The organism is Microbacterium sp. MYb66, from assembly GCF_002979435.1.
In the GTDB taxonomy this organism is placed as follows: Bacteria; Actinomycetota; Actinomycetes; order Actinomycetales; family Microbacteriaceae; genus Microbacterium.
In genome coordinates this window covers 451830-561879 of the sequence record NZ_PCOV01000003.1, presented here as the reverse complement: position 1 = coordinate 561879, position 110050 = coordinate 451830, and the positions used below count along the sequence as shown (strand labels likewise).

General features: G+C 68.2%; 114 protein-coding genes and 1 pseudogene (1 of these 115 running past the window's edge). 56 read left to right on the top strand and 59 right to left on the bottom strand.

Going from position 1 to position 110050, the window contains the following annotated elements; translation table 11 throughout:
* Positions 1-905: alanine racemase (gene alr / locus CQ045_RS09940; RefSeq protein ID WP_105723175.1), on the bottom strand; the 905-nt coding region annotated here is incomplete at its 3' end.
* Positions 902-1567 carry a M15 family metallopeptidase gene (locus CQ045_RS09935; RefSeq protein ID WP_105723173.1) on the bottom strand — a complete coding sequence of 222 codons (666 nt, stop codon included), beginning with the start codon at positions 1565-1567 and terminating at the stop codon, positions 902-904. The genes CQ045_RS09935 and alr, both read right to left, overlap by 4 nt.
* Positions 1568-1654: 87 nt before the next feature.
* Here CQ045_RS09935 and CQ045_RS09930 point away from each other — a divergent pair, with 87 nt between their 5' ends.
* The gene (locus tag CQ045_RS09930; protein WP_105723171.1) at positions 1655-2326 is read left to right on the top strand and encodes a response regulator transcription factor; all 672 of its coding nucleotides are present in this window, start codon (positions 1655-1657) and stop codon (positions 2324-2326) included.
* A gap of 10 nt (positions 2327-2336) precedes the next feature.
* Positions 2337-3404, top strand: coding sequence for a HAMP domain-containing sensor histidine kinase (locus CQ045_RS09925; RefSeq protein ID WP_105723169.1), 1068 nt, complete (start codon positions 2337-2339; stop codon positions 3402-3404).
* A gap of 31 nt (positions 3405-3435) precedes the next feature.
* Here the strand turns inward: CQ045_RS09925 and CQ045_RS09920 are convergent, their stop codons facing one another.
* Complete coding sequence (locus tag CQ045_RS09920; RefSeq protein WP_105723167.1) at positions 3436-4092, bottom strand: FMN-dependent NADH-azoreductase; 657 nt, start codon at positions 4090-4092, stop codon at positions 3436-3438.
* Positions 4093-4169: 77 nt separating this feature from the next.
* On the opposite strand from CQ045_RS09920, the gene CQ045_RS09915 reads away from it, so the two are divergent.
* The 3 genes from CQ045_RS09915 to CQ045_RS09905 all read left to right on the top strand — a co-directional run bounded on the left by CQ045_RS09915 (position 4170) and on the right by CQ045_RS09905 (position 6751).
* Positions 4170-4508: a helix-turn-helix domain-containing protein gene (locus CQ045_RS09915; protein WP_105723165.1), complete on the top strand. Its 339-nt coding sequence runs from the start codon at positions 4170-4172 to the stop codon at positions 4506-4508.
* Between the two features lie 141 nt (positions 4509-4649).
* Positions 4650-5213: a hypothetical protein gene (locus tag CQ045_RS09910; RefSeq protein ID WP_105723163.1), complete on the top strand. Its 564-nt coding sequence runs from the start codon at positions 4650-4652 to the stop codon at positions 5211-5213.
* Positions 5210-6751 carry a polysaccharide deacetylase family protein gene (locus tag CQ045_RS09905; RefSeq protein WP_105723161.1) on the top strand — a complete coding sequence of 514 codons (1542 nt, stop codon included), beginning with the start codon at positions 5210-5212 and terminating at the stop codon, positions 6749-6751. Before CQ045_RS09910 ends, CQ045_RS09905 begins: the two co-directional genes overlap by 4 nt.
* A gap of 7 nt (positions 6752-6758) precedes the next feature.
* Here CQ045_RS09905 and CQ045_RS09900 read toward each other — a convergent pair whose 3' ends face one another.
* Positions 6759-8279, bottom strand: coding sequence for an SDR family NAD(P)-dependent oxidoreductase (locus CQ045_RS09900; protein ID WP_105723159.1), 1521 nt, complete (start codon positions 8277-8279; stop codon positions 6759-6761).
* 101 nt (positions 8280-8380) lie between these two features.
* On the opposite strand from CQ045_RS09900, the gene CQ045_RS09895 reads away from it, so the two are divergent.
* The gene (locus CQ045_RS09895; protein WP_105723156.1) at positions 8381-8824 is read left to right on the top strand and encodes a hypothetical protein; all 444 of its coding nucleotides are present in this window, start codon (positions 8381-8383) and stop codon (positions 8822-8824) included.
* 54 nt (positions 8825-8878) lie between these two features.
* On the opposite strand, the gene CQ045_RS09890 is transcribed toward CQ045_RS09895, so the two are convergent.
* Positions 8879-10087, bottom strand: a complete 1209-nt coding sequence (locus CQ045_RS09890; protein WP_105723154.1) for a hypothetical protein — start codon at positions 10085-10087, stop codon at positions 8879-8881.
* Between the two features lie 76 nt (positions 10088-10163).
* Complete coding sequence (locus tag CQ045_RS09885) at positions 10164-11381, bottom strand: ABC transporter (protein ID WP_105723152.1); 1218 nt, start codon at positions 11379-11381, stop codon at positions 10164-10166.
* 122 nt (positions 11382-11503) lie between these two features.
* Between CQ045_RS09885 and CQ045_RS09880 the strand changes: the two genes are divergently transcribed.
* The 6 genes from CQ045_RS09880 to CQ045_RS09855 all read left to right on the top strand — a co-directional run bounded on the left by CQ045_RS09880 (position 11504) and on the right by CQ045_RS09855 (position 15303).
* Positions 11504-12574 carry a M4 family metallopeptidase gene (locus CQ045_RS09880; RefSeq protein ID WP_258131020.1) on the top strand — a complete coding sequence of 357 codons (1071 nt, stop codon included), beginning with the start codon at positions 11504-11506 and terminating at the stop codon, positions 12572-12574.
* Positions 12549-12854, top strand: coding sequence for a protealysin inhibitor emfourin (locus tag CQ045_RS09875; protein ID WP_105723258.1), 306 nt, complete (start codon positions 12549-12551; stop codon positions 12852-12854). The genes CQ045_RS09880 and CQ045_RS09875 overlap by 26 nt, the downstream gene beginning before the upstream one ends.
* A gap of 90 nt (positions 12855-12944) precedes the next feature.
* A complete protein-coding gene (locus CQ045_RS09870; RefSeq protein WP_105723148.1) occupies positions 12945-13175 on the top strand; it encodes a hypothetical protein in 231 nt (76 codons plus the stop codon).
* A gap of 107 nt (positions 13176-13282) precedes the next feature.
* Positions 13283-14044, top strand: coding sequence for a ribonuclease H (locus tag CQ045_RS09865; protein WP_105723146.1), 762 nt, complete (start codon positions 13283-13285; stop codon positions 14042-14044).
* A gap of 29 nt (positions 14045-14073) precedes the next feature.
* Complete coding sequence (locus CQ045_RS09860; RefSeq protein ID WP_105723144.1) at positions 14074-14463, top strand: DoxX family membrane protein; 390 nt, start codon at positions 14074-14076, stop codon at positions 14461-14463.
* A gap of 108 nt (positions 14464-14571) precedes the next feature.
* Positions 14572-15303 (top strand): Pr6Pr family membrane protein, encoded by a 732-nt coding sequence (locus CQ045_RS09855; RefSeq protein WP_105723142.1) that lies wholly within the window; start codon positions 14572-14574, stop codon positions 15301-15303.
* On the opposite strand, the gene CQ045_RS09850 is transcribed toward CQ045_RS09855, so the two are convergent.
* From CQ045_RS09850 to CQ045_RS09835, 4 genes are all read right to left on the bottom strand, one after another.
* The gene (locus CQ045_RS09850; RefSeq protein WP_105723140.1) at positions 15294-16646 is read right to left on the bottom strand and encodes an FAD-dependent oxidoreductase; all 1353 of its coding nucleotides are present in this window, start codon (positions 16644-16646) and stop codon (positions 15294-15296) included. The two genes, CQ045_RS09855 and CQ045_RS09850, sit on opposite strands and share 10 nt — an antisense overlap.
* 147 nt (positions 16647-16793) lie before the next feature.
* Positions 16794-17771 carry an SRPBCC family protein gene (locus CQ045_RS09845; RefSeq protein ID WP_105723138.1) on the bottom strand — a complete coding sequence of 326 codons (978 nt, stop codon included), beginning with the start codon at positions 17769-17771 and terminating at the stop codon, positions 16794-16796.
* 1 nt (position 17772) lies between these two features.
* Complete coding sequence (locus CQ045_RS09840) at positions 17773-18162, bottom strand: helix-turn-helix transcriptional regulator (protein ID WP_105723136.1); 390 nt, start codon at positions 18160-18162, stop codon at positions 17773-17775.
* 33 nt (positions 18163-18195) lie between these two features.
* Complete coding sequence (locus CQ045_RS09835) at positions 18196-18891, bottom strand: PBS lyase heat domain-containing protein repeat-containing protein (protein ID WP_105723134.1); 696 nt, start codon at positions 18889-18891, stop codon at positions 18196-18198.
* A 163-nt stretch (positions 18892-19054) separates the two neighbouring features.
* On the opposite strand from CQ045_RS09835, the gene CQ045_RS09830 reads away from it, so the two are divergent.
* The 16 genes from CQ045_RS09830 to CQ045_RS09755 all read left to right on the top strand — a co-directional run bounded on the left by CQ045_RS09830 (position 19055) and on the right by CQ045_RS09755 (position 35222).
* Complete coding sequence (locus CQ045_RS09830; RefSeq protein ID WP_105723132.1) at positions 19055-20005, top strand: ABC transporter ATP-binding protein; 951 nt, start codon at positions 19055-19057, stop codon at positions 20003-20005.
* Entirely contained in the window at positions 19992-20759 is a 768-nt protein-coding gene (locus CQ045_RS09825; protein ID WP_105723130.1) for an ABC transporter permease, read from the top strand. The genes CQ045_RS09830 and CQ045_RS09825 overlap by 14 nt, the downstream gene beginning before the upstream one ends.
* On the top strand, positions 20759-21430 hold the full coding sequence (locus CQ045_RS09820) for a TetR/AcrR family transcriptional regulator (RefSeq protein WP_105723128.1): 672 nt from the start codon (positions 20759-20761) through the stop codon (positions 21428-21430). The genes CQ045_RS09825 and CQ045_RS09820 overlap by 1 nt, the downstream gene beginning before the upstream one ends.
* 23 nt (positions 21431-21453) lie before the next feature.
* A complete protein-coding gene (locus tag CQ045_RS09815) occupies positions 21454-23754 on the top strand; it encodes an ABC transporter permease (protein ID WP_105723126.1) in 2301 nt (766 codons plus the stop codon).
* 2 nt (positions 23755-23756) lie between these two features.
* Positions 23757-24467 carry an ABC transporter ATP-binding protein gene (locus CQ045_RS09810; RefSeq protein ID WP_181156527.1) on the top strand — a complete coding sequence of 237 codons (711 nt, stop codon included), beginning with the start codon at positions 23757-23759 and terminating at the stop codon, positions 24465-24467.
* A gap of 167 nt (positions 24468-24634) precedes the next feature.
* Positions 24635-26017: an extracellular solute-binding protein gene (locus CQ045_RS09805; RefSeq protein ID WP_105723122.1), complete on the top strand. Its 1383-nt coding sequence runs from the start codon at positions 24635-24637 to the stop codon at positions 26015-26017.
* An 83-nt stretch (positions 26018-26100) separates the two neighbouring features.
* Positions 26101-26967 (top strand): carbohydrate ABC transporter permease, encoded by an 867-nt coding sequence (locus tag CQ045_RS09800; protein WP_181156526.1) that lies wholly within the window; start codon positions 26101-26103, stop codon positions 26965-26967.
* Positions 26964-27815 (top strand): carbohydrate ABC transporter permease, encoded by an 852-nt coding sequence (locus CQ045_RS09795; RefSeq protein WP_105723119.1) that lies wholly within the window; start codon positions 26964-26966, stop codon positions 27813-27815. The genes CQ045_RS09800 and CQ045_RS09795 overlap by 4 nt, the downstream gene beginning before the upstream one ends.
* Positions 27816-27876: 61 nt before the next feature.
* Positions 27877-28707: an SMP-30/gluconolactonase/LRE family protein gene (locus CQ045_RS09790; RefSeq protein ID WP_181156525.1), complete on the top strand. Its 831-nt coding sequence runs from the start codon at positions 27877-27879 to the stop codon at positions 28705-28707.
* 71 nt (positions 28708-28778) lie between these two features.
* Positions 28779-29456, top strand: coding sequence for a FadR/GntR family transcriptional regulator (locus CQ045_RS09785; RefSeq protein ID WP_181156524.1), 678 nt, complete (start codon positions 28779-28781; stop codon positions 29454-29456).
* Positions 29449-30492: a hypothetical protein gene (locus CQ045_RS09780; protein ID WP_105723113.1), complete on the top strand. Its 1044-nt coding sequence runs from the start codon at positions 29449-29451 to the stop codon at positions 30490-30492. Before CQ045_RS09785 ends, CQ045_RS09780 begins: the two co-directional genes overlap by 8 nt.
* Positions 30489-31265: an SDR family NAD(P)-dependent oxidoreductase gene (locus tag CQ045_RS09775; RefSeq protein WP_105723111.1), complete on the top strand. Its 777-nt coding sequence runs from the start codon at positions 30489-30491 to the stop codon at positions 31263-31265. Before CQ045_RS09780 ends, CQ045_RS09775 begins: the two co-directional genes overlap by 4 nt.
* Positions 31262-32302, top strand: a complete 1041-nt coding sequence (locus CQ045_RS09770) for an Ldh family oxidoreductase (RefSeq protein WP_105723109.1) — start codon at positions 31262-31264, stop codon at positions 32300-32302. The genes CQ045_RS09775 and CQ045_RS09770 overlap by 4 nt, the downstream gene beginning before the upstream one ends.
* 30 nt (positions 32303-32332) lie before the next feature.
* Complete coding sequence (locus CQ045_RS09765) at positions 32333-33424, top strand: enolase C-terminal domain-like protein (protein WP_105723107.1); 1092 nt, start codon at positions 32333-32335, stop codon at positions 33422-33424.
* Positions 33421-34260, top strand: a complete 840-nt coding sequence (locus CQ045_RS09760) for an amidohydrolase (RefSeq protein ID WP_105723105.1) — start codon at positions 33421-33423, stop codon at positions 34258-34260. Before CQ045_RS09765 ends, CQ045_RS09760 begins: the two co-directional genes overlap by 4 nt.
* A complete protein-coding gene (locus CQ045_RS09755) occupies positions 34257-35222 on the top strand; it encodes an aldo/keto reductase (RefSeq protein WP_105723103.1) in 966 nt (321 codons plus the stop codon). The genes CQ045_RS09760 and CQ045_RS09755 overlap by 4 nt, the downstream gene beginning before the upstream one ends.
* Positions 35223-35235: 13 nt before the next feature.
* On the opposite strand, the gene CQ045_RS09750 is transcribed toward CQ045_RS09755, so the two are convergent.
* Genes CQ045_RS09750 through CQ045_RS09730 form a run of 5 tightly spaced genes read right to left on the bottom strand, consistent with a single transcriptional unit; the run spans position 35236 to position 40282 of the window.
* Entirely contained in the window at positions 35236-36114 is an 879-nt protein-coding gene (locus CQ045_RS09750) for a carbohydrate ABC transporter permease (protein ID WP_105723101.1), read from the bottom strand.
* Positions 36111-37103 (bottom strand): carbohydrate ABC transporter permease, encoded by a 993-nt coding sequence (locus CQ045_RS09745; protein WP_105723099.1) that lies wholly within the window; start codon positions 37101-37103, stop codon positions 36111-36113. The genes CQ045_RS09750 and CQ045_RS09745 overlap by 4 nt, the downstream gene beginning before the upstream one ends.
* Positions 37100-38500: an N-acetylglucosamine/diacetylchitobiose ABC transporter substrate-binding protein gene (ngcE, locus tag CQ045_RS09740; protein ID WP_105723097.1), complete on the bottom strand. Its 1401-nt coding sequence runs from the start codon at positions 38498-38500 to the stop codon at positions 37100-37102. The genes CQ045_RS09745 and ngcE overlap by 4 nt, the downstream gene beginning before the upstream one ends.
* Positions 38501-38541: 41 nt before the next feature.
* Positions 38542-39321: a sugar isomerase domain-containing protein gene (locus CQ045_RS09735; protein WP_105723095.1), complete on the bottom strand. Its 780-nt coding sequence runs from the start codon at positions 39319-39321 to the stop codon at positions 38542-38544.
* Between the two features lie 13 nt (positions 39322-39334).
* The gene (locus tag CQ045_RS09730) at positions 39335-40282 is read right to left on the bottom strand and encodes a MurR/RpiR family transcriptional regulator (protein WP_105723093.1); all 948 of its coding nucleotides are present in this window, start codon (positions 40280-40282) and stop codon (positions 39335-39337) included.
* Between the two features lie 59 nt (positions 40283-40341).
* On the opposite strand from CQ045_RS09730, the gene CQ045_RS09725 reads away from it, so the two are divergent.
* The 3 genes from CQ045_RS09725 to CQ045_RS09715 all read left to right on the top strand — a co-directional run bounded on the left by CQ045_RS09725 (position 40342) and on the right by CQ045_RS09715 (position 44786).
* On the top strand, positions 40342-41406 hold the full coding sequence (locus CQ045_RS09725) for an N-acetylglucosamine kinase (protein ID WP_105723091.1): 1065 nt from the start codon (positions 40342-40344) through the stop codon (positions 41404-41406).
* 150 nt (positions 41407-41556) lie between these two features.
* Positions 41557-43890, top strand: coding sequence for a hypothetical protein (locus CQ045_RS09720; protein ID WP_105723089.1), 2334 nt, complete (start codon positions 41557-41559; stop codon positions 43888-43890).
* A gap of 143 nt (positions 43891-44033) precedes the next feature.
* Positions 44034-44786, top strand: a complete 753-nt coding sequence (locus tag CQ045_RS09715) for an SDR family NAD(P)-dependent oxidoreductase (protein ID WP_105723087.1) — start codon at positions 44034-44036, stop codon at positions 44784-44786.
* 3 nt (positions 44787-44789) lie between these two features.
* Here the strand turns inward: CQ045_RS09715 and CQ045_RS09710 are convergent, their stop codons facing one another.
* The 3 genes from CQ045_RS09710 to CQ045_RS09700 all read right to left on the bottom strand — a co-directional run bounded on the left by CQ045_RS09710 (position 44790) and on the right by CQ045_RS09700 (position 46952).
* Positions 44790-45107: a metalloregulator ArsR/SmtB family transcription factor gene (locus tag CQ045_RS09710; RefSeq protein ID WP_308737015.1), complete on the bottom strand. Its 318-nt coding sequence runs from the start codon at positions 45105-45107 to the stop codon at positions 44790-44792.
* Positions 45104-45586, bottom strand: a complete 483-nt coding sequence (locus CQ045_RS09705) for an SRPBCC domain-containing protein (protein ID WP_105723256.1) — start codon at positions 45584-45586, stop codon at positions 45104-45106. Before CQ045_RS09705 ends, CQ045_RS09710 begins: the two co-directional genes overlap by 4 nt.
* Positions 45587-45725: 139 nt before the next feature.
* Positions 45726-46952 carry an MFS transporter gene (locus tag CQ045_RS09700; RefSeq protein WP_105723085.1) on the bottom strand — a complete coding sequence of 409 codons (1227 nt, stop codon included), beginning with the start codon at positions 46950-46952 and terminating at the stop codon, positions 45726-45728.
* 133 nt (positions 46953-47085) lie between these two features.
* On the opposite strand from CQ045_RS09700, the gene CQ045_RS09695 reads away from it, so the two are divergent.
* Positions 47086-48687 carry an SDR family oxidoreductase gene (locus tag CQ045_RS09695; RefSeq protein WP_105723083.1) on the top strand — a complete coding sequence of 534 codons (1602 nt, stop codon included), beginning with the start codon at positions 47086-47088 and terminating at the stop codon, positions 48685-48687.
* Positions 48688-48710: 23 nt separating this feature from the next.
* On the opposite strand, the gene CQ045_RS09690 is transcribed toward CQ045_RS09695, so the two are convergent.
* The 8 genes from CQ045_RS09690 to CQ045_RS09655 form a co-directional block, all read right to left on the bottom strand.
* Positions 48711-50726, bottom strand: coding sequence for a BCCT family transporter (locus CQ045_RS09690; RefSeq protein ID WP_105723081.1), 2016 nt, complete (start codon positions 50724-50726; stop codon positions 48711-48713).
* 137 nt (positions 50727-50863) lie between these two features.
* On the bottom strand, positions 50864-52558 hold the full coding sequence (locus CQ045_RS09685) for an AarF/ABC1/UbiB kinase family protein (RefSeq protein WP_105723079.1): 1695 nt from the start codon (positions 52556-52558) through the stop codon (positions 50864-50866).
* A 45-nt stretch (positions 52559-52603) separates the two neighbouring features.
* Positions 52604-53239: a PadR family transcriptional regulator gene (locus tag CQ045_RS09680; protein ID WP_105723077.1), complete on the bottom strand. Its 636-nt coding sequence runs from the start codon at positions 53237-53239 to the stop codon at positions 52604-52606.
* 68 nt (positions 53240-53307) lie between these two features.
* Positions 53308-54243, bottom strand: a complete 936-nt coding sequence (locus tag CQ045_RS09675; protein ID WP_105723075.1) for an ROK family protein — start codon at positions 54241-54243, stop codon at positions 53308-53310.
* Entirely contained in the window at positions 54240-54923 is a 684-nt protein-coding gene (locus CQ045_RS09670) for an N-acetylmannosamine-6-phosphate 2-epimerase (RefSeq protein WP_105723073.1), read from the bottom strand. Before CQ045_RS09670 ends, CQ045_RS09675 begins: the two co-directional genes overlap by 4 nt.
* Positions 54920-55786: a carbohydrate ABC transporter permease gene (locus CQ045_RS09665; RefSeq protein WP_105723071.1), complete on the bottom strand. Its 867-nt coding sequence runs from the start codon at positions 55784-55786 to the stop codon at positions 54920-54922. The genes CQ045_RS09670 and CQ045_RS09665 overlap by 4 nt, the downstream gene beginning before the upstream one ends.
* On the bottom strand, positions 55773-56741 hold the full coding sequence (locus CQ045_RS09660; protein ID WP_105723069.1) for a carbohydrate ABC transporter permease: 969 nt from the start codon (positions 56739-56741) through the stop codon (positions 55773-55775). The genes CQ045_RS09665 and CQ045_RS09660 overlap by 14 nt, the downstream gene beginning before the upstream one ends.
* 10 nt (positions 56742-56751) lie before the next feature.
* Positions 56752-58041, bottom strand: a complete 1290-nt coding sequence (locus tag CQ045_RS09655) for an ABC transporter substrate-binding protein (protein ID WP_105723067.1) — start codon at positions 58039-58041, stop codon at positions 56752-56754.
* A gap of 137 nt (positions 58042-58178) precedes the next feature.
* On the opposite strand from CQ045_RS09655, the gene CQ045_RS09650 reads away from it, so the two are divergent.
* The gene (locus CQ045_RS09650; protein ID WP_105723065.1) at positions 58179-58895 is read left to right on the top strand and encodes a GntR family transcriptional regulator; all 717 of its coding nucleotides are present in this window, start codon (positions 58179-58181) and stop codon (positions 58893-58895) included.
* Positions 58896-58967: 72 nt separating this feature from the next.
* Positions 58968-60470, top strand: a complete 1503-nt coding sequence (locus CQ045_RS09645) for a DUF4127 family protein (protein ID WP_181156522.1) — start codon at positions 58968-58970, stop codon at positions 60468-60470.
* Positions 60471-60509: 39 nt separating this feature from the next.
* Here CQ045_RS09645 and map read toward each other — a convergent pair whose 3' ends face one another.
* Complete coding sequence (map, locus tag CQ045_RS09640; protein WP_105723062.1) at positions 60510-61292, bottom strand: type I methionyl aminopeptidase; 783 nt, start codon at positions 61290-61292, stop codon at positions 60510-60512.
* A gap of 67 nt (positions 61293-61359) precedes the next feature.
* On the opposite strand from map, the gene CQ045_RS09635 reads away from it, so the two are divergent.
* From CQ045_RS09635 to CQ045_RS09625, 3 genes are all read left to right on the top strand, one after another.
* Positions 61360-61638, top strand: coding sequence for a helix-turn-helix domain-containing protein (locus CQ045_RS09635; RefSeq protein WP_105723254.1), 279 nt, complete (start codon positions 61360-61362; stop codon positions 61636-61638).
* Positions 61639-61731: 93 nt separating this feature from the next.
* A complete protein-coding gene (locus CQ045_RS09630; RefSeq protein ID WP_105723060.1) occupies positions 61732-62220 on the top strand; it encodes a DUF2975 domain-containing protein in 489 nt (162 codons plus the stop codon).
* Positions 62220-62453 carry a helix-turn-helix transcriptional regulator gene (locus CQ045_RS09625; RefSeq protein WP_105723058.1) on the top strand — a complete coding sequence of 78 codons (234 nt, stop codon included), beginning with the start codon at positions 62220-62222 and terminating at the stop codon, positions 62451-62453. Before CQ045_RS09630 ends, CQ045_RS09625 begins: the two co-directional genes overlap by 1 nt.
* Before the next feature lie 115 nt (positions 62454-62568).
* Here the strand turns inward: CQ045_RS09625 and panB are convergent, their stop codons facing one another.
* The 9 genes from panB to CQ045_RS09580 form a co-directional block, all read right to left on the bottom strand.
* Entirely contained in the window at positions 62569-63438 is an 870-nt protein-coding gene (panB, locus tag CQ045_RS09620) for a 3-methyl-2-oxobutanoate hydroxymethyltransferase (RefSeq protein ID WP_105723056.1), read from the bottom strand.
* Positions 63435-63827 carry an aspartate 1-decarboxylase gene (gene panD / locus CQ045_RS09615; protein WP_105723054.1) on the bottom strand — a complete coding sequence of 131 codons (393 nt, stop codon included), beginning with the start codon at positions 63825-63827 and terminating at the stop codon, positions 63435-63437. The genes panB and panD overlap by 4 nt, the downstream gene beginning before the upstream one ends.
* Positions 63827-64711: a pantoate--beta-alanine ligase gene (gene panC, locus CQ045_RS09610; RefSeq protein ID WP_105723052.1), complete on the bottom strand. Its 885-nt coding sequence runs from the start codon at positions 64709-64711 to the stop codon at positions 63827-63829. The genes panD and panC overlap by 1 nt, the downstream gene beginning before the upstream one ends.
* Complete coding sequence (locus CQ045_RS09605) at positions 64708-65478, bottom strand: DUF2520 domain-containing protein (protein WP_105723050.1); 771 nt, start codon at positions 65476-65478, stop codon at positions 64708-64710. Before CQ045_RS09605 ends, panC begins: the two co-directional genes overlap by 4 nt.
* Before the next feature lie 185 nt (positions 65479-65663).
* On the bottom strand, positions 65664-67082 hold the full coding sequence (locus tag CQ045_RS09600) for an MFS transporter (protein WP_105723048.1): 1419 nt from the start codon (positions 67080-67082) through the stop codon (positions 65664-65666).
* Between the two features lie 111 nt (positions 67083-67193).
* A complete protein-coding gene (locus CQ045_RS09595; RefSeq protein WP_105723046.1) occupies positions 67194-67760 on the bottom strand; it encodes a TetR/AcrR family transcriptional regulator in 567 nt (188 codons plus the stop codon).
* A gap of 50 nt (positions 67761-67810) precedes the next feature.
* On the bottom strand, positions 67811-68458 hold the full coding sequence (locus CQ045_RS09590) for a hypothetical protein (RefSeq protein ID WP_146115226.1): 648 nt from the start codon (positions 68456-68458) through the stop codon (positions 67811-67813).
* A gap of 308 nt (positions 68459-68766) precedes the next feature.
* Positions 68767-69489 (bottom strand): hypothetical protein, encoded by a 723-nt coding sequence (locus CQ045_RS09585; RefSeq protein ID WP_146115225.1) that lies wholly within the window; start codon positions 69487-69489, stop codon positions 68767-68769.
* A gap of 64 nt (positions 69490-69553) precedes the next feature.
* Complete coding sequence (locus CQ045_RS09580; RefSeq protein ID WP_105723040.1) at positions 69554-69862, bottom strand: helix-turn-helix transcriptional regulator; 309 nt, start codon at positions 69860-69862, stop codon at positions 69554-69556.
* A gap of 83 nt (positions 69863-69945) precedes the next feature.
* Between CQ045_RS09580 and CQ045_RS09575 the strand changes: the two genes are divergently transcribed.
* On the top strand, positions 69946-71175 hold the full coding sequence (locus CQ045_RS09575) for an MFS transporter (RefSeq protein ID WP_181156520.1): 1230 nt from the start codon (positions 69946-69948) through the stop codon (positions 71173-71175).
* Between the two features lie 59 nt (positions 71176-71234).
* Here the strand turns inward: CQ045_RS09575 and CQ045_RS09570 are convergent, their stop codons facing one another.
* From CQ045_RS09570 to CQ045_RS19050, 3 genes are all read right to left on the bottom strand, one after another.
* A complete protein-coding gene (locus CQ045_RS09570) occupies positions 71235-71750 on the bottom strand; it encodes a hypothetical protein (protein ID WP_258131018.1) in 516 nt (171 codons plus the stop codon).
* An 81-nt stretch (positions 71751-71831) separates the two neighbouring features.
* On the bottom strand, positions 71832-72329 hold the full coding sequence (locus CQ045_RS19180) for a hypothetical protein (RefSeq protein ID WP_374955019.1): 498 nt from the start codon (positions 72327-72329) through the stop codon (positions 71832-71834).
* On the bottom strand, positions 72254-72679 hold the full coding sequence (locus tag CQ045_RS19050; RefSeq protein WP_258131017.1) for a hypothetical protein: 426 nt from the start codon (positions 72677-72679) through the stop codon (positions 72254-72256). Before CQ045_RS19050 ends, CQ045_RS19180 begins: the two co-directional genes overlap by 76 nt.
* Positions 72680-72848: 169 nt before the next feature.
* Here CQ045_RS19050 and CQ045_RS19115 point away from each other — a divergent pair.
* Both CQ045_RS19115 and CQ045_RS09560 read left to right on the top strand, forming a co-directional pair.
* Positions 72849-73028, top strand: a pseudogene (locus CQ045_RS19115) (DUF2510 domain-containing protein); the annotation flags it as partial.
* Between the two features lie 51 nt (positions 73029-73079).
* Positions 73080-73847 (top strand): G5 domain-containing protein, encoded by a 768-nt coding sequence (locus CQ045_RS09560; protein ID WP_258131024.1) that lies wholly within the window; start codon positions 73080-73082, stop codon positions 73845-73847.
* 239 nt (positions 73848-74086) lie between these two features.
* Here CQ045_RS09560 and CQ045_RS09555 read toward each other — a convergent pair whose 3' ends face one another.
* Positions 74087-74470 (bottom strand): hypothetical protein, encoded by a 384-nt coding sequence (locus tag CQ045_RS09555; RefSeq protein ID WP_146115224.1) that lies wholly within the window; start codon positions 74468-74470, stop codon positions 74087-74089.
* A 1098-nt stretch (positions 74471-75568) separates the two neighbouring features.
* On the opposite strand from CQ045_RS09555, the gene CQ045_RS09550 reads away from it, so the two are divergent.
* Positions 75569-77071 carry a SulP family inorganic anion transporter gene (locus tag CQ045_RS09550; protein WP_105723030.1) on the top strand — a complete coding sequence of 501 codons (1503 nt, stop codon included), beginning with the start codon at positions 75569-75571 and terminating at the stop codon, positions 77069-77071.
* A gap of 21 nt (positions 77072-77092) precedes the next feature.
* On the opposite strand, the gene CQ045_RS09545 is transcribed toward CQ045_RS09550, so the two are convergent.
* The 9 genes from CQ045_RS09545 to CQ045_RS09505 form a co-directional block, all read right to left on the bottom strand.
* Positions 77093-77503 carry a hypothetical protein gene (locus CQ045_RS09545; RefSeq protein ID WP_146115223.1) on the bottom strand — a complete coding sequence of 137 codons (411 nt, stop codon included), beginning with the start codon at positions 77501-77503 and terminating at the stop codon, positions 77093-77095.
* A gap of 5 nt (positions 77504-77508) precedes the next feature.
* On the bottom strand, positions 77509-78201 hold the full coding sequence (locus CQ045_RS09540) for a DUF433 domain-containing protein (RefSeq protein ID WP_105723026.1): 693 nt from the start codon (positions 78199-78201) through the stop codon (positions 77509-77511).
* A gap of 78 nt (positions 78202-78279) precedes the next feature.
* Positions 78280-78798, bottom strand: coding sequence for a hypothetical protein (locus CQ045_RS09535; protein ID WP_105723025.1), 519 nt, complete (start codon positions 78796-78798; stop codon positions 78280-78282).
* 153 nt (positions 78799-78951) lie between these two features.
* The gene (locus CQ045_RS09530; protein WP_105723023.1) at positions 78952-80022 is read right to left on the bottom strand and encodes an ADP-ribosylglycohydrolase family protein; all 1071 of its coding nucleotides are present in this window, start codon (positions 80020-80022) and stop codon (positions 78952-78954) included.
* Positions 80015-81013 carry a carbohydrate kinase family protein gene (locus tag CQ045_RS09525; RefSeq protein ID WP_105723021.1) on the bottom strand — a complete coding sequence of 333 codons (999 nt, stop codon included), beginning with the start codon at positions 81011-81013 and terminating at the stop codon, positions 80015-80017. The genes CQ045_RS09530 and CQ045_RS09525 overlap by 8 nt, the downstream gene beginning before the upstream one ends.
* Complete coding sequence (locus CQ045_RS09520; protein WP_105723019.1) at positions 81010-81978, bottom strand: ABC transporter permease; 969 nt, start codon at positions 81976-81978, stop codon at positions 81010-81012. The genes CQ045_RS09525 and CQ045_RS09520 overlap by 4 nt, the downstream gene beginning before the upstream one ends.
* Positions 81975-82940 carry an ABC transporter permease gene (locus CQ045_RS09515; RefSeq protein ID WP_105723017.1) on the bottom strand — a complete coding sequence of 322 codons (966 nt, stop codon included), beginning with the start codon at positions 82938-82940 and terminating at the stop codon, positions 81975-81977. The genes CQ045_RS09520 and CQ045_RS09515 overlap by 4 nt, the downstream gene beginning before the upstream one ends.
* Positions 82933-84468 carry a sugar ABC transporter ATP-binding protein gene (locus CQ045_RS09510; protein ID WP_181156518.1) on the bottom strand — a complete coding sequence of 512 codons (1536 nt, stop codon included), beginning with the start codon at positions 84466-84468 and terminating at the stop codon, positions 82933-82935. Before CQ045_RS09510 ends, CQ045_RS09515 begins: the two co-directional genes overlap by 8 nt.
* The gene (locus CQ045_RS09505) at positions 84452-85495 is read right to left on the bottom strand and encodes an autoinducer 2 ABC transporter substrate-binding protein (RefSeq protein ID WP_181156517.1); all 1044 of its coding nucleotides are present in this window, start codon (positions 85493-85495) and stop codon (positions 84452-84454) included. The genes CQ045_RS09510 and CQ045_RS09505 overlap by 17 nt, the downstream gene beginning before the upstream one ends.
* Before the next feature lie 164 nt (positions 85496-85659).
* Between CQ045_RS09505 and CQ045_RS09500 the strand changes: the two genes are divergently transcribed.
* On the top strand, positions 85660-86364 hold the full coding sequence (locus tag CQ045_RS09500; RefSeq protein WP_181156516.1) for a GntR family transcriptional regulator: 705 nt from the start codon (positions 85660-85662) through the stop codon (positions 86362-86364).
* 55 nt (positions 86365-86419) lie between these two features.
* On the opposite strand, the gene CQ045_RS18645 is transcribed toward CQ045_RS09500, so the two are convergent.
* Positions 86420-86920: a hypothetical protein gene (locus tag CQ045_RS18645; protein ID WP_146115221.1), complete on the bottom strand. Its 501-nt coding sequence runs from the start codon at positions 86918-86920 to the stop codon at positions 86420-86422.
* Between the two features lie 468 nt (positions 86921-87388).
* On the opposite strand from CQ045_RS18645, the gene CQ045_RS09495 reads away from it, so the two are divergent.
* From CQ045_RS09495 to CQ045_RS09480, 5 genes are all read left to right on the top strand, one after another.
* Positions 87389-89533, top strand: a complete 2145-nt coding sequence (locus CQ045_RS09495; protein ID WP_105723011.1) for an McrB family protein — start codon at positions 87389-87391, stop codon at positions 89531-89533.
* Positions 89530-90750, top strand: a complete 1221-nt coding sequence (locus CQ045_RS09490) for an McrC family protein (RefSeq protein WP_105723009.1) — start codon at positions 89530-89532, stop codon at positions 90748-90750. The genes CQ045_RS09495 and CQ045_RS09490 overlap by 4 nt, the downstream gene beginning before the upstream one ends.
* Positions 90751-90836: 86 nt before the next feature.
* Entirely contained in the window at positions 90837-92297 is a 1461-nt protein-coding gene (locus CQ045_RS09485) for a class I SAM-dependent DNA methyltransferase (RefSeq protein ID WP_105723007.1), read from the top strand.
* A complete protein-coding gene (locus CQ045_RS18640; protein ID WP_146115220.1) occupies positions 92294-93463 on the top strand; it encodes a hypothetical protein in 1170 nt (389 codons plus the stop codon). The genes CQ045_RS09485 and CQ045_RS18640 overlap by 4 nt, the downstream gene beginning before the upstream one ends.
* A gap of 59 nt (positions 93464-93522) precedes the next feature.
* Entirely contained in the window at positions 93523-96885 is a 3363-nt protein-coding gene (locus CQ045_RS09480) for a DEAD/DEAH box helicase family protein (protein ID WP_105723005.1), read from the top strand.
* A gap of 21 nt (positions 96886-96906) precedes the next feature.
* Here CQ045_RS09480 and CQ045_RS09475 read toward each other — a convergent pair whose 3' ends face one another.
* Positions 96907-97521, bottom strand: coding sequence for a MerR family transcriptional regulator (locus CQ045_RS09475; protein ID WP_105723002.1), 615 nt, complete (start codon positions 97519-97521; stop codon positions 96907-96909).
* A 70-nt stretch (positions 97522-97591) separates the two neighbouring features.
* On the opposite strand from CQ045_RS09475, the gene CQ045_RS09470 reads away from it, so the two are divergent.
* Complete coding sequence (locus CQ045_RS09470; RefSeq protein ID WP_105723000.1) at positions 97592-98101, top strand: DUF4188 domain-containing protein; 510 nt, start codon at positions 97592-97594, stop codon at positions 98099-98101.
* A 907-nt stretch (positions 98102-99008) separates the two neighbouring features.
* On the opposite strand, the gene CQ045_RS09465 is transcribed toward CQ045_RS09470, so the two are convergent.
* On the bottom strand, positions 99009-99884 hold the full coding sequence (locus CQ045_RS09465; RefSeq protein WP_146115219.1) for a hypothetical protein: 876 nt from the start codon (positions 99882-99884) through the stop codon (positions 99009-99011).
* 393 nt (positions 99885-100277) lie between these two features.
* On the opposite strand from CQ045_RS09465, the gene CQ045_RS18840 reads away from it, so the two are divergent.
* From CQ045_RS18840 to CQ045_RS09455, 3 genes are all read left to right on the top strand, one after another.
* The gene (locus CQ045_RS18840; RefSeq protein ID WP_181156515.1) at positions 100278-100436 is read left to right on the top strand and encodes a hypothetical protein; all 159 of its coding nucleotides are present in this window, start codon (positions 100278-100280) and stop codon (positions 100434-100436) included.
* 113 nt (positions 100437-100549) lie between these two features.
* Positions 100550-100801 carry a DUF2599 domain-containing protein gene (locus CQ045_RS19175; RefSeq protein ID WP_181156514.1) on the top strand — a complete coding sequence of 84 codons (252 nt, stop codon included), beginning with the start codon at positions 100550-100552 and terminating at the stop codon, positions 100799-100801.
* 32 nt (positions 100802-100833) lie between these two features.
* A complete protein-coding gene (locus CQ045_RS09455; protein WP_105722996.1) occupies positions 100834-101019 on the top strand; it encodes a hypothetical protein in 186 nt (61 codons plus the stop codon).
* Between the two features lie 155 nt (positions 101020-101174).
* On the opposite strand, the gene CQ045_RS09450 is transcribed toward CQ045_RS09455, so the two are convergent.
* Entirely contained in the window at positions 101175-101744 is a 570-nt protein-coding gene (locus tag CQ045_RS09450; protein ID WP_258131016.1) for a TetR/AcrR family transcriptional regulator, read from the bottom strand.
* 75 nt (positions 101745-101819) lie between these two features.
* Here CQ045_RS09450 and CQ045_RS09445 point away from each other — a divergent pair, with 75 nt between their 5' ends.
* Entirely contained in the window at positions 101820-102821 is a 1002-nt protein-coding gene (locus tag CQ045_RS09445) for an SDR family NAD(P)-dependent oxidoreductase (RefSeq protein WP_105722994.1), read from the top strand.
* Positions 102822-102955: 134 nt separating this feature from the next.
* On the opposite strand, the gene CQ045_RS09440 is transcribed toward CQ045_RS09445, so the two are convergent.
* Positions 102956-103249 (bottom strand): hypothetical protein, encoded by a 294-nt coding sequence (locus CQ045_RS09440; protein WP_146115218.1) that lies wholly within the window; start codon positions 103247-103249, stop codon positions 102956-102958.
* Between the two features lie 160 nt (positions 103250-103409).
* Between CQ045_RS09440 and CQ045_RS09435 the strand changes: the two genes are divergently transcribed.
* Positions 103410-103793, top strand: coding sequence for a VOC family protein (locus tag CQ045_RS09435; protein WP_105722992.1), 384 nt, complete (start codon positions 103410-103412; stop codon positions 103791-103793).
* Between the two features lie 7 nt (positions 103794-103800).
* On the opposite strand, the gene CQ045_RS09430 is transcribed toward CQ045_RS09435, so the two are convergent.
* The 5 genes from CQ045_RS09430 to CQ045_RS09415 all read right to left on the bottom strand — a co-directional run bounded on the left by CQ045_RS09430 (position 103801) and on the right by CQ045_RS09415 (position 106795).
* Positions 103801-104259, bottom strand: a complete 459-nt coding sequence (locus tag CQ045_RS09430) for an NUDIX domain-containing protein (protein ID WP_181156513.1) — start codon at positions 104257-104259, stop codon at positions 103801-103803.
* A gap of 47 nt (positions 104260-104306) precedes the next feature.
* The gene (locus CQ045_RS18830) at positions 104307-104465 is read right to left on the bottom strand and encodes a hypothetical protein (protein WP_181156512.1); all 159 of its coding nucleotides are present in this window, start codon (positions 104463-104465) and stop codon (positions 104307-104309) included.
* A 35-nt stretch (positions 104466-104500) separates the two neighbouring features.
* Positions 104501-105277: a 3-keto-5-aminohexanoate cleavage protein gene (locus CQ045_RS09425; protein ID WP_258131015.1), complete on the bottom strand. Its 777-nt coding sequence runs from the start codon at positions 105275-105277 to the stop codon at positions 104501-104503.
* Complete coding sequence (locus tag CQ045_RS09420) at positions 105274-105504, bottom strand: DUF2188 domain-containing protein (protein ID WP_105723243.1); 231 nt, start codon at positions 105502-105504, stop codon at positions 105274-105276. The genes CQ045_RS09425 and CQ045_RS09420 overlap by 4 nt, the downstream gene beginning before the upstream one ends.
* 94 nt (positions 105505-105598) lie before the next feature.
* Positions 105599-106795, bottom strand: coding sequence for a MalY/PatB family protein (locus CQ045_RS09415; RefSeq protein ID WP_105722991.1), 1197 nt, complete (start codon positions 106793-106795; stop codon positions 105599-105601).
* 240 nt (positions 106796-107035) lie between these two features.
* Here CQ045_RS09415 and CQ045_RS09410 point away from each other — a divergent pair, with 240 nt between their 5' ends.
* From CQ045_RS09410 to CQ045_RS09400, 3 genes are all read left to right on the top strand, one after another.
* Positions 107036-108058 carry a LacI family DNA-binding transcriptional regulator gene (locus CQ045_RS09410; protein WP_105722989.1) on the top strand — a complete coding sequence of 341 codons (1023 nt, stop codon included), beginning with the start codon at positions 107036-107038 and terminating at the stop codon, positions 108056-108058.
* 78 nt (positions 108059-108136) lie between these two features.
* A complete protein-coding gene (locus CQ045_RS09405; protein ID WP_105722987.1) occupies positions 108137-109063 on the top strand; it encodes an ROK family protein in 927 nt (308 codons plus the stop codon).
* Positions 109060-110050: the 5' portion of a class I mannose-6-phosphate isomerase gene (locus tag CQ045_RS09400; RefSeq protein ID WP_105722985.1), read on the top strand. It continues 848 nt past the right edge of the window; 991 of the gene's 1839 nt are visible here — the first part of the coding sequence; its start codon is at positions 109060-109062; its stop codon lies beyond the right edge, outside the window. The genes CQ045_RS09405 and CQ045_RS09400 overlap by 4 nt, the downstream gene beginning before the upstream one ends.

Below are 110050 nucleotides of genomic sequence, written 5' to 3'. Positions count from 1 at the left end.
CCCGCTCCCGCCCCCGGTGCGAGCTCGCGCGGGATGCCGTCGGCGTACCCGACACCGAGCACGCTCAGGTGCGTCTCCCGGTCGGTCACGGCCCCTCCTCCGTAACCGACCGGGGTCCCTCCCGGAACGCGCGCGCTGTGCACGACCGGTGCCGTCCAGCGCGCGGCCCCGACCAGCCCGGTCGTCTCCGACGGGTCGATGCCGACGAGTCCCGCGCCGATCCGCACCATCCCGAAGTGCGTCGCCGGGTCGGTGAGGGCACCGGAGGTCGCCGCGAGGTGCACGATCACCGGACCGAAGCCCGCCCTCAGCACGGCGTCGCGCCCCTGCCGCATGCGCAGCACCGCCGCCGCGTTCGCCTCCGGATCGGCCTCGTCGGCCCGCGGCAGGTGGCCCATCACGCCCACGACCTCGACCCTGCCCCGGCCGGTGCGAGCGACCCGGAGCAGCTCCGACCACTCGTCGAGCGGAGCGCCGCCACGCGCCATGCCGGTGTCGAGGTGCAGGTGCACGCGCACCGGGTCCCGGGCATCCGCGATCAGCTGGCGCAGCTCTTCGACCGACCCGACCGCGACGTCGATCCGGTGCTCGGCCGCGACCGCCGCATCGACCCCCGAGGGGTTCAGCCAGGACAGGATCGGCACCCGGAGGCCGGCATCGCGGAGCGCGACGGCCTCGGTGATGTCGGTCACCCCGAGCCACTCCGCCCCGGCATCGACCGCGGCCCTCGCGACCGTGACGGCCCCGTGTCCGTAGCCGTCGGCCTTCACCACGGCCATGAGGGGTGCGGAAGTCGCCGTCCGCACCCGGCGCACGTTCTCGGCGACGGCATCCGGCAGAGTGCACAGCGTCGGTGCGTGCAGGCGGGAGAGGGTCGGGCGCCCGCACGCGAGCAGAGTGGTCATCGCTTCGTCCTCGGGTCCTGAGTCGGATCGGCGAGCAACTCGGGGCAGCCGTCATCGACGGCCTCCGGACGCAGCTCGTAGTGCCACGACTCGTTGGCGTAGATCTGGCAGAGCCCGTAGCGCCAGCCGCGCTGCACGAGCCAGTCGAGCGCGGGCAGCGGGCCCAGGTCGACGGCATCCCCCGTCACGTGCTCCGAGGTCTCCGGGGTCGCCACCCAGCGCCGCGCCTCGTCTTCCGAGCCGTACGCGACGATCGCGTCCTGCAGCATCCGCTCCTGCAGCGCGGGCGAGCGCCATCCGCTGTTCACCCGGAACGTGACCCCGTCGGCCTCGGCGTCGGATGCGGCGCGCTGTAGCGCCGCCAGGAGCGCCGGCTCGAGGTTTCCGACCGCGACCCGGTCCACGTCGAACACGCTGGGCTGGTCGCCGTCGCGGATCACTCCGTCGGTCTCGCTCGGAGCGATGACCGGACCACTGATGCCCTCGGCGGGCGTTTCGTCGGTCGAGGGCGCGGGCAGCCCGCGCGGCACGTCGGCGAAGGCCGCCGATAGCGACTGCTGCACGGCGAAGGCGACGATCACGGCCAGGGCGAGTCCGATGGACACGACGGCGAGCCGGCGTCGACGCGTTCTCGGCGGGTGGGGGATGATGCGGGGGTTCATGTCCCCAGTGAAGAAGGGCGCGCGTTGCCGGGGCGTATGCGCTTTTCCATACGCTCGCGATAGGCACCGGTGCGTAGGATCACAGCCATGCGTGTACTGATCGTCGAGGACGAGCCCTACCTCGCCGAGGCGGTGCGCGATGGGTTGCGCCTGGAAGCGATCGCGGCCGATGTCGCGGGCGACGGCGACACCGCGCTCGAGCTGCTGAGCATCAACTCCTACGACATCGCCGTGCTCGACCGCGACGTGCCGGGCCCGTCCGGCGACGACATCGCCCGATGGATCGTGGCCTCCGGCAGCGGCATCCCGATCCTGATGCTCACCGCCGCCGACCGCCTCGACGACAAGGCGAGCGGATTCGAGATCGGGGCCGACGACTACCTGACCAAGCCGTTCGAGCTGCGCGAGCTGGTACTGCGCCTGCGCGCCCTCGACCGCCGCCGTCAGCGCAGCAGGCCGCCGGTGCTGGAGATGGCCGGCCTTCGCCTCGATCCGTTCCGGCGCGAGGTGTACCGCGACGACCGCTACGTCGCGCTCACCCGAAAGCAGTTCGCCGTGCTGGAGGTGCTGGTCGACGCGGAGGGCGGGGTGGTCAGCGCCGAGGAACTGCTGGAGCGGGCCTGGGACGAGAACGCCGACCCGTTCACGAACGCCGTGCGCATCACGGTGTCCTCGCTGCGCAAGCGCCTGGGCGAGCCGTGGCTGATCCTCACGGTGCCGGGTGTCGGCTACCGGATCGGGACGGATGCCGATGCCTAGGCGCCGCGGGATGAGTGCCCGCCTCAAGCTCACGCTGAGCTATGCGGCGGTCGTGGTGGTGTCGGGCGGGTTGCTGCTCGCCGCCGTCGTGTTCTTCCTGCTGCGCTACGTGCCCGACACGGTCGACGTCTTTCCCAACCGCGGCGACCTCAGCCGGGCTTTCGTGCCGGTGGCCTCGACCATCATGATCGTGCTGCTCGTCTTCGGACTCGGCGCGGGGTGGCTGCTCGCGGGACGCATGCTCGCCCCGCTCGAGCGCATCGGCGACGTCGCCCGGCTGGCCGCGCAGGGGTCGCTGTCGCATCGCGTCGCGCTGAGCGGCCCCCGCGACGAGTTCCGCGACCTGGCCGACATCTTCGACTCGATGCTCGAGCAGCTCGAGGCGCACGTCGCCGAGCAGCAGCGGTTCGCCGCGAACGCCTCGCACGAGCTGCGCACCCCGCTCGCGATCTCGCAGACCCTGCTCGAGGTCGCCGCGGCCGACCCCGATCGCGATGTGGATGCCCTGATCGAGCGCCTGCGGGCAGTCAACGCGCGCGCCATCGAGCTCACCGAGGCACTGCTGCTGCTGAGCCGCGCCGACCGCAAGACCTTCCCGCGCGAGATCGTCGACCTCTCGCTGGTCGCCGAAGAGGCGGTGGAGGCGCTGCTGCCGCTCGCCGACCGTCGAGGGGTGGCCGTCGAGGTGGGCGGCGTCCCCTCGCCGGTGCTCGGTTCGCCGGCGCTGCTCCAGCAGCTGGTGGCCAACCTCGTGCTGAACGCGATCGTGCACAACCTGCCGACCGGAGGGGGCGTGGCCGTGCGCACGCACTCCCTGCCGCAGGCGGTCGCGCTGGTGGTCGAGAACACCGGAGCGGTGCTGCCGGCGCATCGGGTGGCGACCCTCGTCGAGCCCTTCCAGCGCGGCGCCGAGCGCACCCGCGGCGAGGATCATGCCGGGGTGGGTCTCGGGCTCGCCATCGTCGACCGGATCACCCAGGCACACGGCGGCACTCTCGTGCTCACACCGCGCCAGGACGGCGGTCTGATCGTGACGGTGTGGCTGCCGCACCCGTACCCGGCGGCCCTCCCCGGCTGACCCACCCCCGCGTTTCGAGTCGCCGGGTGCCTCAGGCCACGCGAGGTTCCCGCGTCGCAGCGAGCTCGCGGCCGAAGGTGCGCGCGTCGGCCTCGGCACTCTCCTTGAGCTCGCGCGCGGTGTCGGCGAAGGCGTCGAGGGCGGGGTTGACGCCGACGAGGGTGAACGGACGCTGCACGACGCGCAGGTCGAGGCCCCAGACGTCTTCGAGCACGCGGCGCAGCCAGCCGGTCGAGTGGTCCCAGCCCTCCTTGGGCGAGCCCTCCGCGTAGTTGCCGCCGAGAACCGTGACGAGCGTCGCCGGCTTGCCGTTCAGCGCGGTGCCCGTCGGGTCGATGCGCGCGTCGGTGTACGCCAGGTCGAACCAGGTCTTGAAGTGCTGCGAGACGCCGTAGTTGTACAGCGGCACCGCGAACAGCAGGGCGTCGGCGCCGATGAGCTCGTCGGCGAACGAGGTCGCGAGCGCACGGGCCTCGACCTGCGCCGGCGTGCGCTGGGCCTCGTCGACGAACCCGCCGGTGACGGCATCCGCCCAGGCGGTCGCGGGGACCGGGTCGCTCGCCAGGTCGCGCCGCGTGACCGTCGAGTCGGGGTGGGATGCGGTCCACTCGGCCTCGACGAGGTCGGCGAGCGCACGGCTGGCGGACGACGTGGGAAGGATGCTGGCATCCAGGCGGAACAGGGACATGGGCCTACCTCTCGTTTTCGTAGTCACTAGGTTTTTCTTAGCAACACTGGTTAACGTAGCACGGGTAGGATGAGGGCATGTCCGAGGTCGACGAAGAGCGTCACGTGTGCGACGCCGCCGTCACACTGGCCTTCAGTGTGCTCGGCAAGCGGTGGAACGGCATGATCGTGTCGTCTCTCGGCGGCGGCCCCTCGACCTTCGTCGCCCTGCGCCGCGCCGTCGCCGGCATCAGCGACACCGTGCTCTCCGACCGACTGGCGGAGCTCGCCGATGCCGGGCTCGTCGCCCGCACGGTCGACGCCGGCCCTCCGATCACCGTGTCGTACGCTCTCACGGCGAGCGGGAGGGGCCTGCTGCCGATCCTCGATCAACTCGGAGAATGGGCGTCCGCGAACCTGGAGCACCGCACCGGCTGACCCGGCGGCATCATCCTCCTGTCCGAGACTCCCCGTGTCCTCGGGGTGCTCCCCGCGCGCCGGAGTAGGCTCCCCGTAGGTCGGGGGGCCTGTATCTGCGGGACGGATCGGCACCCTTCTCGCAGAAAGGCACCGCACGACATGACCGGCCCTCTCCCGGCCGACGCGGCGACACCCCCGCGGCCGCGCCCGCGGCGGCGACGCGTGCTCCCGATCGTCGTGATCACCGTGCTGGTCTCGCTCGGACTGCTCGCGGCGCTGGCCATCCCGGTCATCGTGCGCGGGCTCACGGCGACGACCTCTCCCCACGAGCGCACCATCGTGCTGACGAGCGAGACGGCGACTGCCACGATCGTCCTGCCCGGCGGATGGTCGTGGCTCACGCCCTTCGGCGACGAATCCCGAGGAGTGGCCGGCAGCCCCGACCGCGCGATGACCGTCGAGTTCGCACTCCTCTCCGGAACGGATGCTCCGGCGGCCCTCGAGCAGGTCGCCCCCGGTCCGCTCGGCCCGGCGAGCGAGGAGATCCTGTCCGATCGGCCGGCGGGGATCGAGCAGATCCTGCACGCCCGGGTGCTCGACCAGGAGATCGTCGTCGGTGCCGTGACCGAGGCACCGGTGACCCTCACGTTCGTCTCCGATCCCTCGCCTGCCTATGACGCCGAGCTCGCAGACCTCCTGGCCACGATCGAGGTCCGGCGATGAGTGCGCCCCGATCGTCACGACCTGCACGTCTGCTCGCGGCGGCCCTCGGTGGCATCCTCCTCCTCTCGGCCTGCGCGCCCGAGCCGGTCGCCGGGTGGGAGCCGCGCGAGTGGACCGTCGCCGGCACGATCACGGAGGCTGCCGCGCCCCCGGACCCGGGGCAGGCACCGACCACGGATCTGCGGCTGCGGAACGACGAGGTCGGGATCGACGCCCGCTGGGCCGCGCTGCCCGGGGCACCCGCGTTCAACGCCGCGGTCGAGACCGTCGTGCGCGATGCCGTCCGGGCGCAGACCCAGATCAGCGGCCGGGCCTATCGTCCGATGGTGCACCCGAGCGGCGCCGGCCTCGGCGAGCGCGGCTGCTCCTCCGACACGACGGCCGCGTCGGCATCCGAGATCCTGGGCAACCGGGAGGGGACCGTCGTCGTGTGCGAGATCGTCCTGGCTCGCGGATCCCTCTTCGGCGAACGGGTGCGCGTGGTCTCGACCTCGGGCAGCGCGGACCCCTCCGACACCTCGACGGTCATCTACACCGACGTCTCGACGGGCGAGGTCGTCGCCGAGGCGGATCTGTTCACCGACGCGGGTGCGCTGTGGCCCGCGTACATCGACACGCTCCGTCGTGGGGCCGGCAGTCTCAGCCTGTCACCCGTCGCCGCCCCCACCGACGCGCAGCTCTCGGTCTTCCGCGACGCCCTGCTCCGCAGTCATCTGATCGACGGAGAGGTCGTGATCCCGGTGCCCGACGCGCTCACGGCACGCGAGCTCGACGGACTCGCCGGGTGGCGGGAGCGCTCGCGCGAGCATCCTCCGTCCGTCGCGCTGAGCGCGTCCCTGGCGAGCCGCGCGCTCACGCCGTTCGCGCAGGCCTTCCTCCGCGCGGAGGGGGACTTCGCCGGCCGACCGTCGGCGGGTGCCGGTTTCGAGCAGATGCCGTGCGATCTGGTTCCGTGCATGGCGCTGACTCTCGACGACGGCCCCTCGACGCTGACTCCGCAGTTCCTCGACGTGCTGCGCGACGAGCAGTCGGCAGCGACCTTCTTCATGCTCGGCCAGAATGCACAGAACTTCCCCGACACCGTCCGCCGGGTCGCGGCCGAAGGCCACCAGATCGGCAATCACACCTGGAATCACCCCTACCTGACCGAGCTGACGAAGGAGCAGATCGAGGATCAGCTCGGGCGCACCGCCAGGCTGCTGCGCGACCTGTCCGGCCAACCGGTCGGCACCTTCCGACCACCGGGCGGCTTCATCGACGCCGACGTCGTGGCGATCGCGGGGCAGCCCGCGATCCTGTGGAGCGTCGACACGCGCGACTGGGAGAAGCCCGCCGACGACGATCTCGCGCGCTATGCGATCGACGCCCCGGAGGTGTCGACCATCATGCTCATGCACGACATCCAGGCCGGATCCGCGCGCGTGTTCGACCGGGTCGTGAGCGGTCTGCGCGACCGCGGATTCTCACTCGTCACGCTCGACGCCCTGTTCGGCGGCAGCGTGCCGAGCGGCATCGTCCGGCACGGCCCGCTCCCCTGACCGGGCGTCACCAGGGGCTGGGTTCGTAGTCCTTCAGGAAGACGCCGTGGATGTCTTCGCCGGCCTCGCCGCGCACGATCGGGTCGTAGACGCGGGCGGCTCCGTCGACGAGGTCGAGCGGGGCGTGGAAGCCCTCCTCGGCCAGGCGCACCTTCGTGTAGTGCGGGCGCTCGTCGGTGATCCAGCCGGTGTCGACGGCGGTCATCAGGATGCCGTCCTTCTCGAGCATCTCGCCGGCGCTGGTGCGGGTGAGCATGTTGAGCGCGGCCTTGGCCATGTTCGTGTGCGGATGCCCGGGCCCCTTGTACCGGCGGGAGAACTGCCCCTCCATGGCGGACACGTTCACCACGTACTTGCGGTGGGAATCGGATGCCGCCATCGACGCACGCAACCGGCTGATCAGCAGGAACGGCGCGGTCGTGTTGGCGAGCTGCACCTCGAGCATCTCGAGCGGATCGACCTGCTCGATCGACTGCACCCAGCTGTTCACGCGGTTCACGTCGGGCACGAGGCCGCCGGCATCGATCGCGGTGCCGTCGGCGTGCTTCTCCAGCGACGAGGAGCCGGGCGCCATCGCGAGCCGCGCGAGGTCTTCGGCCGTGAGGGCCTGGCCGCCCTGCTCTGCGACCGTGCCGCCGAGGGCGGCGACCGACAGCAGCGGATGCGCGTCGACGGAGGCCTGCAGTGCTCGCGGGTGCGGGTCGGCCGTGTGCCCGAACGTCTCCATCTCGGGCAGCGGACCGTCGGGCAGCGGCTGCAGCTCGGCATCCGCCAGCAGCGAGTATGCGCCGGGCGAGCGCCGCACGGTCTGGGCGGCGTTGTTGATCAGGATGTCGAGCGGTCCTTGGGCTGCGACCGAGTCGGCGAGCCCGATCACCTGGGCGGGGTCGCGCAGGTCGATGCCGACCACGCGCAGGCGGTGCAGCCAGTCGGCCGAGTCAGGGAGGGCGGAGAACCGGCGCACGGCGTCGCGGGGGAACCGGGTCGTGATGGTCGTGTGCGCGCCGTCGCGGAGCAGCCGCAGCGCGATGTGCATGCCGATCTTGGCGCGGCCGCCGGTGAGCAGCGCGCGCTTGCCGGTGAGGTCGGTGCGGGCATTGCGCTTGCCGTGGCTGAAGCGGGCGCAGTCCGGGCAGAGCTGGTGGTAGAAGGCGTCGACCTGCGTGTACGGCTGCTTGCAGATGTAGCAGTTGCGGGGCTTGAGCAGCTCGCCGGCGATCGGGGCGTCCACCACGCTGGTGGCGAGGTCGTTGCCGCGGGTCTCGTCGTCGATGCGGTCGGGAGCCCCGGTCGCGGTGCGCGCGACGACGGCCTTGTCGGCCTCGGCGATCGCATCGCGTATCTCCTTGCGGCGCACGCGCTTGACGGCCTTGAACATCGCCGCGGTCGCATGGCGGACGGCGATGAAGTCCGGATGCTCGTTGTCGATCTCGTGCAATTCGGAGAGCACGCGCAGCGCCGTGGCGAGATCGTCGGGGTCGATGCCCGGTCCGAGGTCGGGTGCGGCGTCGGAAGGAGCGTCGGTCATTGTGCCGATTTTACGCGAGACACCTGGGCATGCGCCCGGGATCCCGTCCCCCACCCGGCTCGCGCGTGCGCGGCAGACGCCCGAGGGCGCAGACTGTCCCCATGACGACTCCCGACCCGCACCTGCTCGGCCCCGGGCTGCTGCCCACCCCGTTCACCGCCGCCGAGATCCGCGACGCCACCGGAACCGGGAAGATCATCCGGCTGCTGTTGGAGGGTCCGGACGGCCCGCTCGGCGAGCACGTCAACCGCTTCCGGGACACGGACGACGAGGGGGCGACGCTCGATCGCTGGGCGGCCGCGGATCCGAAGGCGGTCGTGTCGAACCGGGTGACCTGGGCCGAGCTGCAGGGCCACGCCGCGTTCGATGCCGAGACGACCAGCGTGTCGACCGTGAAGCTGTCGACTCCTCTCGGCGAGCTGACGTGCCGGAGGTACGACACCGACGACGGCGTCTTCTGGTTCTCGATCGACCACCCGGGGATGCCGGTGCAGTACGAGTCCGACGGGTTGCGCACGACCGTGCTGAGCATCGAACAGGACTGACCTCGGCACGACGAAGGGCGGGCCCGCGCGTGCGGACCCGCCCTTCGCGTGCACTCAGTGCCCGGCGGCGCCGACCACCACGAACTCGTTCGGCGCGACGTCGAGCGTCGCTTCGGCCGATACCTCGCCCGTGTGCAGATCGATCGCGAGGATGCGATCCTTCGCCGGCTCCGTCACATACGCGATGTCGCCGACCACACGCAGACCCGGATGCGGCTGCTGCCACTCGGTCGGGCTCTCCCAGGGATCGATGACGTCCCACGACTCCTGCAGCGCGCCGGTGTCGTCGAGCACGTTCAGCGTGCCGTCCGCCCCCAGCACGATGATGTCGTCATGGCCGCTGCGACCGACGCCGCGCCACGTGTACTCCACGCCGTCCGGCAGATCCACGACCGACAGCTTCTGCGTCCCGGTGTCGATCAGCGCCAGCTGCGACAGGAAGTAGCCCTCGGCATCCGGATCGGTCTTGTAGTCGCCGACCGCGATCGCGCTGGTGTCGGTGACGTACGCGTTCCCGGTCCGGCCGAACTCGTCCGGGGCGTCGAGCTTCGTGAAGACGCCGTCGTCGAACAGCAGTACGCCGTCCTCGCAGCCGAACATGACGACCTCTCCCTTCAGTGCTCCCTCGCCGTGCACGCTCGGGCACTGCTCGTTGCGGGCGAGCTCCGTGCCGTCGACGTCGAGGTGCCGGACGCCGCTGCGCGCCTCGGACGTGCCGATGGTCGACAGCACCGTGCCGTCGGAGAGCTCGATGGCGACACCGTGATGCGCCGCCTCCGAGGTGATCGTGTCGATCTCGGGCAGGGTTCCGGTGCCGACGGCATCCGTGTCGAAGACCTGCACGTCGCCGGTGCCGTCGTCGAACAGCGCCGTGCGCCCGGCGTGCGGAGTGGCGTGTCCGGCGGCGACCGCCTCGAACACCTCGCCGGTGAACTCGACACTGCCGGAGGCCAGGCCGCTGTCGAGCACGTGGAAGCCGTCTTCGGCGGTGACGAAGACGTGCCCGTCGTGGTCGCCGGCGTCGTTGACGCGCAGGAACCCGCCGAGCTCGGCCTGCCCGACGGTCTCCAGGGTCTCGCCGTCGAGCACGAGCACTCCGCCGTCGTAGGTCACGGCGACGCGGGTGTCGCCCTCATGGTGGTCGTCCGGTGCGGCATCGTCGGTCTTCTCGGAGGCGGGCGCGGTGGTCGCGCATCCGGCGAGCGCCACGGCGGCGATCACGCCGAGGGCGCCGATCGCGAGGCGGCTGCGGGGTCGGGACATGGGTTCGTCTCTCTTTCTGGATGTTCTTCGGGGTGGGTGCGCGGGATGCGCGACGACGACGTCGGTCGTCGGGGATTCAGCCGACCTGCTGCAGGAACAAGGGGTCCAGGTCGGCGAAGGTTCGGGTGACACGGGCATCGCCGTGGTCGATCTCGTGCACGGATCCGGTCGCCGGGTCGGTGACGTAGGCGTGCTCCGCATCGGCGATCAGCTGCACGCGCTCGCGCAGCACCGGGTCCGCGAGCGATGCCGCCAGCAGCGGCTCCGTACGGACGAGCACCGTGCCGTCCGGGGCGAGCACCCGCACGCGGCCGTCGGCGTCGACCGCGACCGTGCGGCTGTCGTCGTCGCCGAGGGCGACCGCTCGCAGCAGTGGCACATCGGAGGGCAGCAGCGTCCACTGCCGCTGCCGCACGTCGAGCAGCCAGGCTCCCCGGTCTCCCGCGATGCCGGCGAGGTCGGGGCGATCGGGGCGTCCGGAGAGTGCTGTCGCCGGGGCTGCTCCCGCGGGGTACGGGATGGTCTCTGCCGCGACGCTGCCGCCCACCTCGCGGGTGAACAGCACCGCGCCGTCCGCGCAGGCGAACACGGCGCCGACGCGGGTGACGTCGGCGTCGGATGCGCCGGCGCACGGGGCTCCCCCGCCGGGAACGGGGTCGCCGGCCGGATCGGACACCTCGATCGTCTCGTCGGCGGTCGGCACGAGCAGAAGCCCGGCGAACGGCATCACCGGGCCGGCGGCGGCGACCGTCACGCGAGGAGCATCCGGCAGTCCCGCGGCGAGGTCGTCGTGGACGAGGACGACGACCTCTCCTCCCTCGAAGGCAAGAGCGGTCTGCTGTCCTCCCCCGGTGACGCGCGCGCCGCCCTCTCCCTCGAGCACCCCGAGCAGTCGCGGCTCGCCGAGGAAGGAGTGGGTGTGGTCGCCGTGCGGGACGGTCCACCGGGCGGTGTCGATCACCTCGACGGAGGGGAGGCCCGCCTCATCGAGCGCGCGATAGACGAGGCGCCCGTCGCCGAAGACGCCATCGACGTCATCTCGACCCCGGGCGAGTTCCGACCGCTTCTCGGTGTCGAGGTCGAGCAGCGTGAGGCCGCCGCGTCGGTCGGCGATCACCAGGGCACCGGCCGGAGCGGCCACCTCGGCGGCGCCGCCTCCGTCGATGCCGTGCGCGTCGGGAGCGGCGGATGCCGTCGGGGCGGGCGCGGCCACGGGCGCGCAGGCGGTGACGCCGAGCAGGAGCGCGAGCGCGGCGGCGGCAGGAGCGGTGCGATGGGGAGGAAGGAGGGTCATGACTCTGCCACCCTATTGAGAACGATTCTCGTTATCAAGTTGAGAGGAGAGATCTCCTTCGCGTGCGATCCGACGTGCTCGCGAGCCTGCCGAACGTCGGCCCCTCGGCGTAGGGTCACAGCATGAGCAGCACAGCATCCGGAGAACGTCATGGAGTGATCCCGTCCTACCTCCTCGCGCGCCTGGCCGAGTCGGGCCGATTCCCCAAGGCCGCGGCCGCCGCACGCCAGACGCTGACCGCCGGCCGCCCGCCGTTCCGCGCGCGCATCGACCTGTCGATCGACGAGAACGGGGACCTCGTCGCCCAGCTTTCGGATGCACCGAACCGCACCATCAGCGATGCCGGGAACACGCGGGAGCTCCCCGGCGCCGTCGTGCGCGGCGAAGACGACGCCCCCGTCGAAGACACCGCGGTGAACGAGGCCTTCGACGGGCTCGGGGCCACGTTCGAGATGCTGCTCGCCGCGTTCGGACGCAACTCCCTCGACGACGCCGGGGCCCCGCTCGACGCGACCGTGCATTACGGCGTCGACTACGACAACGCGTTCTGGGATGGTGTGCGCATGGTGTTCGGCGATGGCGACGGCGAGGTGTTCCAGGGGTTCACGGGGTCGCTGACGGTCATCGGCCACGAACTCGCGCACGGCGTCATCCAGCACACCGCGAACCTCGAATACCAGGGGCAGCCGGGCGCGCTGAACGAGTCGATCGCCGATGTGCTCGGCGCCCTGACCGAGCAGTACTCCCTCGGGCAGACCGCCGACCAGGCGACCTGGCTGATCGGCGCCGAGATCTTCACCGATGCCGTCGAGGGCGCCGCGCTGCGCTCGATGATCGCACCGGGCACCGCCTATGACGACGACGAGCTCGGCAAGGACCCGCAGCCGGACCACATGAGCGGATTCGTCCGCACGACGGAAGACAACGGCGGGGTGCACATCAACTCGGGCATCCCCAACCGCGCGTTCGCCCTGTTCGCGACAGACCTCGGCGGCAACGCCTGGGAGCAGGCGGGCACGGTCTGGTATCGGGCGCTGACGGGAGGCCTTTCGAGCACCGCGACCTTCACGGACTTCGCCGACGCGACGGTCGCCGCTGCGGCCACGGTCGACGACGCCACCGCCGGGGCGGCTCGACGCGCCTGGACTGCCGTGGGAGTCTATGGAGATGAGCGAGTCCCCTCCACCGACTGACGCGCAGGTCGTCATCGCGGTGGTGCGCACGGGCGGCATCGCCGGCATCCGTCGTCAGTGGCGGGTCGAAGCGCGATCCGACGACGCCGTGGAGTGGATCGACCTCATCGACCGCTGCCCCTGGGACCAGGATCCGGATGCCGGGACCGGCGCCGACCGCTTCGTCTGGAGCATCCGCGCACGCACACCGGCGGAGCGGCGGGAGCGCGAGCTGCCCGACTCCGCACTCGACGGCCCCTGGCGTGCGCTCGTGGACGCGGTCCGGGCGGCGTCCGGCTGAGAGCGGCGAGCGGTGTCCCCGGCGGCGGCATCCGATCAATCGGGTGTGAATCCGGTCGAGGTGTCGGCGCGCGGGTTCACAATGGAACCCATGGGACTGTTCCAGCACAAGCCTGAAGAAGAAGAGAGCCCGTGGTCGCTGCCCTCCGAGCCGCTCGAGCGCTCCGAGGCGGAGGTGCTCGACGCCGCACCCGCCGTCGACCCGCTGGTTCTCGGACTCGGCCTCGGGGCCACCTCGTCGGTCAGCTCGATCGTCTTCCCGGTCGCTCCTCCGGCGCCGGATGCCCCCGCGACGGAGAACGACGAACCCGAAGAGGACTGAACACTCTCCGCGGCCGCGGATCGCCGCGATGCGCCGATCGCCTCGGATCACGCGCCCGGAATACGGTGGCGCAGAGGCGGGGCGCCGCCCACCGTTACGGTGGAGGGATGACGATCACCGCCGCCGCAGACGGCTCCGCCCTGGGCAATCCCGGCCCGAACGGCTGGGCCTGGTACATCGACGACGCGAACTGGGCGGCCGGCGGCTCCCCGCACGGCACCAACAACCAGGGTGAGCTGCGGGCCGTGCTGGAGCTGCTGCGCGCCACGGCCGGCACCGACGAGAAGCTGCTGATCGAGTGCGACAGCCGCTACGTGATCGACTCCGTGACGAAGTGGATGCCGGGCTGGAAGCGCAAGGGCTGGCGCAAGTCGGACGGCGGCCCCGTGCTCAACCGCGACCTGCTGGAAGGCATCGACGAGGCGATCCGTGGCCGCGACGTCGAGTTCTCCTGGGTGAAGGGTCACGCCGGACATCCGCTCAACGAGGCGGCCGACGAACGCGCGAACGCTGCCGCCAAGGCCTACCAGGCCAAGCAGGAACCGCGACGAGGACCGGGCTTCACCCTCGGGACGGATGCCGGAGCCGCAATCGCCGCGTCGGCACCGGTCGCCGCTTCCGCGACGTCGTCGACACCGGCACAGGCTGCCGCGCCGGCGCCGGCATCCACCGCCTCCCCCGCCGTATCGGCCCCGGTCGCCGAGCCACTGTGGGCCGAGGCATCCGATCTCCTCGACGGCCTGGATGCGCCCGACGACGACCCGATCGAGCTGCGCATCCCGCTCTCGTCCGACGAGCACGCGCGGCTGCGCGACCGCGCCGAGGCTCAAGGCGTCTCGCTCGAAGAGGCGCTCCGCCGCCTGATCTGACCGCAGCGACCGAGGCGTACACTCGCACCATGTCGACTCCCGCCCGCACCATCGGCCGCATCTTCCTCGGCGCCTCCCTCGTCTTCGCGGGCGTCTCGCACCTCACGATCGCCCGCGAGGAGTTCCAGGCGCAGGTGCCGGAGTCGCTGCCGCTGGACCCCGACACCACCGTGCTCGCCTCGGGCGTGGCCGAGGTCGCGCTCGGCTCCGCCCTGCTGCTGGCACGACGCCGTCGGCGCACGGTCGGCACGATCGCCGCCCTGTTCTTCGTCGCCGTGTTCCCGGGCAACGTGGCGCAGTGGATGCACCACCGTGACGGCTTCGGGCTCGACACGGATATGAAGCGCTTCGTCCGACTGTTCTTCCAGCCCGTGCTCGTCGCGCTGGCGCTGTGGTCGACCCGCGAGCCCCGGCGCTGACACCCCGACACCGAGTCACCAGCGGAACTCACCGCTGCCGGGGACGGGCACCCTCGGCGGCAGGACGGGTCCTCCGAGCTGAGGTCCGTAGACTCGGCGGATGACGGAATGGGTGGTGACGCAGCGGTGAAGGCCCGCACCGTCTTCGGCCTGCTCCGCCTCGGCGCTGCCGCCGTCTGCCTGGTGGCCCTCATCCATCGCCTGAGCTGGGGGCTCGCGTCGCACACCATCGCGAGCCAGAACTTCTTCGCCTACCTGACCAACCAGTCGAACATCGCCTTCGTCGTGCTCCTGACGGTCGCCGGCATCATCGCCCTGCGCAGGGTCCGGGATCCGCGCTGGCTCACGGTCGCGCTGGCGCTCGTGCTGACGTGGACGATCACCGCCGGGATCGTGTTCGCGATCCTGGTCTGGCAGGCAGGCCTCCGCGGCATCCGCATCGACGTGCCGTGGTCCGATCAGGTGCTGCACTTCTGGCTTCCGGCGGTGACGGTGGCCGCCTGGGCGCTGGCGCCCGGTCACCGCTCGGTCCCCTGGCGGGTGATCCCGGTGACCCTCGCCTACCCCGTGATCTGGGGGATCGCCACGATGATCCGCGGACCCCTGATCGGGTGGTACCCGTACTACTTCCTCGACCCGCGGCAGGTGAGCGGGCCCGAGGAGTTCCTCGTCTCCTCCGGCGTCGCTCTCGGCGCTTTCGCCGTCGTCGCGACGGCTCTGGTGCTCATCAGCCGGATGCCGTTGCCGCGGCGACTGCGCGTCGATGCCGACGACACCGCCGAACCGCCGTCGCCGGAGCCGGAGGCGGTGCGGGTCGGCGAACGAGTCGGTCAGACGTAGAGGGAGAGGGCGGCGAGGGCGGCCTCGACCGCGGCCTCCTCGTCGAGCTCGGCGAACTCCGCGGCCGCCGCTCCTCCGACGATCCCGACGAGCACGTTCTCGCCGGTCGCCGGTCGCAGGTTGATCCAGGTCGGGATCGCCACGTCGGCGCCGACGGCATGCCAGATCGCCTCCTCGTTCTCCCAGAACGGCTCGTCCCACCGCAGCCAGACCGTCTCGATCGCTCCCATGCCGAGCGCGGAGATCGCGCCGCGGTGGGAGAACGGGAGCGGCGGGTCGAACTCGATACTCCGATCCTGGAGCACCCCGAGCGGGGCGGTCACGACGACCCGGTCGAACGACAGGGCCTCTCCGGTGGCGAGGCGCACGCTGACACCGGTGTCGTCGTAGGCGATGAGGGCGACCGGTGAGCTCAGGCCCACCTGCACGCCGTCCAGGGCGTGCTCGACGAACGGGGTGAGGCTGTCGCGAGCCGCTTTCGGCTCGCCCGACGGCAGCGGCGGAGCGAACCAGCTGGAGAGGCGGTCGGCATCGGCGCCGGTGCGGGCGACGAGGATCGCGAGCAGAGCGGCGGTCGCAGGATCGGCGGGATCGATGCCCGCGGCAGTCAGGGCATCGGCGACCGAGGAGTCTTCGGGGGCCGCCTGCGCCACCGTGATCGCCGCGGCGAACGGCTGCGGATCGACCGGGTCGATGTCGCCGTCGGGGCCGCGCCACAGCTCGCCGGCGAGGTCGACGATCCCGACATCGCCGCTGGTCAGCCGATCGAGCACTTCGGTCTCGTCTTCCCCGAACAGCCAGGCGCCGAGCTGCACGGGGACCGGCCAGGAGTCGTCGACACGGGAGTACACCCGTCCGCCGACGCGGTCCCGCGCTTCGAACACGGTCACCTCGATCCCGCGCTCGGCGAGCAGGGCGGCCGCCGTGGCGCCTGCGAGGCCCGCACCGACGACGGCGACGCGCTCACCCGAGGATGCCGGGATCATGAGCTCCTCGGCCACACGGGCGCCCGAGCTGATGGCACCGCGTACCGTTCCCGGCGCATCTTCATCCGTCGCCTCGCCCGCGAAGAAGACCCGGTCGTCGACGGACTCGCCCAGCGCGAGGCGGTTCCCGGCCAGGACCCCGACGGGTGTGAAGCTGGCGGCGCCGAGGGCGAACGGATCGGTGGTCCAGGTGCTGCGGATGCTGCCGGCGGGCGCGGGGACACCGGGCGGAGGCTCCGGCTCGCGGGTGCGGGTGGGCGTCGGAGTGGGGGTGGGTTCCGGGGTGCAGGAGGCGAGAAGCACCGAAGCGACGCCGGCTCCGGCGCCGAGGAGCAGAGTGCGGCGCGTGATCCTCATCGTGTCGCCACTTTATCCCGCCCGGCCGGGTTCCGCCCGTCGGGCGGCTCGCGGCAGCCGCGACCGACTCCTCGGAAATGCGGGCCGAACGCTCGAGAACCGGTCGGACCCGCGCGGATCCGACCGGCTCTGAGGAGTTGTACCCACTCAGACGGAGAGCAGCTCCCGCTCCAGCCGGGCGAACGACGACTCCATGCCGTCGGCCATGCCGGTGGCGAGGATCATGTCGCGCGTCTCCTTGTCGGGGTACTCGATGAGCAGCGTGACGAGGGTCGCGCCGTCCTCCTCGTACAGGTTCAGGTCGTTGAGGGTCTCGGTCGGCATCCCCTGCATCCGCTCGGTGGTGACCGCGCGGCGCGGGGCGTCGATCAGGAGCACCTCGCCCTCGAAGCCGAACGGCTGGCCCTCGGTGTCGCCGACCGGCGCCCACGAGTTCCGGTACGACTGGCCGACCTCGGTGGCGGCGACGCACTCCGTCATCTCCCAGCCGTCGGGGCCGAGCATCCACTTGCGGATGAGCTCGGGCTCGAAGTGCGCGCGCCAGACGAGCTCGCGCGGTCCTTCGACGAGGCGCGTGATGCGCACATGGGTGTCGTCGAGCAGCTCGACCCGGGTGCCCTTGCCCTGCGCGTACTCGCGGAGGTCCTGCAGCACGGCGTCCAGCTGCGCCATCGCCATCTTGATGCCCTCGACCTGGCCCATCTCGACGACCTGCTCGAGTGCCTCAACCGAGTCGAAGTGGCTGGTCGTGACCATGCGCGTGCCGTCGGGGGTCGAGTCGAACGAGAAGGACATCCGCTGCGCAGGGAAGCCGTCGAGCGGCTTGCCGCTCTCGTCGACGAAGGAGTCGATGACCTCGAAGCTGTGCGGCGCATCGATCGAGACGAACTCCCACGCCCCGGACGACTTCTCCCCTCGCGGACCGTTCATCGAGTAGACCGCTCGCCCGCCGACGGTGTGGTCCCAGGCGGTGAAGGTGGCCGGCCATCCGGGAGGGCCCCAGAAGCGCTCGAGCTGGCGCGGGTCGGAGTAGGCGCTCCAGACGCGCTCGACGGGTGCCGCGAAATCGGCGATCACGGTCATGGTGAGGTTGTCGGCATCGGTGGTGACGTCGGTGACAGGCATTTCAGTCTCCTTGTTCGTTCTTCTGGGTATCGCTGGTGTCGGAGGAGCCGGACCGAGGCGTCTCGGCCAGCAGGTCGTCGAGTCGGGCGATGCGCGACCGCCACAGCTCTTCGTATCGGGCGAGGAGCGCCCTGGCGCGGGCGATCATCTCGGGGTTCGCGCGGACGAGCCGCTCGCGTCCCTCGGCGCGCTTGACGATGAGGTTCGCGGCCTCGAGCACGGCGACGTGCTTCTGCACCGCGGCGAACGACATCTCGTAGTCGGCGGCGAGGGTCGAGACGGACTGCTCACGCTCGATCGTCCGACGCAGGATGTCGCGCCGAGTCGACGTCGCCAATGCGTGGAAGACACGGTCGACCTCCGCTTCGCTCAGTTCTCTTTGTGCAACCATTTGGTTGTACGTTATGCCCGAGCGGAGGGGATGTCAAGAGGGAACGAGAAGCCGCGAAAGCCGCTTCTTCCGGAGATTCTCTTTGACGATCCAAGCGACGTCGGGGTCATCTGGGTCGAGGGCGTGGAACGCGGCGAGTCCGGGTGTGGGATCGGCCGCGACAGCGACGCTCCAGCAGTAGCCGAGCGCTTGTCGCAAAGTGCGTGCTTCCGCGGACGTGCGGCGTGCTCTCGGAAGCTGCGTCAGGTGGTGTGTGGCGCGGCGGCAGACGTCGACGGCGATGGCTGCCGACGAGCGGCTGTGCAGCAGCCGTGGTTCGCAGATCGTGGCGACTGCGGCGCGCTGGACATAAAGGCTCGGGTCGTCTGCCCACCTGCCGACGATGTCGTTCGTCGCGTTCGGCGAAGAATCCGCGAGTATCTGGAGACCGATCACGACGCCCTCGCGTACACGCCATCGTTCATCCATCGCCAACGCACGAAGCCGCGCCTCGGCCTCCCGGTCGCCGGCGAGCCGCCCGGTGGCTGCGGCAGCGCACATCGTCGGGTACTCACGGCCGTCCTGGATCAGTTCCTCGATCGCGCGCTCGTCGGCGATGCGGGCGACGGCATCGAGAAGCGTCAGGTTCGCGCGCGGACCAGGGAGGCCCGAATGCGAATCGAGGTACTCCACCCAGCCCCCGCGTTCGATGGCATCCAGCCGTGCTCCCCACTCAGCAGACGTCTCCATCTGCCTGAATGTACTCTCTCGCGCGAGGACGTAACCTCGACAGCCGAGCTGCCCGCTCACAACCGTGATGACCTTCACGGGGCGATCAGGGGCCACCTAGCCACGGATTTGCCCATCGCCTCCCTCGCGATTAATCTACGATGTAGAACTACGAGAGGCGGCCATGACCGAGATGCGATTGCAGATGCGCGGCATCCGCCGATCGTTCGGCGAGCACACGGTGCTCTCCGGCGTCGACCTCCGCCTGCCTCCGGGTCGGATCCTGGGCCTTCTCGGTCCGAACGGCGCCGGCAAGTCCACGCTGATCGCCATCGCCGACGGGTCCCTGACGCCAGCATCCGGATCGGTCTTCGTCGACGGGATCGACCTCACCTCCGACCGCGAGACCGCCGCCGCCCTGATCGGCAGCGCGCCGCAGCGTCTCGGCATCTACCCCTCCCTGACCCTCCGAGAGAACGTCGAGGGGTTCGCCCGCCTCCACGGTCTGCGTGGGCGCGGACTGCGCACACGATGCGCTGCCGTGATCGAGGGCCTGGGTCTCACGAGGAGCGCCGGCGTCCGCGCCGAGCAGCTCAGCGGCGGACAGCAGCGCCGCCTGCACCTCGCGATGGCACTCACCCATGATCCGCGCCTGCTGTTCCTGGACGAGCCCACCGTCGGCGCCGACGTCGAGTCCCGGCAGCAGATCCTGGAGCTGGTGCGCCGGATCGCCGACGAGGGCGCATCCGTGCTCTACACCACGCACTACCTCAACGAGCTCGAACAACTCCCGGCGCGGCTCGCGCTGCTGCACCGCGGCGTGCTCCGAGACCTCGGAGACGTCAGCGATGTGGTGAGGTCACAGGGCGGCGGCGGACTGCGGGTGCGCGTGCAGACGAGCGCCCCGCCGCCGGCCGGATGGGTGAAGGATGCCGACTGGCTCGTGAGCGGATCGACGGGGAGGAGCGCGGGCGAACTGCTCGCCGAACTCATCGCGGGCCTCGGCGCGAACGCGAGCGCGATCGCCGACGTCCGGTTCCCCCGCCCCACCCTCGAGAGCGCCTACGTGCACCTCCTCCGCGAGGAGGAGACGCGCGCTCTCGGGAACACGGAGGTTCAGGATGCTGCGGCATAGTCTCGCGGTCGCCGCGATCGACGCGCGGATCCTGTGGCGCGACCCGTCGCCGGTGGTGGTCATGACGGTGATCCCGCTCGTGTTCGTCCCGTTCTTCATCCCCGGGGCTCGCGCGCAGCTCGCTGCGGCGGGCTACCCCTCGGCCGCCGGCGTCGAGTACGCCGTCCCCGGTCTCGCCGTCCTGTTCGCCCTCCTGTGCGTCCAGCAGGTCGTCACGGCGTTCTTCCGAGACGAGCAGTGGGGCACGGGGGACCGGCTGCGGACATCACCGGCGCGCAGCATCGACCTCCTCCTCGGCAAGTCGCTGACCGCGTTCGCCGCCCAGCTGCTGCAGTTCGTCGCCGTGCTCCTCGGCGGTGCGCTCCTCTTCGGCTATCGACCCACCGGTTCGGTGCTCGGACTCGTCCTGGTGCTCGTGGCGTTCTCCTCCGCCATGATCGGCTTCGGGCTGCTCCTGGTGTCGGCATCCCGATCCCTCGAACTCGCCCTGGTCATCGGCAACGTGCTCGCCATGCTCATGGCGGGCGTGGGCGGCGCCTTCGGTCCGGTCGAGTCGCTGCCCACCTGGATGCAGGCCGTCGCTCCGGCCTCGCCCGCCTACTGGGCGCTGCAGGCGATGCGCTCGCTCACCCTGGACGGGGCCGGAGTGCTCGACGCGCTCGGCCCCGCGCTCGCTCTCTTCGGCTTCGCGGCGGGCTTCGGACTGCTCGCCGTCACCCTGCTCGCCCTCCGCGGGCGGAAAGGAATCTCCTGATGACACCTCGACCCGAGCGGATCTCCCGCGCAGACGTGCTGTCGGCGGCCCTCGAGCTCGTCGACGCGAATGGCCTCGATCAGCTCACGATGCGGCGCCTCGGCACAGCGCTCGGCGCCGATCCGATGACCGCGTACCGGCACTTCGCCGGCAAGTCGGACCTCGCCGCGGCACTCGCCGACGAGTTCTGGACCGGCCTCTCCCTTCCCGCCACGTCGGGGATATCGGACTGGCGGACCTATGCGCACGTCTTGATGCGGACCATCCGCGCGGAGCTCGCCGCGCATGCCGGACTCATCCCGATCGTCGCGACGCATCCGATCACCTCGCCGGCGGCGCTCGCCGTCGCCGATGAGGCGATCGGCATCCTGCTGGAGCTCGGCGCACCGGTCGATCCCGCACTCGGCGACCTCGTCAATGTGCTCGTGATGATCACCGTCGCCTCGGCGATGGGAGAGTTCAGCCTCCCGGCCGGGTCGGAGCCCGGCACCGAAGGTCAGGGCGATCCCGACCCCGAGCGGGAGGGTGACGAGGCAGCCCTGCTGTCGCAACTGCCCCACCTCGGCCGGGTCATCGCCGCAGGGTGGGCACCCTCGGCCGAGCGGCAGTTCGAGGCGGGAGTCGGGGCCATCCTGCACGGCTGGCCCCTGCCGCATCCACCCGCCTCGTGATAACGGGCTCGACCGCGTGGCGGATGGCCGTCGCGCGCATCCGCCGCAACCCCCTGAGCAGCATCTCGCTGATCCTGCTGATGGCGATCAGCTCCGCCACAGCGGGCGCCGGCGTCGCCACCCTCGTCTCCACGGTGGGGGCGACGGAACGGCTCTTCACGCTCGCGGAGGCGCCCGACGCGGTGCAGATGCACGCCGGACCGCTGGAAGCGCAGCCCTTGGACGCGTTCGTCGCAGCGCACCGAGACATCATCGACGACCACCAGGTGCAGGTCGCGCTCCAACTCGACAACCAGGATCTCCGAATGCACGGCACCTCGGATGCTGCGCGCGACGGCGTGATGGATCTGCTGCTGGTCACCCAGACCACGCGATTCGACTTCCTCGTCGGCGAGGACGGCACGCCGGTGAACGTCCGCGAGGGCGAGATCGCGGTGCCCGGCTATTACGCCGACGCCTACGATCTGGTGCGCGGCGACGCGATCGAGATCGCCGTGCACGGGGAGGGGCGGACGTTCACCGTCTCCGACATCGTTCGAGACGCGCAGATGGGGCCGAGTCTGGTCAACTCCAAGCGATTCGTGCTGTCCGACCCGGACTGGGAGCACCTCGCCCAACGGCTTCCGACGGAGCACATCATCACGTTCCGTCTCGCCGAGGGTCAGGGCGAACGCTTCGCGGAGGCCTACCGTCTCGCCGGACTGCCGGCCAACGGCGCCGCCGTGGACGGAAGTCTGCTGCGACTGATCGCCGCACTGACCGACGGCCTGGTCGCCATCCTCAGCATCCTGGTGAGCATCGCCCTCCTCGCGATCACGCTGCTCTGCCTGCGCATCATGGTCCTCACCGCCCTGGAGCAGGACGCTCGACGCATCGGCGTGATGCGGGCGGTCGGCTTCTCCCACCGAGCGGTCTCGTCGATCCTGCTCGGGGGCTACGCCGTGCATGCGGGTGCGGCATCGCTGGTCGCCCTTCTCCTGGTCTTCCCGGTGTCCGCGCTGCTGATCGGCGGTGACACCGCCCGACTCTCCGGCGAGCAGTGCCACGCGGAGGTGTTCGCGATGCTGCTCGCCGTCGTCGTCGCCTCAGCGATCCCGGTCGCGCTCGCCGCGCACCTGCTGCGGCGGGTGCGGCGCATCACTCCGCTGCTCGCGCTGACCAGGCCGGGTGTGTCGCCGCAGACCCGTCGCCGTGTGCGTCCGCTGCGCTGGGACCTCCCGCTCCCCGTCTCCGTGCGCCTCGCGGTGCGGGGACTCACCGCCCGGAGCGCCACCGCCGTGCTGCTGATCGTCATGGTCGGCTTCGCCGTCGCGCTGGCTGCCCTGCCCCAGCGGATGACCCAGACGATCGCGGCATCCGACTTCGTCACCACCATGGGCGTCGGGCAGAGCGATCTCCGCGCGTTCATCCGCGAGGGGACCGAGGTCGGCGCGGGCGAGCGGCTCGAACGCTCTTTGCGGGAAGACCCCGACGTCGAACGGTTCGCGACGGCGACCAGCTTCCGGGTCGCGATCCTCGCCGCTGCGCGCACCGATGACATCGCCCTGGAGGTCGGCGACGCGTCGATCTTCCCCCTCGCCTATGCCCGCGGCGAGGGACCCGTCGAACCCGATGAGCTGGCGCTGTCGACGCTCGCGGCCCAGGACGCGGGCGTCGACGTCGGGCAGTTCGTCGAGGTGGACTCCGCGGGCGCGACGCATCGATACCGCATCACGGGGGTCTATCACGACATCACGAACGGCGGACGATCGGGCAAGGCCGTCGAGCTGCGCGGCGATCACGGCGTCCCGCTGTGGCAGACGTTCATGATCGACCTCCGCGGCGGGGTCGATCAGAGCGGGAAGGCCGCGACGCTGGCGAGTGATCATCCGGCGGCATCGGTCACCGAACTGGACCGGTTCGTCCACTACACGCTGGGCGACACCGTCGAGCGACTCAGGACGGCGTCGACGATCGCGTGGGCTGCCGCCGCGGTGGTGATGCTCCTGGTGTTCGCGCTCCGAGGGCGCCTCGAGGCAGCGCGTGACGAGTCCGACCTGCGTCTGCTGCGGCTTCTCGGATGGTCTCGCGGCGGGCTGCGGACGATCTCCTCGCTCCGGTCGGTGGGCGTCGCCGGAGCGGGCCTCCTTCTCGGGTGGATCGCGACGGAAGCACTCGGACCCGGCGTGCTCGGCGCCACGCTCGCCTCCTTCGGCGGAGGCGCCACCGACCTCGTCGCACCGCACGGCTGGGGCATGATCACCGGACCCGTGGTGGCTGCCGCCGCCGTGGCCGGCGGACTCATCGCCTCGGTCCACAGCCCCGCGCTCCTCAACGAAAGCTGACCATGCAACGATCGTCCCCCCTCATCCAGGCGCGCGCCGTCACCCGACGGTTCGAATCGGCCGCAGGCGACTTCGCGACCGTGCTCGACCGCATCGACTTCGACGTCGCCGCCGGCGACTACCTGGCTCTCACCGGTCCCAGCGGGTCGGGCAAGACGACCCTGCTCTCGTGCCTGAGCGGATTGGACCAGCCGTCGTCGGGGTCGGTGCGGATCGGCGACGACGATCTGGGCGCGCTCGACGACAAGGCCCTCGCGCACCTCCGGCGCACGACGCTGGGATTCGTGTTCCAGCGCACCGATCTCCTCGACGAGCTGGTCGTGATCGACAACATCCTGCTCCCGGCCGTCCGACGACGCGGCAGGGTGTCCGCCGAGATCCTGGCGGACACCGCGCAGCTCATGGATCGGCTCGGCATCGGGCACCTCGGGGCTCGCGCGCCGCACGAGCTCTCGGGAGGGCAGCGACAGCGGGTCGGCATCTGCCGCGCACTCGTGAACCGCCCGCCGATCCTCATCGCGGATGAGCCGACCGGAGCGCTGCACCGGGAGTCCACCGACGACGTGCTCGATGTGTTCGATGAGCTGAACGCCTCGGGGACGACCATCGTGGTCGTCACCCACGACCCCGAGGTCGCTCGTCGCGCGCGCTCACGCCGTCATCTCGTCGACGGGCGGATGGTCGACGCCGCTCCCGTCGCAGCGACGGGCTGAGCGAGGGCTTCTCCGCCCCTTCCGCAGGGGCGCTCGTCCGACGGTCAGGACGATCGTCGTGAGCGCGCTGACGAACCGTTGACATCCGATGTCTGTCGCGTCATGATCAGAGAGGTCCGGTGGCCCTACCACTGGATCCTGACAGACAGCAAAGACTGGAGAAGGTCATGACGAAGAAGTCACTGCAATCCCTCAGTTCCACCCCGCTCTCCCGCCGAACGTTGTTCCAGGCGGGCCTGATCGGTGGTGCCGCCCTCGCGATGGGCACGAGTCTCACGGCATGCGCCCCGGAGGTATCCACGAAGGGAGGGGCCAAGACGCTGCGCATGGTCATGCCGGATGCCTACCCGTTCGAGGACGTCCTCACGACGACGACCGAACCGGCAGCGGACGGCACGGCCGACAGAGGGCTCTGGCGCCTTCTGCAGTCCTGGAAGGAGACCCATCCGGACGTCACCCTCGAGATCGAGACCGTGCCCTGGGACGCCATCACGCAGCGGGTCATCCTGATGGGCCAGGCCGGTACTCCCGCCGATCTCGTGCTGGTCAACGACCTCAACATCCCCAAACTCGCGAAGGGCGGATTCCTCGCTCCCCTCGATTCCCTGCCGGGCGAATGGGACGACTACAACCAGAACCTGCTGCGCGGCATCGCCTCCGATGCCGGGAAGATCTACGCGCTCCCGTGGATGACCGACTGCCGTCACGAGATGTACTGGAAAGAGGACTGGGCGAAGGCGGGCATCACCGAGACCCCCGAGACGTGGGCGGAGTTCACCGAAGCGATGGCCGCGCTCAAGGATGCCGGCATCGCCGATCCCTACTCGTTCTGGGCAGGGAACACCGTGCACACGCCCACCCAGTCCCTCTTCTCCCAGACGTGGATGCTCGGTGGAGACGTGATCGACGCCGATGGTCGCGCGACCCTCGAGACCGACGAGATGCTCGAAGTCTTCGAGTTCTACAACTCGCTCATGAACGAGCAGGGCGTCTCGTCGACCGGGCTGCTCTCCGTCTCCAAGGACGACGAGTACGACGACATGCTGCTGTCCCACAAGACCGCGACCATGAAGGGCGGCTCCTGGGTGGGGCTCAAGCTCGACGACGGCGGCCTGGCGGACGAGATCGGCTACTTCCGCACGCCGCGTCCGACGAAGGATGCGAAGGACGCCACGCTCTCGGGCTTCTGGGCATTCGAGCTTCCTGCACAGAAGACGCCGGACGAGGCGAAGCAGGAGCTCGCGTTCGAGTTCGCGATGCACATCACCGGGTCGAAAGGGCAGGCCGAGTACCTCGTCGACGCTCCGGGCAAGCTGCCCACCCGCCCGTCGGCATCCGCAAGCCCTCAGGCGCAGGCACAGAACGACGCATGGAAGTTCCAGGCGGACTACGCGGCCGACGCCGGCCGAGGCATGCCTCCCGCAGCGGATGCGGGGCTGCTGTTCGACCAGTTGCGCATCGCGTTCCAGTCGTACCTCACGGGCACCTCTCCCGCGAACGAGGCACTCGCGTCCGCCGAGAAGGCGTACAACGAGCAGGTCGCGCCGTAAGGTCCGGACCGATGCCCCCGGAAACGATGACCGTCTCGCCGGCTCCCCCCGCTCCTGATCCCGATCCCGCCCGTTCTCGCGTCGTGGCATCCCCTCGAAAGGTCCGACGCGACTTCCTGCCCTATGCGCTGATCGCACCCGGCGCTCTGCTCGTCGTCGGGTTCACCGTCATCGCGCTCGGATTCACGCTCATCAGCAGTTTCACCGACTGGGATGTGGGACGACTCAACACCACTTTCATCGGAATCGACAACTACCTTCGCGCCTTCCGTGATCCGGAGATGGTCGCCAGTCTCTGGCGATCCGCGATCTTCGTGCTGAGCGTCGTGGCGCTGTCGACCGCTGCGGGCTTCCTCCTCGCGGTGGCTCTGAACCGGCGCTTTCCGGGGCGAGGCGCGGTTCGCGCGCTCGTCGTCCTCCCGTGGGTCATCAGCGAGATGGCGTCAGGCGTGTTCTGGGCGCTGATCCTGAAGAACGACGGAGTCCTCTCCGCCTTCGGACTGGAGCAGAGCCCGCTGGAGTCTCCTGCGGGGGCGATGACCGCGCTGATCCTGGTCGAGTCGTGGCGGAGCATCGGCTTCGTGACGGTGATGGTGCTCGCGGGTCTGCAATCCATCGATCCCGGTCTCTACGAAGCCGCGAAGATCGACGGGGCAACCGCTGGACGGATCACCTGGAGCATCACGCTTCCGCTGGTGAGCCCGACGGTGCTGATCGCGGCCATCCTCCTGATGATCGGAAACTTCAACCTGGTGACGATGATCATCGCGCTCACCGCGGGTGGCCCGATCACCGCGACCACGACGACGGCGCTCTACATGTACAACCAGTCGTTCACCTACTTCCACCTCGGATACGGCGCGGCGATCGCGATGATCATGTCCTTGTTCAACGTGATCGCGATGGTCGCCTTCATCCTGCTCCAGCGCGGACGCGGAGCTCGCGCATGAGCGTCCTCGCCGCCCCACAGCGCGCTCGGACGCGCACTCCCCGCGTCGCTCTGCCGCTCATCACGACGGTGATGGTGATCGTCGTGTTCACGCTTCCGATGCTGTGGATCCTGCTGAAGTCGTTCGGGCCGGAGGATGAGATCTTCTCGGCGGCTCTCCTCCCGTCTTCCTTCCACCCGGAGAACTACGCACGCGCCGTCGAGACCGGCCTGCTCGTCTCCTACACGCTCAGCACGATCGCGATCAGCTTCTTCACCTGTCTCATCGTGCTGCCGCTCGGTTTCATGGCCGGCTACGGCCTGGCCCGGTTCTCGTTCCGCGGTCGGGGGCTGGTCCTCTTCCTCTTCATGTTCTCGCTGACGATTCCGGGGCTCGTGAACCTCCTCGCGATCTACCAGGTGTTCAGCCTGGCCCAGCTGATCAACAATCCGGCAGGCCTGGTGATCGTCTACGCGGCGTCGAACCTTCCCCTGGCGACCTGGCTGATGAGAGCCTTCATCCAGTCGCTCCCATCAGAACTGGAGCAGGCCGCTCTCGTCGACGGGTGCACGCGCGGCGGAGCGATCCTCCGCATCGTGGTCCCCTTGACCTCCCCGGGACTCGCCGCCGTCGCCGTCCTGGTCGTCGTGAACGTGTTCCAGGAGTTCATCGTCGCCCAGACTCTCATCTCCACGCGGGGCGTCGGCGTCGTCAGCCAGGGCCTGCGGGCGATGCAGGGGCAGTTCGATCTCGACTACACCTCCCTCGCGGCGGGATCGATTCTCGTGAGCATCATTCCCGTTCTGCTGTTCCTCCTGCTGCAGAAGCAGTTCATCGCGGGCATGACGACGGGGGCGACGACAGGATGAAGACGAACGGAGCCAGGTGCGGGATGCTCGATGGGACAGAATGCCACGAAGGGGAGGCAACATGATCGACACGGTCGCGGACGGACTCGACCACCCCGAGTGCGTCACGGTGGGGCCTGACGGCACGATCTTCGCCGGAGGCGAAGCCGGTCAGCTCTATCGCCTGGATGGGGAGAGCTTCGAGGTGACGGAGGTGGGGAGCTCGGGGGGCTGGTTGCTCGGCCTCGCCGTCGACGGACACGGCGACGTCGTGGCGTGCGACCCTCGGCGCCGGCAGCTCGTCCGATTCGGCCGCGACGGCGTGATGACGGTGCTCTCCTCGGGCACGCGCGAACGACCGATGATCACCCCGAATTATCCGGTGTACGGTGCGAGCGGAGTCCTCTACGTCTCGGATTCGGGCGTCTGGCCGGCCGGCGGCGGCTGCATCTACCGTGTGCTCCCCGGCGGCTCCACAGAACTCTGGTCGTCCGACGTGCCCCACTTCACGAACGGGCTGGCGCTCGACCAGGACGAGAAGCACCTGTACGTGGTGGAGTCGACGCTGCCCGGCATCACACGGATCCCGATCCTCGACGACGGATCGGCCGGTCGGCCGGAACTCGTCGTCTCGATGCCGGGAACCGTACCGGACGGCATCGCCTTCGACAGCGAGGGGCGACTCTACATCGGCTGCTACCGTCCCGACCGGCTCTACACCCTCGAGCCGGACGGCACCCTCCTCATCCTTCGGGACGACTTCCAGGGCACCGATCTGGCTGCCCCGACCAACATCGTGTTCTCCGGCGCCGACCGTCGCGATCTGCTCGTCGCGAGCCTCGGACGCTGGCACATCGCGCGCATCCGCACCGAGGTGCCGGGTGCTCCACTCCACTACCCCACGGAGGTATGACCGTGCCGCAGGCAACGAACGAAAGCAGCATGTACGCGTCGGTGGCGCGTCACAGGACTATCGACTCCGTCGTGGACGCGCTCCAAGCCCTCATCCTCCAACGCAAGCTGAACCCCGGCGATGCGCTGCCCGCCGAGCGCGAACTGGCCGTGATGCTCTCCGTGAGCCGCAACGTCGTCCGGGAAGCACTGGGCATCCTGGGTCAGCGTGGCCTCATCACCTCGCGTCACGGATACGGAACCTTCGTCGCCTTGCCGTCCGGCGAACAGGCGCGCGCCGCATTGCAGCTTCTGCTCGAACTGGAGCGGGTCGGCCTGGTCGAACTGTGCGACGCCCGCCTCCTGATAGAACCGGAACTCGCCGCTCTGGCCGCCGCGCGCGTGACGCCCGCCGGCGCCTCGAAACTGCGTGATGCGTTCGCCGCTCTCGCCGCGGCGAGCGCAGATGGCGAGGCCCACGTTCAGGCTGACCTCGCGTTCCACGGAGCGATCGCGGAGATGGCCGACCACACGGTCCTCCGCGCCCTGGTCGATGCCGTCAGGGAGCCGGTGACCCGCGGCATGGTCTTCGGGACGAAGGTTCCCCGAGCCATCGATCACAGCGACGTCCAGCACGAGGAGATCATGCTCGCGATCCTCGCGGAGGATCCGGAGCTCGCACGGAGCAGGATGCGCGAGCACCTCAGCTACGTACGCGGCTACCTCATCGAACATGATGTCCGGATCACGCACTGGAGCGCGAATGACTAGCAGTCGCGTCACCCTGCGCGAGGACGGCTCGTGGGCGCTGTCCGACGGCGTGCTGGAGGTCACCGTGGACCCTCGGCGCGGCGCCGACATCCGCAGCATCCGTCACCTGCCGCGCGCGGTCGAGGTGCTGTGGTCACCGGAAGGGATGCCGATCCCCGTCGCAGGCGCCGGGCTCCGGTCGGGAAGCGAGGCGTTCTACGACGACTACCAGGGCGGGATCCAGGAGCTCTTCCCGAACGCAGGGCCCGATTGCGTGGTGGAGGGGGCGCCGCTGGTGTTCCACGGTGAGAGCTGTCGCATTCCGTGGGTGGTCGATGCTCAAGAAGACGCTGACGGCGCATTCCTCCGATGCCGTGCGGCACTCCGGCGTTACCCGTTCATCGCGGAGCGGCGGATCTCGCTGCGCCCCGGCGCGATCCTCGTCATCGACTCGACCGTCACCAACGCGTCTCCCCACGAACTGCCTGTGCACTGGGGCTTCCATCCGGTCTTCTCGGAAGCGCTCACCGAAGGGCCCGCCGTTCTGCTCGGCGACTTCTCCGGTCTCGTCGCCGACCCGTCGCCCTTCGGCCGCGTGCAGTCCTGGGACGTCGGGACCGCCGTCCCCACGGAGGAGAGGCACGGTGCGACGGCACTCCCGCTGGAACCCGGCGACGGTGGTTCCGCGGACCTCGGCTATGCGACGGCACACGAAGGGTGGTACGTCGTCGCGTCCGAATCCTCCGGACTGGCCGTCGGCGTCACGTGGCCCGTCGACGTCTTCCCGCGCCTATGGGTCTGGCAGGAATGCCGTGACCCCGCCGGGTATCCCTGGTGGGGTCGCCACCACATCGTCGGGGTCGAACCGCACACGGCGGCGCCCTCACGCGCCCTCACCGATGACGTCGCGGCGGGTCAGGCCCTGATGATCGGGCCGGGCGAATCCCGGCGGGCCGAGTTCCGGATTCAGATCGCCGACCTGGCCGAGAGGGCGATCGATGACTTCGTCCGCTCGACGGCCGAATCGAGCGGGAGCGGAAAGAAGGAGATCGCATGAGATTCGCTGAGCAGGTCGCCGTCGTCACCGGGGGCGCTTCGGGCATCGGGAAGGCGACGGCGGAGAGGTTGGCGAGCGAAGGCGCCCGCGTCGCGATCCTGGACATCGATGAGACCGGCGCCCTCGCGACGGCCGATGCCATCGCGTCCACCGGGGCGATCGCCTTCCCCGTCGTCGTCGACATCGCCGACGAGTCGGCGGTCGAGGACGCACTCGACCGGGTGGAGGAACAGATCGGGGTTCCGACGATCCTCGTCAACTGCGCGGGTGTGCTCCACGTCGCTCCCGCACTGGAGACGAGCCCTGAAGCCTTCGATCGCATCGTCCGGGTGAACCTGCGCAGCGTGTTCGTCCTCTCGGTCTCCGTCGCCCGGCGGCTCAGAGCCGCGCAGAGAGGAGGCGCGATCGTCAACGTGTCCTCCATCCACGCGGTGCTCTCCGAGCCGAACGCGTCCGCCTACACGGCGACGAAAGGCGGCATCGAAGCCATGTCGCGGACGTTCGCGTCGGAGTGGGCGCCCCTCGGCATCCGAGTGAACTGCGTCCGCCCGGGGGCGACCGTGACCGCGCTCACCGAGACTCTCTACACACCCGAGATCCTCGAGGCACTCGCCAGCCGGGTTCCGCTCCGGGTGCCCGCGCAGCCCGAACAGGTGGCGGCCGGAATCTGCTTCCTCGCATCGGCCGATGCGGACTACTGCACAGGCACGACTCTCGATGTCGACGGCGGCTACATCATGGACGGCAGTCTCCCCCGGACGGAGTATCGATGAATCCCCGGCTGGCCATCTCCGACACCGCGCGGTGGGCGACGGCCGTGCTGCAGCGCGCAGGTCTCACCGACGAGGATGCGGACGTCGTCGCGCAGAACCTCGCCTACGCGGAGTCGCGCGGCACCGCGAGCCATGGGTTCATCCGCCTCCCCGTCTACCTCGAACGGGTGGAGAAGGGCGGGATCAACGCGTCGCATGCACCGTCGACGCTCTGGGATCTGGGTGCGGTCGTGGCCCTCGACGGCGACGCGGGCCCGGGGGCGGCCACCGCCGTGCATGCTGTTCGTCTGGCCATCACACGTGCACGCGAGTCGGGGATCGGCTGCGTTCTCGTCAGCAACGCGAACCACTTCGGCGCGGCCGCCTTCTACTCGGAGATGATCGCGGACGAAGGGATGATCGGAGTCGTCTGCTGCAACACCGATCGTGCGATGTGCGCGCCCGGCGGAGGTGAGGCGGTGCTCGGAACGAATCCGCTGACCATCGCGCTCCCGTCGAGCGCGGAAGATCGGCCGATCCTGGACATGGCGACCTCGGAAGTCAGCTACGGACGAGTGCTCGTCGCCGCCGCGGCAGGTCAGAGCATACCCACGGGGTGGGCGGTGGACGACGCGGGCCGGGCGACGGAGTCGTCGGCGGATGCCCTGCGCGGCGCGCTGCTCCCTGCAGCAGGTCCGAAGGGATTCGGACTCGCATTCATGATCGACGCCCTCGTCGCACTGGGCGGCGCGAAGACGAGCCCCTTCGTGTCGCCACTGCACGGTGATGCCTCCCTCCCCCAGGAGCTCGGGCACTTCTTCCTCGCCTTGCGCGGTCCGGACGACGCCGCCGACGAATCCGAAGAAGCCATCCGCTCACTGGTCGAGGAGCTGCGTCGCAGCCGGCTCCCCTCGAGCCCCGCCGTGCTGTTCCCGGGCGAGCCGGAGCTCATGAGGCGACGCGACAACCACGGGACGTTCCCTGCCTCCATCGAACTGGTCGAGTCGATCCAGAGCATCGCCGAGCGATATGCCGTACCCGCTCCGATGCTCCCGTAGCCCCCTCCGAACCTCGAGAAAGCGCACCTGATGAGAATCACGCACGTCGAGACGCATCGCGTCCCCATCCCCGCTGCCGCTCCGGCCTTCTCATGGCGATCCGGACTGGACGGCAGTCCGGCAGACGACCACGGAGCGATCCTGCATCTGCGCACCGATGAGGGCATCGAAGGGGTCGCGTTGCTGAAGCGCCCGGGAAGCGCGCCGCAACTCGAGCAGGCCGTGGAGGCGCTGTTCCGTCGAGAGCTGGTCGGACAGGACCCGTTCGATCGGGAGCACCTCTGGCATCGGCTCTGGGAGCTCGATCGCATCCACGAACTGCCGCTGCCCTTGCTCGGCGTCGTCGACGTGGCACTGTGGGACCTCGCGGCACGGGCTGCGGGTCTGCCGCTGTGGCAGCTGCTCGGCGGTGCGCGCCACGCGATCCCGGCCTACGCGTCGACGACCACCTTCGACAGCGTGGAGGAATACCTCGACGTCGCCGACCAGTGCCTCGAGCTGGGGTACACCGCGGTGAAGCTGCACGCATGGGGAGATGCCCGACGCGACGCCAAGCTGTGCGAAGCCCTGAGGTCGCACGTCGGCGACGACGTGCCGCTCATGTACGACGGGTCCGCCGGATTCGACCTCCCCGACGCCATCCACGTCGGGCGCGCCATGTCCGCGAACGGCTATCTCTGGTACGAGGAGCCGATGCGGGAGTTCAGCGTGCATGCCTACCGTCGGCTGGCCGCCTCGGTGGATGTGCCCCTGCTCGTCGCGGAGACCTCCGACGGCGCCCATATGAACACGGCTGATTTCATCGCGGCCGGAACCGCCACGTTCGGCGTGCGAGCGGACACGGTCCTCAAGGGCGGCATCACCGGAGCGATGCGCATCGCGCATCTCGCCGACGCCTTCCGGATCCGAGTCGAGATCCACGGGTCGGACGCTCCGAACCGCCACCTGTGCATGGCGATCCCGAACACCACGTACTACGAATCGCTCGTCACCAGCACTCGGGTGACCCGGGAGTCCTACGTCGACTCGACCGGACTCGTGCATGCGCCGAAGGGCCTCGGGATCGGACTTCCGGCAGGTCTCAACTATCCGATCGAGCTCGAGCAGTTCGTCGAGTCATGATGGGTGCCGGCTCTCCTCGCATCGACGCGCACCATCACCTCTGGGATCTCGATCGGCGCCCGCAACCGTGGATCGACCATGACGTGCTGTCCCGATCCTTTCCCCCGCAGGAGTACGAAGCGCAGCGGGCCGCCGCACGCTTCGACGGGTCGGTGCTCGTGCAGAACCTCTGTGAGGAAGACGAGACGGCAGAGCTGCTGACGCTCGCGGCGGAGAACCCATGGATCCGTGGTGTCGTCGGATGGGTGGACCTCACCGGCGACGTCGACGACAGCGTCGCGCGGCTCCGCGGACTCCCTGGCGGTCATCGCCTCGTGGGGATCCGTCACCAGGTGCAGATGGAAGACGATTCCGACTGGCTGTGCCGTGTCGCCGTCCGGCGCGGACTCGAACGTCTCGCGGCGAACGGGCTCGCGTTCGATGCGGTGGTGCGACCGGACCAGCTCGACTCCGTGGTGAGGTCGGCGCAGGACGTCCCTGCGCTGCGCTGGGTCCTCGATCACCTGGGCAACCCGCTCGATGGCAGGGGAAGCGACGAATGGCGCACCTCCATCAGCACCCTCGGCGATCTCCCGAACGTCGCGGTCAAACTCTCCGGCCTCGGCAACCTCGCCGGAACCGGCTGGACAGCGGACATGGTGGATCCCGTCGTCCATCACGCGATCGCGGCCTTCGGAGTCGACCGCACCATGTTCGGATCCGATTGGCCCGTGTGCCTGATCACCGGCGACTTCGAACAGGTACTCGCCGCTGCCGAACAGTGGTGCCGATCGCTGGAAGAGCACGAGAAGGCCGCGGTCTTCGGGGCTACCGCCGAACGCTGGTACGCGCTGTGATCGGCGGTCCAGGCCCCGCGTCCCTGGGATTCGGCGCCGCGCCGCTGGGAAACCTCTTCCGTCCCATCTCGGACGACGACGCCCGAGCGGCCGTGGACGCTGCCTGGATGGCGGGCGTCAGGTACTTCGACACAGCTCCTTTCTACGGCCTGGGGTTGTCGGAGTCTCGTCTGGGTGAGGCCCTCGCCGATCGTCCGCGGGACTCCTTCGTCCTCTCCACCAAGGTGGGGCGCAGGCTGCTCGAAGACAGCCGCACGTCCGTCGACGGGCTCATCGACGGACAATGGGCATTGCCGAGCGGCCGCAACTGGGTGCGGGACTACTCGCGCGACGGGGTCCTGAAGACTCTCGAGGAGAGCCTTCAGCGCCTCGCCTGCGACCGGATCGACGTCGTCTACCTCCACGACCCGGACGATCATCTGGATCAGGTCGAACGCGAAGCGGCGCCGATGCTCGCGGAGTTGCGCGATCAGGGCGTCATCTCCGCCTTCGGCGTGGGCACCTCCGATTGGCGCGCGGCCGCCAGGCTCGTCGGATCGACCGACATCGACGGGGTGATGATCGCGGGCAGATGGACGCTCTTGGATCGTTCGGCCGCACCACTGCTCGAATGCGCGCGCGAGGCAGGGGTCTGGGTGGTCGCGGCGGGGCCCTTCAACTCCGGTCTGCTCTCACGCCCGTGGCCGGAGGATGGAGCACGCTTCGAGTACTCGCCTGCCGGCACCGCCCTCGTCGGTCTCGCTCGGGATCTGGCGCTGGCGTGCCGTCGACACGGCGTCGAGCTGCCCGATGCGGCGATCCAGTTCGCCACTCGCACCGAGGGGATCGTCGCTGTCGTGGCCGGAATCGCCTCTGCGGCGGAAGCGGTCGCGGACGAAGCGGCTTTCCGTCGCGAGATCCCGTCCGGCCTCTGGGACGAGTTGGACCGGATCGTCCGAGACCACCGCGGAGACGGTAAGTGAGGCCCGCCTCGACCTAGCGGAACGTTCCCTGGGCCACCGAACCTTGGAGCTTGCGCTGGAAGAAGATGTACACGACGAGGACCGGCAGGATGGTCATCACCGCCGCGGCGAACAGCGCCCCGAAGTCGATGGAGTATCCCGCGCTCGCTGCGAAGGTCGCCATGCCCTGCGAGATCACGTAGTTGTCCCGGTTCGTGTTGAGGACGACCGGCAGCAGGAACTGGTTCCACAGGCCCAGGAAGTTCAGGATCGCCACGGAGGCGATCCCGGGGGTCGCCATCGGCAGCATGATCGCGAAGAACGTCCGCCAGTCACCGGCGCCGTCGATGAGCGCCGCCTCGTAGACATCGTGCGGGAGCTGCTTGAAGAACGAGTAGAGGAAGAACATCGTGAAGGGGAGCGCGAACGCCACGTAGGTGAGGATCAGCCCCGGCCAGGTGTTGAGCAGACCCATGTTCTGCAGGATGAAGAACAGGGGGACGATCGCCAGGAAGACCGGGAACGCCATCGCGGCCAGCATGACGTTGTAGATGAGCCTGTTGCCGCGGAAGCGGAATCGGGCGAGCACGTACGCGAGCATCGATCCGAGCAGCATGACGAGGATCAGTGAGCTGCCGACGACGAGCACGGTGTTGAAGAAGTACCGACCGATGCCCGCGTCGCTCCACGCCTTCACATAGTTGTCGAAGGAGAGCTGCGCGGGCAGGGAGAACGGCGATCCGAGGATCTCCTTCGTGGTCTTGAAGCTCGACATGACCGTCCACAGGAACGGCACGATGACGATGATCGTCCAGATGCCGAGCAGGAGATGCGAGGTGCCCGAGACACCGAGGTCTGCCCTCCGCGCGCGCGCCGTCCGCCCGGTCCGTCTTTCCACGACCGCGCTGCTCATGCGTGGTCACCTCCATCTTTCCCGCGGATGAGGCGGAACACTCCGAAGACGAGCGCCGCATAGACCAGGGTGACGAGAGCGAGGACGATGCCGATCGCCGTCGCATAGCCGAACTTCCCCTGGAAGAACGCGACGTTGTAGAGGTACTGCGTCATGGTGAGCGTCGCGTAGTTCGGACCGCCCTGCGCGTTCAGCGCCGCCATGTAGACGAAGGAGTCGACCGCGACGAGACCGAGGTAGATGTACGCGGTCTGGAAGCTCGAGGCAATCTGGGGCAGGGTCACGGACACCGCGATGCGGAACCGTCCGGCACCGTCGAGGCGCGCTGCCTCGTACGTCTCCGCCGGGATCCCCTTGATCGCCGCGATGAAGAGGATCGTGTAGAAGCCGACCAGGCTCCAGACGATGACGAAGACAGAGGCCGCCATCGCCGTCGACTCATCTCCGAGCCACGGGAAGCTCGTGAACTGGTCGAGGCCGATCGCGGTCAGGAACCCGTTGAGGAGCCCCCTGGACGGGTCGTACACCTGCGCCCAGATGATGCCGATGACGATCGCCGGGACGCAGTAGGGGAAGAACGAGGCCACGCGGTAGAACGCGGAGCCGCGGAGTCCCTGGATGTTGCCGATGCTCGGGCCGCCCGTCGTCACGACGCAGGCGATCGCGAAGGCGACGGTCAGCGTCAGCGTCGGCACGACGAGAGCGAGCACGATGGAGTTCCGCACGGACTTCAGGAGCACCTCGTCGCCGAGCATCTGCGTGAAGTTCTGCAGTCCGACCCACTCGAGCTGATCCGAGTACCCGCCCCAACTCGTGAGCGAGTAGTAGGTGGACTGAGCGAACGGCAGGAGCACGAAGATGGCGAACAGGATGAGAGGGGCGACCAGGAACACCAGCATGAAGCTGATCCGGTCGAGGTTGGGCCGCCGACGCGGCCGGGGAGGCGCTGTGCGCTCCCCCGGCCCCGCCGCAGTCAGGAGCGCAGTCATTTGCCGTAGTCGTATTCTTTCTTGGGCTTCGACGTGTCGGCGGCGGCCGCCGCGCTGAGCTTCTCCTGCGCGTCGATGAGTTCCTGAGCAGTGATGTCCCCGGCCAGGAACGACACCCAGTACGGCGCATCCTGGATCCCGTAGTACCCGGAGTAGCTGTTCGACACCCAGCTGAAGAGGTCGTCTCCGGCGTCCTCCATGACACCCATGGTCGACGCCAGTGCACTCGAGCCGAAGCCGTCAGCAGGGACCGTGCCCTCGACGACGGTCGGAGCGAGCGTCAGCTCGGAGAACTTCGACGCGGCTTCCTTGGAGAAGAGAGCACGGAGGAACTCCTTGCCGCCTGCCGTGCTCGCGGCCGACTTCGGCACGGCCCACGGGATCGCCGGTCCTGCCTGTACGGCCTCGAAGGGGAGCGCCGCGTCAGCGGCGTCGAGCAGCGGCGCGGGCCATGCGGTCATCTCGAAGCCGTCGGCCGTCGCATCCTTCATCTCCGACTCGATCCAGGAGCCCGAGTAGTAGAAGAGCGCCTCCTGGTCGTTGGACCACTGCGCCTGCGCTTGAGTGAACTGCGTGCCCGCGCCTCCGGGGACGAAGCAGTCGTCAGCGATGAGGCTCTCCATCTGGCCGAGTACGTCCTTCACGGCAGGGTTCGACCATGCTCCCGGCTTGAGGTTCGAGATGTCGTTGATGACGTCGACGCCTCCCTGTTTGATCGCCGAGTCGAGCACCAGCCACTGGTAGTAGACGGCAGACTCCTTGCCGAAGGTGAAGAGGTATTTGTCCTTCGCTCTCGCCTCGGTGCAGAGGTCCGCCATCTCCGACCAGGTCGTGGGCGGTTCCCAGCCGTTCTCCTCGAACAGGGAATGCGAGTACCACAGGGAGAAGAGCGTCATGACGTAGTTCGCGTTGAGGTAGCCGTCGTCGTACTCGCCGACCTCCTTCACCCCGGGGAAGACCGCATCGGAGACCTTCACGCCGTCGTAGTTCTTCGTGTCCCAGAAGTCGCCCAGATCCTCGAGCTGATCCTGGATGCTGGTGATGGGGATCGCATCCGCCCCGTCGTTGGTGAACGAGTCCGGCGGTGTGCCGCCGACGAAGCGAGGTTGCAGAGACTGCGAGAGGTTGTTGGAGGGCGTGATCTGGACGCTGATCCCGTCTCCGAGCTGCTTCTCGACGAGGTCCGCGGCGTACTCCGCATACTCGGTGCCGTATCCGCCGTCGAACACCACGATGTCGATCTTGGTGTTCGCCGCGACACCGAACGGGTTGTCCGGGGAGACGGTGCCGCCCTCGGATTCGGAGGAGCCTGGACCGGCGCAGCCTGCGAGGACGAGACAGAGTGCGGCAGCGGCGGCACTTGCGTTCAACGCCGTTCGGCGTGAGGAGCGGGGCATGAGTGACCTTCCTTCATTGGGGGTTACTTGCGGGTGTGCAGCTATCGGGTCGAGCGCTCATCGAGGTACGCGTACGGGAGGATGCGAGCACCGAAGCGGGCCTGGAGCCCGATGTTGTGCTGGTCGCCGCCGGGGATGTTCGCGGAGATGTACATCGGCGGCAGCTCCGCATCGAGCCGCAGCCGGTCCGCGGTGCCGAGCGTCAGGAGCTGGGCGATGTACGCCGCGGTGATCGACGACACGGCGCCGGCCCGCAAGCCGTCGGCCACCTCGATCGTGGCGTCGCCGAACGGCGCGAGGTTGTCGATCACGACGTCGGCCACCTCGAACAGTCGCTTGCCGCTCGGATGCTTCGTCTGCACGGCGCGGGAGTGCTCAAGGCTGGTGACGGCGATGACCGGGAGCCCTTCCGCCTTGGCGCGCAGCGCGAGTCCCACGGTGGAGCCGTTCGCGCCGGAGTTCGAGGCGATGATGAACGCGTCCTCCTGGCGGATGTCGTAGAGATCGAACAGCTCGTCGGCGACCGTGTGGTCGCGCTCGAACTCGGGCCGGCCCATCTCGGCCAGCTCCCGGGATCCGAGGAGCACCAGGTCGCGCAGGGAGATCTGATGGGTCGGGATGAAGCCGCCGGCACGGCCGGCGATCTCCATGGCGAACGCCTCGGAGTGCCCCGTGCCGAATGCGTGTATGACGCCGCCGCGCTGCAGCGACGAGCTCAGGATCTCGATCGCGGCGTCGAGACCGCCGGACGCGGCCGAGCGGTCGAGAGCCTCGATGCGGTTCCGTACCTCATCGGCGAATGCGGGGAAGAGCTGGGACATCGGTGGTACTCCTTCAGGACTTCGGCGGCGACGGTTCCCCCGCGCGAGGGGCGGGGCGGGCGGAACGCGAGTTCAGTCGGCGACCGGAGATCGCATTCATGGCCGCTGCCGCGTTGCGTTCCTTCTTCTCCTCGCGGTTCCAGGAGGCGAGCAGATAGAGCAGGTCGGCGGCGAACGTCTGGACGTGCGAGGAGGTGAGGCTCCCGAGATCGAGGTAGTCGTTCGGCGGCGCGGTCTGGATCACCACCTCGACGTCTTCGGCGATGGTCGTGTGCGGGTTGCTGGTGATCGCGACCGTCCACGCTCCGCTCGCGCGGGCCTCGGCGAGCATCTCGATCGTGTCGCTCGTCTCTCCGGAGCTCGAGATGCCGATCGCGACCGCGCCCTCGGGGAGGATGGCTCCGCTCATCAGCCCCAGGTGGGCGTCGGTCCATGCGCGCGCGTTGACGCCGATGAGGTACAGACGGTCCACCAGCGAGTGGGCGACGGTGCCGGAGCCGCCGACGCCGTAGACGTCGACCTGCGGGGCGTCGGAGATCATCCGCGCAACCCGACGCATGTCGCCGAGATTCACGAGGTCGGCCGACGCGCGCAGCGCCTGCACATGGCTGGCGAGGAAGGTGCGCAGCACATCCTCGTCGCTCATCTCGGGGTGTGCGGATGCACCCGGCTCGCCGACGATGCCGTCCTCTCCCACGGAGCGGCCGAGCTCGGCTGCCGCGCCGACGCGCAGTCCGGTGTAGCCGCTGTACCCGATGAACTTGCAGAAGCGGGTGACCGTCGGCGCCGAAACCCCTGCGCGCTCGGCGAACTCGAAGATCGACAGGGAGATCGGAAGGTCCGGATTCTCCAGCAGAAGACGTGCAGTCCTCGCCATGGATGCCGACATCGTCGGAACGGTGCCCTGAAGCCGGGCGCGAAGCCCGAATTCTGCGGTGACCGGAGTGGAGCCTGTTGCCACTGTGAGATTTCCGTTCTCTAAATACCGTTGATTGTGAAAGATAGTTTTATGCTTCCGGAATGTCAACAGTGAATCGCCCACCGGGGACAGTGCGTCCGGCGGGTGCGAAGATGAATCCCGTGCTGCTCGCCATCGACGCCGGAGGAACGAGTACCCGCTGCGCGGCGATCACGGAAGACGCCCGATGCCTGGGCTTCGCGCGCCACGGCGCCGGCAACCCGATCTCGGCGGGAGCCCCGATCGCCATCGCCTCCCTCGCGTCCGCGGCCGCCGACGCCCTGTCTGCGGCGCAGACCGCGCCGCAGGATGTGCACGCCGTCACCATCGCGATGGCGGGGATCAGTTCGGGCGCTTCTTTCGAGCAGTCCTTGCAGTCGGCCCTGGCATCGTTCGGCGTGCACGCCATGGTCCGATTCGACTCCGATGCGATGGCCGGCTTCTGCTCCGGGACCGCCGCCGAGAACGGGAGCGTACTCATCAGCGGCACCGGCGCGGCCGCCGCAAGGATGCACGCCGGGCAGGCGATGGCGACAGCCGATGGCCTCGGGTGGCTCCTCGGCGATGTCGGCTCCGGATTCTGGATCGGACACCAGGTCGCGCGCGCAGCACTCGCGCACCTGGACCGTCGCGGCCCGGAGACGACGTTGAGCGCACTCCTGGTCGCCGGCATGCCGGCGTCCGCGGCGACAGCAGCGCGCACGGACGACGGCCGCCCGCCCGAGATCATGCGGATCCTGACATCGACATACGCCGCCCGTCCGGTGGAGCTCGCCCGACTGGCGCCACTCGCCTTCGACGCCGCAGCCGATGGCGACGCCGTGGCCCTGTCCATCATCGACGAGGCCGCGGAGGGGCTCCACGCCACACTTCGCGCCGTGCAGGGGCCGGCGACGGATCCCGTCGTCGCGACGGGCGGGATCCTCGCGCAGCAGCCGGCGCTCCGACGGCGCATCGAAGAGCGCCTGAGCGCGGACGGAGCTCCCGTGGAGCTGATCCCCGTCGACGACGGGCTCACGGGAGCTGCGGTGCTCGCGCTCCGGGGCGCGGGCGTCAGAGTCGACGAACGAGTCAGGATGGCGCTGAGCATGAGTATCGACGACGCCCGCCGCTCCGTCACCCCCTGAACCGCGTCGAGGATCGAGCACGGCATCGCAGCCGAATCCCGATCGTGGCGAATCCTTGACACCGTGCGGGATGATCGTTACTTTCACTCCTGAAGCGGCTTCGTGAAACTGTATTCCACCGTGAGTCGCCCCGACAACAGGGAGCCATCCATGGAACGTGAATCCGCACCGGACGCTGCATCGATAGTCCATCCGCGACGCCCGCGACGACGACGGCTGCTCGCCGGCATCGTCGCGGCCGTCGTCACGGCGACAGCTCTCGCCGTCCCCCTCGTTCCCGAGCCGGCCTCGGCCGCCGGCACCCCCGAGTTCACCGACAGCTTCAATGATGCGAGGGACGCCGATCCCACCTACGGACTGAATGACTCGATCTCGACGCGGCAGAGCGGGCCCGGCAAGGGCGTGACGTACACGAGGGTCCACGGCAATTGGTCGACTCCTGCGGCGACCCCGCCCAGCTATGCCAGCCAGGTGAACCACTCCGACTTCGCGGGCAAGCTCTCGTTCTGGGCGCAGCACTCGGCCGTGCGCCTCGATGCGCCGGCGATGACCGACGCGGCGGATTCCTACACGGTGACGGCCAAGGTCAACCCGAACGCGAACGCACTGGGCGCCGACGCGGACTGGGTCTCGCTGATGCTCGCGAAGACGGGCGGATCGACCGGCTACGTGACGGCGACGACCGTGGACGCCGGGCTCACCGTGAGCCGCAACGGCAAGGTCATGCTCTACCAGCGCGGCACGGCCCTGTGGTCATCCGAGCTTCTGGCGACGAGATCGGCCACCGGTTTCGACGTCACCATCACGGTGTCCAACGCATCCACGGCGAGCCCCAGCCTCGCCGTGGCCGTCAACGGCGCCACTCGAACGGCGACACTCACCGGCGCGCTCGTGCAGCCGTACGTCCTGCTCGGCGCCTACCTGAGCAACGGTTCCGCGACGACGACAGCCGAAGTCAGCACGGTCGACGACCTCACGGTCAGCCGGGTCGCGCAGTTCGCGGACAACTTCGATGGGGCCAACGTCTACGCGTCCGACTACGGGTTGAACCAGAACCTCGGAGCGCGTGAGCCCGGGCTGGCGATGCCGCTGACGTACTCGCGCGTGCCCGGCCACTGGAGCAACACGGCGACGCCCCCCGCCACGTATTCGCAGGTGAACAACCCGAGCTTCCCGAATCAGCTCTCGTTCTGGGTCGCCCCCTCAGCGGTGAAGCTGGACATGCCCGTCTCCGCGGACAGCGCCGGCGCGTTCGAGATCCGTGCGACGGTCAAGCCTGACCCCGGATCGTTCGGAGGCGCCACGGACTGGGTCTCGATCATGCTCTCGTCGTCGAGCACCGGACGAGGCTATGTCACAGACGCCCAGAACCAGTTCAGCATGACGGTCGCTCGCGACGGCACGGTCGCGCTGTATCGCGGCGGAGTCCTGGTGGGGTCCACCTTCAGCGCCCCCATCCGCCCGAGCGGCTTCGCCGTGACCATTCGCGCGACCGACGCCGGCGCGACTCCGGATCTCGAGGTGAACGTCAACGGCGCCACTCGGACGACGTCGCTGACCTCCGCCCTGAAGAAGCCCTACCTCTATCTAGGCGCCTACATCAGCAACGGGAGCGCGACACAGCTGCGCGAAGTGAGCGCCATCGACGACCTGACGATCAGTCGTGTCGATCCGTTCCCCACACTGAAGTACTTCGGCACCTACGGAACGCGGAACGACGACTTCGCGGGGAATCACGTTCCCGACATGAAGGGGATCGCGAACCTGCACTGGATCAACGTCTCTCCGACGCTCGACGCCAGCCCGCTCTCGTACGACACCGCAGAGTTCGCCGCGTGCCCGCCGAAGGGGTGCATCCTCTACGTCGGGAGCGAGTTCTTCACACCGCAGACAGCCCAGCAGCAGCCGAACCTCAACCGTTGGAACGGCTTCGTGCAGATGCTCCAGCCGTACAAGGACAAGATCGCGGCGTACTACCTGGAGGACGAGGCCTACCTCAAGGGCGTGACCTACCAGCAGCTCGACTGGTCGGCCAAGGCGGTGCAGGCGAGTATCGATGCGGGCGACATCCCCGATCTTCCGATCATGTTCACGATGACCTACATCGACATCGCGAACTCCGTCGCCGTACCGCCCGACGTCGATTGGTACGGCATGGATGCGTACAACATGACGGAGACCGAGCTGGAGTGGTCGGCGAACCGCCTCGAGCAGATGGCCAGCGATCAGAACGACAAGATCTATCTGTTCCCGCCGAACGTCCCCGACACCTGGAACACGTGGACGACCGAGGTGCAGATCCTCGACCGGCAGTTCGAGTATCTGCGAGTCGCGAACCGTCACCCGCGCGTGATCGCGCTGCTCAACTTCGGGTTGTGGGTCAACACGGGCGCGGCAGGCAGTTCTCCTCGACCGCAGACCTACGTGCCGCGAGTCTTCGCACTGCAGGAGCGCGTCGGCGCGGCCATCATGTCTCGTCCCTGAGGAGGTTCCGTGAATGGATGCGCCCTGCGGGGCGCATCCATTCACGTGAATCCACCTCCGCTTTTCGGGCGTAGGCTGGAGAGAAGGACGGACCGTCCGAGAAGATCTCCCGGCACCGCGCCCGCCCGGAAGTGGAGTCACTCGTGGCTCAGTACGACGTCTCGAACCGCTCGGCGATCGTGACGGGAGCAGGCAGCGGAATCGGACGCTCGACCGCTCTCCTGCTGGCGAAGAACGGCGCATCCGTCGTGGTCAACGACCTGAACGCCGAGCACGCGAACGCGGTCGTGGAAGAGATCCGCGCAGCCGGCGGCACCGCCGAGGCATCGGTCGGCGATGCGACGGACGCGGCATGGATCGCCTCCTCGGTCGAACTCGCCAACACGCTCGCCCCGCTGCGCATCGGCGTCAACAACGCCGGTATCGGCGGCGCCTCCGCCCCGACCGCGGAGTACGAGGACGAGGCCTGGGACAAGGTCATCGCCATCAACCTCAACGCGGTGTTCCGCAACATGAAGGCGCAGATCCCGTCGATCCTCGCGAACGGGGGCGGATCGGTCGTGAACATCGCGTCGATCCTCGGCAGCGTCGGCTTCGCCGGTTCGCCCGCCTACGTCACCGCCAAGCACGGCGTGGTCGGCATGACCAAGTCGGCGGCGCTGGAGTACTCCGCGAAGGGCGTGCGCGTGAACTCGGTGGGCCCCGGCTTCATCGACACCCCGCTGCTCGCGAACATGGGCGCCGAGGCGAAGGACTTCCTGGTGAGCAAGCACCCGATCGGACGCCTGGGTCAGGCCGACGAGGTCGCGAACCTCGTCGCCTTCCTCGCGAGCGACGCCGCGAGCTTCATCACCGGCAGCTACCACCTGGTCGACGGCGGATACACCGCCCTCTGAGGCCTACAGGCCTTCCGCGATCTCCTTGATCGCGGCGAGGCGGCGGTCCCACTCGCGTCCGATCACGTCGAGCTTCGCCGCGGTGGCGGAGAGCTCGGCGCCGACGACGCGGAAGCGCACCTCGCGCCCGACCCGCACGGGCTCGACGAGCCCGACCTCCTGCAGGACGGCCAGGTGCTTGGCGATCGCCTGCCGAGACACCGGAAGGCGCCCGGCGAGGGCGGATGCCGATGCATCCCCCTCGCCGAGAGCCGTCAGGATGCTCCAGCGCGTCTCGTCCGCGAGTGCCGCGAACATGGGCAGCAGGGTTCCTGTGGTCACGCTTCACCTTCCACCAGGGCGACCATCTTGTCGAGCTCGAGGTCCCACCCGGTGCGGTGCGATTCGAGGTTCGCGACCGGGTCGGAAGTGCGCTCGAAACCGCTCTCGACGACCGTGAGCCGGGTACCACCGCCGGCCTCCTCGAGCGTGAAGGTGAAGACGGTCGAGGTCTTCTCGTCGATGCTCTCGGGCAGCTTCCCGAGGACGTCGTCGTTGTTCCACCGGTAGCTGATGCGTCGCGGCTCGTCGTACTCCTCGACTCGCAGCGGGATCACGTCGTAGTCGGGGAACGTCATCGTGCCGGTCGCGCCGACGCCTGCGCCGTCGAGCACGGTGCGTCCGAACCAGCGCGAGATGTGCTCGGGCTCCGCCACCGCCTGCCAGACCTTCTCGACGGATGCCGCGATGTGGATGCTCCGTCGGACGGAGAAGGTCTCCTCGTCGACGACGGATGCCTCGTTGTGGGTCATGTCGACCATGATGGGTCCTTTCGGGATCTCCCGCATGTTCCGCCGGCCGGTCGACCAGCTGCAACTCCAGAGTTGCACAACGATGGCAGTCGCGCAACCCTCAGGTTGCAGTTTGCTGCTCCACCTGCGCGGCGGATGCCGGCGGGACTCAGTCCCGGCGGGGGCGGCGCTTCTCGAGGAAGCCGGCCAGCAGCACCGCGACGAGGGCCGCGACGGGCGCGACCAGGAGCCCGGCCCGCAGGCTCTGGTTCTCGGCGATGTACCCGACGAACGGCGGCGAGAGCAGGAAGCCGAGGCGCAGCAGCCACGACACGACCGTGAGCCCGACGCCGGCGCGCAGGCCCGGCAGCTCATCGGCCGCGTGCATCGCCGCCGGGATCAGGGTCGCGATGCCGAAGCCGACCGCCGCGAACCCGAGGATCGTGCCGGGCACGGTGGGGAAGGCGAGAGCGAGCGTCATACCCACCGCTGCGATGATGCCCCCGACCCGGGCGACCCACCGCTGGCCGAAGCGATCGGTCAACGGATCGCCGATCATGCGGCCGACGAACTGCGCCCCTACCAGCGCGATGAAGCCGAGCGGAGCGATCGCGGCCGCGGCCCCCAGCGAGTCGGCGAGATACAGGGTGGCCCACGAGTTCCCGGCATCCTCGGCCACGGCGCCGGCCATCGCGATGAGGGTCAGCGCGATGATCGCGATCACGGTGCGCGGGGTCACGCCGCGGCGCAGTGCTCCGGCCAGCTCGACCGGCTCGGCCGCGGCCTCTGCGTCGACCTCATCGTCGCGTCCGGGAAGGCAGAACCGGAGGGCGACCAGGGCCACCGTGACGAACACGGCCGTGGAGATGCCGAGGTGCACGCCGAGCGGCAGCTGCAGGGCGATCGCGACCGCGGCCATCACACCGCCGAGCACGGCCCCGATCGACCAGATCGCGTGGAAGCCGTTGATGATCGAGCGCCCGTAGCGGCGCTGCACCCGAAGGCCATGGGCGTTCTGCGCGACGTCGGTGATGGCGTCGGAGGCGCCGCCGAGGAACAGGGCGACGGCGAAGAGCACACCCGACGGAGCGAGGGCGGCCGACAGCAGCCCGAGGCTCGTGAGCGCGGTGCCGATCACGGCGATGCGCGCCGAGCCGAACCGGCGGATCAGCACCGCGGCCAGGAGCCCTGCCGCGATCGCGCCGGCCGGGAACGCGGCGATCGCGAAGCCGTAGCCGAGATTGTCGAGGCCGAGCCCGGACTTGATCTCCGGGTAGCGCGGCAGGATGTTCGCGAACAGCGCTCCGTTCGTGAGGAACAGCGCGGAGACGGCGATGCGTGCGCGCCGCGACGCCTGATCCGGGGCAGGTCGTCGAATCGATTCGATGGAGGCCATGTCTACGATCGTACGATGCTCTCGGGGTTCCGGTCGACGTGTCGCCGCCGCGCGCCGTCGACGACCCCTACTGACCGTCACCGCACCCCGCAACCCCGTTCCTCCGAACGCGCCCGCGACCTACGCTCGATCCATGCCCGAACTCACCCAGCCCACCGGACGCGAAGAGTCCCTGCGCGCCGTCCCCCGCGAGGACGGCAGCATGCCGCGCGCGCTCGTGCTCGGCGCGACCGGATACATCGGCGGGCGCCTGACCCCGCGCCTGTTGAACGCCGGCTATCGCGTGCGCGTCCTCGCCAGGGACGCCGCACGCGCAGCATCCTTCCCCTGGGGCCGGGACTGCGAGATCGTCGAGGGATCGGCGGACGATGCGGATGCCGTGGCCACGGCCATGGACGACGTCGACGTCGTGTACTACCTGATCCACTCGATGTCGGCGGGTGCGGGGTTCGAGGAGAGCGACGAGCGCGCGGCGACGACGGTGGCCGACGCCGCAGCCCGAGCCGGGGTGCGACGCATCGTGTACCTCGGCGGCCTGCATCCGGACGACGTGAAGCTCTCGCCGCACCTTCGGTCCCGCGTGCACGTGGGTGAGATCTTCCTGCAGTCGGGCGTTCCCACGCTCGTGCTGCAGGCGGGCGTCGTGATCGGCTCCGGTTCGGCATCGTTCGAGATGATCCGGCACCTCACCGACGTGCTGCCGTACATGCCTGCCCCGAAGTGGGTGCGCAACCGCATCCAGCCGATCGCCGTGCGCGACGTGCTGCACTACCTCCTCGGCGCCGCCCGCGTGGACGCCGACGTGAACCGCGCCGTCGACGTCGGCGGTCCCGACGTGCTGCGCTACGGGCAGATGATGAACGGCTACGCGGTCGAGGCCGGACTGCGGCAGCGCGCCATCGCGTCCCTCCCCGTGCTCACGCCGTGGCTGGCGTCGCACTGGGTGAACCTCGTGACTCCGGTGCCGCGTTCGATCGCCCGGCCCCTCGTGGCCTCGCTGCAGAACGAGTGCATCATGAAGGACCACGCGGTCGACGACCTGATCCCCCGGCCCGAGGGCGGCCTGACGCCGTACCGGAGAGCCGTGGATCTGGCGCTCGGACGACTGCAGGCCGACACGATCGAGACCAGCTGGCAGGATGCCGAGGTCTCGGGCGCGCCCAGCGATCCCCTGCCGAGCGACCCCGACTGGGCCGGACGCACCGTGTTCACGGACTCCCGTTCGGTGACCACGACCGCCTCCCCCGCCGAGCTGTGGCGCGTGATCCTCGGCATCGGCGGCGAGAACGGCTGGTATTCCTCCCCGCTGCTGTGGGCGGTGCGGGGCTTCATGGACCGGATCGTCGGCGGCGTCGGGCTGAGCCGCGGACGCCGCAGCCGCACCGCCGCACGGGTCGGCGACGCGATCGACTTCTGGCGCGTCGAGGCGGTCGAGACGAAGGACGCCGGGTCGCTCCTGCGACTCCGCGCCGAGATGAAGGTGCCGGGGGAGGCATGGCTGGAGCTGCGCGCCGTGCCCGACGGCGCCGGCGCCCGCTACGAACAGCGTGCGATCTTCTTCCCGCGCGGGCTGACCGGACGCCTCTACTGGCTGGCCGTGCTGCCCTTCCACGGCCTGATCTTCGCGGGGATGGCAGCCCGGATCACGGCCGCCGCCGAGCAGGTCGGCGACGCGGAGGCAGACGGTCAGGCCGCTTCAGTGCGATCCGCGACCGAGTCGCCGGAACCCGCCTGATCTCCTGATCTCGCGGGGCCCGGTCAGTCCTCGCGCGGTCGCTCCGCAGCATCCGCCGCCGCCGCCGCTGCCGCCTCGTCGTCCAGCGCCGCCTCGACGACCGCATCGACCTCGGCCTGCGGGATGATGTCGATCGCCTCGGTCGCCGCCTCGTAGACCTCGGCGAGGCTGTCGTCGACGGTCGACTCGTCGATCCATGCCAGGTCGTCCTCGGAGTGGTCGTACTCGACGGGCACGAGCGCGAAGTCGTCGCCGTACTCCTCGAGCCCCGACATGACGCTGTGCCGCACGGCGGCGCGGGCATAGCGGTCCCGCAGGATCAGGGGGTCGCGCCGCAGGTCCTTCATGAACGCGATCATCATGAACGCCATGATGATCGCGAACGGCAGCGCGGCGATGATCGTCACATTCTGCAGCGACCGCAGCCCGCTCCCCTCCTCGCCGGTGACGAGCAGCACGGCGGCGATGACGCCGACCAGCACGCCCCAGACGACCGCCACCCAGCGCGCGGGCTCCGGCCGGCCCTGCTGCGAGAGCGTCCCCATCACGAGCGAGGCGGAATCCGCACCCGTGACGAAGAAGATCGCGATCAGCAGGATGAGCACGATGCTGGTGATCAGCGGGAACGGCAGGTTCTCGAGCACGCCGAACAGCACTTCCTCCGGCGGATCGACCGTGAGGTTCGCGCCGTCCATCTGCTGCTTGATCGCGGTGGTGCCGAAGATCGCGAACCAGATGAGCGAGATGACCGAGGGCACCACGATGACGACCGACACGAACTGGCGGAGGCTGCGTCCGCGCGAGATCTTGGCGATGAACATGCCGACGAACGGCGACCACGAGATCCACCACGCCCAGTAGAAGATGGTCCAGCCCGACAGGAACGCCTGCGCCTCGTCGCCCTGCGACGCCGAGCGGCCGATCATCTGCGGCAGGTCGCCGAGGAACTGCACCGCGACCGAGGGGATCACGTTGAGGATGAGCAGCGTCGGTCCGACGAAGAACACGAAGAACGCCAGCAGCAGCGCCACCACCGCGTTGATGTTCGACAGCGCCCGGATGCCCTTCGAGACGCCGGAGACCGCCGAGGCGATGAAGCATGCGGTGAGCACGGCGATCACCGCGATCAGGATGCCGTTGCCGACCGGCCCGATCCCCGTGACGATCTCGACGCCGTGGCCGATCTGCAGCGCGCCGAGGCCCAGGGAGGCCGCGGTGCCGAACAGCGTCACGATGATCGAGAAGATGTCGATCGTGCGCCCGAGCGGACCGGCCGTACGACCCTCGCCGAGCAGCGGCGCGAAGATCGAGGAGATCAGCGGCGTGCGTCCGCGACGGAAGGCGCCGTAGGCGATGGCCCCGCCGACGAGCGCGTAGAACGACCAGGCCTGCGGACCCCAGTGGTAGAGCACCTGGGCCTGTGCGGTGTGCATCGCCTCGAGCGTGTTCGCCTCGACCGTCCCCGGCGGCGGGTTCTCGAAGAAGGTCAGCGGCTCGGCCGCGCCCCAGAAGACGAGACCGATGCCCATGCCGGCGGCGAACAGCATCGAGATCCACGAGAACATCGAGAACTCGGGCTCCTCGTCGTCGCGCCCGAGCGGGATGCGGCCGTACCGGCTGAAGCCGACGAACAGCATGAAGACGAGGATGACGGTGGCGATGGTCGTGAAGAAGAACCCGAAGTACTCCACCACCCAGTCGAGCACGGTGCGGGTGGTGCCGGAGAGGTTGTCGCCCGCGAACACGCCCCATGCGATGAACGCCAGGGTCAGGGCGACCGCGACGCCGAACACCAGCGGATCGGTGCGATAGGTGCGGCCGGTCTCCTCGACCGAGACGCCGGGCACGAGCGCCGGATGCACGCTGCGCGGCGGGACCGCGGCGATGTCACGGACGATCTTGCGCGCGGTCTCGGTGGCCTTGGTGGGGAGGCGGTTCGCGCCCGTGCCGGCGGTGCTCGTGCCGGCGGCATCCGTCCGGGCGCGCGGGGCGGGGTCTCCTGCGGAGCGATCGGCGGGCTTCTCGTCAGGGATCTCCATGGCACACCATCCTGTCACGCGATATCCCGGCGCGTGGGGTGCGGAAACCCGAACCCTCCGCTCGATGCACGGCGCGTCGGCGCGGGACGCGCCGGACGGCTGCCGGATGGTCCGGGTTTTCCCGGGCGTGCCGCGGGCTAGCGGCGGCCGACCCCCGCGAACACGGAGTGCAGCAGCGGGAGCACCGAGACGCAGATCAGCGTGATGCCGAGCGGCGGCACGGAGGGGACGAGCAGGGCGCCGCCGATGAGCAGGGCGGCGAAGAGGACTCCGGATGCGATGCGCCGGGCGATCCCCTCGAGCCGGTCCAGTCGCCGCTCCAGGCGCGACGTGTCGAACGAGACGTTGCCGTCGTCGATGCGCGTGATGATCCTGTCGATGCGGCCGGGCAGACGCCAGGTCGTGCCCATCGTGCCCATCGCCTGATTCGCGAACGCCTGCACGATGTTGCCGCTCTCGTCGCGCAGCAGCCGTCCGGCGTAGGGCTCCGCGGCATCCCACACGTTGAACGAGGGATCGAGGCCGCTGCACATGCCCGACGTCAGCGACACGGCGCGGATGAGCAGCAGCATGTTCTCGGGCAGCTGCAGCGGGAGCGAGCGCACCATGTCGCCGAACTCGTCCGCGAAGTCGCGGAACTCCCTCGGATCGACCTTGCTGAGCTCGGCGAACCCCATGCCGCCGAAGCGGGCGAACAGCGCGGTGAGTGCGCGTTCGAGCTCGTTGGTGTCGGCGGCGGGCAGCAGCACGCCGATCTCCTGCGCCGCGGCGACGAGGCCGCGGCTGTCGCGTCCGGCGACCGCGATGAGGAGGGTGCGCAGGCCGTCCCGGAGGCTGTCGGGGATCTCGGCCATCATGCCGAAGTCGATGAACGTGAGGCGGAAGTTCCGCCCCGACCCGCCTGCACCCGAGGGCATCGGCGTCACGAAGATGTTGCCGGGGTGCGGGTCGGCGTGCACGAAGCTGTGCGTGAAGACCTGGTCGAACATCACCTCGGCGAACACCGCCGCGACCTCGGACGGGTCGATGCCGGCGGCGCGCAGGGCGTCGGTGTCGTTGATCTTGATCGCGGTGACGTCGGAGAGCGTGAGCACCCGACGGGTCGACCGCTCCCACACGATCTCCGGGGTGTCGACGCGGGGATCGTCGGCGAAGTTCTCACGGAACCGTTCGGCGCTGGCGGCCTCGTGCAGGTAGTCGATCTCCTCGAGGCTCGTCGCGGCGAACTCCTCGACGAGGGCGGGCGCATCGACCCGGTCGGCGACGAGGCGCACCCGGGTCAACCAGCGGGCGACGCGGTGGAGGGCAGCGAGGTCGACCGCGACGATCTGGTCGATACCCGGCCGCTGCACCTTGACCACGACGTCTTCGAGTCCGGTGTCGGCGGCGTCGAGGGCGGAGAGCCTGGCGCGGTGCACCTGCCCGAGCGATGCCGCCGCGACCGGGGTCTCGTCGAACCAGGCGTAGGCGCGTTCGAGCGGGATGCCCAACTCCGCTTCCGCGAGTGCACGGATCGCAGGCGTGGGCACGGCCGGCACCTCGTCCTGCAACCCCTCGAGCTCCTTGGTGATCTCCGGCGGCAGCACGTCGAGGCGCGACGACATGAACTGCCCGACCTTGATCATGAGGCCGCCGAGTTCGACGGCGAGCACATGGAAGCGCCGCGCGAACCGCTGCATCCGCTCGCCGCGCGTGCGCTCCGCGATCCTGCGCATCCCCAGACGCGGAAGGACGAGCTCGAACCACCAGATCTTCAGGAACTCCCGGCCTGCGAACGACAGGATGCGACGGTACCGGGCGCGGTGGACGCCCTGTGCCGCAGCATCCGTCATCGCGTGGTCCTCTCGCAGGCCCTCACTCGATGCCGCACTGCGCGGTCAGTCCTGCGCGAGGATCGAGTACAGCCTACGGCGGGCCTCGTCGAGGACCTCGATCGTCTGCTGCACCTGCTCGGGCGAACCGCTGCGTCCGACCTGGGCCGCGGCGGCCGCGAGGTCGACGCCGGCCTTCGGCAGCGCGTTGAAGCGGGCGCTGTCACGGTGTCCGTCCTTGCCGGACGACGACTCCCACGGAGCCGGGGTCTCGGAGTTCTCGTCGGCGATGGCGCGACCGGCCTCGGTGAGCGAGTAGGTCTTGCGGCCGTTCTGCTCCTCGGCCTCGATGAGTCCTTCATCGGCGAGCAGCTGCAGTGTCGGGTACACAGAGCCGGCACTCGGCTTCCAGGTGCCGCCGCTGCGCTCGGCGATCTCGTTGATGATCTGGTAGCCGTGCATCGGCTTCTCGGCGAGCAGCGAGAGCACCGCGGTGCGCACGTCGCCGCGGGCCATGCGGGAGCCGCCGGACGGGCGGGACTCGAACGACTTCCGGAGCTGGTCCATGGCCTCGAAGATCGCGGATGCCGGACCGCCGGGGCCCGTGCCGAAGCCGGAGCCGCCGAAGAGGCCGCCGGGTCCGCCGCTGCTTCCGGGGCCGCCGGTGCCGCCGAACGGGTTGGAGGGGAATGCGTTGTTCATGATGACCTCCTGCTGGGGTGAACGATAGTCAACGATATATCGTTCACCCTGAGGATGGGGTGGGAGTTTCAGAGGGGGAGGGCGTCGTCCGTCCGTGCGCCGCCGACGAGCGCTGCTCCGGTCAGGGCGGCATCGACCCCCAGGCGCGCCGGCACCACTCGCGCGCGCGAAGGCCCGGGCATGGCGGCTGCGCGGTAGGTGCGCGCCACTTCGGACAGATACGTCTCGCCCACTTCCGCGACACCGCCGCCGACGACGATCACCTCGACGTCGAGCACGGCGTTGGCGCTCGCGAGAGCGCGCCCGAGGTAGCGCGCGCCATCGAGGATCACCCGATCCGCCAGGGCGTCTCCGCGCAGAGCCGCCGCGTGCACCTCGCGCAGCGGGAGGAAGCCGCCGCTCTCCTCGAGGTAGGTCCGCTCCAGCCCCGGCCCGGATGCCACCGCCTCGACGTGGCCGAAGCCGCCGCACGGGCAGCGGCGCTCCGCGAGGCGAGGCGGCAGCGAGATCTCCATGTGGCCGACCGATCCGGCCGTTCCGGTGACCCCGCGGCGCAGTCCGTCCGGCAGCACCACGGCACCGCCGATGCCGGTGCCGACCGCGACCATGAGCATCCCCTGCGCACCTGCTCCGGCGCCCTGCTCCGCCTCGGCGACGGCCGCCGCGTGCACGTCGTTGACCACCGCGACCGGAACGCCCACAGCATCCGCCAGCGCCTCCCGCAGGGGGAACCCGGCCCATCCGCTGATCGCATCCGTCGCCGAGGTGATCGCGCCGTCCGGCCCGACGACCCCCGCGGTGCCGACCCCGACCGCCTCGAGCGGGTCGCTGCCGCGCACCTCGCGCACGGCATCCGTCACCGCTCGCACGATGGCCGGTCCGCCCTCCCGCGCCGGGGTGGCGATCGTGCGCACGGCGGTGCTCCCGGTCAGCCGACCGCGCTCGTCGGGCGCGAAGCCCGCGACCGCGATCTTCGTGCCGCCGATGTCGATGCCGATGATCATGCCGGGGTCCGCACCGCCGGGGTGACCGCGACGAAGCGCCGCGTGATGGCGATGGGGTCGGTGATCGCGCCCCCGACGACCACGGCGAGCGCGCCGGCGTCGAAGGCCTGACGCACCTGCTCGGGTGTCTGATACCGGCCCTCGGCGATGGTGGGGACGCCCGCGGCCACCAGTTCCGCGACCAGGCGGAGATCGGGACCGTCGCCGCCGGGAGAGTGCGGCGTGTACCCGGAGAGGGTGGTGCCGACGACCGTCGCACCGGCCTCCCAGGCGCGCACCCCCTCGTCGAAGGTCGACACGTCGGCCATGACGGGACGGCCTGTCGCCTCGGCGATCTCACCCAGCAGCGCGAAGCTCTCGCCCAGCTGCTCGACGGTGGCATCCACCGCGATGATGTCGGCGCCGGCCTGCGCCAGGCCGACGGCCAGCGCGACGTCGGGGGTGATGATGTTGCGGATGCCGTTGAAGACCTTGTGCAGTCCGATGATCGGCACCGTCGTGGCCGGACGCACCCGCCGGATGTCGTCCGGGCCGTTCAGCCGCAGCGCGCTCGCACCGCCGACGAGCGCCGATTCGGCGAGCGCGGCGATCACCTCCGTATCGCGCACGGGACTCCCGGCCGAGGCCTGGACAGACGCGATCAGGCGTCCGGTGATGAGTTCGAGGGGGCCGTGGGTCATTTGAGAGCTCCTGCGCTGGCGCCGCCGATGAAGAACTTCTGGCCGATGAGGAAGATCGCCACGGCCGGGAGCGTGAACATCACGCACGCGGCCATCAGCGGCCCCCAGGCCACATCGTTCTCACCGAAGAAGGCGTAGAGACCGATCGACAGCGTATAGGTCGACTGGTCGTTCAGATAGATGAGGGGGTTGAGGAAGTCGGTCCACGCCCAGACGAACTGGAAGATCGCCGCGGTCACGATCGCCGGGCGCGCGAGGGGCAGCACGATCGTCGCGTAGGTGCGGAACTCGGAGGCGCCGTCCAGTCGCGCGGCTTCGATCAGCTCGTCGGGGACGGCGAGCAGGAACTGCCGGATCATGAAGATGAAGAACGGCGTGCCCAGGAATGCGGGGACGATCAGCGGCAGGTAGGTGTTCGTCGCCTCGAGCCCGTTCCACACCAGGAACAGCGGGATGAGCGTGACCTGCGGCGGGAGCATCATGGTGGCGAGCACCAGGATGAGCAGCGGCCGGGCGCCGCGCCAGCGCACCTTCGCCAGGGCGTAGGCGACGAGCGGGCACGAGATGACCGTGCCGAGGATGCTCATCCCCGAGACGAACAGGGTGTTGGCGAGGTAGCGCCACACCGGGATCTGCTCGAACGCCTCGGCGAAGTTGTCGAACGTCCAGTCGGAGGGCAGCAGCGACGGCGGCGAGGAGAACACGTCGCCCGGCGTCTTGAACGCGGTCGACAGCATCACCAGCAGCGGGAACAGGAACAGCAGCGCGAGCAGCGCGACCGAGACCTGCTGCCGGACCCGGCGCATCGTGCGGCGCACCCGCCGCGGAGGCTTGCGCAGGACGGTGACATCAGCGTGTGCCATCGTGCACCCACTTCTTCGAGGTCGCGAGCACGATCAGGCTCACGACGAGCGTGACGAGGAACAGTGTCCAGGCCATGGCGGAGGCGTATCCCATCTTCAGGAAGACGAACGCGTTCTGGTACAGGTACATCGCGTACGACAGCATCGACTGCCCCGGACCGGAACCGGCCTGATTCAGCCGTTCCTGCGACAGGATGTACGGCTGCGTGAAGATCTGCAGGAACCCGATGATGCTCACGATCACCTGGAACAGGGTGACGGGGGAGACGGTCGGCCACGTGACGCTGGTGAAGCGGCGCCAGGCTCCGGCGCCGTCGAGCTCGGCCGCCTCGTAGAGCTCCTTCGGCACCTCCTGAAGGGCCGCGAGGTAGATGATCATGGTGCCGCCGACGGTCCACAGCGACATCAGGATGATGGCCGGCTTGGTCCACTCGGGCTGCTGCAGCCAGGCCGGACCCTCGATGCCGAACCAGGACAGGAAGTAGTTCACGAAGCCGTACTGGGCGTTCAGGAGCCAGCGCCACAGGTAGCCGCCGACGACGACGGGGACGATCGAGGGCAGGTACACCAGGGCGCGGTAGAGCGGCTGGCCGCGCACCGGGGTGTTCAGCAGGTGCGCGCCGGCGAGCGCGATGCCGATCGCCAGCGGTACGCCGAAGACGGTGAGGACGGCGGTGTTCGCGAGCGACTTCCAGAAGACGCCGTCGTTGAACATCTGGACGTAGTTCGCCATCCCCACCCACTCGGGGGACTGGAACAGGTTGAAGTCGGTGAAGCTGTAGTACGCCGACGCCGCGATCGGGTAGGCGAACAGGAACAGGAACCCGACGATGAACGGCGACGCGAAGGCGAGGCCGATCAGAGTGGACCGGCGGCTGCGCCGCCGACGGGCGCGACCGCCGGGTCCGGCAGGAGCGTTCTCCTGCCGGACCCGGCGTGCTGTTGCAGAGGTCACGGAGCCCCGATCACTTCGTGGAGTAGTTGGCCATGCGCTCTTCGACCGTCGCGATCGCCTCTTCGGGAGTCGCCGTCAGGCGGACGACCTCATCGAAGGCGGTGGCGAGGTCGGTGGCGTACTCGGCGCTGTACGGGAGGCTCGAGAGCGACTTCGCGTTCGGCGAGGATGCCGCGTCGGCCCACACGCTGAAGTCCTGCAGGTCGTCGAAGGCCGCACTGTCGGACAGCGAGGTGCGTCCGGCCAGGTTGCCGAGGGCGACGGCGAACTTCTCCATCGGCTCGGGGCTGACGAGGTACGCGAGGAAGGTCGCCGCCTCCTCCTTGTGCTTCGAGTTCGCGGGGATGAACAGCGTGCTCGCGGTGACCTGCGTGCTGTTCTCGAGATCGGCCGACGCGGCGGGGATGGCGGTGACGCCCCAGTCGAAGTCGGGTGCGACCTTGGCGGCACTGGCCGAGCGCCATTCGCCGTCGATGATCATCGCGACCTTGCCGCTGAAGAACGGGTCCTGCGCCGAGAGGTACTCGCCCTGGCCGGAGACGAACGTCGCCATGGCCTCGGCGCCGACCGGCTCGATCACGTTGTCCTGGTACCACTGCAGGGCCTCGAGGTTGCCGGGCTCCGCCGGGGTGGGGCCGTCTTCGCCGTCCCAGGTGCCGCCGAACGCGTAGCCGAGGGTGGTCAGGGTGGTGCTGTCGTTGGCCGAGCCGAGGCCGAGCTGCGTGATCTTGCCGGAGTCGTCGACCACGGTGAGCTTCTCGATCGCTGCGGCGAGCTCGTCCATCGTGGTCGGCGGGGTCACGCCGGCCGCCTCGAGGAGCTCCGTGTTGTAGAGCAGCTGGAAGCTGTGGATCGCGATCGGCAGCGAGTAGATCTTGCCGTCGTAGGTCATCTGCTCCATCGCGCTCGGCACGAAGTCATCGACGTCGATCTTCTCGGTCTTGATCGCGTCGTCGAGAGGAGCGAGGATGCCCTTCGACGCCCAGGCGCCGACGGTGTTGCCGAAGTTGTCCGAGATGTCGAACGAGCCGTTCGACGACGACATCGAGGTGAGCTGCTTCTGGGTGTCGGGGCTCGAGACGCCCTTCACGACGATCTCGTCCTGGCTCGCGTTGAAGTCGGAGATGATCTGCTCGAGAGCCTTCGCCTCCTCCCCTCCCCACAGATACGAGAACGTGATCTCGGTGGGGCCGTCGGCATCGCCGCCGCCCGCGCCGCAGCCGGTCAGGGCGACGACCGTGGCTGTGGTCAGGGCACCGGCGATCAGGGCGCGCCGGCGCATGTGCTGCTTCGTGTGCATGGGAGTTCTCCGCTCATCATTGACCTTGCAAAAGGATTGGAATAGACCAATTCGGAACCGCTGAGAACAGACATTGACACATCTGGGCGTGATCGTCAAGATTGGGTTAGTCCAAATGGGCAAACGGGAGGGATGACATGTCGTCGATCGAGGGTGTGACGAAGCACGAACGGGTGCGGCGGCATCTGGAAGAGGTCATCCAGCAGGGCCTCGCCCCGCACGAGAAGCTGCCCACCGAGCGGGATCTCGCCGAGTCGCTCGAGGTCAACCGGCAGACCGTGCGCCGCGCCCTCGACGAACTGGAGCGCGACGGCCTGGTCTACCGCCTCCAGGGCGCCGGCACCTTCGTGAGCGCCTCCCGCATCAGCAAGACCTTCGAGCTCACCTCGTTCTCCGAAGACATGCACACGCGCAACATGCGACCCGGTTCGCTGTCGGTCGACGTGGCGACGGCATCCGCCGGCCAGACCGCCGGATATGCGCTGAACCTGAGCCCGCAGTCGCCGGTCGTCCGGATCCGCCGCGTGCGCACCGCCGACGACATCCCGATCTGCCTCGAGGTCTGCTCGATCGCGGCCGACGCCGTGCCGGGACTCGAAGACGGCATCGTCGGCGACTCGCTGTACGACGATCTGCGCACCCGCTTCGGCATCGCGGCAGTCCGCGCCGACCAGGAGATCCACGCGGTCGTGCTCGACGAGGAGCAGGCGGCCGCCCTGCAGACGCCGCCCTTCTCGCCGGCGTTCCTGGTCAAGCGCACGACCTACGACGCCCGCAGCCGCCCGATCGAGTACGCCGAGTCGGTGTACCGCGGCGACCGGTACTCGTATCTGGTCTCCATCTCCCGCCCCTGAACCGTCCCCGCCCTGGTCCGGATTCCGATCCGCCCCTCCCGCTCTCTCCTCCCGATGAAAGGCTGTCCCGCCGTGTCCGACCCGACCCTGCGTCCGCGCATCGCCCTCCTCCCGCTCGACGATCGACCGGTGAACGTGCGGCTCCCCGGCGACGTCGCCGCCGTCGCGGGCGTGACGCTCGACGTGCCGCCCACCGAGATCCTGCCCTCGTACCGGAAGGCCGGAGATGCGACGGCCCTGGGCGCATGGCTGCTCGAACGCGCTGCCGACCCCGCCACCGTGCACCTCGTCGTGTCCGTCGACATGCTGCTCTACGGCGGACTCATCGCGAGCCGGACGAGCGACGACACCACGCGCGACGTGCTGACGCGCCTCGATGTGCTGCGCGAGGTCCGCCGGCGCCGACCCGAGCTGCCGATCTCGGCCGTCTCGCTGGTGACCCGCGCGAGCAACTCGTACTCGGCCGCCGAAGAGCCGGAGTACTGGACGACGCACGGCAAGGAGATCCACGCGCTCGGCGGCGACGCGCACCGGCTGCTCGACGAACCCGACGTGCTGCCGCTGTCCGACCTCACGCCGGTGCCGGCCGAGATCGTCTCGGACTACTCGACCCGCCGACTGCGGAACCACATCGCGAACCTGTCGACGCTCGCTCTCGTCGAGGATGCGACGCTCGACTTCCTCGCGATCACCGCCGACGACACCGCGCCGTTCGCCGCCGGAAGCGCCGAGCAGGTGTGGCTGCGGCACTGGATGCGGATGCTGCCCTCGGGGCGGAACGTGCTGATGTACCCCGGCGCGGATGAGGTGGGAGCAGCACTGGTGGCCCGAGCCCTGGCCGCGAACGCCGACGTGACCGCGTCGTTCTCGGTCGCGTGCGCGGACGCCGAGGGGATGACGCGCATCCCGCCGTACGAGAACATGTCGCTCGCGGCGTCGGCGAGCCGACAGATCCGCGCCGCCGGTGCCGCCGAGGTGACGGAGGGCGGCGACATCACGCTCGTCCTGCACGCGCCGGATCCCGACCGCCACGACATGTTCCGCGGCCGGCCGGATGCCGTCGATCAGGATGCCGTGGCCGGCACCGTCGCTCTGGTCCGGGAGCGGCTGGATGCCGGGGAGCACGTGGCTCTCGCCGACGTGCGCTACCCGAACGGCGCGGACGAGGCGCTCGTGCGCGCGCTCGCGGAGGCAGGACTGCTCGGTCGGCTCGAGGCGTTCGGCGGCTGGAACACGGCCGGCAACACGCTCGGCAGTGTGGTCGCGGTCGCGGCCGCCGGGGTGGTCGGCCGTGCGACGGGTTCGTTCGATGCTCGGGCCGCCCGCATCGCGCTGCTCACGCGCCTGCTCGACGACTTCGCGTACCAGGCGGTCGTGCGCACCGACACGGGCCCCTCGCTCTTCCCCGACATCTACCCGATGGCCGACGACGCACTCGTCGCGACCGCGGAGCGCGTCATCCACGAGGAGCTGACGACGCTGCTGGAGTCGATGCTCCCGGCCGACGACGTGCGCATCGAGGCGCTCACGCTGCCGTGGCGGCGGTCCTTCGAGATCGGGCTCGTGCTGCGGTAGGGCTCGCCCTGCCGGTCCCGCGCGTCCCGCCCGTCCTGCTCAGGCGGCGCGTCCTGTCGGCAGGGTCAGGATCTCCGCGCCGTCCTCCGTGATCGCGATCGTGTGCTCGCTGTGGGCGGTGCGGCATCCGGTCGCGCTCCGCAGGGTCCACCCGTCGGCGTCGGTGCGGAGCACGTCGGTGTCGGCCATGACCCACGGCTCGAGGGCGAGCAGGAGTCCGGGGCGGAGCTTGTAGCCGCGACCCGGGCGTCCGTCGTTCGCGACGTGCGGATCCTGGTGCATGGTCGAGCCGATGCCGTGGCCGCCGAACTCGAGGTTGATCGCGTAGCCCGCCGCGCTCAGGACCGAGCCGATCGCGTGCGAGAGGTCGCCGATGCGGGCTCCGGGCCGGGCCGCGGCGATTCCGGCGGCGAGGGCGCGCTCGGTGGTCGCGATCATGGCGAGGTCTTCGGGCGCCGGGGTTCCGCCGACCACGAAGCTGATGGCCGCATCGGCCGAGATGCCGCGCAGGGTGACCGCGAGGTCGAGCGTGAGCAGATCTCCGTCGGCGAGCCGGTAGTCGTGCGGCATGCCGTGCAGCACGGCGTCGTTCACGGCGGTGCAGACGTAGTGGCCGAAGGGGCCGCTGCCGAAGGACGGCGCGTAGTCGACGTAGCAGGACTCGGCACCGGCATCCGCGATCATCTGCTGGGTCCAGCGATCGAGGTCGAGCAGGTTCACCCCGACCGTGGCGCGACTCTTGAGCGTCTGCAGGATGTCGCCGACGAGCGCGCCGGCGCCTCTCGCTCGGGTGAGCTCGTCTGCGGTCAGGATCTCGATCATGGGCTTCTCTCCGCGTGTCCGATAACTATCCCGGTAATACTATCCCGGTATTAGTATGGGCATCATGATGGTCCGGATGCCGCTCACCCCCGTCGAAATCGAGCGCGGCGAGCGTCTCGGATCCCTGCTGCGACAGGCGCGCGGCGAGCGTTCGATGCTGAGCGTCGCACTGGACGCCGGCATCTCCCCCGAGACCCTGCGCAAGATCGAGTCCGGACGCGTGGCCACCCCCGCGTTCTCGACGATCGCCGCGATCGCGGAGGTGCTGGAGATCTCCCTGGATGCCGTGTGGGCCGAGATCGGCCCACAGGCCGGAGAGGCCCAGCCGGGTCGCATCGCTTCCTGACCCGCGGTCGCACCCCGCCGCACGCCTCTTCGACATTGCCCCATCGAACGATTAACGATAGATTCCTGTTGTTCTTCGACGAAAGGCGACGTCATGAGTAAAGCGACGATCATCGTGCTGCGGGTCGTGATCGCGATCGCGCTGCTCGGCTCCGTGGTGGTCCAGGCGCTGATCGTGCCCCTGCTGTGGCTGGATCTCGGCGCGGAGGAGCTGTGGGGTCGGATCGCCCTCGTGTCGCTCGTGGTCCTCGGTGTCGCGACGCTCCAGGTGTTCGGCGTGTGCGTGTGGATGCTGCTGACGAAGGTGCGCCGCGGTTCGATCTTCTCGGAGTCGTCGTTCCGGTACGTGAACGTGATCATCGGCGCGATCCTCGCCGCCGCCGCGCTCACGTGGATTCTCGCGGCGCTGCTGGCGCCCGGGTCGACGGCACCGGGTCTCGTGGCGCTGATCGGCGGCGCCGGGGTGGTGCTCGCCGGGATGGCGCTGCTCGTCGTCGTGATGAAGACGCTGCTGCGGCAGGCGATCGATCGTGAGGCCGAGGCGAGGTCGCTGCGTTCCGAGCTCGACAACGAGGTGATCTGATGCCCGTCGTGGTCGACATCGACGTGATGATGGCGCGGCGGAAGATGAGTGTCGGCGAGCTGGCCGACCGCATCGGCATCACTCCGACGAATCTCGCGGTACTGAAGAACGGGCGCGCGAAGGCGGTGCGCTTCACGACCCTCGACGCCCTGTGCGAGGTGCTCGACTGTCAGCCCGGCGACCTGCTGCGCTGGGAGGCCGAAGCAGCGGCGGGCCCTGCCTCGCAGGAGTGATCCTTTCCCGCGCCGCAAGGTCCGTTCCAGACAGGCAACGGCAAGAGTCCGGTCATGTCCGACGGCCGCACCGCTCCACCAGACGGCTCACCTTCGTACTTATCCACGAACCACGTCAGCGCCCCGCCAGCAACTCCCCGAGCCGCACGGCCTCCCCCTCCGGCATCGAATACCCGTGCTCGGCCGCGGGATACACGCCGCCGCGCACCTCGTCCGCATACGCCTCGACGCCCGCGATCGCGGCACCGCGCAGGTCGGCGTAACGCTTGACGAACTTGGCCGCGCCGCCTTCGTAGAGACCGAGCAGGTCGTGGAACACGAGCACCTGGCCGTCGGCATCCGCCCCGGCTCCGATGCCGATCACGGGGATGTCGAGCAGGGGCACGAGTGCCGCGGTCACCTCGGAGGGCACCGCCTCGACGACGAGCATCGAGCATCCGGCATCCTGCAGCGCGAGGGCGTCGTCGATCACGGCGAGGGCGGCGTCGGCCGTGCGTCCCTGCGCGCGATAGCCGCCGAGCGCCGTCGCGGTCTGCGGGGTGAGTCCGACGTGTCCGACGACCGGGATGCCGGCCTGCACGAGCGCCCTCGCGCGATCGACGGTCGTACCGCCGCGCTCGATCTTCACGAGGTCGCACCCGGCCTCCTTGACGAAGCGCTGCGCGGTCGCGACGGCGAGCTCGTCCGACGCCTCGTACGAACCGAACGGCAGGTCGCCGACGAGCAGCGGCACCGTCAGGCCGCGCCGCACGGCTTTGGTCAGCATGAGCATCTCATCGACGGTGACGGGCACGGTGCTGTCGTAGCCGAGCACGGTCATCGCGGCCGAGTCGCCCACGAGCACGATGTCGACGCCCGCGGCCTCGGCGATCTGCGCGCTGGGGTGGTCGTAGGCGGTGACCATCACGAGCGGTTCGCGGGCATCCTTCTTCGCGGCGAGCGCGGCGAGGGTAACGCGCTTCCGCGGAGCAGCGTGGGCGCTCATGCGGTGACCTCCGTCAGCAGACGGTCGACGGCGTCGTCGACCTGGATGATCGTGTTCCCGCGGTCGACGTGCACCACCACCGGCTCGTAGGTCGCGAGGTCTTCGCGCGAGTAGTCGGCATAGGAGATGACGATGACCGTGTCTCCGGTGTGCACGAGGCGGGCGGCGGCGCCGTTGACCTGGATGACGCCGGATCCGCGTTCCCCCGCCAGCGTGTACGTCTCGAAGCGGGCGCCGTTGTCGACGTCGACGACGTGCACCTGCTCGTGGGGGAGGATGTCGGCGGCCTCGAGCAGATCCGGGTCGATCGTGATCGATCCGACGTAATGCAGATCGCTCGCAGTGACGGTCGCGCGGTGGATCTTCGACTTCAGCATGGTGCGTCGCATCAGGCGTCGCCTCTCTCGTCGATGGGGGTCGGGGCGTCGGTCACGCTCAGCACGTGGTTGTCGATCAGCCGGGCGGCACCGACGCGTGCGGCGACGGCGAGGAGGGTGTCGCGTTCGACGCGGGCCGCGGGCTCCAGCGTCTCGGCATCGCGGAGTTCGAGGTATTCGGGCGCGATGCCGGCGCCGAGGAGCACGTGGTGAGCGGCAGCGAGGATGGCGTCACCGTCGCGCTCCCCCGCCTCGAACGCCGCAGCCGCCGCGTCGAGCGCCCGGTTCAGCGCGGTCGCCTGCGCGCGAGCATCCGGATCCAGGTAGACGTTGCGCGAGCTCATCGCGAGCCCGTCCGGCTCCCGCACGATCGGGCACGCGACGATCCGCACGTCGAGGTCGAGATCGCGTACGACGCGGCGGACGACCAGCACCTGCTGCGCATCCTTCTGCCCGAAGTACGCCGCATCCGGCCGGACGATCCCGAACAGCTTGGTGACCACCGTGGCGACGCCGTCGAAGTGGTGCGCCCCTCGGCTCGCGCCGTCGAGCACGTCGGTGAGGCCGGCGACGTGGATGCTCGTCGCGAACCCCTCGGGGTAGATCTCGGATGCCGAGGGGGCGAACAGGATGTCGACGCCCTCGGCTTCGGCGAGCGCCGCGTCGCGGTCTTCATCGCGGGGGTAGGTGCTGAGGTCTTCGTTCGCGGCGAACTGGGTCGGGTTGACGAAGAGCGAGACGACGACGAGATCGGATGCCGCGCGCGCCGCGCGCATGAGCGAGAGGTGCCCGTCGTGGAAGGCGCCCATCGTGGGCACGAGCCCGACCGTGCCGCCGGCGGACCGCGCTTCCTCGACCGCGGCGCGGACCTCGGGAATCGTGCGGAGGATTCTCATTCCGTGGACTCCTCGGGCGTGCGGGCGACGGAGGCAGGGCGGGCGGCGATGGCGCGGGTGGCGGTCGCGAGGGCGTCGAACAGCTCCTGGAGGTCGAGCTCTCCGGCCGCCGCTCTTTGACGTGCGACGGTCGCCTCGTCTCCTCGGGCGATGGGTCCGGTGAGGGCGCTCCCGGCTCCGGCAGCGGTCCAGTTCTCGACGGTGCGACCGACGAGCGGAGCGAGGAGTTCGCGAGCGTCGCCCTCGGGGATGCCGGCAGCCACCGCGAGCTGCTCCGCCGCCTCGAGCACCGTCAGCACGAAGTTCGAGGCGAAGGATGCCGCCGCGTGATAGCTCGCGCGGTGCTCGTCGTCGACTGCGAACGGACGAGCACCCAGAGCCCGCGCCAGCTGCTCGGCCACGGCGCGGGCGTCGTCGGTGCGGCCGGCGACCGCGGCGCCGATGCCGTGGAACACCTCGGGCGTCTCCGTGCCGGTGAAGGTCTGCAGCGGGTGGAGGCTGAAGTCGACGTCGTCGAGCGGAGTGGCGCCGGAGACGTGTCCGACGAGCCGCGCATGCGGCCGTGCCACGAATGCGACCGCAGGGATGGCGGAGTCCGGGACGCAGAGCAGCGCGATGTCGGCATTCGGCATCGACTGATCGCGTCGGAGGGGGCCGAGGACGTCGAGTCCCGCCGCACGCAGCGACCGCGCGAGCACGCGTCCGAGACGGCCGCCGCCGACGATGGCGATGGTCGTTCCTGGCGTAAGCGAAAAGGAGGTCTGCATGTCGATTCCCCGGCCGAGTGGGGGCGGTCCGGATGCCAGAAGTATCCGCCCATCGCGGCATCCGCTCCAAATCTGAGAGCAGAATGGAAATCGTTGACCGTCTATCACTTGTCATTATCGCGATGATCAGCAATCAGGACATGGCATATCGCTCTCACTTCAAATGGAGTGACCCGTGAGCGGCCTCAGTCGCGACGCCAGAGCGCGACGATCCCTGCTCCGAGCGCCGCCAGTCCTGCCGCCCCGAGGAAGAGCCAGGAGAATCCGCCGGTGAGCGCCCCCGCAGACGATACCCCCTCGGCCGACAGCGCGGCGGTGCGCAGGCCGGCGACCGTGCCGAGCACCGCCAGCCCGATCGCGCCGCCGATCTGCTGGCTGGTGTTGACGAGTCCGCCGGCGAGCCCGGCCTCTCCGCCTTCGACGCCATCGACCGCGAGCTGAGTGGTCGCGACGACTGCGCCTCCGAGCCCGATCCCGACCAGGAGGGTCGGGCCGAGCAGGTGCGTGAGGAACGCGGCGTCCGCCGGGGATGCGGCGAGCCAGAGGAGACCCGCGGCCAGAATGAGCAGCGCCCCGATCAGCACCGGCCGCGTGCCCACACGGGCGATCAGCGCGGGCACACCGCCGGCGACGACAACCAGCACACCGGCGAGGGGCAGCTGCGTGAGGCCTGCGGTGAGGGCGTCGTACCCGAGCACGGCCTGCATGTACACGGAGAGGGCGAAGAAGAGGGCGACCATGGTGGCCCCGCCGAGCAGCATGACGATGTTGCCGAGCGCGAGATTGCGGTTGCGGAACACGCGGAGGGGGACGAGGGGCTCGGCGGCACGGCGCTCGATCGCCACGAAGACCACGCCGAGCACCAGGGCGAGGGCGAGCAGACCCAGCGGGAGCGGGTGCACGAAGCCGACCCGCTCGACTGCGCTGAGGGCACCGACCAGTGCGACGAGTGCAGCGGTGACGGTAACAGCCCCGGCCGCATCCAGGCGTCCGGGAGTTCGGATGCCGTCGCGGGTGATGAGCAGCGGGATGGCGATGAGCACGAGCGCACCCACGGGCACGTTCACGAAGAAAACTGACTGCCAGCCGAGCGTCGCCGTGAGCACCCCGCCGAGCAGCACCCCCGCGGCCGATCCGATGCCGGCGACGGCTCCCCACACGCCCAGGGCCTTGGTGCGCTCGGCGTCGTTCGGGAACAACTGGGTCAGCAGCGCGAGGGCGGCGGGAGCGAGGAGCGCGGCCGAGACTCCCTGCAGGGCGCGGGCGGCCAGGAGCATCTCGCTTGAGACGGAGAGCCCGGCGAGCGCGGAAGCCGCCACGAATCCGGCCGTTCCGATCAGGAACACCCGGCGGTGTCCGTAGCGGTCGGCGAGGCGTCCGCCGAGGAGGAGCAGTCCGCCGAACGCGAGCACGTAGGCGGTGATCACCCAGGCGAGGGCGGCGGTGTCCATGCCGAGCTGCTGGCCGAGGACGGGGAGGGCGATATTCACGATCGAGGCGTCGAGCACCACGAGGAACTGCGCGAGCGCGAGGACGCTGAGGGCGAGCCAGCGGCGCGCGCTGCGCGGTGCGGCGAGCGTCGGTAGGGAGGTGAGGGTGGTCATGACGTGCTCCGATTCTGGTTTCTTGTTGTGCGATTCGAGATCGCCTGGATGAGTGATTACTCACTCACTCTTGAGGGCATGAGGAACGCCCGATGCCCCCGAGCGGGTGCATCAGTCGGGGTGCGTGATCCCCTTCGTCAGCAGGGCTACCCAGTCCCCCGGGCGTCCGTCGAGCTGCGTGGTGACGATCAGGTGGCACAGCTGCCCGTAGGCGATGAAGCGCTGCACGTCGTCGTCACTCGCGCGCGAACGGGTCTTCGCGAACGTGGTCACGCGCTCCAGTCCCGTGCGCAACGTCTCCCCGATCGCGGGGATCTCGGCAACCGACTGCGCATGCACCTGCAGCATCAGCAGCTTCCGGTCGGAGATGAGGTGCGCGTAGGCGTCGCCCATCGCGTCGAGCACACCTTCGGGCGAAGTGTCAGCGGCAGCATCCGCTCCCTCTTCGAGGGCGGAGACGATCGCGTCGAAGCAGGCCTCGAGCGCCACGACGAACAGCGCTTCCTTGCCGGAGTACAGCTTGAAGACGTAGGCCGGGGAGATCTTGGCCTCGCGGGCCACGTCGGCGACGGTCGTGCCGTGGTAGCCGCTGCGCGCAAACGCGGCCAACGCCGCCGCAGCCACGAGGGGCCGGCGGACATCGGCCGTCGAGAGGATGGAGCTGCGGGTTGTGGACATATGAGTGACTGTACACTCACTCATGCTGGTGGGCAATGCCCATCATGAGATCACCGGGAGTTCAGAATGCCGTCGAGCTCCTCCTCTATCCGCGCGATCTCGTGACCGCGGGGGTCGGGCCCGCCCCACACCAGCTGGACGCGCAGCTCGCCGTCGGCATCCCCACGCGTGACCTGCAACGCCCGATCGTGACGGATCATGGTGCCCCCGACCACCCACTCGTCCGGGTCGCGGAGTTGTGTCGGACTAATCCCCAGCGGTTTGGCGATCGCACGCCACGGTTCGGGCTCTCCCGCAACGATGGGCGCGAGCTCGAAGGTGGCCAGGGTGAGTCGTCCGCCCAAATGGATCGAGCCGAGCGCCCCCGCCACCTCACGGACGACCATTACCGGTTCGATCCTGGGAAGCTCGACGATTCGGTTCAAGACCGACTGCCCCGGCGCACGGTTGTATTCGGGCGCCGCGGACCGATACTCCTGCCGCCATTCGACCGCGTCCGGCGGCCTCAGCGCGGCCAACAGAGGAGTCAGGTCGATCGCACGCCGCCATGGGACGACGGTCCCGGCATCTTGAGGAAGGGACGTTCGTCGGCGCGGAAGCATGTAGACGTCTGCACCCAACCTCGCCGCATCGACGGCGGCCGGTGACTCATCGACAGGATTGATCACGACCACGATCGGGGGGCGCTCCGTCGACATTCGGAGCAGGGACTGTGCGAGGTGCCGGTCCGCGACCGGGGAGATCGAATCTCGCCGCGTGCGCAGCTGATCGGCTGCACGGCGGGGATCCTCGATCAATTCGGGCTCCCACCGTTCGGCCCGGGGCACACCGAAACCCTGCATCATCTCCTGCAGCACGAGCGAGCTACTCCTGGCCTCGTCGACGACGATGGACCCGCGGCCCGCCGCCAGGTCCGCTCGAATGCGCGATGCTGCTTGATCCACACGGAACGCGACGGCGGGTCGACTGACCCGCCCGGGAACGATTTCGATGGCCGAACCCGTGGTCATTCCTGCACCAGCCAGTCGGACGGCTGGAAGTGACTCGAGACGGGTCCATTCGTCGAGACCGGCGGGCCGGTGCCGTCGAAGATCGCCACCGAAACCGGCCGTCGGATCAGTTCGGACGCCTTCGTCCTCCAAAGGCTCAGGTGGATGAACCGGGTCTCGGTCAGCTGCTTCTGGAAGAAGTTGTAGTCCTTGTGCTTCGCGCGAATGTCGTTCACCGAGAGGCCGAGCTCCTGCACCGCAGCCTCGATCATCGATCGTGCCGCATCGCTGGAGACCTGGAAGTCCAGATCACCGGCCTCCGCCGCAGCTCCGATCACGAACAACGCATCGAACGGCCGCTGCCTCGGCCCCGGTGCGCTCCAACGCGAGCCGAGGCGCTGCTCCATCCGATCAGTCTCGTACCGATCCGGCAGCCGGCCGTATTGATCCAAGAACTCCTGGACGAGTTCCGCCCTGCTGTACAGCATCGGCTTCATGGGCGACGAGAAGAACCTGGCCGAGCTGCCCTGCAGACGGACGTCGGCATCACCGATGCCATCTTCTCTCAGAGCGGCGAAGAGAGTGGTACGCAGGTGCAGGTAGTCCGCGGGAGAGACCGCCAGAGGAGACTCGCCCCGCGCCCACGAATCGAACATCTCCCGACTGATTCTGAGGAAGTCGAGGTCATCATCGGTGACCTGATATCCGCTCTGATCACTGGCTGCATTCACAACAGTCATGTCGCGAATCTAGCGGACCGCCGAGGCGTCACCACCGAACGACGCCTCATCGGCGCCCAAACGATCACGGAATGCGGAGCACCGAGTCGAGCAGCCCGGGGAAGAGCGCGTCGAGGTCGTCGCGCCGCAGCGTCAGCATCCGTCGTCGACCGTTCGGTTCGTTGCGGATGACGCCGGACTCGCGCAGCACCTTCATGAAGTGCGACTTGGTCGACTTCGGCAGGTTCGGATCGGTGGCGTGGCAGGACGCCATGTCGAGAGGACCGTCGGCGAGCTGGCGCGTGATGGCGAGGCGCTCGGGGTCGCTGAGCGCGAAGAGCACGTCCGTGAGCTGGATCTCGGAGCGCTCCGGGTGAGGGAGGTCGCCAGGCATGGTTCGAGAATAGTTGAACAATCGGCGGATGGCGAGTACGCTCCGATAGTTCGATGATTCTCGAACCTTATGAGGAGTCGCCCATGACCAGCACCGCGCCGATCGTCCGCCCTGCGGCTGCTGATCGCTCTGCATCCGTCACGGTCCCGCGCGCGAGGTTCGGATTCGTCCTCGCGATCGTCGCGCAGGTCCTGATGATGGTCGGCGCGAGCGCACCGTCGCCGTTCTACCCCGTACTCGCGCAGAGCATCGGCTTCGACGCGATCGTGATCAGCGCCGTGTTCGCGGTCTACGCGGTGGCGCTGCTGCTCACACTCCTCACGGCCGGCTCGCTGTCGGACCACATCGGTCGTCGCCCGGTCGCGATCGCCGGCTTCCTGCTGCTGGCGGGCAGCATGCTCCTGTTCTGGCACGCGGATGCCGTGGCGATGCTGTTCCTCGCGCGCATCCTGCAGGGCGTCGCCAGCGGTCTGCTCATCTCGGCGCTGTCGGCGACGGTGCTCGACTTCGCGCCGGGCGGACGCGCGGGAGTCGCGGCCCTGTGGAACGCGCTGAGCCCGGGGATCGGACTGGCGCTCGGGGCACTCGTGTCGGCCGTGATGCTCGACGTCAGCGGCGAGGCGCTGCTCGACGTGTTCGCTCCGCTGACCTCGGTCTACGTCGTGCTCGCGGCGCTGTTCTTCGTGGTGCCCGAGACCGCGCCGCGCAAGCCCGGGGTGTGGGCGTCGTTGAGCTTCCGGCTGTCGATCCCGTCCGAGATCCGCGCTGACTTCTGGCGCGGTGCTCCTGCCGTGATCGCCGGCTGGGCGACGGGCGGACTCTTCCTCTCCCTCGGCGCGAACATCGTGCGCGGTGAGCTCGGCGGCGAGGCGCACCTGTGGCAGGGCTTGGGCGTGGTCCTGCTGGCCGGGGTCGGTGCCGTGACCGCGTTCGTCATGCGCAAGCGGTCGGCGCGCACGATGGTCCTGTTCGGCACGTCGGGGCTGGCCATCGGCACGCTGCTCTCTTTGATCGCACTGGGGGTGGCTTCGCTTCCGTTCTACCTCGTCGCGGCGGCCGTGACCGGGATGGGCTTCGGCACCGCGTTCTCGGGAGTCGTCGCCTCGCTCGCCCCGCGCATCCCTCCGACGCAGCGGGCCGACACCTTCGCCGTGATCTATCTGCTGGCGTACCTGGCGTTCGGGGTGCCGGCCGTGATCGCGGGGGCGTTGGTCGGCGTCGTCGGTCTCGAGGCCGTCTGCGTCGGCTACGGGGTCGTCGTGATCGTGCTGGCGGGGGTCGCGTTCGGGCTGCGGGTGCGGGCGAGGCGGTAGGCGCGAGGCCGATCAACCCGGGTTGATCGGCTCCTGCTGGGTCGGACGCAGACCAGCCGTCACGGCCCCGTCATCGGGTTGGTCGAGACGTCGATGACCCCGAGCGGGAACGGACTGAAGTAAGTCCACGAGTCGGAGGAGAACTGCTCCAGCGGGGTCAGCTGGAACCACACGTGCGACACGACCAGTGCGATGGCGACGAGCAGGCCGGCGCCTTGGATCGCGCGCGTCAGCGTCCGCAGCGCCGCGCGCTCGTCGGATGCCTTGGCCACACGGCCGAGCGCGATCAGGACGATCAGCGCGATACCGACGTAGACGAACACGCTGGGGCGGAGCGACAACGAGACGCAGAGCGGAGCCTGGTCGACGGACCGGCCGTCGGCGTCGAGGAACCCGCCGTTGGCATCGATTCCGCCCGGGCAGATGCCCTTGCCGCCGCTCATGAAGGTGGCGTAAACGAGTCCCGCGACGATCGTCCAGATGAGCGTGCGGCGGATGCCCGCGATCACGACGGCGCCCGGGAGCCCGGAGACAGCGGTGTCGGCCTGCGGGGCCGGGGGCGGTGTGAGTGACACGGCGGACTCCTTCGAAGTCGGTCCTCTTCATCCTGTCGGAGGAACCGGCGGGGCGGAAGGGCGGGCGATCCCCGCGCCCGTCTAGACCTCGCGGAACGGAACAGTTGACGGGATCACGTCGACTTGATCCAAGAGATCGTGCTTTCGCAAGAGCCTCCTCACGGCCATGACACGTTGCGCGAGCCGTCCTCTGTCCTGACCATCGCTGGGGCCCACAACAACGGACACGAGGCTCCGTTTTAGATCGAGAGGGACCGAAACGTACGGGATCAGCATGCCGGAAGGAGAGACTCTGAACTCCTCGTTGTGTGAACCGAAGCTAGTTACAACGAATCTCCACTCCTTTTCCTCTCTGAAGGCATCGCGCTTGATCGAGGCCGCCGCAGACGACGCCAACCAACTCGATCGGCCCGTGCCGACGAGGTGCTCGTCTGGCCTCACAATTGCGTCCGCCGCGCGCTGCAAGATCAGCTCTTGTGCATCGGATGCGTATTCGACCCGAACTAGCCCGACCTGGCTGGGCAAACGTGAACGATCGACCTCACCGGACGCATCTCGCGCGAATAGAGCCGGGGGCATGTCGAGTGACGCCGCGTCGAACCCGAGCGCATACCCGCCTCGGCCATATCCCCGCCATTGACTGAGGAGGTCACCAACCGCCACGCCGCGGGGTCAGGCCATCGCTCGTCTTCGATTCTTTCAACGAATTGCCTTGCCATGAGCTGACCGGCACCCCTGAGCGACTTCGCGAGGGACCGCATGATCCCGAGGAGGCGATCCTTCGAATCAACCAATTCGGTGTAGTCGTTCAAATAGTGAATGTCCGTCGCCCAGATCGTGCTGGACTCGAGAATCCCCGCGAGGCCGGCAGCGGCCGTGTAGTGATAAAGCACCTTGGGCATGTTGGAAACCACAACTTCGTCGTTCACGAGGCCAGGCTACCCGGATCGCTCTGAGGCGCTTCCTGCGCCTTCACCTATTCCAAGGCGAGTCCCGCACGATAGGCGACACATAGCCGCCAGCACATCGGCGCCGAAACGCCTCCGGCGCCTGTACTACAGGAGCTTCGAGCGCCGCTCCTGATACATCTGAAAGGAGATGCGCCCAGGCCCCCACAGCGTCCGGAATATCGGTAGGGTTCGGCGAGAGAGCCCGAAGAGAAAGACGGCGACGATGCCCGAAGTACCTCAAGGTTGGTACCCCGACCCGCACCAACCCGCGCAGCAGCGTTGGTGGGACGGACTGCAGTGGACGACCCACACTGCTCCTCTGGGGCAGGCACCCGCAGCGGCCGTCACAGCGACTCCGACCGAAGCGAAGTCGTCGCGAATGAAGGTCGTCCTCATCGTTAGCGCCGTGATCCTGGCGGTGACGTTGCTCACTCGCAGCTTTGGTGTGATCGTCATGTTCGCAGGGGTGTTCCTGTTCTTCATCGCGATCTATGCGCTCGTTCGAGGCTCGGCCAAGATGTTCCGCGTGCGATCCCGCGGCGCTGCCTGGGCTGCGCTCGGCATCGCCTTCGTGCTCATGTTCGTAGGTTCGGGAGCGAATGCCGCACTCGGCGGACCGGGTTCGAACTCCACCGGCCCAGACTCCGCGCCGACAGAGGCCAAGCCCTTCGTCTCAACCCCGACAAAGAAGCCGACGCCCTCCCCGAAGCCGACGACATTCGAGGAAGTCGAAGTGACGACGGTCATTCCTTTCGAGCGGACGACCGTCGACGACCCGCAGTTGGATATCGGTAAGACAGCTATCACGACCGGTGCGGACGGAACCAAAGTCACCACGTACCGCGTGACCTATGTCGACGGAGTGGAGGTCGCACGCGAGTCGGTCCGCGAAACGGTCACCGTCGCTCCAGTGAACGAGGTCACGGCGAGCGGCACGCGGCAGCCCGCTCCCGCACCGGTCCCCCTCGTCCAACCGGCCAACGACTGTCATTCGAGCTACGCCGGCGTATGCGTTCCGATCGCGTCAGACGTGGACTGCGAAGGCGGAAGCGGCGACGGCCCGGCATACGCTCGCGGACCGCTGCAGGTTGTCGGGCCGGATGTGTACGACCTCGACCGCGACGGCGACGGGATCGCCTGCGACTGACGCGGACGGGAACAGCAACCTGCACCGCCTGACGCCGGAGGCTGTCAGCGCTGCCCGGGCGATCCCCGCATCCGCAGCATCCGCTCTAGGCTGGAACGTCTGCCTCATTCTCGAGCGCCTTGCGGTCGATGGAGCTGTTCGACACGTCGGTGCTCGCGGTCGGGACTCTGCTATCGCTGATCGCTGGGAATCGGCTCGCTGCCTTGGTGCGAGCGGGAGCGAAACAGCAATGCGTCTCGTCATCGAGAAATCTGGCTCGAAAGCGCCTCCTGCATCAGGTCCAGTCCCGGTCGCTCGAACTGATCGACCCTAAGACGTATCCGGTGCACCATACGTTCGTCATCCTCTGCCCGTCCATCGTCGTGCCGGCCCACTTCTTCAACGTCGATCAGCCCGAACCACTCGAGCGTCTTCCTAGCTGTCGAGTAGGGATCACGATGAATCCCGTAATTGAGCAGTCGAACTGCGGCAGGCACAACGGCATAGCCGCCTTCGAGCCAGCCGCCCTCGTGCGAGGCGACCATTAGCAACAAAGCAATCTCAGAATCCTCAAGGACATGGACCCAACCGTTCGTGATAAAACCGGACGGCAGCACAACGACCCTGGTGTCCGGCTTCGGCACCGTATACTCCTCGGGCTCGCCCGTGGACTCAACGCCTGACTCATTGAGCAACACCAAGTTGCTGTACCTGCCCCGCGCGCCTTGAGCCTGAGGCACAAGCACTAGCCCCGCCTTCTGGAGTGTCACAAGTGCCGCCCTCACGGCTCGAGCGCGCTTGTCACGTGCTGACAGATACACCCTGGCCGAGGCCCCCTGAACGGCCGGCGTGGCCACTATGTCTGGCCACCCAAGAGATCCAGAAGCGCCGAGAATCTCAATGCCAAAGTCGTTGAGTCTCGCCTTTGAGCCTTTCTTCCTATGCGCTTGGGCGATGGCAAGAGCCAGTAGATAGGTGCGCAGCGCCGCCCCCCGACTATTGCCCACGCGAGTTGCGGGCGGCCGTTCCTCCCGAGGCGGAGCACTACGGTCGGACGAATCCCGCAGCGTATCGGACGACCGGAAGACGAAGCCCGGTCGCATCACGAGCCCTCGGGAGACCAAGTCACCATGCCCTGGTCCGAGCGACCTTAGGTTCGGATAAACACCGTCGACCAGGCGCCGAAACTCCGGGGTGCCAACACGGCGCAGTCGCGCCTCAAGACGAACTCTCTCGCGGTCCGTCGGCGGGCGGCTGAAATCGAGCTCGGCGTTTGGCATCAAGTTCCTCACTAGGACAAGTTCTATCGTGTAAAACTGAGCGTTTTAACCGGCCAGTTACGTCCGTGACATCGTTCAATGACGTGATCTGGCCGGTTAAACCGTCGCCCAACCAGGATAGACCTTTCGGACAGCATCCGCGATAAAGGAAGTCCCTCGGAAGGTAAGGAGGTGACAAGTGCCGAGATCAGTCCCACCCAAACAACCACGACGTCCGAAACGATGGCCTGAGCACCTGACCTGGATTCGCGCCCTGACTCAGGTAGCCCAGACCATCGTCATCCTGATACGAATGCAAGACCTACTGTAGGTCTGAGCACCGCCCGCCCAGTAAACCACCTGGGCGGGCGGCCGCCAACACAAGCCGACCCCTCTCTGCGCGCACGTTCCTCTCGCGCCCGCAGCATCCGCTCTACGCTGGAACGTCTGCCTCATTCTCGAGCGCCTTCCCCTGGAGCCCTCATGTCTGCAACGACGGTCGATGATCGTGCCCGCTATCGGGCGAACCCTTCGGTGCTCACGGCGCTGAAGAATCCGCGGATGCTGACCCGCGAGGTGCTGGCAGGGCTCGTCGTCGGGCTCGCGCTCATCCCCGAGGCGATCGCGTTCTCGGTGATCGCCGGCGTCGACCCGAAGGTGGGGCTGTTCTCGTCGTTCATCATGGCGGTGTCGATCGCGTTCCTCGGCGGGCGTCCGGCGATGGTGACCGCGGCGACCGGGGCAGTGGCACTCGTGATCGCGCCCGTCGCGCCGACGTACGGGCTCGACTACTTCATCGCGACCGTCATCCTCGCCGGCATCTTCCAGGTGATCCTCGGGGTGATCGGCGTCGCGAAGCTGATGCGCTTCATCCCCCGCAGCGTCATGGTCGGGTTCGTGAACGCGCTGGCGATCTTCGTGTTCAGCTCGCAGTTCCCCCAGCTGATCGACGTGCTGTGGCTGGTGTATCCGCTGGTCGCGCTCGGGATCGTCGTGATGATCCTGATGCCGAAGATCACCAAGATCGTCCCCGCACCGCTCGTATCGGTCGTCATCGTGACGGGTGTCGTGCTCGCGTTCGGCATCACCGTGCCCACGGTCGGCGACCAGGGCGAGCTGCCGAAGAGCCTGCCGGAGCTGTTCATCCCGAACGTTCCGATGACGTGGGAGACGTTCACGATCATCGCGCCGTTCGCGCTCGGGGTCGCGCTGGTGGGGCTGATGGAGTCGCTGCTGACCGCGAAGCTCGTCGACGAGATCACCGACACCCACTCCCGCAAGAGCCGCGAGGCGTGGGGGCAGGGTGTGGCGAACGTGCTGTCGGGGATCTTCGGCGGCATGGGCGGCTGCGCCGTGATCGGTCAGACCATGATCAACGTGAAGGCCTCCGGCGCACGGACCCGCATCTCGACCTTCTGCGCCGGGATCTTCCTGTTCCTGCTCGTAGTGGTGTTCGGCGATTTCGTCGGGACGATCCCGATGGCCGCGCTGGTGGCCGTGATGATCATGGTCGCGATCGGAGCGTTCGACTGGCACAGCGTGCGGCCATCGACGTTGAAGCGGATGCCGAAGAGCGAGACGTTCGTGATGGTGGCGACGGTGGTGCTCGTGCTGATCACGCACAACCTCGCCGTCGGCGTGGTCGGTGGGGTGCTGGTCGCGTCGGTGCTGTTCGTGCGGCGGGTGGCGCACTTCGTGACGGTGACGCGCGTTTTGTCTGAGGCCGGGGATGTCGTGACGTACGTCGTGGAGGGGGAGCTGTTCTTCGCGTCGAGCAATGATCTGACGACGTTGTTCTCGTACTCCGACGATCCGGAGCGGGTGGTCATCGACCTGTCGGGGTCGCATATCTGGGATGCGTCGACCGTTGCGGCATTGGATGCGATTGAGACGAAGTATCAGGCGCTCGGGAAGACGGTGGAGATCGTCGGGATGAACGACAGCAGCCAGCAGATGCGCGGGCGGTTGACGGGTGGGTTCGAGTAAGCGCCGGGCCATCCAGTCGGGTCACTCACCACCGAGGCGAATCGGTCGCAGGCCCCTGCCGTTCATGGCGAGGGCCCACGGCCCGGCACCGCGCTTGATGATCTCGCGTTTCAAGCGATCCTCATGTCGCAGGAAGAGCTGCGCCTGCTCGTCCGGTCGCATGTCCCGCTTCACCCCCAGCCACACCGAACGGATGCCATGTTCTCGGTACGCGGTCAATTCCGCCGGCCGGGTGCGGATGCGGCGGTCACGAGTGACCACGATGAAGCCAGCGCGACCGACCGCGGGCATCCACTGAAGGTCGAGCGCTCCGAGCGGGACAGCGGGGAAGTCCGGGTGACCAGGATGAAGGACGTCGGTCCGCCCCGCGCGTCGGAGCACTTTCGCAAAGCCCAGGGTGTTCTCGTCGGCAAAGTAGACCGGTGAGAACACTCAGATCACGCCGCCCGGTCGCTGCCGACGATGAGCTCGAACCGCAGTGCTTCGTCGACCTGATCGGGCGTCAATTCGTAGAGGTCTGCAAGCTCCTCGCGGGAGCTCCCGGCTTTGTAGTCCCCGGCTAGAACCTCGGTTCGCACGTTGCGCACCGCCGGCTGGCCGAAGGTTCGAGACGGATCCATGGCCACGAACGGCGTTCTCGGGTCAGGTTGGATACTCCCCGCCGCGCCGTCGATGTACTGCACGGCGCCGCTGAAACGCTTGGTCGCCGCACTGAGCATGCTCTGTCCGTTGCGAACGACGACGAGTTGGAGCGACCGCTCCAGTCCGACCCGCTCCTGGACGATCTGGACGAGCTCCCGTCCTTCGACGTCGAGAAAGGGGCGGGCAAGGGCGAGCGGATACCGACCGAACTGCTCGCGCAGCTGTTCGATCGCGGGGCGCAGTTTCTGCACCGTCACATCTCGATTCCTGAACTCCGCCAAGAGGCGCGCCTCGACCATCTCGCCCCAGGTCACGGCTTCGGATCCACTCGCGGACTCGCGAAGAATCGGCTCATAGAACTTGCCTGCTCGCGTGTATCCGTCGAGCCATCGCCTTGCAGTTCCGCCGTGCAGACCAACGAGCCGATCCACATCGGAGTACGAGTAGATCGTACGGTCAAGCAGAGAGATGGCCATGGCGTCCATCATGTCAGCCACCGGAGACCGCCGGCGGATTGGAACGCGATCTGTGGATGGATCCGAGTCGGTACCCGAGATCGCAGCGAGTCACTCGACAGTCAGCGAGGACTCGAGGATACCTACTCCGTCCCGTGTCCACATCAGATTGGAACTGTCCCGGAACGACATCCGCAGAATGCGGCGGTTCTTCGACTTCGTCACGGGACGGATCTCGTCATCGAAGGACCGAAGCCGCGACGCGAACTCCCACGCGTATGCCTCAGGACTCTCACCGAGGTAGTAGGCGCCGGGAGGCAGGATCGTGAGCGAGATCGGGCGGCGTTCGCCGGCGTGAGCATCCGTCACGCGCACCTCGACGTCGTAGATGGCCTGCTCCGAGGAGTTCACGACGACCACGCCGTACGTCGTGTCCTCGCCAATGCGGGACGCGACCCACGCGAAGACCTTGCTCGCCTGGGACTGCCGCTCACGAGCGGCAGTCGATTCATCGCGTCGCGCCTCGACTCCGAACAGCTGACGAGCATGTCGAGCCCCAGCGATGGCAGCGAAGAGAGCGAGGACAGCGGTGAGGGCGGTGATGATGTCGGCGAGTGATCCCAGAGTCATGCGATGAGGTTAGACATGGCGATCGCGCGCGTTCGGCGGGGCATGCGGCGAACCGCACGCGGTACACCGGCATCTTGCGCGCTCCCCGACGAAAGGTCACCGGACGGCTGGGGCCGGACCGCAGCGGCCCGACCCCTGTCCGTCCGCTGCGGGTCAGCGAACGGTCTCGTACAGCCGCTTGGCGACGTCGGCGATGTCGATCGGGTTGGCCTCCAGCACCTGCGCATACTTGTCGCGCGGGACCGCGGCGAAACCCGAGAACGCCCCGGCGATCGATCCGGCCATGCACGCGACCGTGTCGGTGTCGTCGCCCGCGTTCGCAGCGGCCTGCACCGTGAGCCACGGGTCGCCCGCAGCGGCGACGAAGAAGCCGAGTGCGGCGGGAACGGCCTCCGCGGCCGGCAGACCCGTGCCGATCTCGGCGGCGATGCGCGTGACGAGCCGGCCCTGGTCACGCTCGGTGATCGCGATCTCGGCGGCACGCTTGGCCCGCTCGTAGACGCTGGGGGCCGGGACCTCGCGGCCGAGTTCGCGCCCGAGTCGCTCGCCTTCCAGGGCCGCCCAGAGGAAGGCGTCCACGACGTCGGTCACGGTCGCGTCGTCGACGAGCGCGGCGGCGACCGCACCCGCGACGGCCGCGGCTCCGGCGACACCGACCGACGTGAAGTGGCTGGGGCGTGCCGTGATCAGCGCCGCCTGCACCGCTCCGTTCACGTCGCCGGGGTGGGCGAGTCCGGCTGCCCCGGCGCGCATCGCGGCACCGTTGCTCGCACCGGTCGTGGCCTCGTCACCCGCGGCACCGATCGTCTCGGGGTCGGCTCCCTCCTTGAGCGCGGCGACGGCACGACGGGTCGTGGGGCCGGCGAAGTGCGGGAAGTAGTCGGTGTTCGTCGACCACTCGAGGATCATGTCGGCGACGTCGCGCGGGGTGATCGCGGTGCCGGTGCGGATGAAGACCTCGGCGAGCATGAGCAGCTGGCTGCTGTCATCCGTGATCTGCGCGGCGTGACGACCCTTGGAGTAGGGCGAGTCGGCCAGCGGCTTGTGGAACTCGGTCACCGGGCCGCCGAAGAGTGTGCGGATCTGCGGGATGCTCCGCGTCTCGGTCGGCGCGCCGAGCGCATCACCGATCACCGCGGTCGCGAGCGATCCGAGGATCTTGTCCTCGAGGCGGGTGAACCGCGTCGGGTCGGTCTGCGGGGTCGTGGCGGTCGGTTCAGTCATGGATGTCTCCTCTTTCTTGTGAGTCGTGAGAATGCGGCCACCCGGGCAGCCCGCCGGAGCGGGAGCCGAGGTGGCTGATGGCGCGGGCCGCGTGGGCGGCCGCAGCCGTGAGGGCGTGGTCGACGCCACGGCCTGCGAGCAGTGTCGCGACGACCGTGCCGGCGAAGGCATCGCCCGCTCCGGTGGTGTCGACCACGCGGGGCACCGGCACGCTGGGCTGCGACCAGATCGCGATCGAGCCGTCGCTGGCGGATGCCCCGAGCAGGGATCCGTCGGCACCGCGGGTGAGCACGACCACGCGGTGCGCGGTGTCGTGCAGCAGGGCCCGGAGCGCGGCCTCGTCGTCGGTGGTGCCGGCGAGGGTCTGGGCGGCCCCGGTGTTCACGATGGCCAGGTCGGCCAACGCGATGAGCGCCCTGGCCCGGTCGGCATCCTCGGCGACGAAACTGCCTTCGACGTCGACGCTGGTCCCCGCTCCGGCCGCGCGTGCGCGGTGGATCAGGTCGTCCGAGCCGGGCACATCGGCGAGCACGTGCAGCCAGCGGGTCGCGGCCAGCACGTCTGCCCCGACGCGCGCGGCATCGGGCAGCGAAGCGGGGGTGCGACCGCCGAGGAGGCTCTTCTCCCCGTCGGCGGCGACCGCGACGGCGCACCACCAGGTCAGCTCGTCGGCCATCACCTCGACGTGGTCGGTCGCGATGCCCGCGCTGGCGAGGGCGCGGATGCAGCCGATGCCGAACGGGTCGTCGCCGACCCGCGAGAACAGCGAGACACGCAGCAGCGGCTCGGCGAGTCCCGCGGCGACGGCGAAGTTCGCGCCCATGCCTCCGGGGTGGATGCCGAGACTCCGGCCGATGGACTTCGCGTCGCGACCGGGGAGGGTGTCGACGTCGACCATGAGGTCGATGCCGGTGTCGCCCACCACGAGCAGGTCGATCGCCCGCTCGCCCCGGGCCGGGGTCGAGGGGATGAGGGTGCTGAGCTCGCTCATGTGCGCTGCCTCCGTACTCGCAGGGTGTCGATCAGGACGCTGACGATCAGCACGGCGCCGAGGAGCCCGATCTGCCAGGTGTTGCTCACGCCCGCCAGCTGCAGACCCGAGTTGAGGATCACGACGAGCACGAGGCCCAGCAGTGTCCCCGACACCCGGCCGATGCCGCCGGTGATGACGATGCCGCCGAGGACCGCGATGGTGATCGACTGCAGCTCCATGCCCGCGCCCGCCGCCGCCTTCGCGTTCAGCAGCCACGAGGCGTTGACGACGGCCGCGAGACCGGCGAGCGCACCCGAGGTGATGTAGAGCCCGGCGCGGGTGGCGCGCACGTTCACCCCGGTGAGCAGAGCGGCCTGCGCGTTGTTGCCGGTCTCGTAGATGCGGCGTCCGGTGGGCGTCCGCGACAGGACGATCGCGGCGATGACGTAGGCGGGCAGGAGCACGAGGATGACCTGCGTCGGGAATCCGGCGATCTTGCTCTGGCCGAGGAACGCGAAGCCGGAGCGGTCGAAGCCGTTGATGTCGATGCCGTTCGTGAGCACCAGCGCCGCGGAGGCGAACAGGTACAGCGTGGCGATCGTCGCGATCAGCGGGGGGATGCGGAGCAGGGTGATGAGCGCCGCGTTGACGCCGCCCAGGAGGGCTCCCGCCGCGATCGCGCCGAGCGCTGCGACCCACGGGTCGAGTCCGACGTTCACTGCCAGGAGTCCGAAGACCACGCCCGACAGGCTCATGGTCGAGCCGACCGACAGGTCGATGCCGCCGCCTCCGCCGAGGATGACGATGCTCTGCCCGAGGGCGAGCAGACCGAGCACAGCGCCGTACTGCGTCATGGAGAGCAGGTTGTCCGGGCGCAGGAAGTACGGCGACAGCAGGCTCATCACGACGACGGCGATGACGATGAGCACCGCCAGCGAGACGCGGCGGTCACTCCACGGAACAGACCTCATCACGCGGTTCATGCGAGACCTCTCAGGAGGGGGCGGTTGGCCTTGCGGGCCGCGAGGACGTCGATGGCCACGGCGAGGATGATCGTGGTGCCGACCATGAGTCCGTTCCACAGCGGCGGGACGCCGGCGAGGACGATGCCGTTCTGCAGCACGACGATGAAGACGAGGCCGCCGAGGGTGCGGAGGACGGATCCTTCGCCACCGAGGATCGAGGTGCCGCCGACGACGACCGCCGCGATCGCGAGGAGCGTCAGCTCGTTGCCGCTCGAGGCCTGCACCACGCCGACCCGGCCGACGTAGATCAGGCCCGCGAGCCCGACGAGCACGCCGATCGTGAGGTAGCTGAGGAAGGTGAGGCGGTTGACCCGGATGCCGGCGAGGCGGGCGGCCTCGGGGTTCGAGCCGGTCGCATACAGCTCGCGGCCCGAGGGGCGCTTGTGCATGAACCAGGCCAGGAAGGCGTAGACGACGATCACCAGGCCGACGACCATGGGCACGCCCAGCACGCGTTCGCCCGAGAAGATCGGGGCGATCGGGCTGGCGAACAGGTCGTTGCTGTTCCAGAGCGCGAAGAGTGCGGTCTGGAAGATCGCCGCGGTGCCGAGCGTCGCGATGATGGGAGGCACCTTGCCGAACGTGACGAGGCTGCCGTTGATCGCGCCGAGGAGGGCGCCGACGACGAGGGCCGCGAAGACCACCACGAAGGCGGGGAGGCCCGCGCCGCTGAGCTTCGCGACGGTCCAGGCGACGATGCCGACCGCGAAGCCGGTGGAGACGTCGATGCCGCCCAGGATCACGACGAGCGTGACACCGGCTGCGACCAGGGCGAGGTCGGCGGAGTTGTAGGCGATGTTCGCGAGGTTCTCCGGGGTGAAGAAGCGCGGCGACAGCAGCGAGAAGACGATGAACTCGACGACGAGGAGCACCGGGAGCAGCGCGAGCTGCACGCGCCGGAGGGTTCGGGAGTCAGCCACCTGCGCTCACCCCCGCTCCGACGGCGGCGCGGAGCACGGCATCCTCTGTCGCCTGCTCGCGGGTGAACGAGGCGGTCATGTGCCCCTCTCTCAGGACGTGGACGTGGTCGGACAGGGCGATCAGCTCGGGCAGCTCGCTGCTGATCACGAGCACGGCGACACCGGTCGCGGCGAGCTCGCGGATGTCGCGGTGGATCTCCGCTTTGGTGGCGACGTCGATGCCGCGGGTCGGCTCGTCGAGGATCAGCAGCCGCGGCTCGGTGGCGACGGCGCGGGCGAGCAGCGTCTTCTGCTGGTTTCCGCCCGAGAGGGTGAGGATGCCGGCGCGGCTGGTCGCGGTCTTGATCGAGAACTTCGTGATCCAGGACGAGACGAAACCCTGCTCCTTGGCGACGCGGATGACGCCGGTCGTGGTGATCTTCTCGTGCGTGGATGCCGTGAGGTTCTCGGTGACGTTCATGAACGGGAAGACGCCCTGGGTCTTGCGGTCCTCGGGCACGTAGGCGACGCCGTGGTTCAGCGCGTCGCGGGTGCTCCGCGGGGTGAACGGGCGTCCGCCGAGGGTCATCGCGCCGGAGGTGACGCCGGTCGCGCCGAAGATCGTGAGGGCGACCTCGCTGCGGCCGGCGCCGACGAGTCCGTACAGACCCGTGATGCGTCCGGGGAACACCTCGAACGAGATGTCGGCGAACTGCCCCTCGACGGTCAGACCGTCCACGGTCAGCGTGGGTGCGGTGCCCTCGGGGAGGGGCGGGCGCTCTTCGGCGGCGAGCGGGGCCAGGGCCGCGCCCGAGCGTCCGCCCATCATCTTCAGGAGCGGCTCCTGGGCGGGATCGTCGGTCTCGCCGACGTAGCGGCCGTCGCGGAGCACGATGAACCGGTCGCCCAGGCGCTCGAGCTCGTCGAAGCGGTGGGTGATCGAGACGACCGAGGTTCCCGCGGCGATCAGCGTGTCGACGATGTCGAACAGGCGCTCCGACTCGGCTCGGGTGAGGATCGAGGTCGGCTCGTCGAGGATGAGGATGCGCGCGTCGACCCGGACGGCGCGGGCGATGAGCACCTGCTGCTGCTCGCCGAGCGACAGCTCCCCCATCTTCCGGTCGAGGAGCTTCTCCGGCAGGTTGAGTCGGCGGAGCAGCGCGGTGGCCTCGCGGCGCATCGCTCTGGCGTCGACGGAGCCGAGCCGGGTGCGGGGCAGGTTGCCCATGAACAGGTTCTCGATCACCGAGAGGTGGGCGAAGAACGCGGGCTCCTGGTACACCGTCGAGACGCCGAGGGCGAGGGCCGCGTGCGGGTCGGCGGGGGCGTAGGTCTCGCCGTCGAGGGTCATGGACCCCTCGTCGGGGCTGTAGACCCCGGCGAGGAGTTTCATGAGCGTGGACTTGCCGGCGCCGTTCTCGCCCATGATCGCGAGGCGTTCGGCGCGGCGCACCTCGAGGGAGACGTCTTCCAGCGCGACGACCGCGCCGAACCTCTTCGAGAGGCTGCTGACCGCGAGGAGCGGGGTGGGGTCAGAAGTCGAAGTCATCGACATTCTCCTTGGTGAACACGGTCGGCTGGCCGAGCAGCAGGGTCTGGGTGGCTTCGTCGTAGCGGACCGGCTCGTCGAGTCCCGGCACGTCGTTCTCGGCGGCGAAGTCCTTGCCCTCGATGACCTGCGTGAGCGCCCAGACGGTGAGGTAGCCGAGGTCTTCGACGTTCCACAGCACGCTGGACTTCATGACGCCCGAGGCGATGAAGGGGGCGACGGTCTTGGGACTGCCGAAGCCGGTCACGGCCACGTCTCCGGCCTTGCCCGCGTTCTGCACGGCCTGGGCGACACCCGGAACGGCAGTCGAGGGCACGGCGATGATGCCGGCGAGGTCGGGGTAGGCGGTCAGCAGATCCTGGGCCTCGCGCAGGGCTTCGGCGCTGTCGGCGGTGTGGCGGATGCCGCCCACGAGCTCCATGTCGGGGTATTCGGATTCCTGGCGATCGACGGCCGCCTGCGACCAGGAGTTGAAGGTCGCGACATCCGCTGCACCGGAGACGATCGCGTACTGGCCCTTGCCGTCGGCCTGTTCGGCGATCTGGTCCATGGCCGTCTGGCCGAGTTCCTCGTCGCTCGCCTGCGAGACGAACACGCTGCGCTTGCTGTTCGGAGCATCCGCATCGGAGGTGATGACAGCGAGGCCGGCGGAGGATGCCGCGGCGATCGAGCCGTCCATCGAGGTGGGGTCGAGGGGCGAGATCGCGATGCCGTCGTAGCCCTGGGCGACGAGGCCGTCGACGATGCGCTTCTGCTCGGCGGAATCGGCCTTGGCGGGCCCGGACTGCGTGTACGAGACGCCGAACTCCTCGGCGGCCTTCTCGGCGCCGGTCTTGAAACCGGAGAAGTAGGGGATGCCCTCGACCTGCGAGACGAAGGCGATGCGGGTGTCGCCGTCGCCGCTGCCGGAGGTCGCGCCGGGGGAGATGGACGAGTCGGGGGCCGTACAGGCGGCGAGAAGGCCGAGAGTGGCGAGCAGAGCGGCGGCCGTCGCTGCGGTGCGGCGGAAGTGGGTGCGTCGTTGCATGATCTCTTCTCTTCGTTGATCGAGGGGGTGGCTCGCCTGGCTTGTATGGTGACGTCGGGTGCGAGCGTGAAAGCGACGATACCAAGTTGTGGGTACAACTTCAATAGGTGTAGGTACATTTGAAAATATGTGTAGGTACATCTTCCGTGTGGCACAGTGTCAGGGTGACGAAGCCGGCCTACCAGCAGATCGCCGACCAGCTGCGACAGGAGATCGCGGACGGCCGGTGGAAGTCCGGTGAACGCCTCCCCGGCGAGCTGGAGCTGGGCGAGCTCTTCGGCGTCAGCCGCAACACGGTTCGCCAGGCCCTCAACGTGCTCACGCAGGTGAACCTGCTGCGGCGTCAGCGCGGGTCGGGCACGTACGTCAGCGAGCAGGGCATGACGCACACGCTCGGAGACCTGCGCAGCTTCACCGACGTGATGCGCGACCTCGGCCTGCGGCCCGGCATCCGCGACATCGTGATCGACCCCGACCCCTCGCCGCCTCTCAACGCCACCGACTTCTTGCCCGGAGCGCACCTGTGGCGCATCTCGCGCGTGCGCATGAACGACGACCGCCCGTTCTGCCTCATGGTGTCGTGGGTGCCCGACGAGATCGGTGCGCGACTCAAGGCTTCGGAGTTGGAGCGCACCCAGTCGCTGTATGCGCTGTTCGCGGAGCTCGGCATCTACCTGAAAGAGGCGAGCGAAAAGATCCGCGCCGAGGCCGCGACGTCGGAGCAGGCGGAGGCGCTCGGGGTCGCGGAGGGGTTTCCGCTGCTGACGATCAACCGGTGGACGAGCGACACCTCCGGGCGGCCGGTGGAGTATGTTTCGAGCTCATCGCCGGGTGACCGGTATGAGTACTTTGTGAAGCTGACGCAGTAGCGGGTTGGGGAATGACGAGAGCCCCCAGCGTTCGGCTAGGGGCTCCCGACTCGCATCAGCGCTTCATCGGCACGTTCGCGAGCACATCTGCGGCTTGCGCCTCAGTGAGCACCCAAGGCTGATACTTCGTCCGCTTCGGATTCTTGGCCCGAAGGTAGTCGCGCACTACCTTCCCAGGGCGAGATTCTTCGGTGTATCCCAGCAATCGCGCTAGTTGCTTGGGCGTGTACGTCTCGCCGGTTCCAAGCCGGATACCGGCAGCCATGGCGCCGCTTGGCGACCCGTCATTGCGCAAGCGATAGTCAGGACTGACTCCAGCCGCCTCCGCGAACGCGTGAACATCAAAGTTCGGATCGTGATCACTCAATGCTTGAGCCACTACCCACATCACGTTCACGCGAACCGTGTCTGCCTCATCAGGTGCGAGTTGCGCCGCTTGGGTGCGATCTAGTTCGCGGTTGTGACGTGCGCCATCTGCTCGCGAATGCGCATCCGACCAGTCCTGGGCTGCGATCTCATCCGCGAGGGCTTGGGCGATCGTACTGAGCTTTCTCATCTTGCACTCTCTCATCTGGTGTGGCTGCCTATCAGCCACGGGGTTCTCGCCGTACGGCGAGGGATCTCACAGTACATGCGACCAGGTCCACGTGGGCGTAGAGGGCTCGCCCACGTGGTTCTCGCGTGTGCGCGGGCGGCCGGATCGCGACGCTTGACGACCACTAGGCTCTTGACCATATTGATGGGGCAGCAGCAAGCGGAGGCAGCGATGAGTGCGAGTGGTACGAGGACATGCTCGTGGTGCGGAGAGCTCGGACACGACAAGCGCTCCTGCGATGTCTCTCCTCACGCGGGTGCATGCAGCGTCTGCAGCTATCACGGCCACGACAAGCGGAACTGTCCGCGCAAGTAGCGGGGGCGAACGAAGAACCAGCCCCGGCACGGCCTTTGGTGTTCGCGCTTTCATGCACCGACACGAACACAGTGGCAGCCGCAGTGCGGGCCGGCCGCGACCTGAAGGAGCACGATGGAGAAGGAACTCAAGACTGCGGAGCGTGTGCGGACCGCACTCGAGATCCTCGTCGAACAGGCTTCCGACGGTTCTTACATGGCCGTCTCAGACATCTGGGCGGAGTCGGTGGCGCGCGTGCCTCTCACTCCGCACGAATCAGAGCTCAACACGAGGAACGTACCCCGCGGGTCAACGAACTGGTTGTTCGCCAGCTCCGATTTCGTCGCGGCAGGGTGGCTGCGCAAGAATCCTTCGCTGTCCGGAGAATGGGCCATTACACCGAACGGTGTCGCCGCGGTTGAGGCGTTTCCCGGCAACGAGCTTGTCGTCGAAGCCCAGCGGTTGAAGGTCGCTGAAAGAGACCGTCGACGCAACGAGATCGAGCGTGCACTGCCCGAACGCTGGGTGAGCGAAGACGCCAATCAGCGCACATTGCTCGCCGCCGCCGAGGTGATCGTGGAAGAGGGGCTCCGTAAGGGCCTGTCAGCGTTCGCCCCTGGCCGTGAGGTGTGGACCGCATCGAATATCCGTGAACTGCACACGTTGTGGGTGACCGCAGACAAGGTTGATGGCAAAGGCTTCAACGCCAACCTCGAACTGCAGCTCGCCGGCGCGACAGAGGATCAGAAGCTGCTGATGGCAGAAGTTCTGGCCTTCCAGCTGCTCCCGATCGCCAAGGTCATGGGCCACGCCAAGAAGCGCGAGCGGGTCGAGTCCGCGCTGAACGTGATGCGGCATCCGGTCGAGATCCCGCAGGTGTTCGATGCCGCGTTCGCTGGTGGCGCCTTCAACCCGGGGCAAGGGATGCAGGCTCACGTCAACCACGCGCTCACTGTCGTGCTCGAAGTGCTGGTCGCGTGGACCGAGCTGAGCGAGGAAGAACAGCAACGTGCGCTCGATGAACCACGGCGCTGGCGAGACCTCGTACTGGGGAAAGACAGTGGGTTCCCCACCCAGCGCTACGCCCTCCTCTACCTCGTGCACCCCGGCTTCTTCGGCCCGATCGTCTCGACCGACCACCGAACCCGTATTCGCGAGGCGTTCATCGGCGAAATCGGTGGCGAGTTCTCGAGCGACCCAGACGCCGACCTCCAAGCCATCGTTATCGCACTGCAGGTCAAGGCCGGAAAGCCGATCGACCTTTATGGCGATCTCGAGTCGCGGTGGGAAAAGAACCCGACGGGCCCGGTGGAACCCGCGCCTGCAGATCCTGTCACCGTGAGTGACGAAGAGGCCGAGACAGACCCAGACCCTCGCGGCTTCTTCCCCTCTGAGGTCGACCTCACAGAGCTCGCCGGCGCGACTCACCTGCACGAGGCATGGCTCGGAAAGGTCACGAGCGCGCTGCACCGCCGTGGTCAGGTGATCCTCTACGGCCCTCCCGGAACAGGCAAGACCTACGTCGCTCGCGCGCTGGCCAACCGGCTGGGCAAGCCCGGCAGCGTCGTGAAGCGCATCCAGTTCCACCCGTCGTACACCTACGAGGACTTCTTCGCCGGCTATCGTCCGGTGACGGATGCCGCGGGGCAGCTGTCGTTCTCTCTCACCCGCGGTCCACTTCGGGAGATCGCGGATGAAGCGCGCAAGAACCCGGATGTCCCGCATGTGCTGATGATCGATGAGATCAACCGCGCGAACCTCAGCAAAGTCTTCGGCGAGCTGTACTACCTGCTCGAGTACCGGGACGATGCGATCGACGTGCTCTATGCCGGTTCGGGCGACGATGGCGGGAAGTCGTTCAGCCTCCCCGCGAACGTGCTGATCATCGGAACCATGAACACCGCCGACCGGTCGATCGCGCTGCTCGACTCGGCAATGCGACGCCGGTTCGCGTTCTTCGAGCTGCATCCGGATGTCGCTCCGGTGAAGGGCATCCTCGGCCGGTGGTCGGAGCAGCATCCGCAGACGCTGCCGGTCGCCGCGCTGTTCGAGCTCTTGAACGAGAGCATCCGCGATCGCGAGGACCGCATCGGCCCGAGCCACCTGCTCCGGACCGACGACTTGGGCGAGGACGACCTGCGCGCCGTGTGGGAGGAGAGCATCCTGCCTCTGCTCGAAGAGCGGCACATCGGCACGGGCGTCGACGTGCATGTGAAGTATGGGCTGGATGCTCTGCTCACAATCGTCACCACGGACACGGACGCAACGACCGAGACATGAACTCGGTCATGATCGAGGCCCGTGTCGAGGACATCGCCGAGAAGGGCGAGTCCTTGGTCGCGCTCACCGCGTCGCAAGCTGCGCGTCTGCAAGACCTGAGGTTCTGCCGGGTCTCACCGACGGTGGATTCGGGCATCTGGCGGGTCACAGACGTGACGCGCGTCGGTGTGGTCGCGATTGATGACGTACGTCTGATCGTGCGGCCGAAGACGCCGCTGCGAAGTCTCATCTTCATGGCCTCCTACTCAGGCTTGCAGGCCGAGGTGGATGATGCGTCGTTTGCCTTTGAGGCCGATCAGGATCTCCCGGCCGCGCTGGCATCCGCACTGATTCGGTCAGTCGGGGAGGCGACGGGCAGAGGACTGCTCAAGGGATACGTCTCTGTCGAGGAGACGGGCACAGTGATCCGCGGTCGATGGGACATCGCGCGGCAGCTCAAGGTGCGGCCCGGTATCCCCGTGCCGGTGGAGCTCACCTACGACGACTACACCGAGGACGTTCCGGAGAACAGAATCCTCAAGGCCGCGCTGCGCGCGCTGGTTCGACTGGAGCAGCTTCCGCGGCGGGTGGTCGACAAGCTCGGTCCGCTCCTGGGGCTGTTCTCCGAGGTATCGGATCTGCGTGCGACGGGCCTGGTCATACTGCCAGCGGAGTCGCGGTTGAACGCGCACTACCAGCCCGCACTCCGACTCGCCCGATGGGTTCTCGAGGCGACGTCCTGGGCACACGCCGAGGGGGCGAGCTCGGGTTCCGCCTTCTTGCTGAACGTGGCGAAGGTGTACGAGGACTTCGTCGGGCGGGTTCTTCAGGCGACGCTGCATCCCGAGGGGTTCGACGTCGATCTGCAGGTGTCGGATTGGCAGTTGGACGCAGAGGGGAAGATCCGGATGCGTCCGGACATCGTGATCTCGCGGCAAGGGCGAGTGGTCGCGGTTGCGGATACGAAGTACAAGGTGTGGGGCGAGAGCGACGGGTCACCGCCGAACGCGGATGTGTATCAGGCGCTCGCCTACGCCGTGACGGCAGGGGTTCGCGAGGTGCACCTGCTGTACGTGTCCGGGGATGTGGAGCCGCGGCGGTATGAGATTGCGGCGACGAGGACGACGGTGGTTGCGCATGCGGTGGATGTGAGCGGGGGGCCTGGACAGCTGGCGAGGCGGGTGCGGGCGTTGGGGATGATGCTGACGACGATTCGACTCAATGTCGGTGGCCCCTGAGATCCTGATCGGCTGCCTTCGAACAGGCGGTAGAAGAGGCAACCATGGAAGAACCTGACGCCCCGCGATTCCGTAGAGTTGAGCGTGTGATCACCGGTGAACTGAAGAGCAAAGTAGACCGCGTCTGGGACGCCTTCTGGTCGGGCGGCATCAGCAACCCACTGCAAGTGATCGAGCAAATCACCTATCTCCTCTTCATCCGCAGGCTCGACGAGCTTCAGACTCTTGCGGACAACCGCGAGAAGCTCATGGGCAACCCGAACGAGAACCCGGTCTTCACTGAAGCACAACAGCATCTGAGGTGGTCGCGGCTGAAGAACGTAGGCGGAGACGTCATGTTCGCGCGCATGGGCACCGAGGTGTTCCCCTTCCTCCGGCAACTCGGCGGCGACGGATCGACTTACGCCGAGCACATGAAGGATGCGACCTTCATGATTCCCAATGCGGGGCTGCTGACGAAGGTTGTCGACCTTATCGATGCCATCCCGATGAACGACCGCGATACCAACGGTGACATCTACGAGTACCTGCTGTCGAAGATCGCCAGCGCGGGCGTCAACGGGCAATTCCGCACACCTCGCCACATCATCAACCTGATGGTCGACCTCATGGCTCCGAAACCTGGTGACGAAATCTGCGACCCCGCGGCCGGGACCGCCGGCTTCCTCGTGAGCGCATCCGAGTATGTGCGGGAGCACCACCCCTCCGTGCTGTCGGATACCGCTCAGCGCGAGCACTTCCACCGCTCGATGTTCCACGGCTACGACTTCGACTCGACCATGCTGCGCATCGGCAGTATGAACATGATGATGCACGGCATCGAGTCGCCCGACATCCGCTACCGTGACTCTCTGTCTGAGGGGGCGAGCGCGGACAAGGATAAGTACACCCTGATCCTTGCCAACCCACCATTCGCCGGTTCGCTGGACTACGAAGCGGCTTCGACGGAGCTGCTTCGTACGGTCAAGACCAAGAAGACGGAGCTGCTCTTCCTCGCGCTCTTCCTCAAGCTTCTGAAGCCCGGCGGAAGAGCGGCGGTGATTGTGCCAGACGGCGTACTCTTCGGATCGACGACCGCGCACAAGGCCCTGCGGAAGATGCTCGTCGAAGATCAGAAGCTCGACGCCATCGTGAAGCTCCCCTCCGGAGTCTTCAAGCCATACGCCGGAGTATCCACCGCGATCCTGTTCTTCACACGGACGGACGACGGCGGCACGGGTGAGGTGTGGTTCTACGACGTTACCGCCGATGGATACTCCCTCGACGACAAGCGGACTCCCATCGAACAGAACGATCTCGACGACGTGCGTGCCCGCTGGGCCGAGCGCGACGGGACGGAACGCGACCGCGCCCGCACCGAGAAGTCCTTCACCGTGCCGAAGGCGGAGATCGCCGAAAACGGCTACGACCTGTCGATCAACCGTTACAAGGAGGTTGTGTACGACGAGGTCGAGCATCGCGCTCCGCTGGACATTCTCGCCGACATCGAAGTGTTGGAATCAGAGATCGCTCAGGGGCTCGCCGATTTGAAGGCGATGCTGTCATGAGAATGGTTCCGCTCGGTGAACTTATGCCCGCGCGCGCTGCATCTCTTGACCCAAGAAACCATCCGGACGAACAGTTCGACTTGCATAGCATCCCGGCTCACGACCGCGGCAATCCCGACCTGGCATTGGGACACGAGATCGGCTCGTCAAAGCAAATTGTGCAGCCTGGAGATGTCGTTTTGTCAAAGATCGTGCCTCACATCCGGCGCGCCGGCGTGATAGGCGAATCCCGAGGGCGAAGGCAAATCGCGTCGGGCGAGTGGATCGTTATGCGACACCCAGACGTGGAGCCGAGATACCTGCGGAGCTTCTTGCTGAGCGATAGCTTCCACGCAAAGTTCATGTCGACGGTGGCTGGCGTAGGGGGTTCACTAATGCGCGCCCGCCCCGCCCAGGTCAAACTGATCGAGGTTCCCCTTCCCTCGATTGAGGAGCAGGGGCGAATTGCTGCGATTCTCGATCAATCTGTTGACATTCGGGACACTCGACGTCGGCATCTGAGCTATCTCGACACGCTCGTTCAATCCGTCTTCGACAACATGTTTGGCTCTCCAACTCGTCCGCATGTTGAGCACCGAGTAATGCCGCTGGGAGCGACATCGACGAAGTTCAGCGACGGTCCATTTGGTAGCAATTTGAAAAGCGAACACTACGTCCTGGAGGGCGTTCCCGTTGTGCGCCTGCAGAATATCAAGCCGGGAATGTATGATGACACAGACAGGGCGTACATATCTGCCGAGCATTTTGAGTCGCTTCGTAAGCATGAGTGCCTGCCCGGTGATATCCTCATCGCGACAATGGGCGAGCCGAACATTCGCGCCTGCATCCAGCCGGAGTATTTACCTGTCGCACTAAACAAAGCCGACTGCGTTCAGATGCGGGTAGCACCGAAAATTGCCACTTCGGAGTACCTCGTAGCGTTGTTGAACCACCCTGGCACAATGGCATTGGCGGGTGCACTGGTGTCGGGCCAGACCCGTAGCAGAGTGAGCATGGGACGCCTGCGCGATCTACACGTTCCTGTTCCATCTCTCGAATTGCAAGAACGATTCAGTGAAATCGTGCACAGCATCCAGCGCGAAAGAAGGCTTGCAAGCGAGCATCTTGCGTCGGTCAACAAGCTCTTCGCATCGCTCCAATCCCGCGCGTTTCGTGGTGAGCTGTAGGAATCCGCTAGACATGAGGTGAGCGCGCCGACGAGGGCAGCGCCGCGTGAGGGGACGCCATGGGTAACTTCGACTTTGTCAAGCGGACGCAGCCGCAGCTGTTCGATGACGCCCGTCGGGCGGAGACTTATGCCACATCGGACCCGCGCACGGCTTGCTTCTACGCTCGCCGCGCGGTCGAGACGCTCGTGTTCCATCTCGCCGACCTGTGGCAGCTGCCGGAGCCGTACCGGAATGATCTGGCAGCCCGGATCAGCGACCCGGATTTCGCCGCTCGTGCGGGTCGAGCGATCACGCTGAAGCTCACACTGATCCGCAAAGAGGGCAACACGGCCGTGCACCGCACCCAGGCCGTCTCGGCCGCGACCGCTATCGGGGTGCTCCGTGAGCTCTTCCACGTGTTGGTGTGGGCGGGCTTCCACCACTCGGCGCGGCCAGACGTTGTTCCTACTGGTGCCCAGTTCGACCCAACGCTTGCTGCCCAAGCAGCCCCACTTTCTCGGGGAGAACTGCACGCCCTGGTGGCGAAGTTCAAAGAACAGGACGAGAACTACGCGCGTGCCGTTGCTGAGAAGAATCAGCTTCTCGCCGTGCAGGAAGCCGAGATCGAACGCCTTCGAGCGCAGATCGCCGAAGCCCAGCAACAGAATGTCGTGCCCGACGAACACGACTACTCCGAAGCCGAGACGCGCCTTCACCTGATCGACGCGCTGCTCCGCGAGGCGGGCTGGCCGCTTTCCGACGCACGCGATCGCGAGTACCCGGTTACAGGCATGCCGAGCCCGTCCGGAATGGGATATGTCGACTACGTGCTCTGGGGCGACGACGGACGACCACTCGCCATCGTCGAGGCCAAGCGCACGACCGCCAGCGTGGATCTCGGCCAGCAGCAGGCCGAGATTTACGCCGATCGCCTCGAAGCCGCACACGGGCAACGACCGATGATGTTCTTCACCAACGGCTATGAGCATCGCATCTGGGACGATGGATCTGGCTACCCGCCTCGTCCCGTGGACGGCTTCTACACGAAGGACGAGCTCGAACTCGCCATCCAGCGCCGACAAGACCGAAAGCCGCTCGCGGGCGCACCGGTCAACTCCGAAATCGCCGGACGGCCTTACCAGCAGAGGGCGATCCAGGCCGTCGGCGCAGCGTTCGATCAGCGCCAGCGCGATGCGCTGCTCGTGATGGCGACGGGCGCGGGCAAGACCAGGACGACCATCGCACTCGTGCAACAGCTCATGGAGCAGGGGTGGGTGAAGCGCGCACTGTTCCTCGCCGATCGGAAAGCACTCGTCAAGCAGGCTGCCGGGCAGTTCGCCAAACATCTGCCTTCGGTGACGACCGTGAATTTGGTCACCGAACGAGCAGCCGAAGGCCGCGTGTATGTGGCCACGTATCCGACGATGCTCAACATCATCAACCAAGTCGACGATAGCGAGCGCCGCTTCAGTCCCGGGGCGTTTGACCTGATCGTCATCGACGAGGCCCACCGCTCCGTGTACGACAAGTACGGCGTGATCTTCGACTACTTCGACGGTCTGCTGGTGGGGCTTACCGCGACCCCGAAGGAAGAGGTTGATCGCAACACGTATCGGCTCTTCCACCTCGAAGACGGAGTTCCGACAGACGCCTACACCCTCGAAGAGGCCGTCGAGGACGGGTATCTCGTTCCCCCGCGCGGCGTTTCTGTCAGCACGGCATTCCTGCGCCGCGGTATTCGTTATGACGACCTCAGCCCCGAAGAACAGGATCAATGGGACCTGCTCGACTGGGGCGATGAGATCCCGGAAGAGATCGAAGCGGAAGACGTAAACCGCTCGCTCTTCAACGCCGACACCGTCGACAAGATGATCGCGACGGTGATGGAGCAGGGCTACAAGGTGGCCGGTGGTGATCGCCTGGGCAAGACGATCTTCTTCGCGAAGAACCAGCGCCATGCCGAGTTCATCGCCGAGCGGTTCGACCTCGCCTATCCCGAACGAGCTGGCGTATTCACTCGAGTCATCACGCACAACGCCCCGTACGCACAACAGTTCATCGATGACTTCTCCATCCCGGAAAAGGCGCCTCACATCGCCGTCAGTGTCGACATGCTCGATACCGGTATCGATGTGCCCGAAGTCGTGAACCTTGTCTTTGCGAAGCCGGTGCGGTCGAAGGCGAAGTTCTGGCAGATGATCGGTCGTGGCACGCGCCTGAGCGACGACCTCTTCGGCCCGGAGAAACCGAAACAGGATTTTCTGGTCTTCGATTTCTGCGGCAACCTTGAGTACTTCAGCCAAGACCTTCCGGAGAGCCCAGGATCTCGGCAGAAATCCCTCACGCAGCGGATCTTCGAGGCGCGCGTGGGCCTGGTCGCAACGTTGGGTGAAACCCAGCCCGAACTACGAGAAGCAACCGCTAAGACCCTGCACCAGTTCGTCGCGGAGATGAACCTCGATAACGTGCTTGTACGCAGGCATCGTGCCGAGGTCGAACGGTTTGTCGCGTGGCCCTCGTGGGAGTCGTTCACGCCTGCCGATGCCGCAGACGTGCTGGCGCTGGGCGGACTGCCGTCAGCGAGCTTCGATTCCGATGAGTTCGCAAAGCGGTTCGACCTCCTGATCCTGCGGCGTCAGCTCGCCCAGCTCGACGGTGACGTCGCCCTTGCTGAACGAGTGCGTGAGGCCGTCCAGGGCATCGCTACCTCGTTGCTCGGAAAGCTCACGATCCCCTCGGTCAAGGCCGAGGTCGAGCGACTGGAAGCGGTTGCCAGCGACGAATGGTGGGCCGACGTCACGTTGCCGATGCTGGAGCTCGCACGCCTACGGCTCCGTTCCTTGGCACGCTTTGACGACACCGCGGGACGCTCACCGGTGTACACCGACTTCGAGGACACGATGGGCGACGCGATCGACGTAGAGTTCGCCCGCTCGACTCGCCCCAGTGACTTCCAGCGATTCCGGGAGAAGGTCACGGCATACCTCCGCGCGCATGAAAATCACCTCGCGCTCCAACGGCTTCGAAGGAACCTGCAGCTCACGGCAAGCGATATCGAGGAGCTCGAGTCCATGCTCCTGGACGCCGACCAGGCGACGCGATCCGACATCGAGTACGCCGCCAGCAGGACAGGCGGGTTCGGGTTGTTCGTTCGCTCCCTCGTCGGCCTAGATAGGTCTGCAGCGGAGGAAGCCTTCGCCGCCTACCTCGACCAGGAACAGTTCACGGCGAATCAGCTTCGATTCGTCGACATGGTGATCAGCGAGTTGACAGCGACAGGCGTCATGGAGCCAAGTCGTCTTTTCGAATCTCCCTACACAGACACGGCGCCTACCGGTCCGACCGACGTGTTTTCCAGCGACGATTCTCAGGCGATCATCTCGATCTTGCGCAGCATCCGTTCTACGGCCATCCCGGCCGAGGGCACCACCGTCGCCTAGCACGAGACACGGAGCCCGTACTTAGTGTTCGTGCGCCCCAAACCGCTCCCCCGAGCTGACCTGCTGCGCCACCCGCCGTAACGCCAGCAACAACGGCTCGACCAACACCGACCCCAGAACCACGTACCGCACGGCGGCCTCCGCAGACTCCTCCGGCACCCCCGCGATCTCCGCATCTGCAACCCGCCGCGCACTCGCGAGGTACTCGTCCATCGCCGCATCCGGAACGGTGAACCCGACGCGCTCCAACCCTTGCAACGCCCGCGCGACCGCGTGCAGCACTGCCTCGTCGCACATCCCCGGCTTCCATCCGAGCCCCGCGACAAGAGTCTCAGCGTCCGTCAGATCCAAAGACTCATCCACCGGCGGAGTGATCGCCGCATGCGCCATCCCGAGCAGGTTGTGCGCACTCTCCGGCGGCTCGTCCAGCGCAGCCAGCACCCGCCGCGTCTCGGCGATGCTCACACCCGCGTCGAGCAGTGCCCGGATCACCCGCAGCCGCTCCACGTGCTTCTCGCCGTACGCGGCCTGAGTCGGCGCACTGCGCTCGCCCTCGGGCAGCAGCCCCTCGCGCAGGTAGTACTTGATCGTCGGCACGGTCACGCCGGTCTGCGCGGACAGTTCGGAAATTCTCATGGCCACCTCTTGACTTCGATAGTAGCGCTATCCATTATGGATAGTGACGCTATCCAACCAAGGAGTCATCATGTCTAAAGTCATCACGGGCCGCATGACCCACCGCCACGAGGGCGAGCTCGTCGTGTTCCACATCGGGATGCAGATCAACCGCTGGTGGCGCCCCGACCTGTGGATGCCGGCCTTCTTCGCCATGCCGGGGATGCTGCGCGAACTCAGCACCGACCCCGACTCGGGAATGCTCGGCTACCACCTGCTCTTCGGCTCGGGCGGACCCTACGTCGTGCAGTACTGGTCATCCGTCGACAAGCTCTACGCCTATGCCTCCAGCCCGAACCAGCAGCACCGCCCCGCCTGGACCGCCTTCAACCGCGCAGCCCGCAAGGCCCCGGGAGCGGTGGGCGTCTGGCACGAGACCTTCCGCGTCGACACCGCCGAGAGTGTGTACGTCTCGACGAGGCCGATGGGCCTGCCGAAGGCGACCGAGCTCGTCGAAGTGCCACGGCGTCAGGACCGGGCGCAGGCGCGGTTTGCGGACGGGCGGACGGAGGCGCAGTCCTCCGCGAGCGTGGAGCAATAGTCCCTCGAGCGGACCTCGACCTGCTGCCAGCCCATTCCACCGAAGAACTCGGCGGCCCCGGCCTGCGCCCTAAGGGGTTGTAGCTACGGCGGGATCATGCGCGTTCGCGTTCTCAATGATGCGAACTCGTCGAGGGGAGAACACCAACACAGCTCGGTGTACGAATGATTCCTCACTCAACGCAGGTACACGAGCCAGCTCCATTGCCCCAGTCACCACCCTCATCACCAGAGCCGCGAACACAAAGATCGGTCCAATCCAAGGAGCCTCCGACCCGAACAAGAATCCCATCGCTACAACGAATTGACGTCTGTAGGCACTTCGGTGGACGGACCAAGGTCCACACGTCCGAACTCGGGGCTATGCCCAGGCCAGCTTCAGAGAAGGTGTCGCGGCTCACAGGGGTGGTCCCAGTACAGAGTGACAACAGGGCCTCAGAACAACCTGGCCCTCTCAAGGGCGCACCGCGTCACACATTGCGCACCGCGATCCGATCAGCACGGAACGATGGCGAGATCCGTCAACACGTACGCCAGAATCTCGCCTTCGATACCTATCGTCACGTTCGTCCTCCTCGAACCATCAGCACGTGATCCTCATGAGGAGACGCACAACCGATCGCCGACCACCAGATCACTGGTCCTTGCTTGTGCTTCGCGAAGCCGCAGAGCGACTAGTGAGATTCAAGCCGACGAAGAAGGCGAGTAGTCCGATCACGAGGTACGCGGGAAGCGCGTCTCCGGCTGGACTATCAAGGCTGCCTGTCCACCCGAGCCACGCCAGAAGACCCAGCCACGCCGCGACGGGGATGACTGCGAGAAGAGTGCCCACCTTCCGACCCGCTCGTCCGACCAAGGCCCCCCAGAGGAGAAGCGCGACTCCTACAGCGACGTAGACCACATCTGCCCTAGCAGTTCCGCACCCAGGGCCACCACACCCCGGCCGGCCCACCGACGCCGACCACGTAGTGGATTGAGATGCACCTGTTGCCCACCAGCTGTGTGGCACCAATCGCAGCCACGGTCGTGCACGAGACCTGGAGGAGTTTCGCGAATGGCACAGGAGATTTGCTCAACACTCCAGCGCAGGCCGCGTAACCTCCGACAGCCAGGCGACTCTCGGCCTTGTTCAGGTGGACCTGGATATATGGGCCATAGAACTGCACTGTGGGATCTGCGACGACGGGGAATGCTGCTCCTCTCGTGTCCACGATCTGCGTGAGGGTCGAACCCGAGATCTCATAGTGCGTGGGTAGCGATTGACCCGCTGCGTCAACGGCCCAGGGAGCCTCAATCCCTCCCAAGAAACCATCGGCATCCGAAACCGAAACCGACCCGTCGTCGAGGACCAGCAGCTGAGCATCGCTCCCGAAGGTCCACTCGGGATAGTCCGAAGGCGGAGCGGACAGGATGGCCGAGAGTCTCGTTGCTCCCTCCTCAGGAAAACTGACGGCGTAGGTGACGGACTCGCCTTCCGCGATTGTGTACTGGTCTGCCTCGGAGATCTCGGCGCCTTCGGAGTCGCCCAAAGTGACATCCGTACCGATTCCATTGAGTGCGACCGATGCGTCAGCACCGTCCACCTGCAGGACGGGCGACTCGACGCCTGACGGCGTGGGAGTTCCTACTGCGACTGTCTCAGCATCCTCGAGAACATCCGCGATGTCGCTGGACTCACCCGAGGCGGCCGCCTGTGCAGTCGCCGGAAGGAGCGCGAGAACGAGGCTGAGTCCACTTGCCAGGAGGACGACACGAGGTCGCATAGTCTGTTTCATATGAGCCATGAAAGCACACATACGAGGACATTCCGGTATGCTTCGTCTGCAGTGGCTCGGGTCTGATACTGAGCCCGTCAACCTCCCGTCACTCAACAACCCAGCTAGACGCCGCGCGCTTCGCTTGCTCCACCAGGCGAGACGCTGAGGCTGGTCGCGGCGCCGGCAATCGGGACAATGGTCCTCCCGGGCGCATCGCCGACGACCGCCGTCCCTGAGAGAAGGGCAGACGCAGCGCTCACAAAAGATGTAACGTCTTACCGGTCGGGCGGGACTGAGCAACGAAGGAGCAACAATGACGGTTTTCGAACTCTCCGCCGGGGAACGCACGGTGAAGGCGATGCTCTCGTGATGACTCCGCGCGTTCGAGGCACTGCACGAGAGCGTGCCACGGTCGTGGCAATGGTTCTCGCCGGAGGCGCGCTCCCGGTCGTCGCCAAGCTGCCCCTGTTCCAGGACGCTGTGTGGGTCTTCTGGCTCGCAGCCCTCGTGCTCATCTTCGGAGCGCTGGCTCTGGTGCTGCGCATCTTCTGGCGCGATCGGCGCTCCCGCGACTCCTAAGTCCCACCAACAAACCGCCTCGCCACGCACTCAGTAGCGGGGCGGTTCGCCGTTCCCCCTTCGCGTATCCGGTCGTTGCGGACCCTGCTGTCCGGGGCAACCTCATCACCAACGTGAAACTCAGTTGGAGCAGCTACGGCACCACGGTTGGAGTCACTCCCCGCTCCGGCTGGGCGATCACGCCGTTCTCCAACTGGTGGGCGGAGTACAAGCTCTGGGTAAGCGCGCAATACGAGGGCAACAAGTTCTACAACCAGCTTCGATGCCACGTCGACATCGCCCCGTTCAAGTCGCCATGGAACCTCGACGCTTGGCGGCCCGACGTAAGCTACAGCAACGTCTTGGCCGCAGCATGCAACCCATAGGAGCGATCGTGAAGCCGCAAACGAGACGAGCAATGGTCAGCATAGGATTCGTCGGTGCCGCCGTCATCGTCCTCGCCATTGTCATGGCGATTGCTGAGGGCTACATCTCAGACGCGGAGCACACGACGGGGAACCTCGCACCTGCTGCGCTGACGGGGCTGCTTGGCGCATGTCTCATGCTCGTCGGATTCGGGAGCATTCTCTTCCGAAAAGAGTGACGAATGACCTGCAGCTCTCCTCATTCGGCCCCGCTACCCATCAAGGTGGCGGGGTCGTCTCATGCTCGGGCACCGCGCTCGCGACGCGGTACAAATCCGTCGGTTTCCGCTGGCGTGAGACCAACGTGCTTCGGTTCACTCCTGCCACCGGCTAGTTACGCCGCAATCCCCCGCAGCAACCGCACCACGGTCTCCTCGACCCGCTCCGCACTCAACGGCTGCCCGATCAGCGCGGAGTACGACGCCATCGCGATGAACTGGTCCGCGATCGCGGCGGCATCCACATCGGCCCGCACATCGCCGTCGGCACGCCCTCGCGAGACCCGCTCCGCGACCCACTCGCGGATCGGCGCCGCCAGGCGCTCGTTCAACACCAACCCGAGCTCGGGGTCGGCCGCCGTCACCTCGATGAGCGCCCGTGCCAGCGCCACTCCCTCGGGCCGAGCCAGCCCGTCGGACATCGCCGAGAACCACGCCCGCAGGTCTGCCCCGAGGTCGGCCGTCATCGGCACCGACACCTCGGCTCCCGGCAGCGTCCCCTCGAGCAGCGCCTCACCGAGGATCGCGGCCTTCGACGGCCACCACCGGTAGATCGTCTGCTTCGAGACCTCCGCCGACTCGGCGAGACCCTCGATCGTCACGGCCTCATACCCGTCTGCGGCGAGCGCGCGCCGCATCGCCTCGAGCACGGATTGACGGGCTTTCTCACTACGAGGACGGGGCACCTTTCGAGCGTACTCAGGCGTACACTGGAATATAAGTAGACGCACCGTTGCGAAACCCGAACAAGGAGAACGAGCATGGCCCTCACCGCACACTCCACCATCGGCGACTGGATGAACGACCCGACCGGCGGGCCCCTCATCCGCGGACTCTTCCAGCAGACGGGCGCCGACCCCGAGCTCCTCACCCCCGTGCTGGGCCTTCCGCTGCAGCAGCTCGTAGCGATGAGCCAGGGTCAGCTCCCCCAGTCCGTCGTCGACGACCTCGTGCGCGCGGCCAACGGCGGCGAGATCCCCGAAGACGACGAGTCCGAGGGCTGGACCGAGAAGGTCACCTCCGGCCGCTTCGCCGGCAAGACCGTCATCGTCACCGGCGCAGCATCCGGCATCGGCAAGGCCACCGCCTCGCGCATCGCCCGCGAAGGCGGACGCGTGATCGCCAGCGACATCGCCGCCGAGAAGCTCGACGCCCTCAAGGCCGAGCTGCCGGATGCCGACATCGTCACAGTGGCCGGGGACCTCACCAAGCAGGACGCGATCGACGCCGTCATCGCCGCCGCGGGCGACCGCATCGACGGCCTCGCGAACGTCGCCGGCATCAACGACGACTTCTCCCCCGCGGGCGAGACCCCGGATGCCGTCTGGGACCGCGTCATCGCGATCAACCTCACCGCTCCGTTCAAGCTCATGCGCGCGGTCATCCCCGTCATGGAGACAGCGGGTCGCGGCGCGATCCTCAACGTCTCGAGCGAGGCCGGGCTGCGCGGCAACGCCTCGGGCAACGCCTACACGGCCAGCAAGCACGGCATCATCGGCGTCACGAAGTCGGCGGCCTTCATGTACGGGCCGAAGGGCATCCGCGTGAACTCGGTTGCTCCGGGCGGCGTGGCCACCGGCATCCCGATGCCCCCGAACATGTCCGAGTACGGCTCCGGCCGCCTCGCCCCGTTCCAGCAGGCGATTCCGACCGTGGCGACGGCCGAGCACCTGGCGGCATCCATCACGTTCCTGCTGTCGGACGACGCCGTGAACATCAACGGCGCGATCCTCGCCTCGGACGGCGGATGGTCGGTGCAGTAACCCGCACCCGCGAACCAACGCCCCCGCCGACCCGAACGGCGGGGGCGTTTCGCGTTCCGAGGCAGACCCTTTCGCCACGCACCTACGAATGCTTCGACCTTGCGGGACGCATCCGCCTCGCGACCGAGCGATGTCTACGAGTAGGTCAAGCCGAAGAAGGTGGACCCGAGCATGAGGGCCAGGACGGCGACGATCGCGCTGACGGCCCGCACCCACGCCGTCCCGCGACGCACGGCGACCACCCCGGAGAGAACCGCAGCGATCATCGTCGCGAAACCCAGGTATCGGATGGTGAGATCCGGCAGTGCCACCGCCGTCGCGATGCCCGCGAGAAGTGCGAGAACGGCGGCGACCGCAGGGACCACGAGACGACTCACCACGTGTGACCGGGTGCGGATGGCCCCGCTCCTCTGCTCCGAGACGCTCATACTCGCTCCCCCATCAGTTCGACGATCGACGCGGCCAGGATCCCATGTCGGGGGCACGGTGGCAACTGGTGATCGCGAGCGAGATGCCGAAGCTCCTGCCCCCTGCCGACCCGGAAACAAGGGGGAAGAGTCTCGAACTCGTCCGCCTACACTCGACCTCATGCTGAAGATCGCGTCGATCGTGATTCGTGTGACGGACCTCCCGACACAGTCCCGCTTCTGGAAGGCGGCTCTCGACTATGTCGAACGCGACCCCGCGGACGACGACTGGGTCGTGCTGAAACCGCGTGACGCGGACACCCCGTGCATCGCCCTCGACGCACACCACTCCGAGCGGGTGCTGCCGCCGCGCATCCACCTCGACATCTACGCCGAGGATCAGGCCGCCGAGGTTCGCCGACTCACCGACCTCGGTGCGCGCGAAGTGCACTGGGACAAGCTGCCGGCCGACGCCGACTACGTGATCATGGAAGACCCCGAAGGCAACCGGTTCTGCATCGTCGACCGCCCCGACTGGTCGGGCTGGGACGAGAAGTCACGGTGACCGGCGCCTAGGCGCCCATCGCCTCAGCGTCGTCGAGGATGCGATCGATCCACCGCCCGCGTTGCAGCTCCGCGATCTCCGGGCGCGTGAACCATCCGACCTCGACGATCTCCTCCTGATCGGCGATCGGCGGGTCGAGCAGCGTGCACGCGTACGCGGTCGCCACATACGAGACCCGGTCGGCATTCGGATAGGTGAGGATGAGCGACTCCCCGCCGTAGGCGCCGATGATCCCGGTGATGCGGATGCGCGCCCCGATCTCCTCCTGCACCTCGCGGATCAGCGCGTCGGCGGGATCCTCGCCCGGCTCGACGCCGCCCCCGATCAGGCTCCAGTCGTCCGAGTCCACCGTGCGCGCGAGAAGGAACCGCTCACCGTCACGGATCACCGCCGTCACACTGGGGAGCAGCAGGAGGTCATGACCGATCCGCGCGCGGATGGAACGGACGTAGTCGGACATCGGCATGGCGGAAGTCTAGGCTCCGCTCACGGCCGGACCGAGGTCCCGCTCGATCACACCTGACCGGGCCGCTGCTCGCGCGCCATCGCCTGCCGATGCGAGGTCAGCGCCGCGCGCACGGCCGAGTAGATCACCAGCCAGGCGATGAGGATCCCGATGACGATGAAAACGAGGTTCATCAGGAGGAAGGGGAGGAGCGAGTCGGAGAACATCGCCCCAGGATGCCCCAGCGCAGCATCCGCCGCGGTCAGACTCCCCGCATGCGCCCGATCGCCGCCCTTACCAGCGCGGCATTCCCGGGGGCGTTCGCACCGTCGGGAAGCAGGGGCGTGTCCTCCAACCCGATCCGCGAATCCAGACCGAACTCGACCGCGAGGTCGAACACCGGCCAGGTCGAACCCTCCTCGCCGTGCAGCAGGATCGGGAGGTCGGGCTCCTCGAGCTGAACGTGTGCGATCATCCCCTCGGCATGATCGCGCAGGGTCTCGGTCGGCTCGTCCGGCAGCTCGATCAGCACCCGCAGGCAGTCGCCGCGCACCGGCGAACGCTTCCACACCTCGAAGCCCGCCGCATCCCACAGCCCGGCCTCGACCGCGACTCCGCGGCGCAGCAGCAACGCCGCCACCTCATCCGCTCCGTCTTCATGCCAGTTGACGGAGGCGTGATCGGGCAGCTCCGTCCACCCCTCGATGGCGGCGAGACGACGCTCGACGTCGGGCTCGGCCCAGGCTCCGGTGGTCACTCCGACGGGCACGCCGGGCGCTGCCTCTCGCACCGCCCCCACCCAGCGGGCGACATCGTCTGCCGCGAGACTGTCCCGGCCGGCAGCATCCTTCGGGTGCACATGCACCTCCGCGGCACCGGCCTCCACCGCCGCCGCCGCGTCTTGCGCGACCACACTCGGATCGGCACTCAACCACGGATGCTCCGCCAGATCACGGGCCCCGTTGACGCATGCCTGCAACAGCATCCGCCGTTCGGAGTCGGCGCCGGAACCCGAGTCCGGACCGGAGGCCGCTGTCATCGGCCGATCAGCTCGCGCGGGTGCAGATCGTAGGCGTGGGAGTCTTTCGACGGACCCTCTTCGCTGCGCACCGTGTGCGCGACCTGACGCGCGACCGCCGCACTGCGACCGACCTTCACCGCCTCGTCTTCATCCTCGAAGCTGCTGCCCAACGTCTGCGATTCACCCTCGATGCGGTTGAACCAGATGCCGTTGCGGTGGAACGTCTCGATATCGCCGGCGGCCATGCGGAATCCCTTCTCTCGCATCCCTTTCTACGCCAGCCGACCGACAATGCAGAGGCCCTTGACACCCTCTGCGTCGGCATCCGACCACCGATCTTCAGCCCGCGAGGCCGGCCCGCCGCACCGCGTCGCCCATCGCCGCGAACGCCTCGTCGAGGATCGGGCGCGGCGTCGCGAACACCACCCGGACGAAGCCCTCGGCGCCCCGCCCCAGCAGCCTCCCCTCGGTGAGGACCACGCCGGCCTGCTCGCGGAAGAACTCGGCAGGCGGCCCCGGAATCCCCAGCGCACGTGTGTCGATCCACCCGATGTACGTCGCCTCGGGCGCGCGGTACACGGCTCCCGGCAGGTGCTCCTGCACAAGCGCGGCGAGCTCGCCCCGCGACCCGTCGAGATACTCGATGACGTCGGTCAGCCACGGCTTGCCCGCCCGATACGCGGCTGTCGAAGCCACCACGCCGAGGGTCGACGCGCCATGCTGCACCGCGAAGCCGAACCGCTTGTACAGCTCCTGGTCCGCATCGTTCGAGGTGATCAGCTGCGCGGTCTTCAGCCCCGGGATGTTCCATGCCTTCGACGCACTCGTGCCCGTGACCGTGTGGGCGGCCGTGGCCTCCGACACCGACGCGTACGGTACGAACGGGGCGCCGTCGTAGCGGAGTGGCGCGTGGATCTCATCCGCGAACACCCGCCCGCCGTGCCGCTCGACGATCGCGGCGATCGCCTCGAGTTCCTCCCGACCGACGATCGTGCCGGTCGGGTTGTGCGGATTGCAGAGCACCAGCGTCCGCGCCCCCGCAGCGAAGGCCTCGTCGATGCGCTGCAGGTCGTGCTGCCAGCGTCCGTCGACCTCGACGCCGGGAACCTCGATCACCGGATGCCCGATCGCGGGCAAGTATGTCAGGAAGGGCATATACGCCGGAGTCGGCACGATCACGGGCGAACCCGCTGGGGCATACTCCTGCACGGCGACCCCGAGCGCAGCCATCACATCGGAGACCGGATGCACCCGCTCCGGGTCGACCGCCCAGCCGTACTCGTCCTGCATCCACTCGGCCGTGGCCTCACCGAGTTCCGCGGCCTGTGGCGGAGAGAGGTACCCGAGGTTCTCGTCGTCGATCGCGCGATGCAGCGCGTCGGCGATCTCGGGCGCGACCCCGAAGTCCATCTCCGCCACCCACGCCCCGATGCGTCCGGGATGCAGGCTCCACTTCCGGCTCTGCGGCCGATCGAGGTACAGGCGGGTGCGCGCATCGAAGGGATGCGACGGAAGAGAAGTACGGTCCTCGGCCATGGTCGTGGTTCTCCGCCGGCTCAGCCGACGGCATCCGTACAGGACAGGTGCAGGGCACGGATCTCGGGCACGAGGAAACTCCATTCACAGCGGGGTCCGACCAATCTACGGACCGCCTCGCGCGGTCGCATTTCCGGTTTCCGTCCGTGACAGCGGATCGGCGCGCCTGCACCCGGCGGATCCGGAGGCCCGCTGATAACGTTCCCTTTGATCCCATGCACGACGTCTCGGAGGGCAGTGATGAGCGAACGAGCGCGCCGCCCGACGGTCAAAGAGGTCGCGACCCGAGCCGGCGTCAGCCCCATGACCGTGTCGCGCACCCTCTCCGGCGGACTCAACGTCAAGCCCGACGTGCAGCAGCGCGTCATGGAAGCCGTCGCCGAACTCGGCTACCACCGCAACGAGAACGCCCGCAGCATCCGCCCCGGCCACAGCAGCGGACTCATCGGCGTCGCGATCACGAACATCGCCAACCCGTACTACAGCACCTTCGCGCTCGGAGTAGAGGAGGAGGCCGCCCTCACCGGCCGCCGCATCCTGCTCGGCAACACGTCGGAGGACGCCGCGCGCGAAGCCGACCTGGTCGGTGACTTCCTCGGCCGCCGCGTCGACGGACTCATCGTCGTCCCCGCCGGCCCCACCTCGGCCCACCTCGCACACTCGCAGAACCAGGGGGTGCCCGTCGTCCTCGCCTCTCGCCGCATCGACGGGCTCTCCGTCGACAGCGTCGTGCTCGACGACGACGACGGCGCCTACCGCGGGACCACGGCGCTCATCGAGCACGGACACACCCGCATCGGCTACCTCGGCAATGCGCTGTCGATCTTCACCGGAGAGCGCCGGTACGCCGGATTCCTCCGTGCCCTCGAAGACCGTGGCCTCGCGGTCGACCCGACCATCGTCGCCACGAACCAGCAGACCGTCGATCAGGCCCGCGAAGCCACCCGCGCCCTCCTCGGCGCCGAGCATCCACCCACCGCGATCTTCTGCGCCAACAACCGCAACGCCATCGGTGCGCTCAAGGAGATCAGCGCCCAGCTCAACGCCGGTTCTCGCGCCGCGACCGACTTCCCCGAGATCATGAGCTTCGACGACTTCGAGCTCGCCGAGCTGTCTCCCGTGCCGATCAGCGTGATCGACCACGACCCCCGCGAGCTCGGCCGCACCGCCGCACGCCTGCTGCTCGACCGGCTCGACGGCGGCAAGCTCGATGCTCCGGCCCGCGAGGTCGAGCTGCCGGTATCGCTGCGCGGAGTGCGCTGAGCGGGGTGCGCTGAAGACGGGGTGTTGACACCTCCGCACCTCATTGATAACGTTACCAATCATCGACGAGGAGGCCTGATGGAGCTGTGCATCGATTTCGGGGGCACCGAGATCAAGCTCGCCCTGATCGACGGCAGCCGCGTCATCGCCTCGGGCCGCATGCCGGTCACGGGCAGCGCCGCCGACCTCGACGCCGCGGCCGTCGAGGCGCGTCGACTCCTCACCGCGAGCGGACGATCCGCGGACGCCGTGGGCATCGCCGTCCCCGGTGTCGTCGACCCCACCACCGGACGGATGCTGCACGCCAACGCCAAGTACGACTTCCTCGAGGACTTCGACCTGAACACCTGGTCGCTCGCGGAGTTCGGCCTCCCCGCCACCGTCGAGAACGACGCCCGTGCGGCCCTGATCGGCGAGACCTCGTCAGGCAGCGCGGCCGGCGAGCGCGACGCGGTACTCGTCACCCTCGGCACCGGCATCGGCACCGCGGCCATGATCGACGGCACGCCTCTGCGCGGACGCACCGGGCACGCCGGCATCCTCGGCGGACACCTCACGGTCGACCTCGACGGGCCGGTCTGCCCGTGCGGGAACATCGGCTGCGGCGAAGCCCTCGCCAGCACATGGGCCCTCCCCGACGGCGTCACGATGACCGAGGTCTTCACCACCGACGCGCACCCCGGGATCCGCGACCGCTTCCTGCACGTGTGGGGCGCGGTCGTCACCTCGCTCGTGCACTCCTCCGACCCGGCCGTGCTCATCCTCTCCGGCGGCATCCTGCGTGCGGGCGACGCAGTCCACGCACCGATCGAGGCATACGTCCGCGCACACCTCTGGCCCTCGATGACCCTGCCGCGCTTCATCGTCCCGCCCGAGCCCGAGCTCTCCGTCGCCCGCGGACTCAGCGTCCTCGCCCGCGCCACGACCCTGCAGTCCGCGACCGACCCCGCAAACAACGCAAACAACCCAGACCCCGCCACTCACCCCGTTCAGGAGGAACAGTGACCACCCCGATCAGCGACATGCACGAAGGGCACACGACCCGAGGTCGCTACGACACCCAGCCGACCGTGGCGCTCCCCGCGGGCGAGCGCATCCTCCGCGGCCGCGAGGGCTGGACCGCCGCCGCCGAACTCGCCGAGGCCTGCGCCCGCGTGACCGGCACGGCCCCCGTGCTGCTCGTGGACGCCTACCCGGGCGTCGATGTGCCCGCCCTCACCGCCGAAGTGCGCGCGGCCCTGCCGGACTGGACCGTCGTCGACGTCGAGACCGCCGCGCGACCGGTCGCCGAGGTCGAGCAGCTGATCGCCCCGAACCTCACCGACGACCGCGTCTTCGGTGTCATGAGCCACTTCGCCCTGTCCGACTTCTACGACACCGCGAAGCTGGACGCCCTCGCCGCCGACATCGCGCAGAGCCCCACCGTCGTGATCGGCTGGGGTTCCGCCCTCCTCGCCCCGCGCCTCGACGGCGCCTCCGCGACCGTGCTGGTCGACATGGCCCGCTGGGAGATCCAGCTGCGCCAGCGCAAGGGCGCCACGAACTGGCGGGCCGACAACGCCGCGGAAGACAACCTGCGCAAATACAAGCGCGGCTTCTTCGTCGAGTGGCGCGCGGCCGACCGACACAAGCGCAGCCTGTTCGACACGGTCGACTTCGTGCTCGACGGCAACGCGATCGCCCCGGCCGAACAGCATCCGGACGCCCCGGAGGCGGGCATGATCACCGGCACCGCCTTCCGCCAGGCGCTGGAGGATGCCGCGCACCGTCCGTTCCGCGTCGTGCCGTTCTTCGACCCCGGGGTGTGGGGCGGGCAGTGGATGAAGAACCTCATCGGCCTCGATCCCTCGAAGGACAACTACGCGTGGTGCTTCGACTGCGTGCCCGAGGAGAACTCCCTGCTGCTGGAGGGAGAGGGCGGCGTGATCGAGATCCCCGCACTCGACCTCGTCTTCCGCCGCCCGGTCGACCTGCTCGGGGCGAAGACGTTCT

What these genes read in the sequence shown, in the direction of transcription:
- CQ045_RS09935 (WP_105723173.1), bottom strand. Translation starts at nt 1,567, where the DNA reads ATGAACCCCCGCATCATCCCCCACCCGCCGAGAACGCGTCGACGCCGG.
- CQ045_RS09930 (WP_105723171.1), top strand. Translation starts at nt 1,655, where the DNA reads ATGCGTGTACTGATCGTCGAGGACGAGCCCTACCTCGCCGAGGCGGTG.
- CQ045_RS09925 (WP_105723169.1), top strand. Translation starts at nt 2,337, where the DNA reads ATGAGTGCCCGCCTCAAGCTCACGCTGAGCTATGCGGCGGTCGTGGTG.
- CQ045_RS09920 (WP_105723167.1), bottom strand. Translation starts at nt 4,092, where the DNA reads ATGTCCCTGTTCCGCCTGGATGCCAGCATCCTTCCCACGTCGTCCGCC.
- CQ045_RS09915 (WP_105723165.1), top strand. Translation starts at nt 4,170, where the DNA reads ATGTCCGAGGTCGACGAAGAGCGTCACGTGTGCGACGCCGCCGTCACA.
- CQ045_RS09910 (WP_105723163.1), top strand. Translation starts at nt 4,650, where the DNA reads ATGACCGGCCCTCTCCCGGCCGACGCGGCGACACCCCCGCGGCCGCGC.
- CQ045_RS09905 (WP_105723161.1), top strand. Translation starts at nt 5,210, where the DNA reads ATGAGTGCGCCCCGATCGTCACGACCTGCACGTCTGCTCGCGGCGGCC.
- CQ045_RS09900 (WP_105723159.1), bottom strand. Translation starts at nt 8,279, where the DNA reads ATGACCGACGCTCCTTCCGACGCCGCACCCGACCTCGGACCGGGCATC.
- CQ045_RS09895 (WP_105723156.1), top strand. Translation starts at nt 8,381, where the DNA reads ATGACGACTCCCGACCCGCACCTGCTCGGCCCCGGGCTGCTGCCCACC.
- CQ045_RS09890 (WP_105723154.1), bottom strand. Translation starts at nt 10,087, where the DNA reads ATGTCCCGACCCCGCAGCCGCCTCGCGATCGGCGCCCTCGGCGTGATC.
- CQ045_RS09885 (WP_105723152.1), bottom strand. Translation starts at nt 11,381, where the DNA reads ATGACCCTCCTTCCTCCCCATCGCACCGCTCCTGCCGCCGCCGCGCTC.
- CQ045_RS09880 (WP_258131020.1), top strand. Translation starts at nt 11,504, where the DNA reads ATGAGCAGCACAGCATCCGGAGAACGTCATGGAGTGATCCCGTCCTAC.
- CQ045_RS09875 (WP_105723258.1), top strand. Translation starts at nt 12,549, where the DNA reads ATGAGCGAGTCCCCTCCACCGACTGACGCGCAGGTCGTCATCGCGGTG.
- CQ045_RS09870 (WP_105723148.1), top strand. Translation starts at nt 12,945, where the DNA reads ATGGGACTGTTCCAGCACAAGCCTGAAGAAGAAGAGAGCCCGTGGTCG.
- CQ045_RS09865 (WP_105723146.1), top strand. Translation starts at nt 13,283, where the DNA reads ATGACGATCACCGCCGCCGCAGACGGCTCCGCCCTGGGCAATCCCGGC.
- CQ045_RS09860 (WP_105723144.1), top strand. Translation starts at nt 14,074, where the DNA reads ATGTCGACTCCCGCCCGCACCATCGGCCGCATCTTCCTCGGCGCCTCC.
- CQ045_RS09855 (WP_105723142.1), top strand. Translation starts at nt 14,572, where the DNA reads ATGGGTGGTGACGCAGCGGTGAAGGCCCGCACCGTCTTCGGCCTGCTC.
- CQ045_RS09850 (WP_105723140.1), bottom strand. Translation starts at nt 16,646, where the DNA reads ATGAGGATCACGCGCCGCACTCTGCTCCTCGGCGCCGGAGCCGGCGTC.
- CQ045_RS09845 (WP_105723138.1), bottom strand. Translation starts at nt 17,771, where the DNA reads ATGCCTGTCACCGACGTCACCACCGATGCCGACAACCTCACCATGACC.
- CQ045_RS09840 (WP_105723136.1), bottom strand. Translation starts at nt 18,162, where the DNA reads ATGGTTGCACAAAGAGAACTGAGCGAAGCGGAGGTCGACCGTGTCTTC.
- CQ045_RS09835 (WP_105723134.1), bottom strand. Translation starts at nt 18,891, where the DNA reads ATGGAGACGTCTGCTGAGTGGGGAGCACGGCTGGATGCCATCGAACGC.
- CQ045_RS09830 (WP_105723132.1), top strand. Translation starts at nt 19,055, where the DNA reads ATGACCGAGATGCGATTGCAGATGCGCGGCATCCGCCGATCGTTCGGC.
- CQ045_RS09825 (WP_105723130.1), top strand. Translation starts at nt 19,992, where the DNA reads ATGCTGCGGCATAGTCTCGCGGTCGCCGCGATCGACGCGCGGATCCTG.
- CQ045_RS09820 (WP_105723128.1), top strand. Translation starts at nt 20,759, where the DNA reads ATGACACCTCGACCCGAGCGGATCTCCCGCGCAGACGTGCTGTCGGCG.
- CQ045_RS09815 (WP_105723126.1), top strand. Translation starts at nt 21,454, where the DNA reads ATGGCCGTCGCGCGCATCCGCCGCAACCCCCTGAGCAGCATCTCGCTG.
- CQ045_RS09810 (WP_181156527.1), top strand. Translation starts at nt 23,757, where the DNA reads ATGCAACGATCGTCCCCCCTCATCCAGGCGCGCGCCGTCACCCGACGG.
- CQ045_RS09805 (WP_105723122.1), top strand. Translation starts at nt 24,635, where the DNA reads ATGACGAAGAAGTCACTGCAATCCCTCAGTTCCACCCCGCTCTCCCGC.
- CQ045_RS09795 (WP_105723119.1), top strand. Translation starts at nt 26,964, where the DNA reads ATGAGCGTCCTCGCCGCCCCACAGCGCGCTCGGACGCGCACTCCCCGC.
- CQ045_RS09790 (WP_181156525.1), top strand. Translation starts at nt 27,877, where the DNA reads ATGATCGACACGGTCGCGGACGGACTCGACCACCCCGAGTGCGTCACG.
- CQ045_RS09780 (WP_105723113.1), top strand. Translation starts at nt 29,449, where the DNA reads ATGACTAGCAGTCGCGTCACCCTGCGCGAGGACGGCTCGTGGGCGCTG.
- CQ045_RS09775 (WP_105723111.1), top strand. Translation starts at nt 30,489, where the DNA reads ATGAGATTCGCTGAGCAGGTCGCCGTCGTCACCGGGGGCGCTTCGGGC.
- CQ045_RS09770 (WP_105723109.1), top strand. Translation starts at nt 31,262, where the DNA reads ATGAATCCCCGGCTGGCCATCTCCGACACCGCGCGGTGGGCGACGGCC.
- CQ045_RS09765 (WP_105723107.1), top strand. Translation starts at nt 32,333, where the DNA reads ATGAGAATCACGCACGTCGAGACGCATCGCGTCCCCATCCCCGCTGCC.
- CQ045_RS09760 (WP_105723105.1), top strand. Translation starts at nt 33,421, where the DNA reads ATGATGGGTGCCGGCTCTCCTCGCATCGACGCGCACCATCACCTCTGG.
- CQ045_RS09750 (WP_105723101.1), bottom strand. Translation starts at nt 36,114, where the DNA reads ATGAGCAGCGCGGTCGTGGAAAGACGGACCGGGCGGACGGCGCGCGCG.
- CQ045_RS09745 (WP_105723099.1), bottom strand. Translation starts at nt 37,103, where the DNA reads ATGACTGCGCTCCTGACTGCGGCGGGGCCGGGGGAGCGCACAGCGCCT.
- ngcE (WP_105723097.1), bottom strand. Translation starts at nt 38,500, where the DNA reads ATGCCCCGCTCCTCACGCCGAACGGCGTTGAACGCAAGTGCCGCCGCT.
- CQ045_RS09735 (WP_105723095.1), bottom strand. Translation starts at nt 39,321, where the DNA reads ATGTCCCAGCTCTTCCCCGCATTCGCCGATGAGGTACGGAACCGCATC.
- CQ045_RS09725 (WP_105723091.1), top strand. Translation starts at nt 40,342, where the DNA reads ATGTCAACAGTGAATCGCCCACCGGGGACAGTGCGTCCGGCGGGTGCG.
- CQ045_RS09720 (WP_105723089.1), top strand. Translation starts at nt 41,557, where the DNA reads ATGGAACGTGAATCCGCACCGGACGCTGCATCGATAGTCCATCCGCGA.
- CQ045_RS09705 (WP_105723256.1), bottom strand. Translation starts at nt 45,586, where the DNA reads ATGGTCGACATGACCCACAACGAGGCATCCGTCGTCGACGAGGAGACC.
- CQ045_RS09700 (WP_105723085.1), bottom strand. Translation starts at nt 46,952, where the DNA reads ATGGCCTCCATCGAATCGATTCGACGACCTGCCCCGGATCAGGCGTCG.
- CQ045_RS09695 (WP_105723083.1), top strand. Translation starts at nt 47,086, where the DNA reads ATGCCCGAACTCACCCAGCCCACCGGACGCGAAGAGTCCCTGCGCGCC.
- CQ045_RS09690 (WP_105723081.1), bottom strand. Translation starts at nt 50,726, where the DNA reads ATGGAGATCCCTGACGAGAAGCCCGCCGATCGCTCCGCAGGAGACCCC.
- CQ045_RS09685 (WP_105723079.1), bottom strand. Translation starts at nt 52,558, where the DNA reads ATGACGGATGCTGCGGCACAGGGCGTCCACCGCGCCCGGTACCGTCGC.
- CQ045_RS09680 (WP_105723077.1), bottom strand. Translation starts at nt 53,239, where the DNA reads ATGAACAACGCATTCCCCTCCAACCCGTTCGGCGGCACCGGCGGCCCC.
- CQ045_RS09675 (WP_105723075.1), bottom strand. Translation starts at nt 54,243, where the DNA reads ATGATCATCGGCATCGACATCGGCGGCACGAAGATCGCGGTCGCGGGC.
- CQ045_RS09670 (WP_105723073.1), bottom strand. Translation starts at nt 54,923, where the DNA reads ATGACCCACGGCCCCCTCGAACTCATCACCGGACGCCTGATCGCGTCT.
- CQ045_RS09665 (WP_105723071.1), bottom strand. Translation starts at nt 55,786, where the DNA reads ATGGCACACGCTGATGTCACCGTCCTGCGCAAGCCTCCGCGGCGGGTG.
- CQ045_RS09655 (WP_105723067.1), bottom strand. Translation starts at nt 58,041, where the DNA reads ATGCACACGAAGCAGCACATGCGCCGGCGCGCCCTGATCGCCGGTGCC.
- CQ045_RS09650 (WP_105723065.1), top strand. Translation starts at nt 58,179, where the DNA reads ATGTCGTCGATCGAGGGTGTGACGAAGCACGAACGGGTGCGGCGGCAT.
- map (WP_105723062.1), bottom strand. Translation starts at nt 61,292, where the DNA reads ATGATCGAGATCCTGACCGCAGACGAGCTCACCCGAGCGAGAGGCGCC.
- CQ045_RS09635 (WP_105723254.1), top strand. Translation starts at nt 61,360, where the DNA reads ATGGTCCGGATGCCGCTCACCCCCGTCGAAATCGAGCGCGGCGAGCGT.
- CQ045_RS09630 (WP_105723060.1), top strand. Translation starts at nt 61,732, where the DNA reads ATGAGTAAAGCGACGATCATCGTGCTGCGGGTCGTGATCGCGATCGCG.
- CQ045_RS09625 (WP_105723058.1), top strand. Translation starts at nt 62,220, where the DNA reads ATGCCCGTCGTGGTCGACATCGACGTGATGATGGCGCGGCGGAAGATG.
- panB (WP_105723056.1), bottom strand. Translation starts at nt 63,438, where the DNA reads ATGAGCGCCCACGCTGCTCCGCGGAAGCGCGTTACCCTCGCCGCGCTC.
- panD (WP_105723054.1), bottom strand. Translation starts at nt 63,827, where the DNA reads ATGCGACGCACCATGCTGAAGTCGAAGATCCACCGCGCGACCGTCACT.
- panC (WP_105723052.1), bottom strand. Translation starts at nt 64,711, where the DNA reads ATGAGAATCCTCCGCACGATTCCCGAGGTCCGCGCCGCGGTCGAGGAA.
- CQ045_RS09605 (WP_105723050.1), bottom strand. Translation starts at nt 65,478, where the DNA reads ATGCAGACCTCCTTTTCGCTTACGCCAGGAACGACCATCGCCATCGTC.
- CQ045_RS09600 (WP_105723048.1), bottom strand. Translation starts at nt 67,082, where the DNA reads ATGACCACCCTCACCTCCCTACCGACGCTCGCCGCACCGCGCAGCGCG.
- CQ045_RS09595 (WP_105723046.1), bottom strand. Translation starts at nt 67,760, where the DNA reads ATGTCCACAACCCGCAGCTCCATCCTCTCGACGGCCGATGTCCGCCGG.
- CQ045_RS09590 (WP_146115226.1), bottom strand. Translation starts at nt 68,458, where the DNA reads ATGTCGACGGAGCGCCCCCCGATCGTGGTCGTGATCAATCCTGTCGAT.
- CQ045_RS09585 (WP_146115225.1), bottom strand. Translation starts at nt 69,489, where the DNA reads ATGACTGTTGTGAATGCAGCCAGTGATCAGAGCGGATATCAGGTCACC.
- CQ045_RS09580 (WP_105723040.1), bottom strand. Translation starts at nt 69,862, where the DNA reads ATGCCTGGCGACCTCCCTCACCCGGAGCGCTCCGAGATCCAGCTCACG.
- CQ045_RS09575 (WP_181156520.1), top strand. Translation starts at nt 69,946, where the DNA reads ATGACCAGCACCGCGCCGATCGTCCGCCCTGCGGCTGCTGATCGCTCT.
- CQ045_RS19180 (WP_374955019.1), bottom strand. Translation starts at nt 72,329, where the DNA reads ATGCCCCCGGCTCTATTCGCGCGAGATGCGTCCGGTGAGGTCGATCGT.
- CQ045_RS09560 (WP_258131024.1), top strand. Translation starts at nt 73,080, where the DNA reads ATGAAGGTCGTCCTCATCGTTAGCGCCGTGATCCTGGCGGTGACGTTG.
- CQ045_RS09550 (WP_105723030.1), top strand. Translation starts at nt 75,569, where the DNA reads ATGTCTGCAACGACGGTCGATGATCGTGCCCGCTATCGGGCGAACCCT.
- CQ045_RS09540 (WP_105723026.1), bottom strand. Translation starts at nt 78,201, where the DNA reads ATGATGGACGCCATGGCCATCTCTCTGCTTGACCGTACGATCTACTCG.
- CQ045_RS09535 (WP_105723025.1), bottom strand. Translation starts at nt 78,798, where the DNA reads ATGACTCTGGGATCACTCGCCGACATCATCACCGCCCTCACCGCTGTC.
- CQ045_RS09530 (WP_105723023.1), bottom strand. Translation starts at nt 80,022, where the DNA reads ATGACTGAACCGACCGCCACGACCCCGCAGACCGACCCGACGCGGTTC.
- CQ045_RS09525 (WP_105723021.1), bottom strand. Translation starts at nt 81,013, where the DNA reads ATGAGCGAGCTCAGCACCCTCATCCCCTCGACCCCGGCCCGGGGCGAG.
- CQ045_RS09520 (WP_105723019.1), bottom strand. Translation starts at nt 81,978, where the DNA reads ATGAACCGCGTGATGAGGTCTGTTCCGTGGAGTGACCGCCGCGTCTCG.
- CQ045_RS09510 (WP_181156518.1), bottom strand. Translation starts at nt 84,468, where the DNA reads ATGACTTCGACTTCTGACCCCACCCCGCTCCTCGCGGTCAGCAGCCTC.
- CQ045_RS09505 (WP_181156517.1), bottom strand. Translation starts at nt 85,495, where the DNA reads ATGCAACGACGCACCCACTTCCGCCGCACCGCAGCGACGGCCGCCGCT.
- CQ045_RS18645 (WP_146115221.1), bottom strand. Translation starts at nt 86,920, where the DNA reads ATGAGAAAGCTCAGTACGATCGCCCAAGCCCTCGCGGATGAGATCGCA.
- CQ045_RS09495 (WP_105723011.1), top strand. Translation starts at nt 87,389, where the DNA reads ATGGAGAAGGAACTCAAGACTGCGGAGCGTGTGCGGACCGCACTCGAG.
- CQ045_RS09490 (WP_105723009.1), top strand. Translation starts at nt 89,530, where the DNA reads ATGAACTCGGTCATGATCGAGGCCCGTGTCGAGGACATCGCCGAGAAG.
- CQ045_RS18640 (WP_146115220.1), top strand. Translation starts at nt 92,294, where the DNA reads ATGAGAATGGTTCCGCTCGGTGAACTTATGCCCGCGCGCGCTGCATCT.
- CQ045_RS09480 (WP_105723005.1), top strand. Translation starts at nt 93,523, where the DNA reads ATGGGTAACTTCGACTTTGTCAAGCGGACGCAGCCGCAGCTGTTCGAT.
- CQ045_RS09475 (WP_105723002.1), bottom strand. Translation starts at nt 97,521, where the DNA reads ATGAGAATTTCCGAACTGTCCGCGCAGACCGGCGTGACCGTGCCGACG.
- CQ045_RS09470 (WP_105723000.1), top strand. Translation starts at nt 97,592, where the DNA reads ATGTCTAAAGTCATCACGGGCCGCATGACCCACCGCCACGAGGGCGAG.
- CQ045_RS09465 (WP_146115219.1), bottom strand. Translation starts at nt 99,884, where the DNA reads ATGGCTCATATGAAACAGACTATGCGACCTCGTGTCGTCCTCCTGGCA.
- CQ045_RS18840 (WP_181156515.1), top strand. Translation starts at nt 100,278, where the DNA reads ATGGTTCTCGCCGGAGGCGCGCTCCCGGTCGTCGCCAAGCTGCCCCTG.
- CQ045_RS09455 (WP_105722996.1), top strand. Translation starts at nt 100,834, where the DNA reads ATGGTCAGCATAGGATTCGTCGGTGCCGCCGTCATCGTCCTCGCCATT.
- CQ045_RS09445 (WP_105722994.1), top strand. Translation starts at nt 101,820, where the DNA reads ATGGCCCTCACCGCACACTCCACCATCGGCGACTGGATGAACGACCCG.
- CQ045_RS09440 (WP_146115218.1), bottom strand. Translation starts at nt 103,249, where the DNA reads ATGAGCGTCTCGGAGCAGAGGAGCGGGGCCATCCGCACCCGGTCACAC.
- CQ045_RS09435 (WP_105722992.1), top strand. Translation starts at nt 103,410, where the DNA reads ATGCTGAAGATCGCGTCGATCGTGATTCGTGTGACGGACCTCCCGACA.
- CQ045_RS09430 (WP_181156513.1), bottom strand. Translation starts at nt 104,259, where the DNA reads ATGCCGATGTCCGACTACGTCCGTTCCATCCGCGCGCGGATCGGTCAT.
- CQ045_RS18830 (WP_181156512.1), bottom strand. Translation starts at nt 104,465, where the DNA reads ATGTTCTCCGACTCGCTCCTCCCCTTCCTCCTGATGAACCTCGTTTTC.
- CQ045_RS09425 (WP_258131015.1), bottom strand. Translation starts at nt 105,277, where the DNA reads ATGACAGCGGCCTCCGGTCCGGACTCGGGTTCCGGCGCCGACTCCGAA.
- CQ045_RS09420 (WP_105723243.1), bottom strand. Translation starts at nt 105,504, where the DNA reads ATGGCCGCCGGCGATATCGAGACGTTCCACCGCAACGGCATCTGGTTC.
- CQ045_RS09415 (WP_105722991.1), bottom strand. Translation starts at nt 106,795, where the DNA reads ATGGCCGAGGACCGTACTTCTCTTCCGTCGCATCCCTTCGATGCGCGC.
- CQ045_RS09410 (WP_105722989.1), top strand. Translation starts at nt 107,036, where the DNA reads ATGAGCGAACGAGCGCGCCGCCCGACGGTCAAAGAGGTCGCGACCCGA.
- CQ045_RS09405 (WP_105722987.1), top strand. Translation starts at nt 108,137, where the DNA reads ATGGAGCTGTGCATCGATTTCGGGGGCACCGAGATCAAGCTCGCCCTG.